This is a genomic window from Streptomyces sp. NPDC002309, assembly GCF_053593375.1.
On the sequence record NZ_JBSFCI010000012.1, the window covers coordinates 1 to 115,343 of the forward strand.

Consider the following 115,343-nt stretch of genomic DNA (forward strand, 5'->3'; position numbering starts at 1 on the left):
GGACCAGAACGCCCAACACCGTTCGGGGCGTTCGGCTGAGCATGGGTTCTGGCAACAGAACTCACTCCCGCTCAGTCTTTAGGAACGGTTGTGCAACCCCGGTCTGAGACGCAAGAGGTCATCCTTCGGAGCGGGCGAGCGAGCGAAGGCAGGCGGAGGTGACCGCAGGAGGAGGTGGTGGGAAACGCCTTTCCAGCAGACGTCCGCCGACAGGCCGGTGTCGCGGCAGCGGCATGGCGAACCTTCCCCCGTGACGGCACTGTTCCCCCGGCCGCCGCATGACGTGCGCGATGACGGAACTGGTCATGATCCGGTCATGCGCGGCGTAACCATAGCCATAGGGCGACAGGCCGTAGCAAGGGGTGATTTCGGTTGCCGAGGAGGACTGGCGCGAACATGGCTACTGCCCGGTAACCCGGCCGCGGTCTTCACTCCTTGTCCACATGTGGGGCTAGCTGTGTGTTTCCTGTGGGAGGGCGCCGGTGGCGTCGCCCGCGGAGGCTTGCCGAGAATGGCTGGATATCGGCGGTTGGATCGGGGCGTCCGACCGCGTTCGTACTCTCGTGGGAATTTCCGATTTCGGGCACGCGGGAGCACTTTTGAGCGTCCGTCGGATCGTAGGCTGCCCGTCATGTGCGGAATCGTGGGATACGTGGGGTCGCAGTCGGCGATCGAGGTCGTGACCGCCGGGTTGAAGCGGCTGGAGTACCGGGGTTACGACTCGGCCGGTGTCGCCGTGCTCGCGGAGGGCGGGCTGGAGTCGGCGAAGAGGGCCGGGAAGCTGCTCAACCTCGAGAAGGAGCTGGTGGAGCGGCCGTTGCCGATCGGCTCCACGGGGATCGGGCACACGCGGTGGGCCACGCACGGCGGCCCCACGGATGCCAACGCGCATCCACATCTGGACAACGCGGGGCGGGTCGCCGTCGTCCACAACGGGATCATCGAGAACTTCGCCTCGCTGCGGGCCGAGTTGGCGGAGCGTGGCCACGACCTGGCCTCCGAGACCGACACCGAGGTCGTCGCGCACCTGCTCGCCGAGGAGTTCGCGGCGGGCGCGGACCTCGCGGAGGCGATGCGGCGGGTGTGCCGCCGGCTGGAGGGGGCGTTCACGCTGGTCGCGGTGCACGCGGACGCGCCGGACGTGGTGGTGGGGGCGCGGCGGAACTCACCGCTGGTGGTGGGCGTGGGGGACGGCGAGGCGTTTCTCGCCTCGGACGTCGCCGCGTTCATCGCCCACACACGGTCGGCGATCGAGCTGGGGCAGGACCAGGTGGTGGAGCTGCGCCGCGGCGGTGTCACGGTGACGGGCTTCGACGGCCGGCCGGCGGACGTGCGGTCGTACCACATCGACTGGGACGCGTCGGCCGCGGAGAAGGGCGGTCACGACTACTTCATGCTCAAGGAGATCTCCGAGCAGCCCAAGGCGGTCGCCGACACCTTGCTCGGGCGCATCGACGCGTCCGGCTCGCTGACGCTGGACGAGGTCCGGATCTCCCCCGAGGCGCTGCGGGAGGTCGACAAGGTCGTCGTCGTCGCGTGCGGTACGGCCTTCCACGCGGGGCTGATCGCGAAGTACGCCGTCGAGCACTGGACGCGCGTCCCGTGCGAGGTGGAGCTGGCCAGCGAGTTCCGCTACCGGGATCCGATCCTCGACCCTCAGACGCTCGTCATCGCCATCTCCCAGTCCGGCGAGACCATGGACACCCTGATGGCGCTGCGGCACGCCCGCGAACAGGGCTCCAGGGTGCTGGCGATCTGCAACACCAACGGCTCGACGATCCCTCGGGAGTCGGACGCGGTGCTGTACACGCACGCCGGGCCGGAGGTCGCGGTGGCCTCCACCAAGGCGTTCCTCACACAGTTGGTGGCCTGTTATCTCGTCGCGCTGTACCTCGGCCAGGTGCGGGGCACCAAGTGGGGTGACGAGGTCCAGGACGTGATCCGGGACCTGTCGAACATCGCGGGTGCGGTGGAGCGGGTCCTGGAGACCATGGAGCCGGTGCGGGAGCTGGCGCGCTCGCTCGCCGCGAAGGACACGGTGCTGTTCCTGGGACGGCACGTGCTGTACCCGGTCGCCCTCGAAGGCGCCCTGAAGCTCAAGGAACTGGCGTACATGCACGCCGAGGGCTTCGCGGCGGGCGAGCTCAAGCACGGGCCGATCGCGCTGATCGAGGAGGACCTGCCCGTGGTGGTCGTCGTCCCCTCGCCCCGGGGGCGGTCCCTGATCCACGACAAGATCGTGTCCAACATCCAGGAGATCCGGGCCCGGGGCGCGCGCACCATCGTGATCGCGGAGGAGGGCGACGAGGCGGTGGTGCCGTACGCCGACCATCTGGTGTGGATCCCGGTGACGCCGACGCTGCTTCAGCCGCTGGTGGCGACGGTGCCGTTGCAGGTGTTCGCGTGCGAGCTGGCCACCGCGCGCGGCAATGACGTCGACCAGCCCCGGAACCTGGCGAAGTCGGTGACGGTGGAGTGAGGCGGGGAGGGGCAGGGACCCCAGCGCTCCATCATGGCCCTGCCGTCGATGGTGAGGTCGGCACGCGGTGGAGGGACAGGCACACCGTCACATTCACTTGTGGTGTGAGGTGTTCGCGCATGTCCGCGGGGTCGGGAGGGGAATCGGGGGAATGCGGATCGGCGTGAGGGAGTACAGCGTGAAAGGGGGCGGGAATGGGTGCGGGCCCCCGATGAAAAGGAGGTCCGCACCCATTCCCGCCCCTGTCCCGGCGTCCCTTCCGGGGTCAGTGGCGGAAAGCGTTTTTCGCCTTCTCCCAGGCCAGGCGTGCGTCGCCGTGGGCGCGTTTCGAGCGGTCCGCCCCGTGCGTGCGGCGGTTGCCGAACATGCCGCCCCTGGCCTGCCTGGCCATGCCCGTCAGCTGCTCCGCCTTGGCCTTCGCCTTCTGGCTGTCAGTCAGGAGGTCTTACATCCCGACGTCGTCACGGCGTTCGGTGATGTTCGGGTTGCCACTACGGCGAGGGTCAAACAATCGATATTGCGGTGCTTGTTCGGTCGGGAGCGGGGAACTCGTCGTTCTGGAGGTTGATAGACATGGTTCCCCTTCTTCTTGTTCTTCTTCTGGCCCTGATCCTCTTCGGTGCGGGCTTCGCGCTGAAGGCGCTGTGGTGGATCGCGATCATCGTGATCGTGCTGTGGTTGCTGGGCTTCCTGGTCCGGCCCGCGGGTGCGGGTGGGCGGAAGGGCCGCTGGTACCGCTGGTAGCGCGCTCCGGCGCGCGAACGCCGACACGAAGGGCCCGGTCCTCGACCGGGCCCTTCGTGCGTCCGGTCCGGTGATGTGACCTACGGGGGCGCGGAGTGCGTGGAATGTGTGAAATCGGGCATCGCTTCCGGCCGGGAGGGCAGCCGCGTCGCACCGGGCGCCGGTGCGCAAGGGAACCAGCGCCTCCAGGCCGGCGCCCGGCCTCACGCTTAGGGTGCTCGGCATGAGCATCATCGGGGTCGGGATCGACGTGGCCGAGATCGATCGTTTCCGGGCGTCGCTGGAGCGTACGCCCGCGCTGGCCGAGCGGCTGTTCCTGCGGAGCGAGTTGCTGCTGCCGAGCGGGGAACGCCGGGGCATCGCCTCGCTGGCGGCGCGGTTCGCGGCGAAGGAGGCGGTCGCCAAGGCGCTCGGCGCGCCGGCGGGGCTGCACTGGACCGACGCCGAGGTGTACGTCGAGGAGAGCGGGCAGCCACGCCTTCGGGTGGTGGGGACGGTGGCGGCCCGGGCGGCGGAGCTCGGCGTGCGGGCCTGGCATGTGTCGCTCAGTCATGACGCCGGTGTGGCTTCCGCCGTGGTCATCGCGGAGGGGTGAGCTCTCGGGTGAGGGCGGAGGGCGCGGGAGGGTGGGACTCTCGGGTCGGGTTGAGGGTGGGTTGGGGATTCGGCCGGACCATGGCGGGGTGAGGCTCCCGGAGCGGAGCGGAGCGGGGCGGAGCGCGGGGGTGTCGGGTGTCTGGCCGGGGCCGTCCTTGGGTGCGCCGGTGGCGGTGGTGTGCGGGAGACTCGGGCGTATGCGTACTGCGTACAGCGTGGAGACGGTTCGGGCGGCCGAGCGGGAGCTGATGGCGCGGCTCCCCGAAGGGACGTTGATGCAGCGGGCGGCGGCCGGGCTCGCCGTCGCCTGCGCGGATCTGCTGGGGCGGGTGTACGGGAGCCGCGTGGTGCTGCTGGTCGGCAGCGGGGACAACGGGGGCGACGCGCTCCACGCCGGGGCGCGGTTGGCCCGGCGGGGCGCGGGAGTGACGGCCGTGTTGCTGTCGCCGGAACGGGCGCACCCGGGCGGGCTCGCGGCGCTGCGGAGGGCCGGTGGCGTCGTCGCCGGGGTCGACGGGGCCGGAGAGCTGATCGAGCGGGCCGATCTCGTGGTCGACGGGATCGTGGGCATCGGGGGCAAGGGCGGACTGCGGGCCGAGGCGGTGCCGCTCGCGGAGGCCGCCGCCCGGGCGCGGGCGGCCGTGGTGGCCGTCGACCTGCCGAGCGGGGTCGACGCCGACACCGGGGAGGTGCGGGGTGCGGCCGTCCGGGCTGATCTGACGGTGACGTTCGGTACGCACAAGCCCGGGTTGCTGGTGGATCCCGCGCGGGAGTACGCCGGGTCGGTGCGGCTCGTCGACATCGGGCTGGAGCCCCCTGCCGGGAGCGCCGGGTTGGAGGCCCTGCAGCACGCGGAGGTGGCCGCGCTGCTGCCGGTGCCGGCCCCTGAGAGCGACAAGTACCGGCGGGGGGTCGTCGGGATCGCCGCGGGCTCGGCCCGGTATCCGGGCGCCGCCGTGCTGGCCGTCGCCGGGGCGTTGCGGGGAGGCGCGGGAGCAGTGCGGTACGTGGGGCCCGCCGCGGACGCGGTGATCGCCCGCTTCCCCGAGACGCTGGTGTCGGACGAGGGGCCGCGGCGGGCGGGGCGCGTGCAGGCCTGGGTCGTGGGGCCGGGAGCCGGGGACGACGCGGGCGCGGTCGCCGAGGTGTTGGGCACCGACGTGCCGGTGCTGGTGGACGCCGACGGGCTGCGGTTGGCGGAGGCCGGTGCGGTGCGGGGGCGGAGCGCGCCGACGTTGATGACCCCGCACGCGGGCGAGGCGGCGGCGTTGCTGGGAGTGAGCCGGGAGGAGGTCGAGGGCGCCCGGCTCGGCGCGGTACGGGAGTTGGCGGGGCGGTACGGGGCGACGGTGCTGCTGAAGGGCTCGACGACGCTGGTGGCCGACGCCGGCGGCGGAGTCCCCGTTCGGGTGAACGCGACCGGGACGGGCTGGCTGGCCACCGCCGGGAGCGGCGACGTGCTCTCGGGCCTGACGGGCTCGTTGCTCGCGGCCGGGCTCACGGCGCGGGACGCGGGGAGCGTCGGGGCGTACCTGCACGGGCTGGCCGGGAGGCTCGCGGCCGACGGCGCGCCGGTGGGTGCGCTCGATGTTGCGGAGGCGATCCCGGGGGCCTGGCGGGATGTGCGTCGCGATTGAGCGGCGGCCCCTCCCTTGAGCCGGAGTGCCGGCAGCCCGGGAGAAGCGGGGCCGGAGCCCGTGAGCCGGGGTGCCGGCGGGTCGGGAGGAGCGGGGGCGGAGCGCCGCCCTCGACCCCGTCGGGCGGGGTGATGGCGCGCCCCGGCCGCCGGGGTCGGGGTCGAAGGGATGTCCGATCGCTCTGAGAGACTGGGCGCGATGAGTACCACTCCACAGTTGCCGAGCACCGCCCCGTTGCGCGGTCGGGCCGAGATCGATCTTGGCGCGCTGCGCGCCAACGTGCGGACGCTGCGCGCCCATGCGCCCGGCGCCGCCCTGATGGCCGTGGTGAAGTCAGAGGCGTACGGGCACGGCGCGCTGCCGTGCGCGCGGGCCGCGGTGGCGGCCGGGGCGGGCTGGCTGGGTACCGCCACGCCCGAGGAGGCCCTGGCGCTGCGCGCGGCCGAGGGCATCCCGGCGGACGTCCGGATCATGTGCTGGCTGTGGACGCCCGGCGGGCCCTGGCGCGCTGCCGTCGAGGCCGACATCGACGTCTCGCTGAGCGGTATGTGGGCCCTGCGCGAGGTCATCGACGCCGCCCGGCAGGCGGGGCGCCCCGCGCGTGTGCAGCTCAAGGCCGACACCGGACTGGGGCGCAACGGGTGCCAGCCCGGCGACGACTGGGCCGAACTCGTCGCGGCGGCGGTGCGGGCGGAGGCCGAGGGGCTCGTCCGGATCACGGGACTGTGGTCGCACTTCGCGTGCGCCGACGAACCGGGGCACCCCTCCATCGCCGTCCAGCTCGGCTGCTTCCGGGAGATGGTGTCGTACGCCGAGGGGGAGGGCGTCCGCCCCGAGGTGCGGCACATCGCCAACTCGCCCGCCACGCTCACGCTTCCCGAGTCCCACTTCGACCTCGTGCGCACGGGGATCGCGCTCTACGGCATCTCGCCCAGCCCCGAGATCGGCACGCCGGCCGACTTCGGGCTGCGGCCGGTGATGACGCTGTCGGCGTCGCTGGCGCTGGTCAAGCAGGTGCCCGGAGGGCACGGGGTCAGTTACGGCCATGGGTACACCACACCCGGCGACACCACCCTCGGCCTCGTCCCGCTCGGTTACGCCGACGGCATCCCGCGGCACGCCTCGGGGACCGGTCCGGTACTGATCGGCGGGAAGTGGCGGACCGTCGCGGGACGGATCGCGATGGACCAGTTCGTCGTCGACCTCGGCGGGGACGAGCCGCCGGTGGGCGCGGAGGCGGTGCTGTTCGGCCCCGGCGACCGGGGCGAGCCCACCGCCGAGGACTGGGCGCAGGCGGCGGGAACCATCGCGTACGAGATCGTGACCCGCATCGGAACACGCGTTCCGCGCGTCTACGTCGACGAGGAGACGTCGGCGGACCGGCCGGAAAGTGCTCGGCCGGAAACCGCTCGTCCGGGAGCAGCCCCTCAGGGGTAGGTGAACGGGGAACAAGGCGGGGCCCGCAAGCAGCAGGACCAGGACCGGCGTGACAGAACAGATCCGGTGAAGAGGAGCGGTACGTGAGCGAGAGCAGGGCGGAGGGCGTCGCCGACGCCGCCGCGGCCGTCGCTTCCGCCACGGGGGTGGCCGGAAACTGGCGCAAGGTGACCGGTGTGGCCGGCGCCGCCATAGGTGTGATCGCCGCGGGCGCGGCCGCCGGCGTCGCGATAGAGCGGATGACCGTCGGCCGCGGCATGCGGAAGAAGGCCCGGCTCGCCCTCGACTCGACGGGGCCGTACGGCGCGCTGCGCGGCACCCCCGGCCGCGCCGAGGGGGACGACGGCACCGAGCTGTACTACGAGGTGGACGAGGTGGCGTCCGAGGCGGCCGTCACACCACGGCGCCGCCGGCTCTTCGGACGCAAGGCGCCCGCGCCCGTCACCGTCGTCTTCAGCCACGGCTACTGCCTCAACCAGGACTCCTGGCACTTCCAGCGAGCGGCGCTGCGCGGAGTCGTACGGACCGTGCACTGGGACCAGCGCAGCCACGGCCGGTCCGGGCGCGGGGCGGCGCAGGCCGAGGACGGCGCGCCGGTCACCATCGACCAGCTCGGCCGCGATCTGAGGGCCGTGATCGACGCGGCCGTGCCCGAGGGCCCGATCGTGCTGGTCGGTCACTCCATGGGCGGTATGACGATGATGGCCCTGGCCGCGCAGTACCCCGAGCTGATCCGGGACCGGGTCGTCGCGGTCGCGCTCGTCGGCACGTCGTCGGGAAAGCTCGGCGAGGTGAACTTCGGGCTGCCCGTGGCCGGGGTCAACGCGGTGCGGCGGGTGCTGCCCGGCGTGCTGCGGGCGCTGGGGCAGCAGGCGGAGCTGGTGGAGAGGGGGCGGCGGGCGGTCGCCGACCTGTTCGCCGGGATCATCAAGCGGTACTCGTTCGCCGGCCGGGACATCGACCCGGCCGTGGCCCGGTTCGCCGAGCGGATGATCGAGGGCACGCCCATCGACGTCGTCGCCGAGTTCTATCCGGCGTTCACCGACCACGACAAGACCGAGGCGCTCGCCCACTTCGCGGATCTGCCGGTGCTGGTGCTGGCCGGGCTCAAGGACCTCGTCACGCCGAGCGAGCACAGTGAGGCCATCGCCGGTCTGCTGCCCGACGCGGAACTGGTCCTCGTGCCCGACGCCGGGCACCTGGTGATGCTGGAGCATCCGGAGGTGGTCACGGACCGGCTCGCCGACCTGCTCACGCGCGTGGGTGCCGTGCCCGCAGGGGCTACCGTGGGTGGCTATGGAAGCACCAGCGGCACCGCACAACCCGGCTGAGACCGAGCTGATCGTCCACTCGCCCGAGCAGATGCTCGACCTCGGCCGCCGGCTCGCCAAGCTGTTGCGCGCCGGGGACCTGGTCATGCTCAGCGGCGAACTCGGCGCGGGCAAGACCATGCTGACCCGGGGGCTCGGTGAGGGGCTCGGCGTGCGCGGGGCGGTGACCTCGCCGACGTTCGTCATCGCCCGCGTGCATCCGTCCCTCGGGGACGGGCCGCCGCTCGTCCACGTCGACGCGTACCGCCTGGGCGGCGGGCTGGACGAGATGGAGGACCTCGACCTCGACGTCTCGCTGCCCGCGTCCGTGGTCGTGGTGGAGTGGGGCGAGGGCAAGGTCGAGGAGCTGACCGAGGACCGGCTGCAGGTCACCCTGCACCGGGCCGTGGGCGACACGACGGACGAGGTGCGGCACGTGACGCTGACGGGCCTGGGCGAGCGCTGGGCGCCGGTGGACCTGGAGTCGCTGTCCGCGTGACCCCGCGCACAAGCCCGGCCCGCGCGACGGCGTGATCTGTCCGAGCCTGCGAGTGCGGGACCGTTTCCGATTCTGCGCGAGTGCGGGACCGTTCCCGAGCCCGCGCGAGTGCGGACCGTTTCCGATCCCGGCCGAGTGTGTGACCGTTTCCGATCCCATGTGACTGAATGCGGCCGCATTCAGTGGCGTTCAGTCGCATGAACATTCCGACAAGACGTCGGCAAGATATTGCGTCCGATGTCCCGTACGTGGTCACATGGTACCCAGTCGCTGGTTAGGTGTACCTAAGTTGCACCGGCCGGCTCCGCCCCCGCCCTCAGGAGGCGTCCATGTCGACCACGGACCGCACGCCGCAGCCGCGCCCCCTCGTGCCCGCAGGCGTCCCCATGCGGGATCTGCTGGCCTCCTGTGCCGCCGCGAAGGCGATCTCCACTCCGCCGCGCACGCCGGAGCCGCAGGCCCCCCGGCGGGGTGCGGACCACCGCGAGGCCGCGTAGCGCACGACGGCGCCGTCACACGCCTGACGGAGTCTGCTAGCGGATGACGACGACCTTCTGGCCGATCGTCGCGAACATCCACATCGCGTCGCCGTCCTCCTGCGTCTCCCTGATGCCCCCGGTCCGCGCCGCCGGGTCGGGAGGCGCGGTCGAACCGTCGACCGCCGCGCTGAAGCCGATGACCACATCGTCCACGCTGGCGAAGCGGACCACGTGTTCGACCTCGGTGCCGTCGGAGCCGGTGGTCTCGCCCGAGCGGGAGGTCACCGCGTAGACGCCCGGCGCCGGGTCGACCGGGCTGGGCACGACCCTGAACGTGCGCTGGACGCGGTCGCGGGGCCCGACCAGCCAGACCCTGTCGTCGTCGAGTGAGTACACGACCCGTTCACCGGCGCCGGAGCCGCCGGGCAGGGCGGTGGGGTGCCGTTTGTCGCGAGGGGCCTTGGACGCCGCGGCCGCGGGCGTCCCGCCGAGGCCGTCCGGCGACGCGCTCAGCTCCGCGGGAACGGTCGCCGCCGCCTGGTAGGCGAGGAATCCGACCGCCGTGAGGGCGGCCGCCGTCAGCCCGGTCACGATTCCGGCGCTGGTGCTGGCCACGGCGCCCACCTTCCGCGTCCCTGTTCCTGGCTTGTGATTACCGTTGGTGACGGTAGCAGTACGGAGTGGATCGAACCGGGCGGCCGAGCCCGCGACCGGACACCGTGTCGGAGCCCGTGAGCACGACCGGCGCCATCGCGTCCGCCCCCGGCCACAAGGAGCCGTACGCTGAATGCGTGCTCTTGCTCGCTCTGGATACCGCCACCCCCGCCGTGACCGTCGCCCTGCACGACGGCACGGACGTCATCGCCTCGTCGAGCCAGGTGGACGCCCGCCGGCACGGTGAGCTGCTCCTGCCGGCCGTCGACCGCGTCCTGGCCGACACCGGGCTGAAACTCGACGCCGTCACCGGGATCGTCGTAGGCATCGGTCCCGGGCCCTACACCGGGCTGCGCGTCGGGCTGATGACGGCCGACACCTTCGGGCTCGCGCTCGGGGTCCCCGTCCACGGCGTGTGCACGCTGGACGGGCTCGCCTTCGCGGCCGACATGGAGGGCCCCTTCGTCGTGGCGACCGACGCCCGGCGCAAGGAGGTCTACTGGGCGCGCTACGACGACTCCCGTACCCGCGTCACCGACCCGGCCGTCGACCGGCCCGCCGACATCGCCGCCGAGGTCGCGGGCCTGCCCGCGGTCGGCGCGGGCGCGCTGCTGTACCCGGACGCCTTCCCGGTCGCGCACGAGCCCGAGCACGTCTCGGCCGCCGCGCTCGCCCGGCTGGCCGTCGAGCGGCTGGACAGGGGCGAGGAACTGCCGCCGGCCCGGCCGCTGTACCTGCGCCGGCCGGACGCGCAGGTGCCCAAGAACTACAAGGTGGTCACCCCCAAGTGACCGAGGTGACCGAGCCCGTGACGCCCGTGCTGCGGGAGATGCGCTGGTGGGACCTCGATCCCATGCTGGAGCTGGAGCGGGACCTGTTCCCCGACGACGCCTGGTCGCGGGGCATGTTCTGGTCCGAGCTCGCCCACGCCCGGGGTCCCGGGGCGACCCGGCGGTACTTCGTCGCCCAGGACGGCGAGCGGATCGCCGGATACGCCGGGCTCGCCGCCGCCGGCGACATCGCCGACGTCCAGACGATCGCGGTCGCCCGCGCGTACTGGGGTACCGGCCTCGGCGGGCGGTTGCTGACCGAACTGCTGCGGGCGGCGACCGCGTTCGAGTGCACCGAGGTGATGCTCGAATGCCGGGTCGACAACATCCGTGCCCGCAAGCTCTACGAGCGCTTCGGCTTCGAGGCGATCGGTTTCCGGCGCGGCTACTACCAGCCCGGCAACGTCGACGCCCTGGTGATGCGCCTGACCGACCCTGCAACCTCCGTACAAGGAACCGAGATCCGACATGGCTGACGAACCCCTGGTCCTGGGGATCGAGACCTCCTGCGACGAGACCGGCGTCGGCGTCGTCCGCGGCACCACCCTGCTGGCGGACGCCGTCGCCTCCAGCGTCGACGAGCACGCCCGCTTCGGCGGCGTGGTGCCCGAGGTCGCCTCCCGCGCGCACCTGGAGGCGATGATCCCGACCGTCGAGCGGGCGCTGAAGGAGGCGGGGGTCAGCGCGAAGGACCTGGACGGCATCGCGGTGACGGCCGGTCCGGGACTGGCGGGAGCCCTGCTGGTCGGCGTCTCGGCGGCGAAGGCCTACGCGTACGCGCTCGGCAAGCCGCTCTACGGCGTCAACCACCTGGCCTCGCACATCTGCGTCGACCAGTTGGAGCACGGGGCGCTGCCCGAGCCGACGATGGCGCTGCTGGTGTCCGGCGGCCACTCCTCGCTGCTGCTGTCCAGCGACATCACCTCCGACGTACGGCCGCTGGGCGCCACCATCGACGACGCGGCCGGCGAGGCGTTCGACAAGATCGCCCGGGTGCTGAACCTGGGCTTCCCCGGCGGTCCGGTCATCGACCGCTACGCGCGCGAGGGCGACCCGGACGCGATCAGCTTCCCGCGCGGTCTGACCGGCCCGCGCGACGCGGCGTACGACTTCTCCTTCTCCGGTCTGAAGACGGCCGTGGCCCGCTGGATCGAGGCCAGGCGGGCGGCCGGGGAGGAGGTGCCGGTGCGTGACGTGGCGGCGTCCTTCCAGGAGGCGGTCGTCGACGTGCTGACCCGCAAGGCCGTGCGGGCCTGCCGTGACGAGGGCGTCGACCATCTGATGATCGGCGGCGGCGTCGCCGCCAACTCCCGGCTGCGGGCGCTGGCGGCTCAGCGGTGCGAGGCGGCCGGCATCCGGCTGCGGGTGCCCCGGCCCAAGCTGTGCACCGACAACGGTGCGATGGTCGCGGCGCTCGGCGCGGAGATGGTCGCGCGCAACCGGCCCGCGTCGAGCTGGGACCTGTCGGCGGACTCGTCGCTGCCGGTGACGGACCCGCACGTGCCCGGGCACGACCATGTGCACGAGGTCAGCAAGGAGAACCTCTACTCGTGAAGGGGGACCTCCACTCGTGACGGTGGCGTTGATGTGGGAGGCGCGGGCGGTGCCCGGTAAGGGCGAGGAACTGCTGGCGTGGGCACGCGCACAGGTCCTCGCCCCCGGTCCGCTCCGCCGGGAGACCTTCCGCGCACCCCAGGACCGGGTCCTCGTCATCACGTGGTGGGACGCGGCCCATGACGCCGCCCTCCCGGAACTGCCGGAGCCGGACGCCGAGTTGGTCATGCGGGCGGTGCACCGGTGGCGGTTCGAGTCGGTGGACGAGGAGTGAGGGCGGGGCACGGCGGCCGTCCCGGCACGTGGCGGGGCCCTGCGCGGCGGTACGGACGGCGCCGGGACCTCCGGGTCGCCGAGCGCTAGAGAAGTCTTAGATTTTCCGAAGAAAAGAGGGTTCGCGCACCCGCTCGTCATAATTCGGACGTACGTTCCTGTCCGTGACGGGACACTTGACGGAGCATGGCGGGGGCGGGCACGAGGGCCCGAGGGGCGGACGGCGCGGGGCGCTGAAGGCCGCGGGCCTCGTGCTCGCCGGCGTGGTGGTGCTCGGGGGCGCCGGGGCGGGCTGGGTCTACCGGCACCTGAACGACAACATCACGAGTGTCGACATCAACAGCGCCCTCGGCGACGACCGCCCGGCGAAGCCGGCGCCCTCCTCGTCCCCGTCCGCCGCGGCGCCGCCCCAGGAGGCGCTGAACGTCCTGGTGCTGGGCTCGGACTCGCGCGACGGCGCCGAGAACAAGGCCCTCGGGGGCGGTGACAGCGCGGGTGCCCGGTCCGACACGGCGATGGTCGTGCACCTCGGTGCCGGGCGCACGGAGGCCACCGTGGTCAGTATTCCGCGCGACACCCTGGTCACCCGCCCGTCCTGCCCGCTGGAGTCCGGCGGCGAGTCGGGCGAGGCTCAGGGCGTCATGTTCAACAGCGCGTACGAACTGGGTGGTCCGGTGTGCGCGGTGAAGACCGTGGAGTCGATGACCGGCGTCCGGATGGACCACTACGTCGAGATCGACTTCGCCGGTTTCGCCAGGCTGGTGGACGCGCTCGGCGGCGTCACGGTCACCACAGACGAGGACATCGACGACGAGGACAGTCGTCTGAACCTGACGGCCGGCACCCATCACCTCGACGGTGAGCAGGCCCTGGCCCTGGCCCGGACCCGGCACGGCATCGGCGACGGCAGCGATCTGGGCCGCATAGGGCTTCAGCAGGATCTGGTGAAGGCGCTGCTGGAGCAGATCGCGTCGACCAGCCTGCTCTCCGACCCGACCCGGCTGTACGAGGTCGCGGACGCGGTGACCGGGGGCCTGACCACCGACACCGGTCTCGACTCGCTGTCCGAGCTCGTGGGGTTCGGGGAGAGCCTGCGGGACCTCTCGGCGCACGCCATGGAGACGGTGATGATGCCGGTCCTCCCGGCGGCCTCGGACCCGAACCGGGTGGTGGCCGACGAGCCGGAGGCGGAGGAGCTGTGGGAGTCGCTGCGGTAGTGCGGACCCCGCCCGCCGGACCCGGGCGTGAACACCCGTTCGATTGACCGGGTCCCATCGCGTTCTGAGGGCGGTCGCGTCCTGAGGGCGCCGGTCAGTTCACCGGGTGGCCGATGAGCATCGTCGGAGCTCCCGCGACGCGGGTCAGGAACACCGTCGCGGAGTGCGGGCCCTGTGGCTTCACCTTCTTGCGGAGTTCCTCCGGCTCGACCGCCGAGCCCCGCTTCTTCACGGTCAGGATGCCGACCTCCCGCTCCCGCAGAAGGGCCTTCAACCTCTTGACGTTGAAGGGCAGTCGGTCCGTGATCTCGTAGGCGGAGGCGTACGGCGTCCGATGCGCCTCGTCGGAGGTGACGTACGCGATGGTCTCGTCGATCAGCCCGCCTGCGACCTCGGCGGCCACCTCGGCGACCAGGTGGGCGCGGACGACGGCGCCGTCGGGCTCGTACAGATAGCGCCCGACGGGGCGGACCGCCGGATTCGGCAGGCCGCGGGAGCGGAGGGCGCGCGGGCCGGGGAGCAGCGTGGCGCGCACCAGGCCGGGCTCGGTGCCGAACCACAGCACCGCCTCCTTCACGTCCCCGCCGTCCGAGATCCACTCCGCCTCGGCGGCGCCCGGTACCGCCTCGTGCGGGATGCCGGGCGCGACCTTGAGGGCGGCGTGCGGCGCGGTCCCGGCCGCCCGGACCGCCCAGGACAGGGGCGGCGAGTAGGACTCCGGGTCGAAGATCCGCCCCCGCCCGCCGCGGCGCGCCGGGTCCACGAAGACCGCGTCGTACGCGCAGACGTCCACCTCCGTGACGTCCGCCTCACGCACCTCGATCAGCCCGTCCAGGCCCAGCACCTCGGCGTTCGCCCGCGCGACGGCGGCGGTCAGCGGGTCGCGGTCCACGGCGAGGACGCGGATCCCGGCGCGGGCGAGGGCGATCGCGTCCCCGCCGATCCCGCAGCACAGGTCGGCCACGGAGGTCACTCCCAGCTCGCCGAACCGCTGTGCCCGGTACGCCGCCACGCTCGCCCGTGTCGACTGCTCGACCCCGTTCGGCGTGAAGTACATCCGTTCCGCGTCCGCCGCCCCGAACTTGGCCACGGCCCGCTGCCGCAGCCGCGCCTGGCCGAGCGCCGCCGACACCAGGTCGGCAGGGTGGTCGCGGCGCAGCCGGGTGGCGACGGCGAGTTCCTGGGCGGGGTCGGTGCCGCGCACCTCGTCGAGGAGGGCACGGCCTTCGGGGGTGAGGAGAGGGGCGAGGTCGTTCACCGGGACATTGTCGGCCAGTCGGTGGATGGTCCGCCTCCGGCGGCGGTGTCAGCGGGGGTTCGGGACCGGGGCCTGGGAGGATCCGGCTCCATGGAACTAGTAGTACAAAATGACAAAAAAGGGCCGAATGGCCGTCGCCGGAGGGCCACGACGACCATGGCGGGGGTCGCCGTACTCACCGCCGCTGCCCTCGCCTCGGGCTGCACCCGGAGCGCCGAGGCGCCGCCGCCCCTGAAGGCGCCCCCGGCCCGCGCCCTGGACGGCTATGCCGCCAAGCTCCGCGCCGAGCAGGCCGCCCGCGTCGCCGCCGCGCAGCGCTGGGGCCTGAAGGAGACCCCGCTGAGGGCACCGGAACCGCCCGCGCGAAAGCCGGCGATCGCCACCCGCGAAGGCTTCGAGGTGGACGGGCACGAGGAGCAGGGACTTCCGCCCGTCTTCACCACCGTCCCCACCAAGGAGAAGGTCGTCTTCCTCACCATCGACGACGGCGCCGAGAAGGACCCCGGGTTCCTGCGGATGATGAGCGACCTGAAGATCCCCTACACCGCCTTCCTCAGCGACTACCTGGTGAGCGAGGACTACGGCTACTTCCGGCAGATGCAGGCCAAGGGCGTCACCCTGAACAACCACACCCTCAACCACCCCTACCTGCCCGGTCTCTCCTACGACGAGCAGAAGCGCGAGATCTGCGGGATGCAGGACGTCATCGAGGAGCGCTACGGCAAGCGCCCGCTCCTGTTCCGCCCGCCCTACGGCAACTACAACTCCGACACCCTGCACGCCGCCAAGGAGTGCGGTGTCACGCATGTCCCGCTGTGGAACGAGGAGGTCTTCGTCGACCGCTGGGACTACCGCGAGTGGGACCGGGACATCCACCCCGGCGACATCGTCCTCAGCCACTTCCGGGGCGCCGACGACTGGGCGGGCGAGATGCCCGACATGATCCGGGTCTTCCTCGACAAGGTCACGGCGAAGGGCTACGCGGTGGGCCGCCTGGAGGACTACCTGTGATTCGGCGCGGGTGGACGGCCGGGGCCGCGGTGCTGCTGGCCCTGCTCGCCGGCTGCGCCCTGCCCGACGGTTCGCACGGGCGGTCCGCGGAGGTGGGGGCGGCACCCGGCTCGGCCGCCTCGGAGCCCGCGCCCCACCGCCGCTGGGGGCTGTCCGCGCCGCTCTCCCCGCCGCCCCCGCCCGAACGTCACCCCGCCCGGCCGGTGGACGGGCTCGCCCCGGTCCTCGACCGCATCCCGACCGCCCGCAAGGTCGTCTTCCTCACCTTCGACGACGGCGCCGAGAAGGATCCGCGCTTCGTCGACATGGTCCGCGAACTGCGCCTGCCGGTCAGCATGTTCCTCACCGACAGCGTCGTCGGCCCCGGGTACGGCCACTTCGCGCGGCTCCGCTCGGTCGGCGCGAGCGTCCAGAACCACACCCTCGACCACGCCGCCCTGCGCGGACTGCCGTACGCCGGGCAGCGCGCCGAGATCTGCGGCCAGCAGCAGAAGCTCCGCGCCCGCTTCGGCGTCCGCCCGCACCTGTTCCGCCCGCCGTACGGCACGTACGACACGACGACCCGGAAGGCCGCCGCGGACTGCGGCATCAAGGCGATCGTCCTGTGGCGCGCCACGATGGGCGCGGCCGACCTCACCTTCACGAAGGGCGCCGCCCGGCTGCGTCCCGGCGACATCGTCTCGCTCCCCTCGACCGAGACCCCCGAGCCCATGCTCCGCGACCGCACGACCCGCCTGCTCCGCCGCATCCAGGAGGCGGGGCTGACGGTGGGACGGCTGGAGGACTACCTCTGAGGGGGCGGCACCGGGCGACGCGCCGCGGCCGATTGGCACTCCGCTTGACCGAGTGCTAATCGCAGTCATAGTCTCGGCTCTGGCACTCCCCACTGGAGAGTGCCAACACAGCGACGGGCAGGTCCGGCACCCGCGACGACGGATCCACCTGGTCGCCACCTCAGACAGTTAACCCCGTGAGATCTCCGAAGGGGGAGGTCGGATCGTGACGACCACCAGCTCCAAGGTTGCCATCAAGCCGCTCGAGGACCGCATCGTGGTCCAGCCGCTCGACGCCGAGCAGACCACCGCCTCTGGCCTGGTCATTCCGGACACCGCCAAGGAGAAGCCCCAGGAGGGCGTCGTCCTGGCCGTGGGCCCGGGCCGCTTCGAGGAGGGCAACCGCCTTCCGCTCGACGTCTCCGTCGGCGACGTCGTCCTGTACAGCAAGTACGGCGGCACCGAGGTGAAGTACAACGGCGAGGAGTACCTCGTCCTCTCGGCTCGCGACGTGCTCGCGATCATCGAGAAGTAGTTCACCCACAGCACACCGTTGTGAGCTGCGCCCCTGGCCCCCGCGACCGTTAACGAAGCCGGGCGCCCGGGGCGCAGTTCGTTTACCGCAGACTTTCCGAGAGGGCTCCCGCTGCCATGGCGAAGATCCTGAAGTTCGACGAGGACGCCCGTCGCGCCCTCGAGCGCGGCGTCAACAAGCTCGCCGACACGGTGAAGGTGACGATCGGCCCCCGTGGCCGCAACGTCGTCATCGACAAGAAGTTCGGCGCCCCCACCATCACCAACGACGGCGTCACCATCGCCCGCGAGGTCGAGGTCGAGGACCCGTTCGAGAACCTCGGCGCCCAGCTGGTGAAGGAGGTGGCGACCAAGACCAACGACATCGCGGGTGACGGTACGACCACCGCGACCGTCCTGGCCCAGGCGCTGGTCCGCGAGGGCCTGCGGAACGTCGCCGCCGGCGCCTCCCCGGCCGCCCTGAAGAAGGGCATCGACGCCGCGGTCAAGGCCGTCTCCGACGAGCTGCTGGCCTCCGCCCGCCCGATCGACGAGAAGTCCGACATCGCCGCCGTCGCCGCACTGTCCGCCCAGGACCAGCAGGTCGGCGAGCTGATCGCCGAGGCGATGGACAAGGTCGGCAAGGACGGTGTCATCACCGTCGAGGAGTCCAACACCTTCGGCCTGGAGCTGGACTTCACCGAGGGCATGGCCTTCGACAAGGGCTACCTGTCGCCGTACTTCGTGACGGACCAGGAGCGTATGGAGGCCGTCCTCGACGACCCGTACATCCTCATCCACCAGGGCAAGATCTCCGCGATCGCGGACCTGCTGCCGCTGCTGGAGAAGATCATCCAGAGCAACGCCTCGAAGCCGCTGCTGATCATCGCCGAGGACGTCGAGGGCGAGGCCCTCTCCACGCTCGTCGTGAACAAGATCCGCGGCACCTTCAACGCCACCGCCGTCAAGGCACCCGGCTTCGGCGACCGCCGTAAGGCGATGCTCCAGGACATGGCCGTCCTCACCGGCGCCACGGTCATCTCCGAGGAGGTCGGCCTCAAGCTCGACCAGGTCGGTCTGGACATCCTCGGCAGCGCCCGCCGCGTCACCGTCGCCAAGGACGACACCACGATCGTCGACGGTGCCGGCAGCAAGGCGGACGTCGAGGGCCGGATCGGGCAGATCAAGGCCGAGATCGAGGCCACGGACTCCGACTGGGACCGCGAGAAGCTCCAGGAGCGCCTCGCGAAGCTGGCCGGCGGCGTGTGCGTCATCAAGGTCGGCGCCGCCACCGAGGTGGAGCTGAAGGAGAAGAAGCACCGTCTGGAGGACGCCATCTCCGCGACCCGCGCCGCGGTCGAGGAGGGCATCGTCTCCGGTGGTGGCTCCGCGCTCGTCCACGCCGTGAAGGTGCTGGACGACAACCTCGGCAAGGAGGGTGACGAGGCCACCGGTGTCGCCGTCGTCCGCCGCGCCGCCGTCGAGCCGCTGCGCTGGATCGCCGAGAACGCCGGCCTGGAGGGCTACGTCATCGTCTCCAAGGTCGCCGAGCTGGAGAAGGGCAGCGGTTACAACGCCGCCACCGGTGAGTACGGCGACCTGGTCAAGTCCGGCGTCATCGACCCGGTCAAGGTCACCCGCTCCGCCCTGGAGAACGCCGCCTCCATCGCCTCCCTGCTGCTCACGACCGAGACCCTGGTCGTCGAGAAGAAGGAAGAGGAGCCGGAGGCCGCGGGCCACGGCCACGGTCACTCGCACTGACCTCAGCCGCACCAGGTGAGGCCCGGCACCCGATGGGTGCCGGGCCTCCCTGTTTCCCCTCGCGGGTCTCGCTGCCGCTCTGCGGCCGGCCTGCCCTAGCGCTCCATCTCCTCGAAGACGCCCAGCTGTTCCATCAGTCCCAGCCGGTCGTACTCCCACCACCCCTCGGCGAGCCTGCCGTCCGCGCCGCACCGGAAGACCGGGGTCCCCGTCATGGTGACGTCCTTCCCGGTGGCCGCGATCCCCAGGAACTCGCCCGTGTGCGTGCCCCTCCAGAACCAGCGGGCGCACACCCGGTCGCCCTCGGCGATCAGATCCTCGACGCTGAACGCGAAGTCGAAACCGTCCCGCCAGACCCGCATCTCGCGCCGGACGTGGTCCATCCCGATGGTGTCCCGCTCGTTCGCGGGGTCATGGCCGCGATAGTGCTCCGTCATCACCTCGTCGAGCGGCGGCAGCTCCCCGGACGTCCCCGCCAGGTCGAAGAAGCGCCGGACGGTGGCGCTGGACAACTGCTCGTCGCGGACCACGTCCAGATCGGTGAAGGTCGGCGTCCCGTCGCACAGGGCGGCCATCTCCCGGAAGATCCGGTCGGTCTCCGGGAGGGTCGAATTGCGCATCGCCTCCTCGTACGACGGGAACTCCACGATCTCGATGAAGTGCGACGCGTCGCCCCGGTCCTTCCCGATCAGACTGTGCGTCGCGGTCCGTTTGCCCTTGGTCTGCTCGACCCAGGCGTCCATCAACCGGTCCAGCTCCTGGAACCGGGTGGTCTTGCAGTCGATGACCTGCACGAATGTCATGGCCCCGCCTCCCGTCCCCCCTGGGTCCGGGTGCACGGCTCCATTGTCCCACCGGGCTCGCGCGGCGCCCTGGGCACCGGCGGGCGACCGGCCGCCACCGAGCGGCGACGGCCCCGTGACCGCGCCGGAGCGCGGGTGACGCCCGTTTACTGAGGCCCGTACTTGCGTCCCGCCCGCGAGCTGACGCCGCCGAGCAGTCCGCGCGGCGCCATCTTCACCACGCCCATCAGGGCCTTGTAGCGGGGGTCCGGGACCGAGACGGTCCTGCCGCGGGCCAGGTCCGCGAGGGCGGCGGCCACCAGCTTGTCCGCGTCGAGCCACATCCAGCCCGGAATGTTGTCCGTGCCCATGCCGGCCCGCTGGTGGAACTCGGTGCGGACGAAGCCGGGGCACAGCGCCATCAGCCGTACACCCGTGCCCGCCAGGTCGCGGGCCACGCCCTGGGTGAACTGGACGACCCACGCCTTGGACGCGCCGTAGGTGCCGCGCGGCAGGAAGGCCGCGACCGAGGCGACGTTCACGACGCCGCCGCGTCCCCGCTCCCGCATCGCCTCGGTCGCCGCCGCCGTCAGCCGGAGGACGGCCTCGCAGTGCACCTTGAGCATCTTCAGCTCGTCCGCCATGGAGACGTCGAGAAAACGGCCCTTGTTGCCGAAACCGGCGTTGTTGATCAGGAGATCGACGGGGTTCCTGCGGTCGGCGAGACGCGCGGCGACCGCCTCGATGCCGGCGTCGGTCGCCAGGTCGGCGGTGAGGACCTCGGCCTCGATGCCGTGCCCGTCGTGCAGTTCGGTCGCCTGCTCGCGGAGGCGTTCGGTGTCGCGGGCCACCAGGACGAGGTTGTGCCCGTCCGCCGCCAGCCGCCGCGCGAACGCGGCGCCGATTCCCGCGGTCGATCCAGTGATCAGAGCCGTTGTCATGGCCCAAGGGTAGTGACCCGGCGTGCGCCAACACGGCGGCGGATCGTGAAGCTTTCGCCAGTTATGCCCTCGTGACCTGCGGTCAGGAGTCCTGGAGCGCCGCGTACCCGCTCGCCTTGGCCAGCAACTCCGGGTGCAGGGCCGCGCCCGCCTCCAGCAGCCGCGGCAGCAGCGTCCGCTCCGTCGTCGCCGCGCGGAACGTCAGCGCGACGGTCACCTCGTGGGCCGGCCGGTGCACGATCTCGACCGGGTCGCCGGCACGGATCTCACCGGGCTCCAGCACCCGCAGATAGGCCCCCGGAGCCGCCCGCCGGGTGAACCGCTTCATCCATCCCCGTTCGTCGAGATGGCCCTGGAAGGTCCGGCAGGGGATCCGCGGCGAGGTGATCTCCAGCAGCACCTCGCGCCCGATCCGCCAGCGCTCGCCGATCAGCGCCCCCGAGACATCGAGGCCCGATGTCGTGAGGTTCTCGCCGAAGCAGCCGTTGGTCAGCGGGCGCCCCAGTTCGCGCTCCCACTCGTCGAGGTCCTCGCGGGCCATCGCGTACACGGCCTGGTCGTCCCCGCCGTGGTGGCGGGTGTGGCACACCGCGTCCCCGGCCAGTCCGCCCGCCCCCACGCCCTTGGGGCCGGGGGCCGCCACGCGCACGGGCTTGTCGACCGGGCGTTTGTCGATGCCGGTCAGTCCCTGGGGGTGGTCCGTGTAGGTGACGGTCTTCGCGCGGCCCAGGTTCACAGACAGAAGCCTCATGGCGGAACGGTAGGCGACAAAAGCCAAAGTGTCGACGCACTATTCGGCGTGGTACCCAAGGCTCGCTTATGCTCGAAGGGTGATCGAGGCCCGTCATCTGCGCGTCCTGCGCGCCGTCGCCGCCACCGGCTCCTTCTCCGCCGCGGGGCGCGAGCTCGGCTGCACGCAACCCGCCGTCAGTCAGCAGATGAAGGCGCTGGAGACCTCCGTCGGTACGCCCCTGCTGGTGCGCACCGGGCGGGAGATGCGGCTGACCGAGGCCGGCGAGGCGCTCGTACGCCATGCCTCGGGCATCCTCGCCGGGCTCACCGCGGCCGAGGAGGAGGTCGCCGCGATCGCCGGGCTGCGTGCCGGGCGGGTTCGGCTGGTCTCCTTCCCCAGCGGCAGCTCCACGCTCGTGCCGACCGCCCTCGCCGCCCTGCGCGCCGAGCACCCGGGCACCCGGGTCTCCCTGGAGGAGGCCGAGCCGCCGCAGTCCGTCGACAAGCTGCGGGCCGGCGACTGCGACGTCGCGCTCGCCTTCCGTTACGAGGGCGCGGCCGGTGCCGAGGAATGGGACGACCTGGTCGCGCGACCGCTGCTGAGCGACAGACTGGTGGCGCTGGTGCCCGAACGGCACCCGCTCGCGCGCTCACGTTCCGTCGCCATCGGTGAACTCGTCGACGAGCCGTGGATCGCCGGCTGTCCACGCTGCCGCGGTCAGTTGATCGAGGTGTGCGCGGAGGCCGGCTTCACGCCGCGCATCGACTTCGCGACCGACGACTATCCGGCGGTCGTGGGCCTCGTCGGCGCCGGGCTCGGAGTGGCGGTGCTGCCACAACTGGCGATCGAGTCCGTACGGCCCCGGGGGGCGCGGGCGGTGACGCTGGAACCGGCGGTGCGGCGGGAGATCGTCGCGCTGACGCTGCCCGATCTGGCGCAGGTGCCGGCCGTGCGGGCGACGCTGGATCAGCTGGCGCGGGCGGCCACCCGCTAGCCGCGCACGCCGGAGGTCGGGGACACGCCCGGACGTGCTCCATCTGGAGAAACGTTCCTTCAGTTGTTCGAAGTCGCGCTGCCGCCCGTCGACGCCGGCACCAGCCGGTGGCGGGCCCTTCCCATGAGCTCCTCGCGTTCGTCCTCGGTCAGGCCGCCCCACACGCCGTACGGCTCGCGCACCGCGAGGGCGTGAGCCGCGCACTGGGCGCGGACGGGGCACCTCATACAGACCTCTTTGGCCGAGTTCTCGCGAGCGCTCCGCGCCGCCCCGCGCTCACCCTCCGGGTGGAAGAAGAGCGAACTGTCGACCCCGCGACAGGCGGCGAGGAGCTGCCAGTCCCACAGGTCCGCGTTCGGTCCGGGAAGGCGGGAGAAATCTGCCATTGTGTGACCCCTTGTAGCCGTTCTGAGCGGATACGGTGCCCACGACCGTACATCTACGATCTAAGGAGATGAAAATATGACTCATTGCGAATCTAGCCTCAGACACCAGCAGATGGGAAGAAATGGGTCTAAATGGGGCACGGGTTGTGATGAAAGGTTGCAGGTCCCCTGTGCGTGTCTGCAGCGTGTCCGCACCCTCACGTAGAGTGCCGAAGACGGCACACAGCCCCGTAACTCTTTCGAGTGACCGTCGTTGAGAGTGCGGAGGCGGTTGAAAACACAAGCGCTCGGGCAGGCGTCCGAGACGGTCGACCGCACAGGTGACGATTTCGTACCAGCCTGGAGGCTCAAGGTGACGCGCATCAGCTGCGGAGGGCGGCCATGACTTCCGTCCTCGTCTGCGACGACTCCCCGCTTGCCCGAGAGGCGCTCCGCCGCGCGGTCGCGACCGTGCCCGGTGTCGAGCGCGTGACGACGGCGGCCAACGGCGAGGAAGTCCTCCGCCGCTGGGGTGCCGACCGCTCGGACCTGATTCTGATGGACGTACGCATGCCCGGACTGGGCGGCGTCGAGACGGTGCGGCGGCTGCTGTCCGCCGACCCCGGTGCGCGCATCATCATGCTCACCGTCGCCGAGGACCTCGACGGCGTGGCCCTCGCGGTCGCCGCCGGCGCCCGGGGTTACCTGCACAAGGACGCCTCGCGGGCGGAGTTGCGCGCCACGGTGACGCAGGCGCTCGCCGACCCGACCTGGCGGCTCGCCCCGCGGCGGCTGCGGTCCGCCGAGATGGGTGCCGCCCCGACGCTCACTGCGCGGGAGATCCAGGTGCTGGAGGGCATGAGTCACGGCCGCTCCAACGCGGAGATCGGCCGTGAGCTGTTCCTCTCCGAGGACACGGTCAAGACCCACGCACGCCGTCTGTTCAAGAAGCTCGGCGCCTCGGACCGCGCACACGCGGTGGCGCTCGGCTTCCGCTGGGGCCTGGTGCGCTGACGGCTGTCCCGGTGAGCGGGGGCGGTCGGACGAGCCCCCGCTCCGGTGGGGGAGGAGGCGACACGATGGGGGTACCTCCCTGCCGGTCCGTCGACGACGGCCGGCCGCACGACGCCACCCGCACCGGGCGCGTCCGGGGACCGACGGCTTCGGGCCCGCGCGCAGGGCGCGTGGAGGTCCCGGTGTGCGACGGCCTGCGGGCCGGACGCTCGGATTCCTCGGCGGCCTGTGGTGCGGGCGCGGGGTGCTCTGGTTCTTCGGCGGCCTGTGGTGCGGGCGCCGGGTGCCCTGGTACTTCGGCGGCCGATGGGCCGTTCTCCGGCTGCTGTCGCTGCTCCGGTCGCTCGGGCTGCTGTCGCTGCTCGCGTCGTTCGGGCGCGGCTGCCGCCAGGTTGCCCGACCGGCAGGTCGGCGCGACGGCGGCCTCTGGTCCGTGCGCGGGGCGCGTGAGCGCGTGGATCGCGCGCCGGGTCCGCGCCCGGCGCGCTTCCGGAGCGACGGCGCGCCGGACGCGCATCGTGTGCTCGGGGCGGGCATGTGCCTGCGCGCACGCCCGGCGGGCGACGGATTTCGTCGTGCGGTCGGCGGGTCTCCGGCGTCCGGTCGAACGCGTCGCCCGGAGTGCTGTCGTACGTGGTCACAGGGGTCGTGCCGGGGTACCGGGCGGGGGCGGACCCCGCGCGTACGACGGTCGCGGAGGGCCGGTCCGCAGGACGGGCGCTGCTCGTTTCGGCGCGGATGCCGCATCCTTGAAGGTGTGGAGTTCCTCGGGGACGAGTCGGTCGAGCGGAAGGGGAGGGCGCAGGGGATGACTTCCGGCGCACCTACTCATAACGCTTCGGTGCACAACAACGGAGGCAGTGCCGCAGGCCGTCCGGCCGCAGGGCACCATGGACCGATGCGTGACGACGAGGCGGCCACAGCCCCAGGGGCGATCGGTGCGCTCGTCCACCTCGCGGTCGACGGGGACGAGCAGGCCACGCATGATCTGCTCGCCCATGTGCACCCCCTGGCGCTGCGCTACTGCCGCACCCGGCTCTCCCGCCTGCCGGGGGACGCGCGCCACTTCGTGGAGGACCTGGCCCAGGAGGTCTGCGTCGCCGTCCTGCTCGCGCTGCCGCGCTACCGGGACACCGGACGCCCCTTCGAGGCATTCGTCTTCGCCATCGCCGCGCACAAGGTCGCCGATCTGCAGCGGGCGGCCATGCGCCACCCCGGCTCGACCGCGGTCCCCTCCGACGAGATGCCCGAGCGGCCGGACGACTCACTCGGTCCCGAGGAGCGGGCGCTGCTCAGCAGTGATGCCGAGTGGGCCAAGAAACTGCTGGCCAACCTGCCGGAGAACCAGCGCGAGCTGCTGGTGCTGCGTATCGCCGTGGGCCTCACGGCGGAGGAGACGGGTCAGATGTTGGGAATGTCACCAGGCGCGGTCCGGGTGGCCCAGCACCGCGCGCTCAGCAGACTGCGGGCGCTCGCCGAACAGTAGACGGGCCGGGCGGATGAACACGCGCGAGCGGACTTCCGTACGAACATACGAAGCCCTGGGGTGTCCGCAACCGTGGAATGTGACGGCTCCGCTTCCCGTTAGCATGGACATCCGCACCGAGCAAGGCCATTTGGGGAAGGTGTCATGACTGCCAACGTCGACGGAGTGCCCGGAAAATTCGCGACCCTCGGGCTGACCTACGACGACGTGCTGCTGCTGCCGGGCGCGTCCGACGTGCTGCCGGGCGCGGTCGACACCTCGTCCCGCATCTCCCGCAACGTCCGGGTCAACATCCCGCTCCTGTCCGCCGCCATGGACAAGGTCACCGAGTCGCGCATGGCGATCGCGATGGCCCGTCTGGGCGGCGTCGGTGTACTGCACCGCAACCTGTCCGTCGAGGACCAGGTCAGCCAGGTCGACCTGGTGAAGCGCTCCGAGTCGGGAATGGTCACCGACCCGATCACCGTGCACCCGGAGGCCACGCTCGGGGAGGCGGACGCGCTGTGCGCCAAGTTCCGCATCAGCGGTGTCCCCGTCACCGACCCGGCCGGCCGGCTGCTGGGCATCGTCACCAACCGCGACATGGCCTTCGAGAGCGACCGTGACCGCCAGGTGCGCGAGGTCATGACGCCGATGCCGCTGGTGACCGGCAAGGTGGGCATCTCGGGCCAGGAGGCCATGGAGCTGCTGCGCCGCCACAAGATCGAGAAGCTGCCGCTGGTCGACGACGCGGGCGTGCTCAAGGGCCTGATCACGGTCAAGGACTTCGTCAAGGCGGAGAAGTACCCGAACGCCGCCAAGGACGCCGAGGGCCGGCTGCTCGTCGGTGCCGCCGTGGGTGCCAGCCCCGAGGCGCTGGAGCGCGCCCAGGCGCTGGCCGCCGCCGGAGTCGACTTCCTGGTCGTCGACACCTCGCACGGCCACAACAGCAACGCCCTGAGCTGGATGGCGAAGATCAAGTCGAGTGTGGACGTCGATGTGATCGGCGGCAACGTCGCCACCCGCGACGGCGCGCAGGCCCTGATCGACGCCGGGGTCGACGGCATCAAGGTGGGTGTGGGCCCGGGCTCGATCTGCACCACGCGCGTGGTGGCGGGCATCGGCGTCCCGCAGGTCACCGCCATCTACGAGGCGTCGCTCGCGGCCCGTGCGGCGGGCATCCCGCTGATCGGCGACGGCGGCCTGCAGTACTCCGGCGACATCGGCAAGGCGCTGGCCGCCGGCGCCGACACCGTGATGCTCGGCAGCCTCCTCGCGGGCTGTGAGGAGTCGCCCGGCGAGCTGCTGTTCATCAACGGCAAGCAGTTCAAGTCGTACCGCGGCATGGGCTCGCTCGGCGCCATGCAGTCCCGCGGCCAGGGCAGGTCGTACTCGAAGGACCGCTACTTCCAGGCGGAGGTCGCCTCCGACGACAAGCTCGTCCCCGAGGGCGTCGAGGGCCAGGTGCCCTACCGCGGCCCGCTGGCGAACGTCCTGCACCAGCTCGTGGGCGGCCTGCGCCAGACCATGGGCTACGTGGGTGCCGCCACCATCGCCGAGATGGAGTCCAAGGGCCGCTTCGTCCGGATCACCTCGGCGGGCCTCAAGGAGAGCCACCCGCACGACATCCAGATGACGGTCGAGGCGCCGAACTACAGCAGCAAGTGACACGCACACGCGCGTGAGGCCTTTCCAGGGCGGCCCCGGGGCATCCGGGGCCGCCCTCGGCGTGCCCGTCGGGGATACTGGAAGGCGCTGCAACGCATCAGGGAAAGGCCACAGACGTGACTGAGATCGAGATCGGGCGCGGCAAGCGCGGCCGCCGGGCGTACGCCTTCGACGACATCGCCGTCGTCCCCAGCCGCCGTACGCGGGACCCGAAGGAGGTCTCGATCGCCTGGCAGATCGACGCCTACCGCTTCGAGCTGCCCTTCCTGGCCGCCCCCATGGACTCGGTCGTCTCCCCGGCCACGGCCATCCGCATCGGCGAGCTCGGCGGCCTCGGCGTGCTGAACCTCGAAGGGCTGTGGACGCGGTACGAGGACCCGCAGCCGCTGCTCGACGAGATCACCGAGCTCGACGCCGACAGCGCGACCCGCCGCCTCCAGGAGATCTACGCCGCGCCGATCAAGGAGGAGCTGATCGGGCAGCGCATCAAGGAGGTGCGCGACTCGGGCGTGGTCACCGCGGCGGCGCTGTCCCCGCAGCGCACGGCGCAGTTCTCCAAGGCCGTCGTGGACGCGGGAGTGGACCTCTTCGTCATCCGCGGGACGACGGTCTCGGCGGAGCACGTCTCCGGCTCGCACGAGCCGCTGAACCTGAAGCAGTTCATCTACGAACTGGACGTCCCGGTGATCGTCGGCGGCTGCGCCACGTACACCGCGGCCCTGCACCTGATGCGCAGCGGCGCGGCCGGTGTGCTGGTCGGCTTCGGCGGCGGCGCCGCGCACACCACGCGCAACGTCCTGGGCATCCGGGTCCCCATGGCCACGGCGGTCGCCGATGTCGCCGCGGCCCGGCGCGACTACATGGACGAGTCCGGCGGCCGGTATGCGCACGTGATCGCGGACGGCGGTGTCGGCTGGTCCGGCGACCTGCCCAAGGCCATCGCCTGCGGCGCCGACTCGGTGATGATGGGCTCGCCGCTCGCCCGCGCGACCGACGCTCCGGGCAGGGGCCACCACTGGGGCATGGAGGCCGTCAACGAGGAACTGCCGCGTGGCAAGAAGGTCGACCTCGGCACGGTCGGCACCCTGGAGGAGATCCTGACCGGCCCGTCGCACACCCCGGACGGCTCGATGAACCTCTTCGGCGCCCTGCGCCGCGCCATGGCCACCACCGGTTACAGCGAGCTCAAGGAGTTCCAGCGCGTCGAGGTGACGGTGGCGGACTCGCAGCACCGCCAGTAGATCCGCGACGCCTGCCGCCCGCGGGCCCGCCACGCGAAGGGCCCGTCCACCGCGGTGGACGGGCCCTTCGGCCTGACCGCACCACCAGCGGTCTCCCCGCCCGCGGCTCGGTCGCCCACCGGTCCGTCAGAGACGGTGTGCCGCGCCGGTGGGGGTCGTGCCCCGGGTGTCCAGCAGCAGCTGTGCCTTCACCGACAGGCCCTGCAGGTCGTAGGTGCGGTGGTTCTGGAGCAGGATCGTGAGGTCGGCCTCGGCGGCGGCCTCGTAGAGGGAGTCGGCGCGGGGGACCGGGCGCTCCAGGATGCTCCAGGACGGGATGTGCGGGTCGTGGTAGCTGACGGAGGCGCCGAGCTCCATCAGGCGGATCGCGACCTCCTGGGCGGGGGTGGACTGCTGGTCGGCGAGGTCGGGCTTGTAGGTGACGCCGAGCAGGAGCACGCGCGCGCCGCGGGCCGACTTGCCGTGCTCGTTGAGGAGGGTGGCGGCGCGCTGGACGACGTAGCGGGGCATCCGGGTGTTGACCTGCTGGGCCAGTTCGACCATGCGCAGGCCGCGGCCCGCGCGGCCGGTCAGGTCCTGCGGGACGGTGTGGCCGCCGACGCCGGGGCCGGGGCGGAACGCCTGGAAGCCGAACGGCTTGGTCTCCGCGCAGCGGATGACGTCCCACAGGTCGACGCCCAAGTCGTGGCAGAGGACGGCCATTTCGTTGACCAGGGCGATGTTGACATGCCGGTAGTTGGTCTCCAGGAGCTGCACGGTCTCGGCCTCGCGCGGACCCCGGGCGCGGACGACCTTGTCGGTGAGGCGGCCGTAGAAGGTGGCGGCCGACTCGGTGCAGGCGGGGGTGAGGCCGCCGATCACCTTCGGGGTGTTGGCCGGGGTGAAGTCGCGGTTGCCCGGGTCGACGCGGCTCGGGGAGTACGCGAGGTGGAAGTCGCGGCCGGCGCGCAGCTGTGAGCCCTCCTCCAGCACGGGGCGGAGGAATTCCTCCGTCGTGCCGGGGTACACGGGCGATTCCAGGATGACCGTGGTGTGCGGGCGCAGTTGGGCGGCCAGGGTGCGGGCGGCGGCCTCCACCTGGCTCAGGTCCAGTCCGCCGTCCGCGCTCCTGGGGGTCGGGGCGCAGATGACCGCGGTGCGCACCCGGCCGAGCTCGCTCGGGCCCACGGCGTGCCGGAAGCCCCCCGAGAGCATCCGGCGCAGTTCGGCGGGGCTGAGCGAGCCGGGCTCGGGGCCGGTCTTGTAGCCGACGGTGGGGACGCCGGCGGCGACCGCGGCCTGGGCCAGCGGCAGGCCGAGCGGGCCGAGTCCGATGACGGCGAGATCTGCGGGCATGGCGTGGGCCGTCCTTCCCGATAACCGAAGTGGGACAGATGCGCAAGCCCTGTGGACAGGACGAGCGAGCGCACAGTCAGACTAGGAGTAAATATGACCGTTTTGCGGTATTGCGCTCCGCCGTGTCCGTGCTCGTTTCCGGGTTCTCGCGGCATCCGGTGGCCGATGTCCGGGCAGGTTGTCCACAGGCTGGAGACGTGTGGTGGCTGAAGTCGGACGACGCGGTCAGACTTTGAGCGTGGGGGATGTGGACCGGGTCTCGCCCGACGGGTGCGGCCGACGCGAGGCGATGAGCGGGAGGCAGCAGTGAGGACAGGGACACTGGGGCCGGCGCAGCGCGCCGAGTCGCTCGCGGCGATGGCCGATCGAGAGCTGGACCTGCTGGTCGTGGGCGGTGGCGTGGTGGGCGCGGGCACCGCGCTGGACGCCGTGACGCGCGGCCTGTCCACGGGCCTGGTCGAGGCACGGGACTGGGCGTCGGGCACGTCGAGCCGCTCCAGCAAGCTGATACACGGCGGACTGCGCTATCTGGAGATGCTCGACTTCTCCCTGGTCCGCGAGGCGCTCAAGGAGCGCGGCCTGCTGCTGGAGCGGCTGGCGCCCCACCTGGTGAAGCCGGTGGCCTTCCTCTACCCCTTGCAGCACAAGGGGTGGGAGCGGCTCTACGCGGGCTCGGGCGTCGCACTCTACGACGCCATGTCGATGGCCCGCGGACACGGCCGGGGCCTGCCGGTGCACCGGCACCTGAGCCGTGGTCAGGCCTTGCGTGTGGCTCCCGCGCTGAAGAAGGACGCGCTGGTCGGCGCGTTGCAGTACTACGACGCCCAGATGGACGACGCCCGGTTCGTCGCCACGCTGGTGCGCACCGCCGTGTCGTACGGCGCGAAGGCGGCGAACCGCGCCCGGGTGACCGGCTTCCTGCGCGAGGGGGAGCGCGTGGTCGGCGCCCGCGTGCAGGACGTCGAGGGCGGCGGGGAGTACGAGATCCACGCCAGGCAGATCGTCAACGCGACCGGTGTGTGGACCGACGACACCCAGGCCATGGTGGGGGAGCGCGGACAGTTCCACGTCCGGGCGTCCAAGGGGATCCACCTGGTCGTCCCCAAGGACCGCATCCACTCCACCACCGGGCTGATCCTGCGCACCGAGAAGTCGGTGCTCTTCGTCATCCCCTGGGGCCGGCACTGGATCGTCGGCACCACCGACACCGACTGGGACCTCGACAAGGCCCACCCGGCCGCCTCCAGCGCCGACATCGACTACCTGCTGGAGCATGTGAACTCGGTCCTCGCGGTGCCGCTCACCCGCGACGACGTCGAAGGGGTGTACGCCGGTCTGCGGCCGCTGCTCGCCGGGGAGTCCGACGCCACCAGCAAGCTCTCCCGCGAGCACACCGTCGCCCATCCGGTGCCGGGGCTGGTCGTGGTGGCCGGCGGCAAGTACACGACGTACCGGGTGATGGCCAAGGACGCGGTGGACGAGGCGGTGCACGGCCTGGATCTGCGGGTCGCCGAGTGCGTCACCGAGGACGTGCCGCTGATCGGCGCGGAGGGCTACCGCGCGCTGTGGAACGCACGGGCGCGGATCGCCGCCCGCACCGGTCTCCATGTGGTCCGCGTGGAGCACCTGTTGAACCGCTTCGGGTCGATGGCGGAGGAGCTGTTCGACCTCATCGGTCAGAACCCCTCGCTGGGCGAGCCGCTCACGGGCGCCGACGACTATCTGCGCGCCGAGGTCGTCTACGCCGCCTCGCACGAGGGCGCGCGCCATCTGGACGACGTGCTGACGCGGCGCACCCGCATCTCCATAGAGACCTTCGACCGGGGTACCCGTTGCGCACGTGAGGCCGCCGAACTGATGGCGCCGGTGCTCGGCTGGGACAAGGACCAGAGAGAACGCGAGGTCCAGCACTACGAGAAGAGGGTGGAGGCCGAGCGTGAGTCGCAGCGCCAGCCGGACGACCTGACGGCCGACGCCGCGAGGCTGGGGGCGCCCGACATCGTGCCCTTGTAGGACCACATCGCGCCCTCGCGGGAACGGGGGGCACCCGGGGAGAGAGCCGCTTGTCGGGTGAGGGACAATGGAGGCTCTGTCAGGGCGGGTTGCATGAGGGGACGCATGTCGGAGGCGGAGCGGGCGGGGACATCCCGTCAGGACACTCGTCAGGACAAGAGCGAGCGTCTTCTCGCGGGGCGGTACCGGCTGGGGGACGTGCTCGGCCGGGGCGGCATGGGCACGGTCTGGCGCGCCGAGGACGAGACCCTCGGCCGGACGGTCGCCGTGAAGGAACTGCGGTTCCCGACCAACATCGACGACGACGAGAAACGCCGGCTCATCACGCGCACGCTGCGCGAGGCCAAGGCCATCGCGCGGATCCGCAACAACAGCGCGGTGACGGTCTTCGACGTGGTCGACGAGGACGACCGGCCCTGGATCGTGATGGAACTGGTCGAGGGCAAGTCCCTCGCCGAGGCCATCCGCGAGGACGGCCTGCTGGAGCCCCGGCGCGCCGCCGAGGTCGGCCTCGCCGTCCTCGACGTGCTGCGCTCGGCGCACCGCGAGGGCATCCTGCACCGCGACGTGAAGCCGTCCAACGTGCTGATCGCCGACGACGGCCGGGTCGTGCTCACCGACTTCGGCATCGCCCAGGTCGAGGGCGACCCCTCCATCACCTCCACCGGCATGCTCGTCGGCGCACCCTCCTACATCTCCCCGGAGCGCGCCCGCGGCCACAAGCCCGGTCCCGCGGCCGACCTGTGGTCGCTCGGCGGTCTGCTGTACGCGGCGGTCGAGGGTGTCCCGCCGTACGACAAGGGTTCCGCGATCGCCACGCTCACCGCGGTGATGACCGAGCCGCTGGAGGAGCCCCAGCACGCCGGTCCGCTCAGGGACGTGATCTACGGCCTGCTCACCAAGGACCCCGAGAAGCGCATCGACGACGCCGGCGCCCGGGCCATGCTCAGGTCGGTCATCGACGCGCCCGAACCCAGGACGGCCGAACCGGCCGACGCCACCAAGGTCGTGCCGCTGCCCCCGCAGCCGGACGCACCCGGCAGGAGCGGGGGTCCGGCGCGCGCGCAGGGCAGGGACAGTGCCGACCGGCTGCGCGGAGCGCTGCGCTCGGCCCGCAAGGCCGCGGCGGGCACGGCCGCCGGGAAGAGCACAGGGAGCGCGGGCGGAGCGGACGCGGCCACGGCGCGTACGGGCGCCGGATCGGCGTCTGAGGCGGGCACGCAGGGCGGCAACGGCACCTCGGGCGGCCGGAGTTCCGGCTGGCCCGTGATGACGCCGCCGGACCTGCCGCCGCGGCCGGCGCCGAGGGCGCCGCTCACGGACGTGGTGCCGCGGCGCACCATGGTGGTCATCGCCGCGGCAGTGGTCCTCGCCGTGCTCGGTGTCGTGCTCGCCGTCGTGCTCAACTCCGGCGGTGACGCGTCCGACCGGTCCGGTGGCAAGGGCGACAGGACGACCACCGAGGCGGACGGAGGCGCCGACACCAAGTCGGACGACGGCGGCACCCGCCCGGACGGCAAGGCCACCGCATCGGAGCCGGCCGGGGAAGCGACGGGCGACGCGAGCGGTGGGGCGGCCGGCGACGAGCAGACGGACGGCTCCTCGGACGGCAAGGGCTCCTCGGAGGGCAAGGGCTCCTCGGACGGCACCGCCGTCGACTCGACGTACGAGGGCGGGCAGGGCTACTCCATAGGTTTGCCCAAGGGCTGGAAGTACGGGTCGTCGGACGCGGCGGGCGACCGGTTCACCGGCCCCGACGGGCAGAAGCTACTGGTCGCCTGGACCTCCACGCCCAAGGACGACCCCGTCCGGGACTGGGAGAACCAGGAGCGCTACATGACGCGCTCGCAGTACGACCGGATCCGCATAGCGGAGGTGGACTACCGCGGCTGGAACACGGCCGACTGGGAGTTCACCTACGTCGACGGTGGCACGAAGTACCGCACGATCGACCGCGGATTCGTCGTCGACGAGCAGCAGGGCTACGCCCTGATGTACACGGCCAAGGCCTCGGCGTGGGACGGCGCGCTGCGTCGGTCCACGTGGCGGACGCTGACCGACTCCTTCCAGCCGAAGGCGTGATCAAGCCCGGACGCGGGCCGGTCCGATGAGATCTCGTGAGATCTCGCATCCCCTCCGTGCGGGTTGCCTCCGGCACGTATCGTGAGTGGTTGCGAACCGTACGCATCGGGAACGCATCGGGAACGAGACGCCACACGAACGGAATTGACCACCGGGCGGCCGGGGGAGGCAACGTGGACGACTATGCGGGGCGCGTGCTCGCCGACCGCTACCGCCTGCCGCTGCCCCCCTCCGACGAGTACGAACTCACCGAGACGCGGGCCTTCGACACCTACAGCGGCCAGGAAGTCCTGGTACGGCAGGTGCCGTTGCCGGAGGTTGTCGAGGCCGAGGTGCTCGACGCGGAGGGCCTGCCCGAGGGGTTCACGGCGCGTGACCGCGCGACCCGGCGGCCCGCCCCTCAGGGGGGAGCCGTCCGGCGGCCCACGGACCCCGTCGTCCGGCGCGCGGTGGAGGCCGCCCAGGCGGCCGCCGCCATCCCCGATCACCCCCGGCTCGACCAGGTCTTCGACGTGTTCGCCGAGGGCGGGTCGCTGTGGGTGGTGAGCGAGCTGGTGCCCGCGCGATCGCTGGCCGCGCTGCTCGCCGAGCAGCCGCTGACGCCCTATCGGGCGGCCGAGGTCGCCTCCGACGTGCTGACGGCGCTGCGGGTGCTGCACGCGCACGGCTGGGTGCACCGGAACATCAGCGCGCGGACGGTGCTCGTCTGCGACGACGGGCGGGTCATGCTGACCGGTCTGGCGGTGGGCGCGGCGGAGGAAGCGCTGTGCGGCTACGACCCGGTGCCGCCGCCGCTGTACGACGACACCGGCGGCGGTGCGGACGGCGGCGGGGCCGCCGGAGCGCGGGGAGCGGCCCGGGGGACCTTCGGGGCCGCCGGTGCCGCTGAGCTGAACGGGGCCGGCGGACCCGGCGCGGGTGCTCTCGGCGGCGCCGACCCCGAGGCCGACCGGCGGGCCGCCATCGAGGCGAGGGCTGCCGGAGGGCTGCCGGTCCCGGGCGTGGACGCGGCCCGGAGCGTGGGCGGTTCGGCCGCCCTGGCCCGCAGGGCGCAGGAGTCCGGCGGGGACATCCGTGCGGCGCGGGCCGGGGCGATCGCCGCGTACCGGGCGGGAGCACGGGCCGCGGCGCGGGTCCAGGAGGCCGAGCAGAGCGGCCGCGCGGCGCTGCCCGGCGCCCGCCCCGCCCCCGAGGGCGGCACGGAGCAGCAGCCGTACACCCGCGATGCCGAGGGGAACCCGCCGGGGCGGATAGCGGACCCCTACGGCGTGCGCGCCGCGCCCTGGCACGGGGCGACGCCGCGCGACACCGGGACCGGGCAGCACGGCCGGTCCCAGGCCGACGGACTCGCCCAGCCGGTGGTGCCGCCGCACGGCAACGGTCCGGCCCAGCAGAGTGTGCCGCCGTACGGCGGCGGCCTGGCCCGGCCGGAAGTGCCGCCGTACCGGAACGGTCCCGCTCGGCCCGGCGTGCCGTCCCAGGGCGACGGTCCGGCGGGGCCGGGCGGAGCGCCGTACGGCGACGGCGTGGCCCGGCCCGGCGCGGCGCCGTACCATCACGGACCGGCCCAGCCCGGCGTGCCGCCCCACGGCGATCGCCCCGCCCGGCCGGGCGTGCAGCCCCGGGGCGACGGTCCGGCGGGGCCGGGTGTGCGGGCGTCCGTTCGCCCCGTCGTGCCCGCGCCCGCCCACGAGGTGGTACCCCCGGCGGGCCAGACCCGCGCCGGCGCCCGCTGGGACGATCTCGTCGCCGCACCGTCCGCGCCACGCCGTGGCCCCGCCACCGCGCTCGCCGCCGAGCGGGCACGGCAGGCGCGGATGGCCGTGGTGGGGCCCGTCACCGAGCGGTGGGCGCCGGAGCAGGCCGGGCCGGTGCACGAGAACTGGCAGCTCACGCCGCCCATCGGCCCCGCGACCGACCTGTGGGCGCTCGGGGCGCTGCTCTTCAGGGCCGTACAGGGGCACGCGCCCTACCCGGAGGAGTCGACGGCCGAGCTGGTGCAGCTGGTGTGTGCCGAGCCGCCCGCCTTCGCCGAGGAGTGCGGGCCGCTGCGCCCGGTCGTGGAGTCGCTGCTGCGTCAGGACCCCACCGAGCGGCTGGACTTCGAGGAGCTGCGCGGCTGGCTGCGCTCCCTGGTGCGGTCCGCTCCCGAGCCGGAGGCCGGCCTGCATGTGGTCGCCGCGCCGCCGCCCGACGCCAGCCGGCTGCCGATAGTGCGCCGCAAGGGCGAGCTGGTGCGCAGACGGCGCGCCGGGCTGCCCGCGCGGCACGGGCGGCACAAGCGGGACCGGGAGAGGACGCGTTCGCCGCGCAGCCTGGGACGCACCCTGCTCGTGCTGATACTGCTCGCGCTGGCCGGGGCGATCGCGTACGCCGTGCTGTTCATGCCGAAGGCCGGCGAGGGCGCGGGCGGCGCGAGCCCCGACCGGACCGGGGCCGCCGGACAGGCCGGTGAGGCGCCCGGGCCGACGCCGAGGGCGAGCAGCGAGCCGCGCCCCGACCAGAACTCTCCGGACGACGGGCCGAGCTCGTCGGACGACCGGCCGAGCGGCACCCAGTCGGACGTCGCCGAGGGGTTCACCCTGCGCAGCGACCCGGAGGGCTTCCTTGTGGCCGTCGCCGAGGGCTGGCAGCGCGCGCCGAAGAACGGCAGCGGCCAGGTCGTCTACTCCCGGGCCGACTTCGAGCTGATCGTCGTGCCGGGCAGGGACGGCTCGGACGAGTACGGCGGCGATCCGATGACGTACCAGCGGGAGCGCGAGCCCGAGCTGCGGCCCTACCGGGAGTCGAGCTGGGCCACCTCCACCGGTCTGAAGACCATCGAGGTGGGCGGTCGGACCATGGCCGAGGGCCAGTTCACCTGGAGTGACGACACGGGCCGCGACCTGTTCGTGCGCAACCTCGCGATGCTCCTGGACGGGCGCTACCACGTGGTCCAGGTGCGCGGCCCGGAGGCCGAGCGCGACGAGGTCACCCGGCTCTACGAGCAGGCGGCGACGACGTATCAGGCCACCCGTTGAGAGGCCCGGGGCAGTTGGCCCGCCGGAGCGGCCGGCACGGTGGTCGCCGGCCGGCCCGGTGGTTGCCCGTCGTCACCGAAAGCGACAACCGTCACAGTGCGGTTTCCTGAGGGGCCCCGCGGTTCCCCGTTCGCGGGCAGGTCCCTACGCTGATCCGGTCAAGAACATTGCGGGGAAACGTGAATCAGATGCAGGGCCTGCTCGTCGGAGGTCGCTACCGGCTCTCCGACGCCATCGGCAGCGGTGGCATGGGACGGGTGTGGCGCGCCCATGACGAGGTGCTGCACCGGGTCGTCGCCATCAAGGAGTTGACCGCCGCCCTCTACGTCTCCGAGAGCGACCGGGCCGTTCTGCTCGCACGCACCCGGGCGGAGGCGCGCGCGGCCGCGCGGATCAACCACTCGGCCGTCGTCACCGTCCACGACGTGCTCGAACACGACGGCCGGCCATGGATCGTGATGGAGCTGGTCGAGGGCCGCTCGCTCGCCGACGCGGTCAAGGCGCAGGGCCGGCTCGAGCCGGCCGAGGCCGCCCGGATCGGCCTGTGGGTGCTGCGCGCCCTGCGCGCCGCGCACACCGCCAAGGTCCTGCACCGGGACGTCAAGCCCGGCAACGTCCTGCTCGCCGACGACGGGCGCGTCCTGCTCACCGACTTCGGCATCGCGCAGATCGACGGCGACACGACGATCACGCGCACCGGCGAGGTCGTCGGCTCGGTCGACTACCTCGCCCCCGAGCGGGTCCGGGGACACGACCCGGGACCGGCCTCCGATCTGTGGGCGCTCGGTGCGACGCTGTACACGGCGGTGGAGGGAACCTCGCCGTTCCGCCGTACCTCGCCGTTGTCCACCATGCAGGCCGTCGTCGAGGAGCACCCCTCCGAGCCCCGGCACGCCGGTGCGCTCGGGCCCGTGATCACCGCGCTGCTGCGCAAGGAACCGGCAAGGCGGCCCTCGTCCGAAGAGGCGGAGCGACTCCTCGCCGAGGTGGCCGACGGCGGCCGTCCGCAGGTGACCGAGGTGCTCGTGCCCCCTGCCCGGCAGCCGGAGACCGGTCCGGTGCGCCAGGAGACACGCGAGCACTCCCGGCCGCACCCGCTCGACACCCCGACCGCGGCCGTGCCGAGCAGGCGGCGGCGCCGGCTGCGCACGCTGGCCCTCGTCGTGGCCATGGCGGCCGTCGCCGGCGGGGCGGGCGCGGTCCTGGTGAAGCAGCGGGACGAGGGCGGCTCCCCGGCCGGTGCCGCCCCGTCGGTCAGCTCGCCCGCCACCCCGTCGGGCACCCAGGAGCCCCAGGAGTCCCCGGCCCCCCAGGAGTCCGTCCCGGCCGGCTGGGTGCGCAAGGACGACCCGGCGGGTTTCAGCCTCTCGCTGCCCGACGACAGCTGGCAGCGGACGGTGTACGGCGTCGACGGCGACCTCACGCAGATCGACTACACGCCCGACGGCGGTACGCGCCTCATCCGCATTGCCATCGACAAGTCACCGGACTTCGACGACTCCTACGAGCACCAGCGGGACCTGGAGGAACAGGTTCAGCGGCTGGCCCAGTACGAGCGCGTGACCATGGAGAGGAAAACCTACCGGGACCGCGAGGGCGCCCTGTGGGAGTACACGTGGACCGCGCTGGAGAGTGACCCGGGCGAGTACGCGGGGCCGCGCCGGGCCATCGACCAGATGTACATGACCCGGGACGGCGTCGAGTACGCGATCTACATGTCCGCGCCCGCGGCGGACTGGGAGACGACGCGCGAACAGTTCGACAAGCTGCTGCAGGGGTGGCGGCCCGGCGACACCTCCTGAGCGGCGGTCACCCAGGTCGTACAGGTCACTCAGGTCACTCAGGTCCCCCCAGGTCGTACGAGGCGCAACGTACCCGTGCGGCACGGGCGTTTGTCGGCCATGCCACCCGTTCGGCCCGGAGCGGCACGCCCGGGCTGGGGCATGATGTGCTCATGGGGAGCCAGGGGTCCGACGGGCGCGTCATCGCGGGCCGCTACCGGCTGCGGGCCACGCTCGGGCGGGGTGGCATGGGCGTGGTCTGGCGCGCCACCGACGAGTTGCTCGGCCGGGAGGTGGCCGTCAAGGAACTCGTCACGGACGACTCGCCGTCGGCCGCGCGGGCCCGTGCCTCGCGCGAGCGCACGCTGCGCGAGGCACGGGCGCTGGCCCAGCTGCGTCACCCGCACATCAGCGTCGTCCATGACGTGGTCGAGGACGACGAACGTCTCTACATCGTCATGGAGTTGATCGACGGCGGTTCTCTCGCCGACCGGATCGCCGCGCACGGCCCGGTGGACGCCCGCGAGGCCGCCCGCATCGGCATCGCCCTGCTCGGCGCGCTGCGCGCCGCGCACCAGGCCGGTGTCCTGCACCGCGACCTCAAGCCGGCGAACGTCCTCATCGAGTCGGGCACCGGACGTGTCGTCCTCACCGACTTCGGCGTGGCCCAGGTCGAGGGCGCCACCACCCTCACCGAGGCGGGGACTTTCGTGGGCTCGCCCGAATACACCGCGCCCGAGCGGATGTCGGGCTCGGGGACCGGACCGGCATCCGACCTGTGGTCGCTCGGCGTGCTGCTGTGCACGTCGGTCAGCGGCGAGTCGCCCTTCCACCGCGACTCGCTGGGTGGCCTGCTGCACGCCGTGGTCGCCGCGCCGATCCGCCCGCCGGCACAGGCCGGACCGATGCTGCCCGTCGTACGCGGACTGCTGGAGCGCGATCCGGAGCGGCGGCTGGACGCGGCGCAGGCCGAGCGGCTGCTGCGGGAGCTCCTGGAGACGGGCAGTGCGCCGGAGCCGTCCCGCCGGCAACGCGCCCCGCGGGACCGGCTGGTGATCGCGCTGCTGGTCGCCGCGATGGTGGCGGCGGGGGTGTCGGCGGCGGCGCTGCTGATGAACGGAGGCGCCGGGGACGGCGACGGTCCACCGGCGAGCCCCGCACCGAGCATGTCCTCGAGCACGTCCGCGTCGCCGTCCGCCGCCGGCGCCGACAGCTCGCCCAAATAGGAGATTTGGCGGCGACCGGGGTCACGGGTCTGTGACCGGTGCCCCCTCGCGGTGGCTGCGGAACCGTCCGCCGCGATATGCATGGACGCATGAGCAACAACGGGGGAGCCCGCCACGGGGCCGACGAGCCGACGAGTTTTGGTCTTCAACCACCGGTCCGGCCCGCCGCCGTACCGCACCCGGACAACCCGTACGCGTCGCCCGCGCCGACCGTGCCGCCACAGCAGCAACCCGCCCCGCAGGCACCGCAGCAGTCCGCGCACCAGGCGCCCGGACACCCCGCGCAGCCCGCGCCCCACCAGCCCGCGCTCCGGCCGGCGCAGGACGACCCCGGCACGGGGCGGCTGATCGCCGGGCGCTACCGGCTGCTCGCGAAGCTCGGGCACGGCGGCATGGGCACGGTGTGGCGCGCCAAGGACGAGACGGTGGACCGGGAGGTCGCCGTCAAGGAACCCCGCGTTCCGGACCATCTTCCCGAGCGTGAACGGGACAACGCCTTCGAGCGGATGCGCCGCGAGGCCCGCGCCGCGGCCCGGCTCGACCACCCGGCGGTCGTCAACGTGCACGACGTCGCCGTGGTGGACGGCCGCCCGTGGATCGTGATGGAGCTGGTGCGAGGGCGTTCCCTCGGTGACGCGCTCCAGGAGGGCACCCTCTCCGCCCGCGAGGCGTCCAGGATCGGCCTGGAGGTGCTCGGCGCCTTGGAGGCCGCGCACGCCGCCGGCATCCTGCACCGCGATGTCAAGCCGGACAATGTCCTGCTCGGCCGGCACGACCGCGTCGTCCTCACCGACTTCGGCATCGCGCAGATCGAGGGCGAGACGAACCTGACCGACACCGGCGGCTTCGTCGGCTCGCCCGAGTACATCGCGCCGGAACGGGTGCTGGGTCAGCGACCCGGCCCCGCGTCGGACCTCTGGTCCCTCGGCGTCGTGCTCTACGCGGCGACGGAGGGCGTGTCGCCGTTCCGCCGCAGCAACACGCCGGCCACGCTCCAGTCCGTCCTCAACGCCACGCCCGCGCCGCCCGCGTCGGCCTTGGGACCGCTCGCCGAGGTCATCAACGGCCTGCTCCAGAAGGACCCGGCCCGGCGCCCGAACGCCGCCCAGGTCCGCTCGTTGCTGGAGGCGGCCGTCAACCCGCCCGAGCCGGTGGCCACCCAGGTCGTGACGGTCGGCGGCGACGCCGTGCGCGGGGGCGGGATCCGGATCGGCCGAAGGGCGCTGTTCGGGTTGGGCGCGGCGGTCGTCGCGGCGGCGGTGGCGGCGTACCTCGTGCTCGCCGACCCGTTCGCGGGCCCGCTGCCCGACGGCTGGAAGACCCGGGCGGAGAGGGAGGTCGCGGCGACCCTCGCGTTCCCCTCCGGCTATGAGCGGGAGGTGCCCGAGGGCACCGACGAAGAACACTGGGTGACCTACACCGACGCGAGTGACGCCATCTGGATCGGGCTGACCCTCGACAAGAAGTCCGAGGACACGGGCAACTCCATCCAGGGTTCCGCCGGCGCCGAGATGTACGAGGACAACCGCGTCTTCGAGCAGAGCGGCAGCTACGAGTTCGGGATGCCGGAGAAGCCGCCGACCAGGCCGGACGACGCGATCACGTACCAGGGCAAGGACGCCGCCCAGAACACCGTCACCTACACGACGACCGACAGCCAGAACCCGCGTCCCCGCGAAGTGCAGATCTTCTACTACCAGAACGCCGACGACGACATGTACAAGCTCACGATCAGCTACCCGAGCAAGGGCGACCTCGCCGAACGAGGCCGCGAGGTGGCCCGGGTGGCCATCGCGAACCTCGACGTCGACAAGCTCTGAACGCACGTCGACAAACAAGTGTCCCGCGCGGTAGGCATGGGACATGAGTGACGGCGAACACCAGAGCGACGGACGTCTGGTCGGCGGACGCTACCGGTTGGCCGAACGCATCGGCTCCGGCGGCATGGGAACCGTCTGGCGTGCGCGCGACGAACTGGTGGGGCGTGAAGTCGCCGTCAAGCAGCCACGGTTGCCGGGCGATCCGCAGGACGAGGCCCGTCGCCGCGCCGCCCATCGCCTGTACCGGGAGGCCCGGGCCGCCGCCCGTGTCGACCACCGGTCCGCCGTCACCATCCACGACGTGGTGGAGGAGGACGGAGTCCCCTGGATCGTCATGGAGTTGATCCAGGGCGAGTCCCTCCACGAGATGCTCCGGCGCGGACCGGTACCGCCCGCCGAGGCCGCCCGCATCGCTCTCGCCGTCCTGGGCGCCCTGCGCGCCGCCCACGCCGTCGGCATCGTGCACCGCGACGTCAAACCCGCGAACGTCCTGCTCGGCAGGCAGGGCCGCGTCGTCCTCACCGACTTCGGCATCGCCCATGTCCAGGGCGAGGAGTCCCTCACCGTCAGCGGCGAGTTCGTGGGATCGCTGGAGTTCGTCGCCCCGGAGCGCATGTCCGGCCGTGGGGCCGGCCCCGCCTCCGACCTGTGGTCACTGGGGGTTCTGCTGTACGCCGCCGTGGAGGGCTCGTCCCCCTTCCGCCGGGGGACACCGGAGTCGACGCTCGCCGCGGTCCTCGCCTCGGATCCGCCCGAGCCCCGGCGGGCCGGCGTCCTGGGCCCGCTCCTCGCACGGCTCCTGGCGAAGGATCCCGAGCGGCGACCGGGGTCTGAGGAGGTCGCCGTGGAGCTGGAGGCGGTGACGGTGCCTCAAGAGGGCTCGGAGCGGTTCGGGTTCGGGGACGACATCGGGACGGCACGGCTGCGGGGGATGCCCGAGTCCGCGCCGGGGCCGCAGGACGACGTGGCGGAGGGCGACGACGCGGCGCGACTGCCGAAGAGCGGTCTTACGCCCGCCTCGGGGACCACGCCCGCCTCGGGGTCGACGCGTGACTTGGGCTCGGCGCCCGTCTCGGGTTCGACGCGTGACTTGGGCTCGGCGCCCGTCTCGGGGTCGACGCGTGACCTGGGCTCGGCGCCCGTCTCGGGTTCGACGCGTGACTTGGGCTCCGCGCCCGTCTCGGGGGCTGCACCCGTCTCCAGTCCCGCGCCCGTCTCGGGGGTTGTGCCCGCCTCCGGTCCCGCGCCCGTCTCGGGGGCTGCACCTGCCTCCAGCCCCCCGCCCGCCTCGAACCCCGGCCCGGCCCCGGGGTCGGTACTCGTTGCCGAGACCGCCGAGCTGCCCCTCGTACCACCCCGGCACCCCCTGCACCCCCTGCACCCCCTGCGCCGCCCCGCCCCCGCCCTTCTGCTCGGCGTCCTGGTCATCGGCGGTGCCCTGCTCGCCACGTCGTCCTTCCGCGCCGACCCCGACGACACGCGGGCCGCGAGGCGGACCACCCCCGACAGCCCGGCCCGGAGCGCCGAGCCCCGCGGCACCGCCTGGACCGCGCACCGTGAGAAGGACCTGGCCGCCGTCCTCTCCCTGCCCGGCGACTACGAGGTGACCGCCCGCGAGGACGGAGGCGCCGACGATCGGTCGCACGCCGTCGTCTACGACCTCGACGACACCGTCCAGGTCCGCCTCACCCGCTGGGAGAAGGCGCCCGGCCCCCCGATGAGCCGGGCGCGCGAGGCGCACACCGGCTGGGACCGCTACGACGGCGACGCCCGCACGCAGTACACCCGTACGACCTTCGACGGCCGGGAGGCCGTTCTCGCCGACACCACCTACAACATGGCGAAGGACCCGTCCCGCGTCATGCAGCTGGTGATCCTCGCCGACCACGGCGGCATGTACGAGCTCCGCGTCGACATGCCCAAGGGCACGCCCGACGAGAAGAAGGGCACGTCGGTGTTCCGGGGAGCCCGCGACCGACTGGTGATCGAGGCCGGTCAGGGCGCGTCAACGCCCTGATCAGGGTGTTTGCTGCCAGTGATCACTGGCGGTATGTGTGTACTCGGTGAATCCCCATTACCGACGGGTACACAAAGGCTTCGCCGCGGCATACCCTGCGGCTCATGACGGACTCGCAGGCCCTGGAGCAGGCCACGCACACCACCGGCACCAACCCTCTCGCCCCGGCACCCGAGGGCGCCCGCACCGCCGAGGACGTGGTCACCCCCGAGCTGGTCGCCCAGCTCACCCGGGGCGTGGCGGGTTCCGGCCGGACCGCCAACCACTCGCCCTTCACCGGCGAGAAGCTGGCCGACCTGCCCGAGTCCACGCCGGAGGACGTACGGGACGCGTTCGCCGCGGCCCGTGCGGCACAGGCCGTGTGGGCGCAGACACCGGTACGGCGGCGCGCTGCCGTCCTGCTCCGCTTCCACGACCTGGTGCTGGAGCGCCAGGCCGAGGTCCTGGACCTGATCCAGCTGGAGACCGGCAAGGCCCGGCTGCACGCCCACGAGGAGGTGCAGGCCGTGGCCGTCGCGGCCCGGCACTACGGCCGGAAGGCCCCCGCCTATCTGCGGCCCAAGCGGCACACCGGTGCCATCCCGACCCTCACCAAGGTCACCGAACTGCGCCACCCGCGGGGTGTGGTCGGCCAGATCGCGCCCTGGAACTACCCGCTGGAGCTGTCCGTCGGCGACGCCCTGCCCGCCTTCGTCGCGGGCAACGCCGTCGTGATGAAGCCGGACACCGAGACCTGCCTCACCGCGCTCTGGGCCCGTGACCTGCTCATCGAGGCCGGGCTGCCGGCAGAGGTCTTCCAGGTGGTCCTCGGCGAGGGCCCGGTCGTCGGCCCCGAGGTCGTCAAGCACGCCGACTACGTCTCCTTCACCGGCTCCACCCGCACCGGACGCGAGGTCGCGCAGGGCGCCGCCGCCCGCCTGGTCGGCGTCTCCCTCGAACTGGGCGGCAAGAACGCCATGGTGGTGCTGGAGGACGCGGACGTGGAGAAGGCCGCCGCCGGCGCCGTCCGCGCGTGCTTCTCCTCCGCCGGGCAACTGTGCATCTCCATCGAGCGGCTGTACGTCCACGAGTCGGTCGCCGACGCCTTCGTGGAGCGCTTCGCCGCCCGCACGAAGGCCATGCGGCTCGGCAGGTCCCTCGCGTACGGCGCCGACATGGGCTCGCTGGTGGGCGAACGCCAACTGGAGACCGTCAAGCGGCATGTGGAGGAGGCGGTGGCCAAGGGCGCGAAGCTGGTCGCCGGCGGAACCGCCCGCCCGGACATCGGCCCGTACTTCTACGAGCCGACCATCCTCGACGGCGTCGAGCCGCCGATGGCCGTCTGCACCGAGGAGACCTTCGGCCCGGTCGTCTCCCTCTACCGCTTCAGGTCCGACGACGAGGCGATCGAGCACGCCAACTCCACTCCGTACGGACTGAACTCCTCGGTCTGGACGAAGGACGCCCGCCGCGGCCGCGCCGTCGCCGCCCGGCTGAGCACCGGCACGGTCAACATCAACGAGGGCTACGCGCCGGCGTACGGGAGCGTCCAGTCGCCCATGGGCGGCATGAAGGACTCCGGTCTGGGCCGGCGCCACGGCTCCGAGGGCATCCTCAAGTACACCGAGGCCCAGACGATCGCCCACCAGCGCCTGCTGCCGATGGCCCCGTCGATGGGCATGGACGACGAGAAGTACGCGGCGTTCATGAGCCGCAGCCTGCGGGTGATGAAGTCGCTCAGGTTCCGCTGACGCCCCGCGCACGCCAGGCCCCGCACGCACACTCGACGAGGAGAACACGTGCCACAGGACGCCTATGACTACGACGTGATCGTCGTGGGCTCCGGTTTCGGCGGCTCCGTCACCGCCCTGCGCCTGACGGAGAAGGGCTACCGGGTCGCCGTCCTGGAAGCCGGCCGCCGCTTCACCCGAGCCACCCTCCCCAAGAACTCCTGGGACCTGAAGAACTACCTCTGGGCGCCCAGGCTCGGCATGTACGGCCTGCAGCGCATCCATCTGCTCGGCAACGTCATGGTGCTGGCCGGCGCGGGCGTGGGCGGCGGCTCGCTCAACTACGCCAACACCCTCTACGTCCCCCCGAAGCCCTTCTTCGAGGACCCCCAGTGGGGCCACATCACCGACTGGCACGAGGAACTGGCGCCCTACTACGACCAGGCCCAGCGCATGCTCGGCGTCCGGCTGAACCCGACGACGACCCCCTCCGACGTCCATCTGAAGGCCGCCGCGCAGCGGATGGGCGTCGGCGACACCTTCCACATGGCGCCGGTCGGCGTCTTCTTCGGCGACGGCGAGGACGCCGACGGCAAGGCCACGGCGCGCCCCGGCGAGGAGGCTGCCGACCCCTACTTCGGTGGCGCGGGACCGGTCCGCCGGGCCTGCTCCGAGTGCGGTGAGTGCATGACCGGCTGCCGCCACGGCGCGAAGAACACCCTCAACGAGAACTACCTCTACCTCGCCGAGAAGGCCGGCGCCGTCGTCCACCCCATGACCACGGTCGTCTCCGTCACCGACGACTCACAGGGCGGGTACGCCGTCACCACCCTGCCCACCGGCAGCCGTAGGAAGGACGGCGGCCGCGTCCTCCGCGCCGAGCGCGTGGTCCTGGCCGCCGGCACCTACGGCACCCAGACCCTGCTGCACCGTATGAAGGCCGACGGCCGGCTGCCGCGTCTGTCCGACCGGCTCGGCGAACTGACCCGTACCAACTCCGAGGCGCTGGTGGGCGCCCAGACCACCAACCGCCGCTACCGCAAGGCCACGGGCGAGAAGAAGGTCGACTTCACCCGCGGCGTCGCCATCACGTCCTCGATCCATCCGGACGCCGACACCCACATCGAGCCGGTGCGTTACGGCAGGGGTTCCAACGCGATGGGCGGCATGGCGATCCTCCAGATCCCGTACGCCGAGGGCTCCTCCCGTGTCCTGGCGTTCCTGCGCAACGCCGGCCGCCACCCCCTCCAGATGCTCCGCTCCCTGAACAACCACCGCTGGTCGGAGCGGACCATCATCGGCCTGGTGATGCAGTCGCTGGACAACTCGCTGACGACGTACCTGAAACCGGCCGGCGTCGGCAAGGGCCTGCTGACCGCCAAGCAGGGGCACGGCGCGCCCAACCCCAAGCAGATCAAGGCCGCTTCGCAGGGCGCGTCGGCGATCGCCGCCGAGATCAACGGGTTCGCCGGCAGCAATGTCGGCGAGCTGATGGGCACCCCGCTCACCGCGCACTTCCTCGGCGGCTGCCCGATCGGCGACTCCCGCGAGACGGGCGTGATCGACCCCTACCACCGGCTGTACGGCCACCCGGGCATCTCCGTCGTCGACGGCGCGGCCGTCACGGCCAACCTGGGCGTCAACCCGTCCCTCACCATCACGGCGCAGGCCGAGCGCGCGATGTCGTACTGGCCCAACAAGGGCGAGTCCGACCCGCGTCCACGGCAGGGAGTGGCGTACGAGCGTCTGAAGCCGGTCGAGCCCGCCTCCCCGGCGGTCCCCGCGGAGGCGTTCGGCGCGCTGCGGCTGCCGTTCCTCGGCATGCCGACGGTCCCGCCCAAGAAGTAGTCGCAGGAAGACGCCAGAAGAAGAGGCAGAAGAAGAGGCAGAAGAAGAGACAAAAGAAGAGAGAGGGACCTGCGCCCCCCTCCGAGCGCAGCTCCCTCTCCCTTTGTCTGGTTCAGGCGTGGTTACGCCTGCGCACCGGCCTTCTTGCGCCGGACGACGAACAGCGCGCCCGCACCGGCGACGACGGCGACCCCGCCGACCAGGCCGATCATGGGCAGCGCGGAGCTGGAACCGGTCTCGGCGAGGCTGCCCGTGGCGTCCACGTCGTTGACCTCGTCCAGCTCGGCCATCCCGCCCTGCGGCTTGGCGTCCTCCGGGTCACCGGCGTCCGTGCCCGCGGCGAGGATGTCGAAGAAGTAGATCCAGCCGTTCGGGTCGTCGGACATCCAGCAGCCGTCGGCGTCCGAGTACTGCGCGAAGCCGCCGGTCAGACCGATGGCGTCGGGCACCTCGCCGTTGATGCTCAGGCGCAGCTGGTAGGAGGTGGACTGGCCCGCGCCGAGGTCGAACGCCGGGAAGGTCCCGCCCTCGCCGGCCGTGTCCGCCAGCGTGTTCCAGTTGCCCTTGGCCTTGTCGAAGACCTGGACGACGATCTCGCCGGAGTAGTCCTCCATGTCCCAGCCGATCGCCGCGACACCGATCAGCGGCTTGATCTTCTTGATCTGCTCGTCGCCCTTGTTGGAGACGTCGAACGAGAACTCGGTCCAGCCGCTGCCGGCCACGATGAACTCGGGCAGACCGGTCAGACCGCTGGTCAGATCGTCGCTGAGACCGACGGACTCGTCGTCCGCGTTCTCGCAGAGGTCCTCCTCCGGAGCGGAGCTGCTCGGGGACGGGCTCACGGAGGTGGTGGCCGAGGGCGAGGTGGAGCCCGTCGGCTCGGTGGTCGCGGTCGCCGAGGGGCTGTCCGACGCGGTCGGGTCCGTGGTGGCCGACTCGCTGGTGCTCTCCGACGGTGTGCCCGGGTCGCTCGCGGTGGGCGAGACGGAGTCGGTCGGGGACGGGGAGACGGTCGCCGTCTCGGTGGTGGACTCCGAGACGCTGGGGCTCGGGGAATCCGTCGCGTACGCGCCCGGCGCCGCGAGCAGAGCCATCGGGGCTATCGCGGCCGTCGCGGCGGCGACTGCCAGGGCACGGCGAAGCTTCATGCGAGACCTACCTGCTGAGTCGGAAGGGCTTCCGCGTATGGGGGTACGGGTGGGGCCCGGGTTCTTGCAGGTTTGATCACTGGAGCCGGTGAATGGTTGTCCGCACTTGACGCGGATTTTATGTGACCTGGATCACTTGGTTTGGGTGGCGGGACCCGGGGCAACCGGTGGGACGGGTGAGTGGGCATGAGAAGGGCCCCGCAGGGCGGAGCCGCGGGGCCCTTCCTTCGTCAGCACCGGCGTCAGGGCAGCGCCGGTGCTCGGAAAGCGGCGCCGGGGGGTTGCGCCGCCTGCCTCCGGATGGTCTCGACCTCAGGTACGTCTCACTTGGGCAGTTCCGCCGGCCGGCCCCGGGCGTCCCCGGAGCCGACCGTTCTCTTGGGTGACCGGCCTGCTGTCCCCTGCCGTCCGGTCACTTTCTGGAGCGAGGTCCCACGACGCACGGCACGATCCGTACGTCTCATCGCCCCAGCGAGCCACGCGTGGTTCTTTCGGGCCCGCCCCTGGCTGGCACGGACACCGGGACCAACGAAGCCCGTCGGGCGGCGGTCACGCGCCGTACGGGTGAGAGGAATGCGTACGTGCGTACACGGAACGCCGATTCAGATCCGGCCGCGACACAGTTCGAGCAGTGTCATGGCGAGCGAGGTGCCCGGCCTGCCGAGCTCCTCCCGGTAGTGGCCGAGGATCTCCATCTCCCGGGAGAGGTTCACGCGGCGGCCGCCGGAGGTGATCCGGGCCTCCTGGATGACGGCCGAGACGGCCATCCGTTCCTGGATCAGGCCGATGATCCGGTCGTCGAGTGCGTCGATGCGCTCCCGCGCGCCGGTGATCACGTCGGCGGCCTCGGGCGTGCGCGCGCCGGTCTTCTCCGCTGAGGTGGTGGTCATGTCAGGGGCTCCTCGCCGGTCGGTGGGGTGAGTGCCCCGGAGCGACAGGATCCGGAGGAAACGCCAGGCGCCCCGGACCTTGTCGGCCCGGGGCGCCTGGGAAGTCGCTTGTCAGTTGCTCAAGCAGCACGACCATGGCAGCCGGCGGGCCGGGTGCCATAGGTAAAGAGGAAGGTCGGGTGCGAGCGCATGCCGCCAGTATGCCGTGGCCCACACCGGCGGCCAATTCGGTTCGGATCCTGAGACGGCGGGCACGTCCGGCAGCCCCGTTAGAATCGGTGGTACAGCCCCTTTCAAGCCGCCGGAAGGCAACCCGTGTCATCAGCGACCCCCGCCGCCCCCGACACCGTCCTGGTCGTCGACTTCGGTGCGCAGTACGCCCAGCTCATCGCCCGACGCGTCCGCGAGGCCCGGGTCTACAGCGAGATCGTGCCGAGCACCATGCCGGTCGAGGACATGCTCGCCAAGAACCCGGCGGCGATCATCCTGTCCGGTGGCCCCTCGTCGGTCTACGAGGAGGGCGCCCCGAGTCTGGACCGGGCGATCTTCGAGGCCGGCGTGCCGGTCTTCGGCATGTGCTACGGCTTCCAGTTGATGGCGCGGAGCCTCGGCGGCACCGTCGACAACACGGGCGCCCGCGAGTACGGCCGTACCGGACTGCACGTCTCCCGGTCCGCCTCCACCCTCTTCGAGGGCACCCCTGACGAGCAGGCCGTGTGGATGTCGCACGGCGATGCCTGCTCCGCCGCCCCCGAGGGCTTCTCCGTCACCGCCTCCACGGACGTCGTCCCGGTCGCCGCCTTCGAGAACGACGAGAAGAAGCTCTACGGCGTCCAGTACCACCCCGAGGTCATGCACTCCACGCACGGCCAGCAGGTCCTGGAGCACTTCCTCTACCGCGGCGCCGGCCTCACCCCGTCCTGGACCACCGGCAATGTGATCGAGGAGCAGATCGAGGCCATTCGCGCGCAGGTGGGCGACAGGCGCGCCATCTGCGGGCTGTCCGGCGGTGTGGACTCAGCGGTCGCCGCCGCCCTCGTCCAGAAGGCCATCGGCTCCCAGCTGACCTGCGTGTACGTCGACCACGGCCTGATGCGCAAGGGCGAGACCGAGCAGGTCGAGAAGGACTTCGTCGCGGCCACCGGCGTCCAGCTGAAGGTCGTCGACGCCGAGGAGCGCTTCCTGAACGCCCTCAAGGGTGTCTCCGACCCGGAGGAGAAGCGGAAGATCATCGGCCGCGAGTTCATCCGCGTCTTCGAGCAGGCGCAGGCCGAGATCGTCGCGGACGAGGGTCCCGCGGTGGAGTTCCTGGTCCAGGGCACGCTCTACCCCGACGTGGTCGAGTCCGGCGGCGGCACGGGCACCGCCAACATCAAGTCCCACCACAACGTCGGCGGGCTCCCCGAGGACCTCGAGTTCCAGCTGATCGAGCCGCTGCGCAAGCTGTTCAAGGACGAGGTCCGGATGGTCGGCCAGGAACTGGGCCTGCCGGAGGAGATCGTCCAGCGCCAGCCCTTCCCGGGACCGGGTCTGGGCATCCGCATCGTCGGCGAGGTGACGAAGGAGCGGCTCGACCTGCTCCGCGAGGCCGACGCCATCGCCCGCGAGGAGCTGACGGCGGCCGGCCTCGACCGCGACATCTGGCAGTGCCCCGTGGTGCTGCTCGCCGACGTCCGCTCGGTCGGCGTCCAGGGTGACGGCCGGACCTACGGCCACCCGATCGTGCTGCGCCCGGTCTCCTCCGAGGACGCCATGACGGCCGACTGGTCGCGTCTGCCCTACGACGTCCTCGCCCGGATCTCCACCCGGATCACCAACGAGGTGCGGGACGTCAACCGGGTCGTCCTCGACGTGACGTCGAAGCCGCCGGGCACGATCGAGTGGGAGTAGCCGGCCCTACGCGCGCTTGATCGTGCGCAGGGGAGCGCCGGGCTTCCAGACCTGGACGACCAGATACCGGTCGTCCTCGACACAGGTCCTCACGACCTCCGTCAGCTCGGTGCGGAAGAGGTGGAACGGCTCCGGCGGTTCCACCTCTTCGCGGTACCGGGCCTTCGTCGCGTCGTCCTCGACCTCGACGGCCCGCCCGGCGACCCGGACGTCGCCGCCGCCCATCGAGGTGCCCTCCCCGGGGTTCGCCTGGAGCGCGAAGCGCGCGTCGCGGCGCAGGTCGAGCGCCTTGAGCGAGTCGGGCATCATGCCGAGCCACAACTCGCCGCCGACGAACCGCACCTCGATCCCCGTGGTGCGCGGCGAGCCGTCCTTGCGCAGGGTCGCGAGGACGTGGTGGGTGTGGGCGCCGAAGCGTTCCTCGACGGTCTTCGCGAGATCGGGTTCGGCGGTGGTGAAGGACGACCAGTTCGTTGCCATACGACGAGTCTCGCGCCGAAACCCGACACCCCCTGTCAGGTATGTGCGGCGCCACAGTGTCGTTTCCACCCACCGAAGCCCTGTTCTCCCGCGCTGACCGACGGTAACTTCCGCTCCGTACCGGAACCCAGCGCCGGAGGACCCATGCCCGCGCCCACCCCGCCCCAGCCCCTGCCCACCGACCGGCTGCAGTTCGCGATGCCGCCGATGTACGAATCGGTCGACGACGAGCGCCGGCACCGCAAGGAACGGCTCGCCGGGGCACTGCGCGTCTTCGGGCGGTACGGCCTGGAGGACGGCGTCTCCGGACACATCACCGCACGCGACCCCGAGTACTCGAACTGCTTCTGGGTCAACCCGTTCGGCATGCCCTTCCGCCACGTCACCGTCGGCGACCTCGTGCTGGCCAACCAGGACGGACAGGTGGTCGAAGGCCGCTACCACGTGAACCAGGCCGCCTTCACCGTCCACGCCCAGGTGCACCACGCCCGCCCCGACGTCGTCGCCGTCGCCCACTGCCACTCCGTGCACGGCCGCGCCCTGTCCGCGCTCGGCGACCTGCTCGACCCGATCACCCAGGAGAGCTGCGCCTTCTACGAGGACCACGCGCTGTACGACGCCTACAGCGGCGTCTCCGTCGACGCCGAGGAGGGACGCCGGATCGCCGCCGCGCTCGGCTCCCGCAAGGCCCTCGTGCTGCGCAACCACGGCCTGCTGACCGTCGGCGACTCCGTGGACGCGGCGGCCTGGTGGTTCCTGTCCATGGAGCGCTCCTGCCAGGTGCAGCTGATCGCGAAGGCCGCGGGCCGCCCGGTCCTGATCGACCACAAACAGGCGGCCGCGACCCGCGAGCAGCTCGGCGGCGACCTGGTCGCGTGGATCAACTACCAGCCGCTCTGGCAGGACATCACGCGCCGTGAGCCGGACCTTCTGTCGTAGCGGGCGTTCAGAGAGCCCGACGAGGGCTTCCGGCCCCACGACGACCCTCGCCGTACGTCGGCCGGGACCGCGGCACGGAGCGGCACAGCCCCGGCGCGGGGCGGACCGCGCCGCCGTCGAAGGCCCGGGTCCCGTCACCCCGGCCGGACGGCGATTCCCGCAGCCGGGTCAACACGGCGACCGCCCGTTCACCCCGGCCGACGTCGCTGACCCGACCTGCCGGACGCGCACGGGGTGTCGTAGGGCACAATTCGCTGACATCGCGGGGGAGTTGCACGGGCCGCCGGGAGGGTCCCGACTCATCGACGAGCGGGGCGGACGAGTGGGTGCGCGGATGCGCGGAAGGCGGGCGTCGGGCGTGGCGGTGCAGGAGGCGAGGCAGGGCGCTCAGGCGCACACGGGCGCGTTCGGGGGCGCCCACGACGGCGGCTGCACCTGCGGGGGCTGTCCGCACGGCGCGCGTGCGGGACATCGGCGGGCGGTGGCCGCGTTCCTGGTGCAGCGCGACGAGTTCGCGGCCGGCCACAACCTGCCCGCGGCCGTCGCCCACTCGGTGTCCGCCTCCCGCCAGTGGGTCTCCGACGAACTGACCCAGTCCGCGACCGCGGTCGCGGAACGTGCCCGAGCCGAGGGCGACGCCTGGCTGTCCCGCCTGTGGCGCCGCACGGCGGGCGCGGTCTGGGCGCTGGTCCTGCTCGTGCTGCTCGCGCAGTCGCTGACGGCGATCGGCGCGGGCTGGACGCACGCACGCACGGCCGGACTGCTCGCGACGGTACTGGTCGCCGCGGCGCTGACAGCGGCCTCCTACTTCCACCGGGCCCGGGGCGGCGCCCTCGCACCCGTCGTCGGCGAGGACAACCGCCTGTCGACCTCCCGTGCCGTCGCCGCGCTGTGGGTGCTGTTCGTGGCCTACGCCGTGCTGGTGCTCGCGGGGCAACTCGCCGCCGCCTCCTCGCCCGGCGCGCGCGACGAGCTGATCGCCGGCCTCGAACTCGCCCGGGGCGCCGGGGTGGTCACCGTCCTCGCCGTCACCTGCGGCATCGCCGTGCTGGTCCGGCGGATCGTCGGGCTGCGCGTCCTCGGGCAGCGGCTCCAGAAGGTCCACGCGGACCGACCCAGGGCGGCCGATCTGCTGACGGACGACTCGGGCCGGGGCACCTTCGCCGACATCCAGTACGTCGTCATCAGCGCCGTCGCCCTGGTGTTCGCGGCGGTACGGCTGGCCCGCCGGCCCGACCAACTGCCCGACCTGCCCTGGGGACTGGCGGTGCTGGTCCTGGTGTCGGCGGCCACCTACCTGGCCGGCAAGTACGCCGAGGGCGGGCGCCCCGTCGTCCTCTCCGTCGTCCGCGCCCGCGAGGCCGGCGACCTGGACGCGCCCATCCGCACCGGTGAGGACATCGAGATCCGCGGCGCGGGATTCGTCCCTCCGGGCGCCGGCAGCGCGGACCGCCTCTCCCGCATGGTCGTCCGCATCGGTCCCGTCCACGTCCACGTCCCGCTCGTCCCGGTCACCGGCGGCTTCAGCAACCCGACCGACGCGCTCCTGACCGTGCCGGTACCGGCCGAGGTGGAGCCGGGCCGGGTGGAGGTGCGGGTGGTCACGGCGGCCGGGGTGGAGACGAACGCCTACGTCATCGACGTGACGGAGTAGCGCGTACGCCCCTGTGCCGGGCAGGACTCGAACGAAGCGCCGAGCGTGATGAAATAGGGCCCGTCCGCATGTGAGCGGGTTCTTCCTTTCATACGTATGGTCTTCTGAGGGCTACGGCACTGCGTGCGAGAGGCGGCTGCGCATCGATGACTCACAGTATTCGTACCGACACCCGAAGTGCCCCCGACGGCGACGGCGGTCGCGGCGACTGGCGCGACACCGCCACCCGCTACGCGCTCCTCCCGCTCCGTGTCTTCCTCGGCATCACCTTCGTCTACGCGGGCCTCGACAAGCTCACCGACAGCGCGTTCCTCCAGGAAGCCGGCTCGGGCTCCATCGGCGACCTGATGCGCACCGTCCGGGACTCCTCGGCCGTGCCGGCCCTGGTCGACCTCGCCCTGGAGAACCCCGTCGCCTTCGGCTACGCCATCGCGGCCGGCGAACTCGCCGTCGGCATCGGCACCCTTCTCGGCCTGCTGTCCCGCCTCGCCGCCCTCGGCGGCGCGCTGATCTCCCTCAGCCTCTGGCTCACCGTGAGCTGGGCATCGGACCCGTACTACTACGGAAACGATCTCGTCTACCTGATGGCCTGGATCCCCCTCGTCCTCGCCGGCGCGTCGGTCCTCTCCGTCGACGCGGCGTTGCGGTCCCGCCGACCGGAGCGGTCGGGCGGGTACCGCTAGCGCGCGCAGGTCACCGTCCGTCCGGGCGGTGACCTGGCCCATCGTCAGTCGTCCTCGCCCGCCCGCGGTAGCGGGCGTCGGGTGCGGCGGGGGCCGGCAGGAGCGGGCCCCCGCGCACGACGTCGGTGGTGCGGCGACAGCGGGGAGGCGACGGCAGGGCGGAGGGCTGCCGCCCGTGCCGTCAGGAACGCTGTCGGCCCGCGCGGCGACGACGTACACCACGGCCCACCATCGCCGCCACGGCGGCCAGGCACAGGCCGCCCGTCATCAGGGGGAGCACCGCGAACCACGGTGTCTCCCAGGCGCCGCCCGCGTCCCCGGCGTACAGGACGCCCACCGCGGTGACGACCGTTCCCGCCACCAGCCTTCCCGGCTGGAAGTCATGACGCGGCACGACTCACCTCCACCTGACCCAAGCCCACCTTGAGGTCGAGATCGATCGTTCCGGCGTTCTTGCCGCCCGGCGCCGCGGGGAGCGTCACCTTCCGGTACTTGCCGGGCTCCACGTCCACGTCCTTCCCCTGCTCACCCGGCAGTTGGATGTCACCTATGCCGACGTCGATGTTCGCCTTCACGGTCACGTCCGGCGGCACGACCACCCGCAGCCGGCCCACTCCCACCTCGGCGTCCAGGGAGACCGTCCGGCCCTCGGCGGGTTTCAGGCGGGTCAGATCCAGGGTGCCGACGCCGGTGCCCAGGTCGTACTTCGGCGCCACGTCCGTCACCGCCGCGGGCCGCCACGTCGTACGCATCCACTCCGTGCCGATGTCCTTGGGCAGCGCCGCCGCCCCGGCGAGCAGTCCCGCCGTGAGGACGGCCAGGAATATCGATCCCGCTCCCGTGCGGCCCAGGAGCGAACTGACGGCGATACCCAGCCCGATGACCGCGAGGGCGCAGGCCAGGCCCGTCTGCAGGCTCGTGCCCAGCGGCTGCTCGTCCCACGTCTCGCGCGTGCCGACGGCTGCCGCCAGCAGGGCGAACAGGAAGACCCAGCCACCTATCCAGCGAGGGCCGCGCTGCCTGGGCGGCGTGGTGCGGGGGGCGAGAGGGGCACGGGAGCCGGTCTCCGTGTCGAAGCTGATGTTGACCGCTGCCGCGATGTCGCGGTCGGCGGAGCCGCTGGGGCCCCACAGGTAGCCGGTGCCGCCGACGTGGGTGCCGTCCTTGACGATCGGGTCACGCCACCAGGAGGGGTAGGCGGCGGCTGCCGGGGGTGCCATCGCCTCCGGCGGGGCGTCCGCGACGGCCTGGGCCGCCAGCGGATCGGGATCGGGGGCGCCCCGGCGCTGCGACCAGTAGCCGGCGCCGGCGAGGAGGAGGGAGAGGATGACGGCGAAGGTCAGCACGCCGCCGTTCTCGAGCATCGCGAGGAAGACCCCGCAGCCGACCAGCGCGAACAGCACGGCGGCGAGAGCCTGCCCGTCGACCCGGCCGGTCAGCAGCTTGCGGACCTCGTTCTCGTCCTTGTCGTCGTACGGGACGAAGAGCCAGGCGAAGGCGTAGAAGAGGAGACCGATGCCGCCGGTCGCGGAGAGCACGGCGAGGGTGATGCGGAAGATCACCGGGTCCATGTCGCACTGCCGCCCCAGCCCGGCGCACACCCCGGCGATCATCTTGTGCCGCCCGTCCCGCCGGAACTTGTGCGGGGGCTCCAGGGGCTCGTGACCGCCGGACGCGCCTGATTCCCCGGGGGTTCCGGGACTCCCGGAGTCGCCGGGACTCCCGGAGTCGCCGGGACTCCCGGGCAGGCCGGGGCCTCCGGGGTCGCCGGGCGCGCGCCGTTCCTCACCCGCGGTCGTCGCGGCCGCGGTGTCGGACGCGGGGCCCGCGTCGGGCACGGCGTCCGCGGCGTGCTGGTGATCGGTCATGGGTCCATGGTGACGGGCGGGCCGCCGCAGCGGGAGTCGGTACGACCCTGGCCGGACCCTGAAATCACCCCTGAGTCGAGGCGGGGGAGGTGTTCGACCGGCGCGCCGGTCGAAGATCAGGGGAGTCTCGGGGGTCGACCCTGATGCTCCGGCCCGCCCGGCGTGTGACCATCGGTGGCATGCCGGACGCCGCAACCGCAGCAGCGCCACTCGACGAGCCGCGGCCGCCGCGCAAGCTCTACCGCAGCAGTGACGGACGCTGGCTCGGTGGTGTGGCGCGGGGGCTCGCCGGGCACCTCGGCCTGCCCGTCATCTGGGTGCGCCTGGTGTTCGTCGGCCTCTTCACGGCCGACGGCCTGGGCGCGCTGCTGTACGCCGCCTTCTGGTTCTTCGTGCCGCTCGGCGTCGGCGGTGTGGAGGCGCAGAAGCCTCCGTCCCTGGTGGCCACCGAGACCTCTCCCGACGGCCGCAGGAAACTCGTGGCGCGCAGACCCGACAAGGGCCAGATCGTCGCCCTGCTGCTGATGGTCGTCGTTGCCACGGTCTTCGTGGGCAATGTGAACCTGGGCGGGGGCGCCCAGGCGTACCTGCTGCCGGCCGTGCTCGTCGGCGCCGGTGTCGCCCTGGTCTGGCGCCAGGCCGACAACGCCCGCCGGGCCCGCTGGGTCGAGGTCGGCCGTCGCAAGCGCACCCTCACGCTGCTGCGCGCGGTCGGCGGCGTCCTGCTCGTCACGGCCGGTGTGACGGGCGTCTTCGTGCTCCAGGGTTCCGCGGCCCACCTCGGCTCGGTCCTCCAGGCGGCGCTCGCGGTGCTCGTCGGGATCACGCTCCTCGCGGGTCCCTACCTCGTCCGCATGACCCAGGACCTTTCCGAGGAGCGCCTGATGCGCATCCGTGCCCAGGAGCGCGCCGAGGTCGCCGCCCACGTCCACGACTCGGTGCTGCACACCCTGACGCTGATACAGCGCAACGCGGACAACCCCGGCGAGGTGCGGCGCCTGGCCCGTGCCCAGGAGCGCGACCTGCGCACCTGGCTCTACAAACCGGAGGGCACCGGCAAGGACGAGGCCGACGAGCCGGCCACCCTCGCGGAGGCGGTGCGGCGCAACGCCGCGGAGATCGAGGACAAACACGGGGTCCCGATCGAGGTCGTCGTGGTCGGCGACTGCCCGCTCGACGAGAGGATCGGCGCACAGATGCAGGCCGCGCGCGAGGCGATGGTGAACGCCGCGAAGTACGGTGGCGACGGCGGCGCCGTACAGGTCTACGCCGAGGTCGAGGGGAAGACGGTCTTCGTGTCCGTCCGGGACCGCGGTCCCGGCTTCGACCTCGACTCGATACCCGCCGACCGCATGGGAGTCAGAGAATCGATCATCGGCCGCATGGAGCGCAACGGGGGCACGGCCCGGCTGCGGGCGGTGCCGGACGGCGGCACGGAGGTCGAGCTGGAGATGGAGAGGGCGGAGAAGACGTCATGAGCGACCCGACCGAGGCGAACGGAACGGCGGGAGCGGAGGAGTCGGCCGAGCCCGCGCACCAGCAGGGCGGCGGCGTCGCGGGGCGGCACGTGCGGGTGGTCCTCGTCGACGACCACCGGATGTTCCGCACGGGCGTCCAGGCCGAGATCGGCCGGACCGACGAGACCGGCGTCGAGGTCGTCGGCGAGGCCGCGGACGTCGACCAGGCGGTCACGGTCATCACCGCCGCCCGCCCCGAGGTCGTCCTCCTCGACGTGCACCTGCCGGGCGGCGGCGGTGTCGAAGTGCTGCGCCGCTGCGCCCCGTTGATGGGCGGCGCCGAGCAGCCGGTCCGTTTCCTCGCCCTGTCCGTCTCGGACGCGGCCGAGGACGTGATCGGCGTGATCCGGGGCGGCGCCCGGGGATACGTCACGAAGACGATCACCGGCACGGACCTCGTCGACTCGATTTTCCGGGTCCAGGAGGGCGACGCGGTCTTCTCGCCGCGTCTCGCCGGCTTCGTCCTCGACGCATTCGCCTCGACCGACGCCCCGCCGGTCGACGAGGACCTGGACCGCCTCACCCAGCGGGAGCGCGAGGTCCTGCGGCTCATCGCCCGCGGCTACGCCTACAAGGAGATCGCCAAGCAGCTGTACATCTCGGTCAAGACGGTCGAGTCCCACGTGTCGGCGGTGCTCCGCAAGCTCCAGCTCTCCAACCGGCACGAGCTGACCCGCTGGGCGACGGCGCGACGGCTGGTGTGACCGCCGGGCGGCCGTCACCCGGTGCTCACGGGTGGGCGGCGCCGGCGAGCGCGAACCACATCTCCTGGCCCACGCCGTCTTCCTCGCCCACGCCCGTACCCGCGCTGGAACCGGTGGGCGAGCCCCCTTCCGGAAAGGCACCGGCCGGCAGAAGGCCCTAGACCACCCGGGTCGCTCCCGCGAACGGCATCTGGTCGATCGGGGCCAGCCGGACCGGCGCCGAGGGGTTGGGTGCGTGGATCATCTGGCCGTTGCCGACGTAGAGGCCGACGTGGCTGATGCCGGAGTAGAAGAACACCAGGTCGCCGGGGGCCAGTTCGGAGCGTGGGATCCGGCGGCCGGCGTCGATCTGGGCGTAGGTGGTGCGGGGCAGGGCGACCCCCGCGGAGCGGTACGCGGCCTGAGTGAGGCCCGAGCAGTCGAAGGCGTTGGGACCCGTGGCGCCCCAGACGTACGGGCTGCCGAGCTTCTGGTAGGCGTACGAGACGGCCGCGGCGGCGCGGGAGCTGGGCGCGGCCGTCGTGGCGGAACCGGGAGCCTGGAGGGCGTCACGGTCGGCCGTCGAGGCCCGTGAGGCGCGGTCCGTGCCCTCGCCCTGCGCGAACCGCGCCCGTTCCTCGGCCGTCAGCCGGTCCAGTAACCTTCGCGCCTCGTCGAGTTTGCCGGTGACGGTCTTCTTGTGCCGGTTCAGCTCGGTCTGCCGGGAGCGGAGCGAGGCCAGTTCGAGGCGGGCGGCGCCGCGCAGCTGCTCGATCTCCCGCAGCTGTCTGCCGACGCGCGTGACGGCCGCCGCCCGCCGGTCCCCGGCGCGTTCGGCGAAGGCGGCGCCGTCGAGGTACCGGTCGGGGTCGTCGGAGAGGGCCAGTTGCAGCGCGGGGTCCAGACCGCCGTCGCGGTACTGGGCCGCCGCGTACGAACCGAGCGCTTCCCGGGCGGAGTTGAGCCGCTCCTCCTTGCGGGCCGCCTCGTCCTGGAGGCTGCCCAGCCGCGTTCGCGCCGCCCGGGCCTCCTCCTGCACGCCGTTGTACTTCTCGGTGGCGACCTCCGCCTCCTGGTACAGCTTGTCCACCTTGGCCTTGACCTGCTCCGGCGTCAGCTGAGGGTCGGCGTGGCCGATCCCGTCGAGGCCCGTCGCGGTCGCCGCGCCCGCGAGGGCGATCGTCGCCGCCGTGCGGGCCTTGGTGCCGTGGGCCGAGCGTGGTCGGGGCTTGCGGTGCGCTGCCACGTGGACTGCACGTCCTTTCGTACGACTCGGGCGACCGCCGGTCCGTACGGCCACCGGGTGGACGTACGACCGCGCCGGGGCGGCTGACGCGTCCGGCGGCGCCCCGCACAGGGGATGCGGGGCGCCGCCGGACCTTCTCGGCGGTGGTGCCCGGCTGCCGCCTCTGGCAAGGGCGGCGGTGGGGAGCCGGTCACCTGGTGGAGGACGCTAAACCCGGGCGTGTCGATACGGTGACACCTTGTGCGGAAGTGACGTCAGGGGAACAGCGGGTGACCGTATGTGATCGGGCGCGCCCTTCGGGGCCGTCGCCTTCACGCGGCGCGATGACCGATGCGGCGATTCCGGGTCGGGTGCCGGCGTGCGGGTGCTATGGGGCGCATATATGCAGTCACCGTGGGGGCTTTGCGCAGTCACCGTGGGAGCGTGGGCGGCCCGGTGTCGGGCGGCCCGGAACCTCCTGATTAGGCTCCGGCCCCATAGACGTACTCATCCACCTCTTCGTCGGGCTGCACATCATCGGCATCGCCTCCCTCCTCGGTGGTTTCCTCACCCAGATGAAGGCGATGGGCCAGGGCACCGCGCGATTCGTCCCGGCGATGCTGCACGGCGCGCTGACCATGCTGGTCACCGGCGTGATCCTGGTCGGCCTGAACCAGGCGGACGATCAGCCGGTGAACAACATCAAGATCGGCGTGAAACTGGCGCTGCTGATCGTGATCCTCGGCCTCGTCTATGTGAAGCGGGACGACGAGAAGGTGGACAAGGGCATGTTCGGGCTGGTGGCGCTGCTGACCACGGCGAACGTGTTCATCGCCGTGCTCTGGACCTGACGCGCCGCCCCACGCGCGCGTGCCACGGAAACCGCCGCACGCGCGCGTGCCCTTCGACCGCCTCGCCGATCACCTCTCCGGCCCCCCGCGGCGCCGGTGTCAGGCCGGGCGGACGACGCTGTGGACGGAGGACTCGCCGTCGTAGTAGACGGACTCCTCGCGGACGTACGCGCCGGGCTTCGGGGCGTGGATCATCATCCCGTTGCCGATGTACAGACCGACGTGAGTGACGTCGTCGTAGAAGAAGATCAGGTCGCCCGGACGCGCGGCGGCGAGGGACACCGTCGTGCCGGCGTCGACCTGGTCATAGGTGGTGCGCGGGAGGGTGACGCCGGCGGCCTTCCACGCGGCCTGGGTGAGGCCGGAGCAGTCGTAGGACTCGGGGCCCGTGGCGCCCCAGACGTACGGCTTGCCGATCTGCGCGCGGGCGAACGCGAGCGCCTTCTCCGCCTTGGTGGCGTACCCGGAGTCCGAGGCGGAACCGCCGGAGTCGGACGCCTCGCCCGTGCCGGCCGGCGAACCGCCGCCGGCGGACTCCTGCTCCCGCTCCTCCTGCGCCGCCTCCTGGCGGCGCTGGTCCTCCGCCTGCTGCCGGGCGAGCTCGGCGGCCTGGCGCTCGGCCTCCTCCTGCTTCTTCTTCTCGATCGCCGCGAGGCGGGCCTTCTCCTCCGCGGTCAGGTCCGACAGCAGCTGCCGCGCGTCGGCGAGCTTCTTCTGGACGGTGGCCTTGGCCGACCGCAGGTCGCCCTGCGACTCGCTGAGCGTCTCCAGGCTCTGCGCGGCCTCCTGGCGCTTCTTCATCGTCGCCGACTGATCGGTGAAGTACTCGTCGACCGCGTCCTTCTGGCGGCTGGTCAGACGGCCCATCAGCTGGCTCTGGTCGAAGTAGTCCTGCGGCGAGTCGGCGAGCAGGAAGGTGGCGGTGTCGGGGACGGAGGCCCCGGAACGGTACTGGGCGGCGGCGTACGTCCCCAGCTCCTCACGCGCCTCGTTCAGCTTCTGGGCGCGCTGGGCGACGTCGTCCAGGAGGGTGTCGACGCGCTTGCGCTGTTTCGCGGTCTTCTCCTTGGCCGCGTTGTACTTCTCGGTCGCCGACTCCGCCTGGCGGTAGAGATCGTCGACCTTCTTCTCGACCTCTTCGAGACTCGGCTTGTCGTCGGCCGAGGGCTCGGCGTTCGCGGTCTGTGAGAGCAGGGCCACGGAGGTCAGGGCAGCGGTGGCGAGGGCCGGTGTACGTATGCCTGCCACCCGCGCGCCGGTCGGGCGCGACTTGCGGTGCGACGCCAAAGGAGGCGACTCCTTCCATCTGCCGCCTACCGGGTTAGCTGTCGGGTTCGGGCGGGTGGTTCGGAAGGGTTGCCCTACGGCCCGCTCCCCGGAGGGCGCTGGGCCGATTCACCCCAAGTTCGGTGGGTCCCCGGCTCCGGCTGCCTTGGGCGCATCGGACTCGGCGGAGGCCGCGCGGCCCGGCGACGTTCGCCGGTCTGAGTCGTGCGGCCTGTCCGGCACGGTAGCCAACTCGTGTGGCCCGTGTGAAGGTTGGTGGGTGATATGCCCGATACATTTTCGTGACCTTCGGTCAGGGATCACGCCCCGCGTGAGAGCATGTTCGGACGGTGAGCGACGGCGCGGCGCGGGGGCCGGGCGCGAGTGCGCCGACCCGCTGGGTCACCGGCTGTGATGTCGAGCTCCCACCGCAAGATCGTCGGCCTTCCGGCCCGGGGATGTTCTCGGGGTGGCCGCGGGTTGTCAGTGGGGCGCCCTAGACTCGGAGAGCGATGAGCAGCCTCTTTGACGACAGCTTCCTGGCGGACCTCCAAGCCCCGCGGGGCCATGAGGAGCCCCCGCCGCCGCCCGAGGACGATCACTCTCCGGAGTCCCTTCCGGACGATCTGTTCGGCGGGAAGTTCGACGCGCCCCCGGACCGGGACGCCTACTACCGCGACGGCGCCCCCCGCCCCGCACTGGACGCCGCCGCGCTTCTGGAAGGACTGAACGACAACCAGCGCGCGGCCGTCGTCCACTCCGGCTCCCCGCTGCTCATCGTCGCCGGAGCCGGCTCGGGCAAGACGCGCGTCCTCACCCACCGCATCGCCCACCTCCTCGCCGAGCGCGGAGTGCATCCGGGCCAGATCCTCGCGATCACCTTCACGAACAAGGCCGCGGGCGAGATGAAGGAGCGCGTCGAGACGCTGGTCGGTCCCCGGGCGGGCGCGATGTGGGTGATGACCTTCCACAGCGCCTGCGTGCGCATCCTGCGCCGCGAGTCCAAGAAGCTCGGCTTCACCTCGTCCTTCTCGATCTACGATGCCGCCGACAGCAAGCGCCTGATGTCCCTGGTCTGCCGCGACCTGGACCTCGACCCCAAGCGCTACCCGCCCAAGTCCTTCAGCGCCAAGATCAGCAACCTCAAGAACGAGTTGATCGACGAGGAGGACTTCGCCGCCCAGGCCACCGACGGTTTCGAGAAGACCCTCGCCCAGGCCTACGCGCTGTACCAGTCACGCCTGCGTGAGGCGAACGCCCTCGACTTCGACGACCTGATCATGACGACGGTCAACCTGCTGCGCGCCTTCCCGGACGTCGCCGAGCACTACCGGCGCCGCTTCCGGCATGTCATGGTCGACGAGTACCAGGACACCAACCACGCCCAGTACGCCCTCGTGCGCGAACTCGTCGGAACCGGCGAGCGTGCCCCCGAGGACCTCGACGTACCGCCCGGCCCGGACGACCTGCCGCCCGCCGAGCTGTGCGTGGTGGGCGACGCCGACCAGTCGATCTACGCCTTCCGCGGCGCGACCATCCGCAACATCCTCCAGTTCGAGGAGGACTACCCGGACGCGACGACGATCCTGCTGGAGCAGAACTACCGCTCCACCCAGACGATCCTCACCGCCGCCAACGCCGTCATCGAGCGCAACGAGTCCCGCCGCCCCAAGAACCTGTGGACCAACGCGGGCACGGGCGCGCGCATCACCGGCTACGTCGCCGACACCGAGCACGACGAGGCGCAGTTCGTCGCCGACGAGATAGACCGTCTCACGGACGCCGGCGACGCGAAGGCGGGCGATGTCGCGGTCTTCTACCGGACGAACGCCCAGTCCCGTGTGTTCGAGGAGATCTTCATCCGCGTCGGCCTGCCCTACAAGGTCGTCGGCGGCGTCCGCTTCTACGAGCGCAAGGAGGTCAGGGATGTCCTGGCCTACCTGCGGGTGCTGTCCAACCCGGAGGACTCGGTCCCGCTGCGCCGCATCCTCAACGTCCCCAAGCGCGGCATCGGCGACCGTGCGGAGGCCATGATCGACGCGCTCTCCCAGCGCGAGAAGATCAGCTTCCCGCAGGCGCTCAAGCGCGTCGACGAGGCGTACGGCATGGCAGCCCGCTCCACGAACGCCGTCAAGCGGTTCAACACGCTGATGGAGGACCTCCGCACGATCGTCGACTCCGGCGCCGGCCCGGCCACGATCCTGGAAGCCGTGTTCGAACGCACGGGCTACCTCGCCGAGTTGCAGGCATCCACCGACCCGCAGGACGAGACCCGCATCGAGAACCTCCAGGAACTCGCCGCCGTCGCCCTGGAGTTCGAGCAGGAGCGCGCGGAGGGCGAGGCGGGGACGCTGTCCGACTTCCTGGAGCAGGTCGCGCTGGTCGCCGACTCCGACCAGATCCCCGACGAGGAGGACGGCGACGGTGTCATCACGCTGATGACTCTGCACACCGCCAAGGGCCTGGAGTTCCCGGTGGTCTTCCTCACCGGCATGGAGGACGGCGTCTTCCCGCACATGCGCGCCCTCGGCCAGACCAAGGAACTGGAGGAGGAGCGGCGGCTCGCGTACGTCGGCATCACCCGCGCGCGGGAGCGGCTGTACCTCACGCGGTCGGTGATGCGCAGCGCCTGGGGCCAGCCGCAGTACAACCCGCCGTCCCGCTTCCTGGAGGAGATCCCCGGGGCACACCTGGACTGGAAGCGCACCGGTGCCAAGGCGGCCCCCGCGGGTCCGGTCTCGGGCGTGGCGGCCTCCCTGTCCTCGTCCCGCTCACGCTCCTCGGCGTCGGGCGCATCGGGATTCGCCACCCGGCGGACGGCCGAACAGCCCGTGGTCGCGTTGGCTGTGGGTGACCGGGTCACGCACGACCAGTTCGGGCTCGGCACCGTCGTCGCGGTGAAGGGAACGGGCGCGAACGCCGAGGCGACGATCGACTTCGGTGACACCAAGCCGAAGCGGCTGCTGCTGCGGTACGCGCCGGTGGAGAAGCTGTAGCCGTACGCGCAGGGCCGGGCCCGGGGGTTCCGTCATGGAGCCCTCGCCCGTCCGTGCGGGTGCGTTGAGGGGTGGGTCCGTCCGGGAGGGTTCCGTCATGGAACATGGCCCGTCTGTGCAGGGCACGTCACGAGGGTCGGTTCTTCCGTGCGGGCGCGTCACGAGGAGCGGGACCGGTCCGGGAGGGGCGCTCTACGAGGCGTGAGTCCGCCGGAGAGAGGGCGCTTTACAGGCGTGGGTCCGTCGGAGAGAGGGCGCTTTACAGGCGTGGGTCCGTCGGGGAGAGGGCGCTTTACGAGGGGTCGATCCCGTGGCTGCGCAGCCAGGACAGCGGGTCGATCGACGCGCCGCCCCCGGGTCGTACCTCGAAGTGCAGGTGCGGACCGGTCGAGTTGCCGGAGTTGCCGGAGTAGGCGATCGCGTCGCCTGCCTTGACGGTCGTACCGGAGGCGACCTGGTAGCTGGAGAGGTGGCAGTACCACGTCTCCGTGCCGTCCATCGCCGTCACGATCATCATGTTGCCGTACGCGCTGTTGTACTCCGTGCGGACCGTGCCGTCCGTCGCGGCCATCACCGTCGTGCCGTACGCGACGGGGAAGTCGATACCGGTGTGCACGGACATCCAGTTGATGCCGGACTGGCCGTAGTAGGCGCTGAGTCCGTGCTGCGCGACCGGCAGTGCGAACTTCGGGCGCAGCCGCTCCTTGCGGGCCGCCTCCTCCGCGGCGCGCTTCTTCTCGGCGGCCTGCTCCGCCTTGAGGTCGATGCGCTCCTGGGTGCGGCTGACGCGGTCGCCGAAGTCGTCCGCCTCCGCGGTGAGGCTGGTGAGCTGGGTGTCCAGCTGGTTGTTGGCGGCGGATGGTTTCACCGCCTTCGCGTCCGCGGCCGTCGTCGTGGTGGCGTCCTGCTCGTCCCCGGTGAAGGTGCCGACCGAGGCGGCGGCGATACCCGCCACGCCCATCACGCACGCCGACGGGACGGCCACGGTCAGAAGCGCGGACCGCTTGGCCGGTGAACGCCGACGGGAGCGGCTCCCACCGCGGCCGGCCGCACGGCCGACCGTGACGGGGGTGACCTCCTCCTGGTCGTCGAGGAGAGGGGTCGCGGACGTCCCGCCGGTGCCGTCCGGGTTGCCGTTTCCGGCGTCACCGAGGTCGACCTGATCGAACGTCGCGGTCGCCAGCTGGTCGAAGGGCACGTCCTGCTGGTCGAAGTCGTTGCTCTGCTGCGTGAACTCGCCGGTGTGCGGGTCGAATTCGCCGACGTGCTGGTCGAGCGGCACGGCCTGGTGGTCGAACGAGTCGACCTGGTGGTCGAGCGGGGCGGCCTGCTGGGGGAACGACTCGGCCTGGTGGTGGAGGGCCTCGCTGTGCTGCTCGTAGCCCTCGGTGGTCTGGCCGGTGCCGGCGATGCAGCTGTCGGAGTTCCACTGCGTGGCGTCGTAGGCACCCGTGTCGAAGGCCTGCGTGCCCCATTCCCATTGCTGGGTCGGGTCGGGGAGGCCGCCCTGCTCGGGCTGGAGCCACGCGCTCGCGCCCCACTGCCCGCCCGTCTCGACCGAACCGGCCTGCGGCGGAATGAGGGGGAGTTGCTGGTGGTCGCCGCCGGTCCAGGCGGTCGCGTCGTAGGCGCCGGTGTCGTAGGCGGCCTGGTGCTGAGCCGCGTACGGGTCGTAGGCGCCTGCGTGAGTGCCGCCGGTGGCCCACTGGGTGGCGTCGTACGCGCCGGTGCCGTGACCGTTGCCCGCGAGGTCGCCGAAGAGAGGGTCGACCTCGAAGGTCGTGGTGGCGGTCGGAGCGTTCGGAGTGGGGACGCAGCCGATGTCCAACCCGTCGGAGGGATAAGCGGCATATGTGGTGAAGTCGCCGTACTGGGCCTCCGGGGTGCCGTACGACGCGTAGTGCGCCGCGGTGGCCTCGGAAGCCGGGGCCGGGGTGGTCATGGACCCCGACGGGTGACGGTCGTTCACCAACTTCTCTTTCGCCTCGACGACAGGGGCTGGCAGAGCAGTGCGGTGACTGTACCCGGCAGTACGCGGGCGCGACAATCTTCGGCAGGTTTCGCGTACGCAGGAAACGGGCATTCGGCCGTGTTTCGGGGGACTGCGGGCGCGACCTTGGGGCTGTGTTCGAAGGTTGTTCGATCCCGACGGCGGTGTTGAGGCGCTGAGTTGGCCGTGTTTCCGCGTGACGGACAGGTGTCCCGGAGGTGTCCGGACGGGTCCGGACGGGGCCGTCAGGTGGCGTGCCGGGTAATTGGAGGAACCGGCGAGGGGCCTGAGGGGCCTGAGGGGTGTGAAGGGTGACGGTGGGGGACGGCGGCCGGGGCTGACCGCGGGGCTGGCGGCTGGGATGGCGGCCGGGGGGAACTGCAGGGGGCGGCAGATGAGGGCAGATGGGGGCGGCAGACGGGGGGCGACAACTGGAGGGCTGCGGGGGGGGGGGGCGACGGCCGGGATGAGTCAGGCCACCGTGAGCCCGTCGTCGTGGGAGTCGGGCCGGACGTCCTCCGTGGTGCCGTGGTATATGCCGTCGAGGGCCTGGCGTATCCCGGACGCGACGGCGGGGTGCACGGGGAGTGCGAGATGGCCGATGCCGGTGACCCGGACGTTCTGCGCGAGCAGGTCGGGGTGGTCCAGGCAGGCCGCCTCCAGCGGGTCCATCAGGTGGTCGAGATCGCTCCAGAAGCTCACGAACCGGGTGCGGCAGCCGGGCGTGGGCAGCGCCAGCTCGTCGAGGACGGCGGAGCCGGGGCGCATCTGGCGCACTATGGGGTGCGCGTTCGCCAGCGGCGCGACCCGCGTGCCGGAGTGCGGAGTACCCAGCGTGACGAGGGTGCGGACGCGGGCGTCACCGGCCAGTCGCTGCACGTAGTAGCGCGCGATCAGTCCGCCGAGGCTGTGGCCCACGATGTCCACCTGGCCACTGTCCGTGCGTTCGCAGATCTCCTCAATGTGCCGGCCGAGCAGCTTGGCGGCCGTGCGGATGTCGCAGGTCAGCGGGGAGTAGTTCAGGGAGACGACCTGCTCCCTGCCGTGCTGGGCCAGAGAGCGGCGCAGGAGCAGGAAGACCGACCGGTTGTCGATGAAGCCGTGCAGCAGCACGACCGGGGGCTTGCTCCCGGTGGGGAGCTGGGCGGCGCCCTCGTGGAGGGGGAGCCGGTTGGCCGGCGCGCGGCGCTCCTGGATGATGCCGGAGGGATAGAGGATCAGGTGCCCGGCCAGGATCGCGATCTCCAGGGCGGTGGCTTTCAGCAGGGCCATGGACAGTCCCGCGAGGCTGCCCGGGATCGGGAGCAACTGGCGGTAGAGCGGTTCAAAGGGCTGCAGAGCCCTGGTGACCTGCGTGACCTTCATGGCCGACCTCCCGTCGGCACGCGGTGGACGTCTCTGTCCCTCGTGTGCGTCCGTGGGAGTCGCGGTGGAGGATCGACGGGGCGCGAAGGGTGGCGCGCGGCGCTTGCTGGTTCACGATGAACACTGGGTACGGGGTGGTGCGGGGGTGGTACGGGGTGTGCAGGTTCTCTTGTCCCGATGCTCCGGCCGCGGGTCGCACGCGGTGCGATGTCCGCCGCCTGACTGCTGTTGTGCGGGGCTGTTCCCTTGCGTGAGGCCTCATGTGCTGGATGAGGCTGGTGGGGTTTCGGTGATCGGTTGTGTGGCCTGCGCTATGTGCCGTTGATGCCCTTCGTACCTGCGTCGATGTGCCTCACCGTCCGCGGCGCGCGGCTCGCGACGCGGGGTGGGGCGCCTCGTTGCGGCTCCCGTTGCGCGGGGTCCCTGGAACTCCGCGCGTGCGAATGTGTCCCACTATGTGATTTCCCCCTCGGTCCACATCGTAAAACTGCCGGTGATGGGCTGCTAGCGATAACGTTCGTTCACTTCCTCGGTGGAGGTGCGGATCGGCAAGCGCGCCGGGGCCGTGGGCGCGGGTGGCGCGCCACCCGTACGGGCATCAGGGATCTGTGCGGTACTTGTCGGTACGGATGGATGTATTCGCTTCATGGAGGCAGTGATGGGTGTGGCAGCCGGTCCGATCCGCGTGGTGGTGGCCAAGCCGGGGCTCGACGGCCACGATCGCGGTGCGAAGGTGATCGCACGGGCACTGCGGGACGCCGGTATGGAGGTCATCTACACCGGTCTCCATCAGACGCCCGAGCAGATCGTGGACACCGCGATCCAGGAGGACGCCGACGCCGTCGGGCTGTCGATCCTGTCGGGGGCGCACAACACGCTCTTCGCCGCGGTGATCGACCTGCTCAAGGAGCGTGAGGCGGAGGACATCCTGGTCTTCGGGGGCGGCATCATTCCCGAAGGGGACATCGCTCCGCTGAAGGAGAAGGGTGTCGCCGAGATCTTCACGCCCGGGGCCACGACCACGTCCATCGTGGAGTGGGTCCGGGCGAACGTGCGCCAGCCCGCGGATGCCTGAGGTTCGCGCAGGTGAGCGGGGGTGGCGCGCCGAAATGGCTGTGACGCCGCCGGCCCGCCGAAGCGGGTGAGTCCAGGGGCGACGCGCTGAGCTTCCGGCCTGTTGCTCTGTTCGCGTGACGGGGCGGGTCAGAGCTCCGCGTGTGGTCCATTTGAGGGCGGAGGGCGGAGGGCGGAGGGCGGAGGGCCGGGGGCCGGGGACGCGGGAACACTGGGGACGCGGAGACCGGGGTGTGGCGGGCGAGGCCTGGTGCGTGGTCCGTTCGGGTGGTCAGGTGGGCGGGCGGGCTGGCCGGGGGGCGGTTCCGGAGTCTGGATGTCGGACAGGCGGGTCGGTGCTTCGATGCCAGGTCTGCGGGGTCGGCGCTCTGATCTGCCTCGTGCCGGGTTCCGTCGTGCAGCGCCTGTCGGCTCCGGCTACCGTTCCGGCTGCCCCTTCGCCTGCCGTTTCGCATGCCCCCTTCGCCCGCCGTTCGGATCTCCCTCCGGCTGCCCTCTTTGCCTGCCGCTCCGGCTGACTCGTTCGTCTGGGTCTGCTCTCTTCCTCTTCCTCTTCCTCTGCCCCTGCTTCTTCGTGCGCTCCTCGTGTCAGGCGACTCCCCCTCGGCTGCTCTCTTGATCCGCGTCCGTCAGGGCTTCAGCTCCTCGGCCAGTGCCGCGCGGAGGCGCAGCGTCGTGACCAGACGCTGGAATGCCTCGGCCCAGTACCCGCCCGCTCCGGGTGACGCGTTCTCCGCTTCCTCGGGTATCGCCACGAGGCCGTCGAGGCGGTTCGCCTCCGACGGATCGAGGCAGCGTTCCGCCAGACCCATCACCCCACTGAAGCTCCATGGGTAACTTCCCGCGTCCCGCGCGATGTTGAGGGAGTCGACGACCGCATGACCCAGAGGCGCGGACCACGGCACCGCACAGGCGCCCAGCAGTTGGAACGCCTCGGACAGGCCGTGTGCGGCGATGAATCCCGCGACCCAGTCGGCCCGCTCTTCGTCGCCCAAGGTGTCCAGCAACTTGGCCCGCTCCGCCAGCGACACCGCGCCGGGGCCGCCGGCCTCCGGGGCCGAGGGCGTCCCGAGCAGGGCGCGTGACCAGTCGGTGTCGCGTTGCCTGACCGCTGCCCGGCACCACGCGGCGTGCAGTTCGGCCTGCCAGTCGTCGGCCACCGGGAGCCCGACGATCTCCTCGGCGGTACGACCGCCCAGTCGGTCACGCCAGGTCGCGAGCGGCGCCGCCTCCACCAACTGACCGAACCACCAAGAGCGTTCACCGCGGCCCGCCGGCGTCTTGGCGATCACACCGTCCCGCTCCATGCTCGCGTCGCATTCGTGCGGAGCCTCGACGGTCAGCGTCGGCCCGTCCCCTGTCCGGTCTGTGGCTGTATGGTCCACGGCCACACACGCACCGGCACGGACCGCCATGCGCGCGGCGAGCGCCGAGCCGGGCAGTGCCGAGAGCAGCTCTGCCGCCGTGGCCCGTACGTTGCGGCTGCGGTCGGCCAGGGTCTGCTCCAGGAACGGCTCGTCCTCGGCCGTGAGGTTCTTCCGGAGGGAGTCGAGGAACATCAGGCGGTCCTCGGCCCTTTCCGTCGGCCAGCTCGACGCGAGCAGTTCGCGGGCGGTCGCGGGCGCCTGGGCGCGCAGTGCCGCGAGGAGCGAGACCCGTTCCGCGAACAGTCCCTCCTGCCAGAGCCGGCGCACCTGCCCCGTGTCCTCGAGGTGCGGCAGGGCCGTGCCTCCGCCGGGCGTCGCGCGCAGGGCGAAGCGCCATTCATGGTGAAGACGGGCCAGCCACAGGGCGCGCGGGCCCGCGAACGTCAGGGCGGCCGGGCGGAGGTCCGTACGACCGCGTGCCGCGTCCAGGAGGGCGGGCAGCGCTTCCGGGGGAGGCGCGTAGCCGTGGGCGTTGGCCAGGGCGAGCCACTGGGGGAGCAGCTCCATGAGATCCGGAGCCGTGCCTCTGCGGCCTCCGCCGGACACACCAGGGCGGTCGGCCAGCAGCAGGGCGAGTCTGCGGGCCGCAGCCGCGGGGAGTGGCCGGCGCGGATCCTCCGGTGCGGGTTCCGGACGGGCCGCCGGACGTGCGGGGCGCAGGCCGGCCCGGCGCCGTACGGTCTCGGCGGCGGCGGCGTCCAGAAGCGCCCCTGGTGCATCGCGCCCCGGCGCGGAGGCCCAGGGCGGTGGCGTGCGGCGGTCCGTGCCGAGCAGGGCGGTGGTGACCAGGACCTCCCAGGAGGCGGCCCCCTCGTGATCGTGGGCGCCATTGACGTCCGAGGCGAGCGGGTCCACGGGAGGCGCGGTGCTGTGCATCGGATTCCTTTCGCTTGCGGTTCCGTCGGTGTCACGCGGTTCCATGGGGTTTTCTGCGATTCCGTGGGTGTTGTGCGGATCCGTTGGCGTCGCGTGGTTCCCTTGGCGTTGTGCGGTTCCGTGGGGGGTGCGCCGTCTGATTGGTGTTGCTCTGCCTCATCGATGCCGCGCGGTCTCACAAGCACCGCGCAGCCTCATGGGTGATGTCGCGCGAGTCCTGTCGGAGGGTGCCGGCCTCTTCGGCTTCTCTCGATTCCCTTCGGCGTGCGGGCCCGCGCTCCCGCGGCGGAGACAGGAGAGGTCAGCACAGCGGCACCGCCGTTCCCGCGCCCTGCGGCCAGGCCGCCAGCGGGTTGAAGCCCTGATGCCCGCACTCTCCGAAGACCTTGACGGGTGTGCCGCCGGAGAGGGACACCAGGCGCCAGAGGCCGGAGCGGGCCCGGGCCGCCGGGGTGAGAGGCAGCGCCGCGTCCTCGTCGGCGTCGGCAAGCTGCCAGGAACCGCCGTCCGGAGTCGGTACGACTCGCTCCAGGGTCACCGGGACCGAGTCGAGCCAGGGGTCGGAGCGGAGCGCCTCACCGTAACGGGCGACGGCTTGCGTGGTCGTCAAGCCCGGAGGCCGTATCGTGGCCGGAGCCGGTGGCGCGAACTGTTCGCCGAGGACTGCCCGCACCTGGCCCGCGCCGGCGTAGGCGGACACCTCCGCCTCCAGCGCCAGACCGACCGGCAGGGCGAGTTCGGGAGCCCGGCCGGCCGCGCCATAAGAGAGGAGAAGGGCGGTGCGGTCGCAGTCCGCGCCGTACAGCCAGATCCGGCGCGTTGTCAGCCGGGAGTCCGCCGTGTCGTACTGGGCCAGGACCAGCCAGCGATCACGCACCGGCGGGCCGTCCGCCGAGGCGGGCAGGCCGATCCGGGAGCGCACCGTCGTCGCCAGGGTCTCCGGCAGCAGGTCGCGACGCAGCCAGCCCTGGTCGAGGAGGTGCAGGAGCGCGCACTCCTCCAGCAGCCGAACCGGCCAGCCCGGTCCCGACGCCGGGATCGCCCCCAACTCCCGGACACGAGCTGCCAGTCCGGGAGCCTGGGCGTCGACCATGCGGGCCGTCGTCTCCTCCCACAACCCGTACCCCGCCTGCTCCGCGGCGGCCAGGCCGCCGCGCAGCAGGTCCGTCAGGCGCTGCTCCAGCTCCGTCGCGCCGGCCGTGACCCGCTCGGCGCGGCGCTCGGCCCGGCGCCGTGCGGCCTCAGGATCAGCGGCGGCGGCCGGCGAACCCGCAGCGCCCGACGCCCGCTTCTCGGCGGCGCGCTGCCGCCTGCCCGAGATCCACTGCTCCGCCCAGTCCGGCGCCTGGCCGGACGGCGCCGCACCGTCGTCGCCCGACCAGAGCAGCAGCAGCCCGAGCGCGTGCTTGCACGGGAATTTGCGGCTAGGGCAACTGCACTTGTACGCGGGGCCGGACGCGTCCGCGATGTCGATGATCGTCTGGTACGGCTTGCTGCCACTGCCCTTGCACAGTCCCCATACCGTCCCCTCGTCGGAACTCCCCGTCTCGGACCACGGCCCGGCCGCTCCGAGTTTGCTTCCCGCCTTGCGTGACGAGGCGTCAGGCGCCAGTGCCAGCACCTGATCCGCAGTCCAGCGCACCCCCTGCTGAGTCATGACATCGAAGGTAGATCCCACCACTGACAATCGCCCCGGCGAGCGCGTTTCCGCAGGTCAGAACGGATTGTCAGTGGTGTGGTGCAACGTGGATGCCAGATCCGAACCGGCCGAGCTGGAGGGGGACTCAGCCATGCCTGTGTCCGTGGAATCGACATCCGTCGAGCTGACCGAGACCAATCCCGAGCAACAGGCGGAAGCGCTGCGGCCGCATGCCGAGGACGCGTTCGCGGGGGAGCTCGCGGCGCTGGCCGCGCAGGACGACAGGCCGCGCCCGGCCCGCTGGAAGCTGTCGCCCTGGGCCGTCGCCACGTACCTGCTCGGCGGCACCCTGCCCGACGGCACGGTGATCACACCGAAGTATGTGGGACCACGCCGTATCGTCGAGGTGGCCGTCACGACGCTCGCCACCGACCGTGCGCTTCTTCTGCTCGGTGTGCCCGGTACCGCGAAGACCTGGGTGTCCGAGCACCTGGCGGCGGCGGTCAGCGGCGACTCGACCCTGCTGGTGCAGGGCACCGCCGGCACACCGGAGGAGGCGATCCGCTACGGCTGGAACTACGCGCAGCTGCTCGCCCACGGCCCGAGCAGGGACGCGCTGGTGCCCAGCCCGGTCATGCGGGCCATGGCGGAGGGCATGACCGCGCGGGTCGAGGAGCTGACCCGGATACCGGCCGATGTGCAGGACACGCTCATCACGATCCTGTCGGAGAAGACGCTGCCGATACCCGAGCTGGGGCAGGAGGTCCAGGCCGTCGGCGGCTTCAACCTGATCGCCACCGCGAACGACCGGGACCGCGGGGTGAACGAGCTGTCCAGCGCTCTGCGCCGTCGCTTCAACACGGTGGTGCTGCCGTTGCCGGACAGCGTCGAGACCGAGGTCGACATCGTCTCGCGCAGGGTCGATCAGCTCGGCCGGTCCCTCGACCTGCCTGCCGTCCCGGACGGCGTCGACGAGATCCGGCGTGTCGTCACGGTCTTCCGCGAGCTGCGGGACGGGATCACGGCCGACGGCCGTACGAAGGTGAAGTCACCCAGCGGCACCTTGTCCACAGCGGAGGCGATCTCCGTCGTCACCAACGGCCTGGCGCTCGCCGCGCACTTCGGGGACGGCGTGCTGCGGCCGAGCGATGTTGCCGCGGGCATCCTCGGCGCGGTCGTCCGGGACCCGGCGGCGGACCGAGTCGTCTGGCGGGAGTACCTGGAGGCGGTCGTGCGCGAGCGGGACGGCTGGACGGACTTCTACCGGGCCTGCCGGGAGGTGAGCGTATGAGCGTCGACGGATGGAACGCGGAGGTCGTGAAGGGGGTCGGCGCTGTGGACGAGGGCGACTTGGGGTGGCCTCGGAGGCGAGGGGGACGGCGTGACGGGCGTTGAGGACGCCGCGAACGGCGGATGGACCGGCGTCGAGCCGCTGCTCCTCGGCGTACGGCATCACGGGCCGGGGTCGGCCCGGGCCGTGCGGGCGGCGCTGGACGCGGCCCGGCCGCGGGTGGTGCTGATCGAGGGTCCCCCCGAGGCCGACGCGCTGATCGGGCTCGCCGACGAGCCGGACATGCGGCCGCCGGTCGCTCTGCTGGCCCATGCCGTCGACGAGCCGGGGCGTTCGGCGTTCTGGCCGCTGGCCGAGTTCTCCCCGGAGTGGGTCGCGATCCGGTGGGCTCTGGAACACGACGTTCCGGCCCGTTTCATCGATCTGCCGGCCACGCACACGCTGGTGTGGGGGAGCGGGCCGGAGGGGGAGCCGGCGACTGAGGAGGGCGGTCGGGGTGACGCCGGGGCCGCCGCTGACCCCGATGCCCAGGGCGATACCCATACCCATGGCGATGCCGCCGGTGCAGGCGTGGACGCCGCGGAAGCATCCGAAGCGTCGGATGCCGAGGGTGACCCCCTCGGCGCCGGCGCCGATGCCGAGACATGCGGTGACGATGACGACGGCGACCCTCAGGCGGATATGCGGATCGACCCGCTCGGTGTGCTCGCCGAAGCCGCCGGTTACGACGACGCCGAGCGTTGGTGGGAGGACGTCGTCGAGCATTGTGGGCCCGGTGCGGCAGACGTGTTCGCCCCGTTCGCCGTGGTCGAGGAGGCGATGGGAGCGCTGCGCGAGGTCTACGGGAGCGGGGGACATGAGCGGGACCTCGTGCGGGAGGCGTACATGCGGCTCCAGATGCGCGCGGCACAGCGGGAGTTCGAGGGCGGTGTCGCCGTGGTCTGCGGGGCGTGGCACGTCCCCGCGCTGCGGCAGAAGGTCACGGTCGCGTCCGACCGTGCGTCGGTGAAGGGGCTGCCCAAGGTCAAGGTCGAGATGACGTGGGTGCCGTGGACGAATCGACGGCTCGCGCGGGTGAGCGGGTACGGCGCGGGGATCGATTCGCCAGGGTGGTACGGGCACCTGTTCTCGGCGCCGGACCGGCCCGTCGAGCGGTGGATGACGAAGGTCGCGGGGCTGCTGCGGGCCGAGGACCGCGGCGTCTCCCCGGCACACGTCATCGAGGCCGTGCGGCTGGCCGAGACGCTCGCCGCGATGCGCGGGCGCCCGCTGGCAGGGCTCGGTGAGACCACGGATGCCGTCCGCGCGGTGATGTGCGAAGGGTCGGACGTGCCGTTGGCGCTGGTGCACGACCGGCTGGTGGTGGGAGACGTCCTGGGGGAGGTGCCGGAGGCGGCGCCGGCGGTGCCGTTGCAGCGGGATCTCACCCGGCAGCAACGGCGGTTGAGGCTGAAACCGGAGGCGCTGGAGCGGGAGCTGGAGCTCGATCTGCGCAAGGAGACCGACGCCGGACGCAGCAGACTGATGCATCGGCTGCGGCTGCTGGGCGTGGCGTGGGGTGAGCCGGCCGTGTCGCGGGGCAGCACGGGAACGTTCCGGGAGACCTGGCGGCTGCGCTGGGAGCCGGAGCTGTCGGTGCGGGTGGCGGAGGCGGGGGTGTGGGGGACGACCGTGCTCGCCGCAGCGACCGCCAAGGCGGAGACCGACGCCATGACGGCACGGGGACTCCCCGAGGTCACCCAGCTCGCCGAGCACTGTCTGCTGGCCGAACTGCCGCAGGCCCTCCCCGTGGTGATGCGGATCCTCGCGGACCGGGCGGCACTCGACACCGACGTCGGCCGGCTCGCGCAGGCGCTGCCGGCGCTGGTTCGCTCGTTGCGCTACGGCGATGTGCGGGGGACGGACACCGGCGCTCTCGCCGAGGTCGCCGTCGGCCTGGCCGACCGTGTCTTCGTCGGGCTGCCTCCGGCGTGTGCCGCGCTCGACACGGACGCGGCCGAGGAGATGCGGCGTCATATGGACGCGGTGCACACGGCGGTGGGGTTGCTCGTCGAGGCCCCCGCAGCCGGACACGGTGACCTGCGGGGTCGGTGGCACGCGGTGCTGCGGGTGCTCTGCGCGCGCGACACCGTGCCCGGCGTGATCCGGGGGCGCGCGGTACGACTGCTCCTCGACGACGGGGAGTTGGCGCAGGACGAGGCGGCGCGCCTGATGGGCCTGGCGCTCTCGCCGGGGACGCCGCCGGGGGACGCGGCCGCATGGATCGAGGGGTTCGTCGGCGGGGGCGGCGGCGGGATGCTGCTGGTGCACGACGAGCGGCTGCTGGGGCTGGTCGACGGCTGGCTGACCGGGGTGTCGGCGGAGGCGTTCACGGACGTGCTGCCACTGCTGCGGCGCACCTTCTCGGCGTACGAGCCGGGGGTCCGCAGAACGCTGGGCGAGTCGGTGCGGCGGGGACCGGGCCGGCGACGGACCGCGGAGACGGCGGGGCCGGGGATGCCGGGCTTCGGCGCGGGCCTCGACGCCGAGCGGGCCGACGCGGTGCTGCCCGTGGTGCGGTTGCTGCTGGGGCTGGACGAACCGACAGGGCAAGGCGACGGCGTGGCGCTGGTGGGGGTGGCGTGATGAGCGGAATACGTGGGGTGCTTGGGGAGGAGGCGAGATGACTGCGCAGGCCCTGATGGGGGCGGAGGCGAACGACGCCGGGCGGGAGCGGTTGCGGCGGTGGCGGCTTGTGCTCGGGGGTGACGCGGCGGACGGTACGGGGTGTGCGCTCGGTGGGCGGGACGCCGCCATGGACGGGGCGCTGAGCTCGCTCTACGGAAAAGGGGACAAGTCGCAGACAGGTAAGGAGCGTTCAGCGGGACTGGGCGCGTCCGCGCCGTCCGTCGCGCGCTGGCTCGGAGACATCCGGAAGTACTTCCCGTCGTCCGTCGTCCAGGTCATGCAGCGCGACGCCATCGACCGGCTCGGGCTGTCCGCGCTGTTGCTGGAGCCGGAGATGCTGGAAGCCGTGGAGGCCGACGTGCATCTTGTCGGCACGCTGCTGTCGCTGAACAAGGCGATGCCGGAGACGACGAAGGAGACGGCACGGGCCGTCGTGCGCAAGGTCGTCGAGGACCTGGAGAAGCGGCTGGCCACGCGTACGCGGGCCACCCTCAGCGGGGCGCTCGACCGCAGCGCGCGCATCAGCCGGCCGCGCCACCACGACATCGACTGGAACCGCACGATCGCGGCCAACCTCAAGCATTACCTGCCCGAGTACGGAACGGTCGTCCCGGAGCGGCTGATCGGTTACGGGCGGGCGTCCCAGTCAGTCAAGAAGGAGGTCATCCTCTGTATCGATCAGTCGGGATCCATGGCGGCTTCGGTGGTGTACGCGTCGGTGTTCGGGGCGGTGCTCGCCTCCATGCGGACGATCAACACGCGACTCGTGGTGTTCGACACCGCGGTCGTCGACCTGACCGACCAGCTTGACGATCCGGTGGACGTGCTCTTCGGCACGCAACTCGGAGGCGGTACGGACATCAACCGGGCGCTGGCGTACTGCCAGTCGCAGATCACGCGGCCCGCGGAGACGGTGGTCGTGCTGATCAGCGATCTTTACGAAGGAGGGATCCGGAACGAGATGCTGAAGCGGGTGGCGGCGATGAAGGGGGCGGGGGTGCAGTTCGTGACGCTGCTCGCGCTCTCCGACGAGGGGGCGCCCGCCTACGACCGGGAACACGCGTCGGCGCTGGCGGCGCTCGGGGCGCCGGCCTTCGCCTGTACGCCGGATCTCTTTCCGGACGTGATGGCGGCGGCGATCGAGAAGCGTCCGTTGCCGATACCGGAAACGGTCTGACGGGTACCGGACACCTGTGACGACCGCAGGTGGAACCGGTGCGGAACGGGTGAGGCGGTTCCGAAAAGGGATATGACTACCCATCGGTAACGCGGGGCTTGCGCAACCTCGGGAGTCACATGCAAGGATCGACGCCTCATCAGCGGTGCGGTGCCTCCGCTTGCCCTTGCCGCGAAGTCGTCGACGCGTAGCCGTCGACGGGTGATTCGTTCCGTCGCACGGGAGGACCCTCCCCCTCTTGATCTGGTCAGCCGCGCTGTCCGGCGCCGTCCCGCGCGTGGTGCGCGGGGCGGCGCGGCGGCGTACGCCGCGTCTGATCCTGCTGACGGGTGGGCTGTTCGTGCTGGGGATGCTGTACGGGGGGCGGGCGGACGCGGTTGAACGAGCGCCGGGCGCGGGGGTTTCGGCGCGGGTGGTCGCGCCGGTGGCTGCGGCGCCCGGAGGGCGGGCCGGTGCCGAGGAACGGTCGGACGGTTCGCGGGACGGGTTGGTCGGCTCGGTCGGCCGGGACTCTGTCCGGCCTGTGGTCGAGGGTGTGGCGTTCCCTCGGCTGGAGAGCTACGGGTACTCCGTGGGCGAGCGGGTGGTGCGGCCGTTCGGGGGTGCCGTGCAGACGGTGACTGGCCGGATGGCTGGTGCTGGTGAGGCTGGAGCTGTGGGTGGTACTCGGGCTGGGGCCTCCGGGTTGGCCGGGGCTGGGGTGCCGGTGGCGTCCGGGGTGCCTTTGCGGCTGGGGGCGGCGTCACGATCCGGGGCAGATCATCCGCCTGCGCGCCCGCAGGGGGCTCACCTTCCGGACGTGCTTGAGCTTCCTGGTGTCCCCAACCTCTCCGGCGTGGTGGCGGATGTGCCTGAGGTGGCGGATGTGTCTGGGGCATCGGGAGCATGGGGTGTTCCTGGCGTGGTTCCTGGGTCAGGCGTGGCTGATGGGTCAGGCGCGGTTGGCGTGTCCGGCGCGGATGGTGTGGCTGACCTGTCTCGTCTGTCGGGGCCGGGGCCGGGGCCGGGGCTTCGTGGAGTTTCCGTTCTTCCGGGCCTTTTTTCGCCCCCTGGCCTCCTGGACTCGCAGAGTGTCCCCGACGCGGCGGCTTGGCCCCCCGGTGGAGGCGAGGGCTCGACTGCCGATGGCGTGGGTTCGAAGGAGCGGCGGGCTCCCGGGGGCGGGGCGCGGCACACGCCCGTGCGTGCGGGGTCGGCCGGTGGTGGTCCCGGGGTGCTGGACGGTCGGACCTCGGCGGACAGCGGTGCGCCAAGGCATGGTGACGCGCACGCGACGGCCTTGAGCCGACGGACGGCGTTGTGGCCCGTGCCGGGCGTGGTGGCGCGTCTCGAGGCGGGCGGGACGCGGGATCGGCAGCGGGACATCCTCGTTCTCCCCGGTTAGCCGCCGGGCATGGGCCTCTCAGGGGGGCGTGGCGGAACGCTCCTCGCGTGGGACTGCCGCCGGGCCGCTCAGGCGGGACACGTCGGAGTGGCGGACGGTGGCATGTCCCCGTTCCTTCAGGGCATCCGAGGGCCCGTCGGGACTGCGCCCGCCGTGCTCGCCCCGCAAGGCGCCAGGAGCGCATCCAGAACACGCACGCCCCCGGCGTGCGACATGACCCCGCGGGCACCTGGCGCGGGCGGCCGAAACCGTCGGCTCGCCCGAACGGAAGGTCTGCGGACGGGGTCCGGCGGTCCCCATTGGGGTGGGGATCGCCGGGCCGAAGTCCCCGAGAAGGACCGTCGGGTCCACCATCGGGGCAGCTCAAGGGGCCTCACCGGGTCAACCCCAGCCCGGTGAGGCCCTGGGCCGGCTCCAGGTTCCGTCAGCCACCAGCCGACCCCAGGCAGCCGGCAGCCGTCACCGGCAGCCGTCACCGTCAGCCGTCAGTCGCCAGCCGACCGCAGGCAGCCCGCCCGCAGTCCCCGCGGCCGAGCCCACCCGCACCGGCACCCCCCAACGGCCCGCACCCCCAAACAGCCCGCACCCCGCCCATCGGCCGGCAGCTCCCCCACACCCCAGCTCCCGCACCCGGCTCCCCGCCCCAGCACCCAGCTCCCCGCCCCGCACCCCCGCGGCACCCCGTGCCGGCGAATCCGACATCGTGTGACAGGTATCACCGCTCACATGTGACCCGCGATTTAGAGGCCCCACGCAAGCAGAGATAACCTGCGAGACGGACATGCCGCGCGCTCGGACACCGTGTGCGCATCCCCTGTGACAGAGCGGTCGTCACGTTGCCCTTCGCGGCACGCCCACGCATCCAACGAACCGCGAGATCACTGATAGGGACGGAAGCGCGTGGACCTGTTCGAGTACCAGGCGAGGGACCTCTTCGCCAAGCACGATGTACCGGTGCTGGCCGGTGAAGTCATCGACACGCCTGAGGCGGCGCGCGAGATCACCGAGCGGCTCGGCGGCAAGTCCGTCGTCAAGGCGCAGGTGAAGGTCGGTGGCCGTGGCAAGGCGGGTGGCGTGAAGCTGGCCGCGACCCCGGACGAGGCCGTCGCTCGCGCGACGGACATTCTCGGCATGGACATCAAGGGCCACACGGTCCACAAGGTGATGATCGCCGAGACCGCTCCGGAGATCCTCGAGGAGTACTACGTCTCCTTCCTCCTCGACCGTGCCAACCGCACCTTCCTCTCCATCGCGTCCGTCGAGGGCGGCATGGAGATCGAGGAGGTGGCGGCCACCCGTCCGGAGGCCGTCGCCAAGATCGCGATCGACGCCATCGACGGTGTGGACGAGGCCAAGGCCCGCGAGATCGTCGCGGCCGCCAAGTTCCCGGCCGAGGTCGCCGACAAGGTCGTGAACGTCCTCGTCACGCTGTGGGACACCTTCATCAAGTCGGACGCCCTCCTCGTCGAGGTGAACCCGCTGGCCAAGGTCGCCTCCGGTGACGTCATCGCCCTCGACGGCAAGGTGTCGCTGGACGACAACGCCGAGTTCCGCCACGACTGGGACGAGCTCCACGACAAGGCCGCGGCCAACCCCCTCGAGGCCGCCGCCAAGGAGAAGAACCTCAACTACGTCAAGCTCGACGGTGAGGTCGGCATCATCGGCAACGGCGCGGGTCTCGTGATGAGCACCCTGGACGTCGTCGCGTACGCCGGTGAGAAGCACGGCAACGTCAAGCCGGCCAACTTCCTGGACATCGGCGGTGGCGCCTCCGCCCAGGTCATGGCCAACGGTCTGGAGATCATCCTCGGCGACCCGGACGTCAAGTCCGTCTTCGTCAACGTCTTCGGTGGCATCACCGCCTGTGACGAGGTCGCCAACGGCATCGTCCAGGCCCTGCAGCTTCTCGAGGACCGTGGCGAGCAGGTCACCAAGCCGCTCGTCGTCCGCCTCGACGGCAACAACGCCGAGCTGGGCCGGAAGATCCTCACCGACGCCAACCACCCGCTGGTCCAGCGCGTCGACACCATGGACGGGGCGGCCGACAAGGCCGCCGAACTGGCTCACGCCGCCAAGTAAGCACTCAGGACGAGGACAGAACACACCATGGCTATCTGGCTCAACAAGGACAGCAAGGTCATCGTCCAGGGCATGACCGGCGCCACCGGCATGAAGCACACCAAGCTCATGCTCGGCGACGGCACCCACGTCGTGGGCGGCGTGAACCCGCGCAAGGCGGGGCAGTCCGTGGACTTCGACGGCACCGAGGTACCCGTTTTCGGGACCGTCGAGGAGGCCATCGAGAAGACCGGCGCGAACGTCTCGGTCATCTTCGTGCCGGAGAAGTTCACCAAGGACGCGGTCGTCGAGGCGATCGACGCCGAGATCCCGCTGGCCGTCGTGATCACCGAGGGCATCGCCGTGCACGACTCGGCCGCCTTCTGGGCGTACGCGGGCAAGAAGGGCAACAAGACCCGCATCATCGGCCCGAACTGCCCCGGCATCATCACCCCGGGCCAGTCCAACGTCGGCATCATCCCGGGCGACATCACCAAGCCGGGCCGTATCGGCCTGGTCTCGAAGTCCGGCACGCTGACGTACCAGATGATGTACGAGCTCCGTGACATCGGCTTCTCCACCGCCGTCGGCATCGGTGGCGACCCGATCATCGGCACCACGCACATCGACGCGCTGGCCGCCTTCCAGGACGACCCGGACACCGACCTGATCGTCATGATCGGTGAGATCGGTGGCGACGCCGAGGAGCGGGCCGCGGCCTTCATCAAGGAGAACGTGACCAAGCCGGTCGTCGGCTACGTCGCGGGCTTCACCGCCCCCGAGGGCAAGACCATGGGCCACGCGGGTGCCATCGTCTCCGGTTCGTCGGGCACCGCCCAGGCGAAGAAGGAGGCCCTGGAGGCCGCGGGCGTCAAGGTCGGCAAGACCCCGACCGAGACCGCGAAGCTGGCCCGCGAGATCCTCGCCGGCTGACTCGCCGTCCAGCAGGAACACGGCGCGCGGAGCAGTGCACCGCGGCGCGCAGCAGTAGGGCCCGCACCCGGCCGTCCGGCCGTGGGAGCGGGCCCTTCCGCATGCGCTCACCTGTTCATCTCGCCTCCGGGATCAGCCGCTCCGGCCCGCTCGCCGACGCCTGCCGCAGCTTCTGACGAAGCTCCAGCTGCGCGTACGACAGCGGACCCGGCGCCGCCCGCGGGGGCACGCCCCGCACGGTCTCACCAGGGGCCACCGGTGGCTCGTACTGCGTCGGAGCCGTCCGCAGGGTCAGGGCCGTCGCGCCGATCAGGGTGACCGTGAAGGCGATGGCGGCCCGGGTCCAGAACTGCGCCCGGCGCTCCCCGCCGGTGCGGACCGCCAGGGGCCGGGCCGCGCGCAGCCGCTCCGTGGCGGCCAGTTCGCCGAGCCGCCGCTGCAGGTGGGCGGGGTCGGCGAGGTCGGGCAGCCGGGAGGCGACGGCCTGGCGCGCGTAGAGCAGACGGTTGGCCGTCGCCGGAGTGGTCGCCTCCGTCTCCGCCGCGGTCTCCGGCAGGTCGAGGCCGACACCGTCGTAGAGGAGAAGGGTGCGGCGGTAGGGCGGTGGGAGTTGCAGGATGACGTTCATGAGGGTGCGGTCGCGCACGTCGGCAGACGGTGGCTCCGGCCGGCGGTGGCGGCGGCGGTAGCGGTGCCACGGGGAGAGCGCGTACTCGTACGCCGCTGCCCGCACCCAGCCCGCCGGGTCCCGGTCGACGGCCACCTCGGGCCAGCGCTGCCAGGCGAGTTGGAAGGCCCGCTCGACCGACTCGCGCGCCAGTTCGCGCCGCCCGGTGAGCACGTACGCCTGCCGGACGAGGCCCGGCGCGCAGAACGCGTAGAGCGCGTCGAAAGCCTGAGCGGGTGTCAGGGGTTCAGCGGCCGGTTCGGGTCTGGGTGGGGGGTGGGGATCCGGGTCGGTGTCGGCGAGGGGCAGGCGCTCGGTGTCGGCCGTGGGTCCGGCGCTTCGTACGGCGGTGGCGGCGGCCGCGGTGGTGACGGCGGCGGTCGTGGCGGCCGGCCGGGCGTCCTGGCGTACCTGCTGTGCCGGCTCGTCCTCGAGGGAGGCGAGCAGGTGCGCGTACGCCTCCGCCTGCCTGCCGTCGGGCGTCGTGCGACCGGTCTCCCACGCACGCACCGTCGACTTGGAGACGCCCGCCCGGGCCGCCAGCTGAGCCTGCGTCAGGGAGGCGGCCTCCCTGAGGCGTCGGCGCTCCTCGGGCGGGGGAAGCGGAGTTGCAGGGCTTTGTGTCACAGTTCGCCCTTTCGTACGAAAAAACACATAAGCACATATTGAGCGACACATCGGAGGTTCGCCTGTTACGCCGGGAAAGCGCGTGTCGTTGGGAGCATGGCCGACGTGACCCTGATGACCGACCGCCGAACTCCGCCGACTCCCCGGCTCTCCCGGATGCGCCGCCGGTCGCCCGGCCTCGCCGCCTGTCTCTTCAGCGGTGTGGTGGCGGCCGGGCTGGGACTGGGCTCGTTCGCCGTGCTGGTGATGGCGCTGTGGATCAGCTCGCCCTATCCCGACAGCGGGCCGGGCGGCGCGCTGCACGTGGCGGCGGCGCTCTGGCTGCTGGCGCACGGCGCGGAACTCGTCCGCACCGACACCCTGAGCGGTGTCCCCGCCCCCATGGGGCTCACCCCCATGCTGCTGCTCGCCCTGCCGGTGTGGCTGGTGCACCGGGCGGCCCGCGACGCGGTGGACGGGGCCTTCGCGGGGGACGGGCCGGCCCCTTTGGTCGCCGGGCGCACGGCATGGGCCGGAGTGGTGCTGGGCTATCTCGCCGTCGGTGCCGCCGCGTCGGCGTACGCGGCGGGGGGAGTGCTGCGCCCGGACTGGGAAGGGACCGCGGTGTGCGTGCCGCTCGTGACCATGGGCGCGGCGGGGGCGGGGGTGTGGACGGCGTACGGGCAGCCGCGTCGGCCGGTGGCCCGCCTGCTGCGACTGCTGGGGCCGCTGCGCCGGCCCCTGCTCGGTGCGCGGAACCGGGAGCGGCTCGCCGCGGCGGCGCGGGCGGCGACGGCCGGGGCCGCGGTGCTGGTCGGGGGCGGCGCCCTGCTGGTCGCGGTGTCACTGGTGTGGCACGGCCCGGCCGCCCGGGTGGCCTTCGCGCAGCTGACGGAGGGGTGGTCCGGGCGGTTCGCGGTACTGCTGCTGTGCCTCGCGCTGGTGCCGAACGCGGCGGTGTGGGGCGCGTCCTACGCCCTCGGGCCCGGGTTCGCGCTGGGCGCCGGGCACATGGCGGGGCCGCTCGCCTCCGGTCCGGTGCCTCTGCTGCCGCAGTTCCCGCTGCTCGCGGCGGTACCGGGTGCGGGCGCCATGACGCCGCTGCACTGGGCGGCGGCCGCGGTGCCGGTGGCGGCCGGGGTGACGGTCGGATGGTTCACGGGACGGGCGGCCGTGTGGGCCGGGACCGTGGGAGAGACCGGCGCCGGGCCATGGTCGCCTGGGCGGACGGTGGGGTGTGCCGGCATGGCGGCGGTGCTGTGCGGGGCCTGGTCGGCGTTGCTGGCGGGGCTGGCCGGCGGGCCGCTGGGGGTGGAGGCGCTCACCCGTTTCGGGCCGGTGTGGTGGCAGGTGGGCCTCGCGGCCCTGGCGTGGGTGGCCATCGTCGCCGCGCCGGTCGCGCTGGTGGTGCGGTGGTGGTGGTACCGGAGCAGGTCGGGCACGGAACCGGTGGCGACGTCGGCCACGAGGGGCGGGAAGCCGCTCATGGCGGGCGGGCCGCCGGCGGCGAAAGGGAAAAAGGACCCGGTCGCGCGGGCGGCACAGGACGCGAGGACGACGGCCGGCAGGGAACCGGGCGACACCGAGCCCGAACTGCTCCAGTTCCCCGCGTCGCGCGCGCCGTCCCCCGACCTTGGAGTCCCGGCCCCGGAATCCGCCGCCTCGGAAGCCCGGGCCCCGGAGACCTCCGCCGTCACGGAAGACCCGCACGACACCGGCACGACGGACGATGCGGAGGGAGACGGGGCGGAGAACCAGCACGACCAGGACGACCAGGACGACGACCAGGACGACACGGTCCTGGACGACGCGCCCGGCGCCTACGACACATACGACCCGGACGACACCTACGAGGCGTACGAACCCTTCCCCTTCAGTCCCCCGTCCCCCTGGCCCCATGACGACGCCGCCCGCGAGGCCCGCTGGGCGGCGTTGCGTGAGGTCTCCGCGAAGACGGAGGCACGGGAGCCGGCCGCTGCGCCTGAAGCCCTCGTCCCGACGGAAGCCCTCGTCCCGACCGAAGCCCGCCTTCCCGCCGGAACCCCCCACCTTCGGAAGGCCCCTGAGACCGAGGCACCCGTCGACCTCGCGAAGCCGCACTCCAAGAGGCGCTCCAAGAGTCCCGACGACCCGTCCGACCCGGGAACCGCCTAGGCGTTGGCCCCCAGCACATTGCGCAACTGCTCCGGCAGCAGCGTGCTGCACGCCTGCCGTGCCTCGTTCGTGAGGGCGTCGCTGGTGCATGTGTAGTAGTCGCGGTACACGAGCTGGGCCGTGAAGGCCGCGCCGACGAGCGCGATCGCCAGCGACGCCGTGACCAGACCGCTCACCGCCGCCGCGGTCTGCGGGCGGGCCGGCGGCGTGGTGGTGGCCGGGGCGTCCGGCGACGGCGTGCGCGGCTTGGTGCGCAGGGCGCTGATGCCCCAGTACAGCGCCAGCGCACCCAGCAGCAGCGCCACGTACGTCCAGCTGAACAGTGCGAAGAAGAAGGCCCACATGCCTCCGAGCAGCGCGTAGCGCGCCCGGCGCTGTGCGGGGTCCGTGGGGTCCCAGCGCATGCCCGGGGTCGGGCCGCCGGACCCCTCGGGGTTGCCGCCGGGCCGGTCGCCGAAGCCTCCGCCGGAGGAGCGGCCGGGCTGCCGGTCGCTCCACTGGCTGCCCCAGGCCGGACGCCTGCCGTTCCCTCGCGCGCCGTCCGGGCCCGAGGAGTCGCCGTTGTCGCCCGACGGCCGCCGAGGCTGCCAGGGCTGGTCGGGGGCGCCCTCCGGCGGCGGCGCGAACGGGTTGTCGTCCTGACCCGTACCGCCCTGCCGACCGCCGCCGGCGTCACCCGACGTCGCGTCGGGCGACGAGTTGGAGCGCTCCCGCAGCAGCACGCCGGCGCGCTCCCCTCGCTGCGCCGACTGCTGGGGGAGCGTGAGGAGTCGCGGGCTGCGGTCCGACATCAAGTGAGCGTCTTCCCTTTGTGAAAGCAACTGGAGTCAACTGGAAACAACTGGAAACAACAACTGGAAAACTCGGTACGGCTGGGTACAGCTGAGAACAACGGGCAACGAGTGGATCCGCTGGAACCGGACTCGACTGGATCCGGCTGTGGATCTGACCGGATCGTGACGGGAACCGCCCTCCCATGAACGCGTCGCACACCTCCCGCGTTCCCGAGACCGCCCTCCCAGACGCTACCTCCCGGCCACGCCCCCGTCCCGTGGGGGCCGTCCGGTGTGCCGGTATCGTTGCTGACGGTCGACCGCTTCGTAGGCTTCCCCGTATCCGGGGGGCCGAAGCATTCGTACGACCATACAAACGCTCCCCCCGAGAAAGGGCTCCACCGTGGCCGCCAAGCCCGTGGCCAGCAGCGCCAGGCGCATCGTCGTCCTGGTCTCCGGATCCGGCACCAATCTGCAGGCGCTGCTGGATGCGATCGCGACGGAGGGCGCCGAGGTGTACGGGGCCGAGATCGTGGCCGTCGGGGCCGACCGCGACGGCATCGAGGGCCTGGCGCGCGCCGAGCGGGCCGGGCTGCCCACGTTCGTGTGCCGGGTCAAGGACTTCGCCACCCGTGAGGCATGGGACGCCGCCCTCACCGACGCCGTCGCCGCGTACGAGCCCGATCTCGTCGTCTCCGCCGGGTTCATGAAGATCGTGGGCAAGGCGTTCCTGGCCCGGTACGGCGGGCGCTTCGTCAACACCCATCCCGCCCTGCTCCCCAGTTTTCCCGGCGCCCACGGCGTCCGTGACGCACTCGCGTACGGGGCCAAGGTCACCGGCTGCACCGTCCACTTCGTCGACGACGGCGTCGACACCGGGCCGATCATCGCTCAGGGAGTGGTGGAGGTCCGGGACGAGGACGACGAGAGCGCGTTGCACGAGCGCATCAAGGAAGTCGAGCGAAGGCTGCTCGTCGAGGTCGTGGGGCGGCTCGCCCGCCACGGCCATCGCATTGAGGGACGAAAGGTAGTTATCCAGTGACCGCCGAGAGCAACAAGCGGCCCCTTCGCCGGGCGCTCGTCAGCGTCTACGACAAGACGGGCCTCGAAGACCTCGCGCGCGGCCTGCACGAGGCGGGTGTCGCCCTCGTCTCCACCGGGTCCACCGCCGCCCGCATCGCCGCCGCCGGCGTCCCCGTCACCAAGGTCGAGGAGCTCACCGGATTCCCCGAGTGCCTGGACGGCCGGGTCAAGACGCTGCACCCGAGGGTGCACGCGGGCATCCTGGCCGACCTGCGCCTGGAGGACCACCGGCGGCAGCTCGAGGAGCTCGGTGTCGAGCCGTTCGACCTGGTCGTGGTCAACCTCTACCCGTTCCGTGAGACCGTCGCCTCCGGCGCGAGCCCCGACGAGTGCGTCGAGCAGATCGACATCGGCGGCCCCTCCATGGTGCGCGCGGCCGCCAAGAACCACCCGTCCGTGGCCGTCGTCACCAGCCCCGCCCGCTACGGCGACGTCCTGGCCGCGGTGAAGGACGGCGGCTTCGACCTCGCCGCCCGCAAGCGGCTCGCCGCGGAGGCGTTCCAGCACACGGCGGCGTACGACGTGGCGGTGGCCTCCTGGTTCGCGAGCGAGTACGCGCCGGTCGACGAGTCGCGGTTCCCGGACTTCCTCGGGGCCACCTGGGAGCGCAAGAACACCCTGCGCTACGGCGAGAACCCCCACCAGCCCGCCGCGCTCTACGTGGACGGCACGGGCGGCGGCCTGGCCGAGGCGGAGCAGCTGCACGGCAAGGAGATGTCGTACAACAACTACACGGACACGGACGCCGCCCGCCGTGCCGCGTACGACCACGACGAGCCGTGCGTCGCGATCATCAAGCACGCCAACCCGTGCGGCATCGCGATCGGCGCCGACGTCGCCGAGGCGCACCGCAAGGCGCACGCCTGCGACCCGCTGTCGGCCTTCGGCGGCGTGATCGCCGTCAACCGGCCGGTCAGCAAGGAGATGGCGGAGCAGGTCGCCGAGATCTTCACCGAGGTCATCGTCGCGCCTGGCTACGAGGACGGCGCGCTCGAAGCCCTCGCCAAGAAGAAGAACATCCGCGTGCTGCGCAGCCCCGAGGGCCCCGGCAGCCCCGTCGAGATCAAGCCCGTCGACGGCGGCGCCCTCCTCCAGGTCACCGACCGGCTCCAGGCCGACGGCGACGACCCGGCCGGCTGGACCCTCGCGACCGGTGAGGCACTCACCGCCGGGGAACTCGCCGAGCTGGCCTTCGCCTGGCGTGCGTGCCGGGCGGTCAAGTCCAACGCGATCCTGCTGGCCAAGGACGGCGCCTCGGTCGGCGTCGGCATGGGGCAGGTCAACCGGGTCGACTCCGCGAAGCTGGCGGTCGAGCGGGCCGGTGTCGAGCGGGCGCGGGGTTCCTACGCGGCCTCCGACGCCTTCTTCCCGTTCCCCGACGGGCTGGAGATCCTCACGGAGGCGGGCGTCAAGGCCGTGGTGCAGCCGGGCGGTTCGGTCCGCGACGAGCAGGTCGTCGAGGCCGCGCGGAAGGCGGGCGTGACGATGTACTTCACGGGAACGCGCCACTTCTTCCACTGAGCGGCACTGGTCGGGGTTCCCGTGCCGAGGCACGGGTGACGCACCGGGCCGTGTCTCCCTGCACATGGGGTGAGACACGGCCCCTCGGGTTCTGCCGGGCATCGTGCGGTCGCGAAGGGATCAGTAACGCGGACGGGCGAACCAGGCCGTGCCGCTGGGGACGACCGGCGCGGCAGTGATGACAGCGCCGAACGCGACCCACAGCAGCGGGAAGATCGTGGCCGAGGCCATTCCGGAGTCCAGACCGACGAAGAGGCCGATCAGGCCGAGGATGGTGCCCAGCGCGCCGTAGACCACCGTGGTGATGCGGATACCCTGACCGCCCTTGCCGAACTTGACGCCCAGCGTGATCGACAGCGCGGCCAGGGACAGTGCGACCAGGGCCACGAACACCAGCAGGCCCGCCGCCATGTCGCCGCCCTCGCCGAACGTGAACGGGCTGTCGGAGGTCGTGGACAGTTCGTCCGCGGTGTCGGTGATGTCGTTGACGAAGGCAGCGACATACAGCCAGATGATGCCCCCCAGGATCTGTACCGCCGAGATGATGAAAAGGAACACCCGGGCAGTGACCAGCAGGCCCGGCATGGACTGCGGCGCCATCATGTTGGACCCGGGGTAGCCGGGGTAGCCGGCGGGTGGGGCCTGCGGGTAGCCGTGACCGGGGGCGGGCTGCTGGGGGTAGCCGTAGCCCGGCTGCTGACCCTGCGGCGCGCCGTAGGGGTTGTTCGGGTCGCCGAAACTCATGGCGGTCTTTCCTCCGTTGCCTGGTGTGCGGGGACGACGCGCGGCGGATACGGAGGAAGGTTGCTACAGATGCGGTGCGTCCCCCCGGTACTGCCCGCGACACTGTGCTCACAATCGTTCTTCAGCCGTGGGCCGGTTGTCCAGCCGCATTCCCTATGTGTTGTGCAAGTGCAACATCGTCGATCATGGGCGGATACGCCGGGACCGGGGCTCTCGCCGCCCCTCACGACCCGGATTGGAACAGGGGGGCGGTCATCCGGGAGGATGGGGCCATGACCGCCCAGATTCTCGATGGCAAGGCCACCGCAGCCGAGATCAAGTCCGATCTGACCGCCCGCGTGGCGGCGCTGAGGGAGAAGGGCGTCACGCCCGGCCTCGGCACGATCCTGGTCGGGGACGACCCCGGCAGCCAGAAGTACGTCGCGGGCAAGCACCGTGACTGCGCGCAGGTCGGTATCGCCTCCATCCAGCGTGAGCTGCCGGCCACGGCGACGCAGGAGGAGATCGAGGCGGTCGTACGGGAACTCAACGAGGACCCGGCGTGCACCGGTTACATCGTGCAGCTGCCGCTTCCCAAGGGCATCGACGAGAACCGCGTCCTCGAACTCATGGACCCGGACAAGGACGCGGACGGGCTGCACCCCATGAACCTGGGCCGGCTGGTCCTGAACGAGCCCGCGCCGCTGCCCTGCACCCCCAACGGCGTGCTGACCCTGCTGCGCCGCCACGGCGTGGAGATCAAGGGCGCGGAGGTCGTGGTCGTCGGCCGCGGTGTGACGATCGGCCGGCCGATGCCGCTGCTGCTCACCCGGCGCAGCGAGAACGCGACGGTGACGCAGTGCCACACCGGCACGCGTGACCTCTCCGCCCACCTGAGGCGCGCCGACATCATCGTCGCCGCCGCCGGGTCCGCCCACCTCGTCCGGCCCGAGGACGTCAAGCCGGGGGCGGCCGTCCTCGACGTCGGCGTCTCGCGCAGCGCCGAGGGCAAGATCGTCGGGGATGTCCACCCGGGCGTCGCGGAGGTCGCCGGCTGGATCTCCCCGAACCCCGGCGGTGTCGGTCCCATGACCCGGGCCCAGCTGCTCGTCAACGTGGTCGAGGCGGCGGAACGCAGTGTCGCCTGAGTCGCCCGAGGAAACCGGGACCACCGAGCGGCAGGGGACCGCGGCACCGGGCGGTGATGCCGCGGTGGACGACGCCAGGTCGGCCACCGGCGTGCCGCACAGCGGTGTGTCGCTCGACGACGGATCGCCGAACGGCGTGTCCCGCAACGGCTTCGCGCCGCTCGGTGACCGCTCGCCGAACGGCGTGTCCCGCAACGGTTCCGCGCCGGACGCGGGCGGCGCGGACGAGGCCGTCCAGGACGCCGAGCTCGCCGTGCGGGACGCGATCAGTGTCGTGGACGAGGAGGGGACGCCCCGACGGGCCACCCGCCGCTTCCCCCTGTTCACCAAGGACACCGCGCGGCCCGAGGGCGGCGGCCGGGCGGCGGGCGGTGACGCGCCCGCGCCGGCGCGGCAGTGGCCGATGCTCGCCGTGCTGGGCCTCGTCGGTCTCGGCCTGCTGCTGACGGCGTTCGACGCGTTCCGGATCGGCACCCTGCTGGTCGGCGTCGCGCTGGTCGGCGGTGCCGTGATGCGCTGGGTGCTGCCGGGCGTCGGCATGCTCGCGGTGCGTTCGCGCTTCACGGACATCGCCACCTACGGCGTCCTCGGCCTGACGATCGTCCTGCTGGCGCTGATGGCCCAGCCGAACCCCTTGCTGGAAGTCCCGTTCCTCAAGGACACCCTGCACTTCACCGTGCGCAGTTAGCCGCGCCGGACCACCCGTCAGGAACGGCGGCCCATCCCCTCCCCCGAGGCGGGACGGGCCGCCGCCGCAACCAAACTCCCGCACGACGAAGGGCCTGTTCAACGGCTGTCCGTGCGCTGTGGCACGGAAGTGACCGTTCCGCTACGGTTTCCGGGCTCCGCGACGGCCAAGGCCGGTGGTGTCTGGGTGCGTCGGCCACCCCTGAGGCGTCGGAGGTCTCCGGTGTGTGCCCGTTGTGTCGATGTATTGACAGGTTCGGGAAGCCGGTTCAAGGCGCCGCACATCGGGGCTAATCTGCCCGATCGGGGATGGTCCGGGACGTCCCGCGCGTGCCGCGGCACACTCGGGGGGAAGCAGGGGGAAGCGATGCCTCGTTGGAAAGCCCTGCCGGAGGAACTCGATCCGCAGATCAGGGAGTTCGCCGAACAGCTGAGGCGGCTCGTGGACCGCGGCGGCATGAGCGTGTCCGTACTGTCCGACCGCACCGGATACAGCAGGACGTCCTGGGAGCGCTATCTCAACGGCCGACTGCTCGCCCCCAAGGGCGCGGTGGTCGCGCTGGCCGAGGTCACCGGCACCGACCCGGTCCATCTGACCACGATGTGGGAGCTCGCCGAACGCGCCTGGAGCCGCTCGGAGATGCGTCACGACATGACCATGGAGGCGCTCCGGATCGCGCAGGCGCGCGCGGCGCTCGGCGAGTTCGGCGCGCCCCCGGGCGCCGCCGGGGGCAGGAGGTTCCGCGGGGGCGCCGGTGCGACGGCCGCTCCGGGCGTCGCGGGCCCGGGGGGCGTCCCACCGACGGTGCCGGCCCAGCCGACGGCGGCCGACGCGGACGCCCGTGACGCCGGTTCCCGGCCGGACGCCAACTCGTGGGGGGTCGTCGGACACAGGGGAACGGCCCGTGCGGGCGGCCGCGGAGGCGCCGGTACGGGGACTGCCCCGGCGTCGGCCGGACGGGCACTCGCCGCGGGCGCTCCGGCACCGGCCCCGCCGGGCGGCCCCGGCGGCGGTGCGGGCAGGCGGCGGCTCGCGATGTTCCTCGCGGGCGCCGCCGTCGTGGTCGTCGCCGCCGGTGCCGTCCACTACGTCGGCAAAGACGACGACGGCAGGAAGAAGACCACGGGCGCGTCCCCGGCCCTGTCCCCGTCCGCCAGCACCGATGCCGACCTACCGCCGGGAGTGAAGTGCGCCGGCGACAGTTGCACCGGCAAGGATGCCGAGGCCATGGGGTGCGGCGGCGACCTCGTCACCACCGTCCGGTCGGCGACCGTCGGCGCCACCGTCGTCGAGGTCCGCTACAGCGAGGTCTGCGGTGCGGTGTGGGGCCGTGTCACCCAGGCCGTGCGGGGCGACGAGGTCCAGGTGAGCGTGGGCGACAGGAGACTCAACGGCTCCATCACGGATCTCGGCGACACCCTCGCGTACACCCCGATGATCGCGGTGAGGGACGCCGACGAGGCCACCGCGTGCGCGAGACTCGCGTCGGGGGAGCGGGGCTGCACGCAGTAGGACGACCGGCGGGACGCCACGACGCTGGGGTGCCTCGAAGCTTGGGGCGCGACGAAGCGGGGGCGCCTCGCAGCTCGGGACGCGACGAAGCGTGGGCCCTCGCAGCCGGGAAGCATCGCAGCCGGGGAGCCTCGAAGCAGGAAAAGCCACGGAGCGGAGGCGCGACAGGGCAGGGAAGGGCCGCGAGGCGAGGAGGGGTCGCCTAGCGAGGGGGGCCGCGAGGCGGGGATGGGCCACGAGGTGAGGAAGTGCCACGAAGCGGGGCCTCGACGCAGGGCCTCGATGCGGGGGCTCCTCGAAAGGGCCCGCGGAAAAAGAACGCCGCCCTTACGCATGCGATCCCCGATCCCGGGCACGCGCACAGTACCCCCACGGGAGTCCGGCAACGGAACCCCCACCGGCGGCCGCCCCGTCTCTTCTCTCCCGGACGGGCGGCCGCCGTCTTTTCCGAGCGTCACCCGGGTCTTTCGGGGGCTCTGTGGGCCGGGCCACACCGACCCGGACGCCCGGGGTGCCGGAGGCGCGATAGCCTGACCGCTGGATCGATCTCTTGATGCCAAGAGATCGATCAAAAAGCCGGGGCAGGGACGCCCCACCGCCAGCTGTCATACGGAGAACGCCATGACCCGCACTCCCGTGAACGTCACCGTCACCGGCGCGGCCGGCCAGATCGGTTACGCCCTGCTCTTCCGCATCGCCTCCGGCCAGCTGCTCGGCGCGGACGTGCCGGTCAAGCTCCGCCTTCTCGAGATCACCCCGGCGCTCAAGGCCGCCGAGGGCACCGCGATGGAGCTGGACGACTGCGCGTTCCCGCTCCTCCAGGGCATCGAGATCAGCGACGACCCGAACGTGGCGTTCGACGGCGCCAACGTCGCCCTCCTCGTGGGCGCCCGCCCGCGCACCAAGGGCATGGAGCGCGGTGACCTCCTGGAGGCCAACGGCGGCATCTTCAAGCCGCAGGGCCAGGCCATCAACGCGCACGCCGCCGACGACATCAGGGTCCTGGTCGTGGGTAACCCGGCCAACACCAACGCCCTGATCGCGCAGGCCGCCGCCCCGGACGTACCGGCGGAGCGCTTCACCGCGATGACCCGCCTGGACCACAACCGCGCGCTGACCCAGCTGGCGAAGAAGACGGGCACGCCGGTCTCCGAGATCAAGAAGCTGACGATCTGGGGCAACCACTCCGCCACCCAGTACCCCGACATCTTCCACGCCACGGTCGCCGGCAAGAACGCCGCCGAGGTCGTGAACGACGAGAAGTGGCTGGCCGAGGACTTCATCCCGACCGTCGCCAAGCGCGGTGCCGCCATCATCGAGGCGCGCGGCGCCTCCTCGGCCGCGTCCGCCGCCAACGCCGCCATCGACCACGTCCACACCTGGGTCAACGGCACGCCCGAGGGCGACTGGGTCTCCATGGGCATCCCGTCGGACGGCTCCTACGGCGTCCCCGAGGGCCTGATCTCCTCGTTCCCGGTCACCGTCAAGGACGGCAAGTACGAGATCGTCCAGGGCCTGGACATCAACGAGTTCTCGCGCGCCCGCATCGACGCCTCCGTCAAGGAGCTGGCGGAGGAGCGCGAGGCGGTCCGCGGCCTCGGCCTCATCTGACCTGCGGCGACACAGCCGTACGACCCCCGGTCCGCCGCCACGGACCGGGGGTCGTCGTACTCGCGCTGCGCCCGGCGGCGTCGCCGACGAGGCTCAGAAGGTGCTCAACTCCCTGGCCCGGCAAGCGGATCAGCGGCGAGGATGGCCAGATGTTCGGACGGAGCAAGCACCCGGAAGCCGAGATCCTCTTCGTGCGCGACGCCGATGCCGCGGTGGCGGCACTGCGCCGCGCCCTGGCCGAGGCGGGGCCGGAGGAACGGCCGGGCCTGGAGCGGGCCGTCGCACTGGCGGAGCAGGTCGCCGCGGCCACCGACGACGAGGCAAGGGCCCGTTGGGTGCGCGAGCGGCTGGACGCCGTCGGGTACGAGGGGCCGACCGACTCGGTCGCGGCGATCAAGCACCTGCGCGAGGCGGCCCCCGGCCTCAGCCTCCTGAGCGCCGCGCAGCTGGCCAAGTCCGCTTCGGCGAAGGACGCGTAGGTGCTGTCGGCCGGGTCACGCGTGCTTCGGTGAGGGACGCGTAGGTGCCGTCGGCTGGGTCACGCCTGCTTCGGCGAAGGACGCGTAGGCGCCGTCGGCCGGGTCAGGCGGTCCGGCCGAGCCGCTTCTCGAACCAGTGGCCGGCGTAGACGTGCTCGGCGTACGCCGGGATCTCGGTGTAGCCGGCCGCCCGGTACATCGTCCGCGCCTCCGTGAGCACGGAGTGCGTGTCCAGCCGTACCGTGCCGAAGCCGCGCTCGGCCGCCTCGCGCTCCAGTTCCGCCAGGATGCGGCGGGCGAGCCCCAGGCGCCGCGCGTCCCGGTGCACCCACACGTGCTTGATCTCGCCCGCATCGGGCGTCAGCCGCCGCAGCCCGCCGCAGCCGACCGGGCGGCCGTCCTCGTACGCCACGAGGAAGGCCCCCGAGTCGCCGGACACCTCTTCCGGGCCCACGAGGTCGGTGGCGTCGAAGCCCTCGGGGAACCGTTCGTCCAGTTCCGCGGCATAGGCGGCGAGGGTGGCGCGGGCGTCCGGGGACGCGCCGTCGACGCGTTCGACGGTGATGGCGGCCAGCCGCAGCAGCCGTTCCGTGCTCGTCATCGCCTCCGCGAGCCGGGCGCGCTGGGCCGGGGTGAGGCCGTCGAGCATGCCGTGGACCAGGGAGTCGGCCCGGCGGTTCTGTTCCTCGACCTCGACGCGGCCGGCCGGGGTGAGCTCGATCATGCGCAGCCGGTTGTCGCCGGTGTGGACGCTCAGCCGGACCATGCCCTGCGCCTGGAGCGCCTTCGCCATCCGGCTCAGATAACCGGCGTCCAGGCCGAGCCGGGCGCGCAGTTCACGCAGCGGAACGCCGTCGCCGATCTCGAAGAGCAGACGGGCCTCGCCCAGGGGGCGGTTCTGGCCGAGGTAGTGGTCGTCGAGGGCGCCGATGCGGCGGGTGAAGTAGCGGTTGAAGCGGCGGAAAGCCGCGACCTGCTCCGAGACTGCCTCCATTTCTTTGACTTTAGTCAAAGGATTGCGGCAGGTCCATGGGATCGGTGTATTGATTTCTTGCTCTATGTCCGGATTGTCAGTGAGGCGGCACACTTTCGGCGATCGATTGCGCATGCCTGAAAGGGGTACGGGCAGGCGCTCACACACTCCTGAACAGGAACGGAAGGCAAGACCGAGCATGTCGGACAGAGCGGAGAGCCAGGTGCCCCAGGCGCGCGACACGATCCACGTGGCAGGACAGTGGCGACCCGCCACGTCCGGCGCCACGCGCGAGATCCTCGACCCCGTGGACGCCCTGCCGTTCGCCGTGGTCGCCGAAGGGGACGAGAAGGACGCGGACCTGGCCGTCGCGGCGGCCCGCGACGCCTTCGACGGTGGGCAGGGCGAGTGGCCCCGCACCCCCGTCGCCGAGCGCGCCGCCGTGCTGCGCCGCGTCGCGGACCTGCTGCTCCGCGACCGCGAGGAACTCGGCCTGCTGGAGAGCCGGGACGCCGGCAAGACCCTCGAGGAGGGCCGGGTCGACATCGACTGCGTGGCCGACGCCTTCCGCTACTTCGCCGACCTCGTGGCCGGTGAGGGTGCCGGCCGGGTCGTCGACGCGGGCTCGCCCGACATCCACAGCGTCGTCGTGCACGAACCGGTCGGCGTCTGCGCGCTGATCACGCCCTGGAACTACCCGCTGCTGCAGGCCAGTTGGAAGATCGCGCCCGCGCTCGCGGCCGGCGACACCTTCGTGGTCAAGCCGAGCGAGGTCACGCCGATGACGACCGTCGCCCTGATCGACCTGCTGACCGAGGCCGGGCTGCCCGCCGGGGTCGCGAACATCGTCACCGGCCCCGGTCACACCGTCGGCGCCCGCCTCGCCGAGCACCCCGACGTCGACCTGGTCTCCTTCACCGGCGGACTGGTCAGCGGCACGAAGGTCGCCGCGGCCGCCGCGCCCACCGTCAAGAAGGTCGCCCTCGAACTCGGCGGCAAGAACCCCAACGTCGTCTTCGCCGACGCCTGCGCCACCGACGAGGACTTCGACACCGCCGTCGATCAGGCCCTCAACGCCGCGTTCATCCACAGCGGCCAGGTCTGCTCCGCCGGCGCGCGCCTGATCATCGAGGAGTCGGTCAGGGAGCGCTTCGTCGCCGAACTCGCCCGGCGCGCCGCGAAGATCCGCCTCGGCCGCGGCACCGGCTCCGGCGTCGAGTGCGGCCCCCTCGTCTCCGAGCAGCAGCGCGCCAAGGTGGAGTCGTACGTCGCCTCCGCGCTGGCGGAGGGAGCGGTGCTGCGCAGCGGCGGCAAGCGTCCGGAGCCCGGCGAATCCCGGCCCGCGAACGGCTACTTCTACGAGCCGACGGTGCTCGACCAGTGCCACCGCGAGATGAAGGTCGTCCGCGAGGAGGTCTTCGGACCCGTCCTGACGGTGGAGACCTTCCGCACGGAGGAGGAGGCCGTCGCGCTCGCCAACGACACCGAGTACGGGCTCGCGGGCGCCGTCTGGACCGCCGACGCGGGGCGGGCCCGCCGGGTCGCGGGGCGGCTGCGGCACGGCACGGTCTGGATCAACGACTTCCACCCCTACCTCCCGCAGGCGGAGTGGGGAGGCTTCGGCAAGAGCGGCGTCGGCCGTGAACTCGGACCCGCCGGGCTCGCCGAGTACCGCGAGAGCAAGCACGTCTACCAGAACCTCGCGCCGAAGCCGGTGCGCTGGTTCGCGGGCTGAGCCCCGCACCCGTCACCACCGGTTCGCGGGCCCGGCCCGCTCCCGTCCCCACCCCCCACCGGAAAACCGGAGTCCGACCCCATGCCCGAGAACACCCATATCTACGACTACGTCGTCATAGGCGGCGGGACGGCCGGCTCCGTCATCGCCTCCCGCCTCACCGAGAACCCCGACGTCACCGTCGCCGTCATCGAGGGCGGCCCGAGCGACGTCGGCCGCGAGGACGTCCTCACCCTGCGCTGCTGGATGGGCCTGCTCGGCGGCGAACTCGACTACGACTACCCCACCACCGAGCAGCCACGCGGCAACTCCCACATCCGGCACAGCCGCGCCCGCGTGCTGGGCGGCTGCTCCTCCCACAACACCCTCATCGCCTTCAAACCGCTGCCCTCCGACTGGGACGAGTGGGAGGCGGCCGGCGCCGAGGGCTGGGGCGCCGTGCAGATGGAGGCGTACTACGCCCGGCTCAAGAACAACGTCGTCCCGGTCGACGAGAAGGACCGCAACGCCATCGCCCGCGACTTCGTCGACGCAGCCGAGGCCGCTCTGGGGGTGCCCCGTGTCGAGGGCTTCAACAGGAAGCCGTTCACCGAGGGCGCCGGCTTCTTCGACCTCGCCTACCACCCCGAGGACAACAAGCGCTCCTCCGCCTCCGTGGCGTACCTCCACCCGGTCATGGACGAGCGGCCCAACCTGACGATCCTGCTGGAGACCTGGGCGTACCGGCTGGAGCTGGACGGCACCCGCGCCGAGGGCGTCCACGTCCGCACCAAGGACGGCGAGGAGATCCTCGTACGCGCCCGCGACGAGGTCGTGCTGTGCGCGGGCGCCGTCGACTCGCCCCGGCTGCTGCTGCACTCCGGTATCGGCCCGAAGGCCGACCTGGAGGCGCTCGGCATACCCGTGGCGCTCGACCTGCCGGGCGTCGGCGAGAACCTCCTCGACCACCCCGAGTCGGTGATCGTCTGGGAGACCGACGGGCCGATCCCGGAGAACTCCGCGATGGACTCCGACGCGGGCCTGTTCGTGCGCCGCGACCCCGAACACGCGGGCCCCGACCTGATGTTCCACTTCTACCAGATCCCCTTCACGGACAACCCGGAGCGCCTGGGCTACGAACGCCCGCCGCACGGCGTCTCGATGACCCCGAACATCCCCAAGCCGAAGAGCCGGGGGCGGCTGTACCTGAAGAGCGCCGACCCCGCCGAGAAGCCCGCGCTCGACTTCCGCTACTTCACCGACGAGGACGACTACGACGGCCGCACCCTCGTCGACGGCATCCGTATCGCCCGCGAGATCGCGAGGACCGAGCCGCTGGCGGGCTGGCTGAAGCGCGAGGTGTGCCCCGGCCCGGACGTCACGAGCGACGAGGCGCTCGGCGAGTACGCCCGCAAGGTCGCGCACACCGTGTACCACCCGGCCGGCACCTGCCGGATGGGCGCCGCCACCGACGAACTGGCCGTGGTGGATCCGGAGTTGCGGGTCAGGGGGCTGGAGGGCATCCGGATCGCGGACGCGTCCGTGTTCCCGACGATGACCGCCGTGAACCCGATGATCGGAGTGCTGATGGTCGGCGAACGGGCCGTGGAACTGATCGGAGGGAGTGCGTGATGACCCACGCCACTGTGAACGAGGCCGCCGTCGGCACCACCGGGGCGGACGCCCCCGTGTTCTCGGTGGACGGGCTGTGGAAGGTCTTCGGCGCGAAGGCCGAACGAGTGCCCGCCGACCCCGAACTGACCGCCCTGCCCGCCGACGAGCTGCGGGCCCGCACCGGCTGCACGGCCGCCGTCCGCGACGTCTCCTTCGACGTGCGCAGGGGCGAGGTCTTCGTCGTCATGGGCCTGTCCGGCTCCGGCAAGTCCACCCTGGTGCGCTGTCTGACCCGGCTGATCGAGCCCACGGCCGGGACCATCGCCATCGACGGCGAGGACGTCCGCGCCATGGACAAGGCCCGGCTGCGCGCACTGCGCCGGCACCGCGCCGCGATGGTCTTCCAGCACTTCGGGCTGCTCCCGCACCGCACCGTCCTCGACAACGTCGCCTACGGCCTGGAGATCCAGGGCATGGGCAGGGCGGAGCGGTGCGAGAAGGCCGCGGAGGTCGTCGCCAAGGTGGGCCTCGCCGGAATGGAGCAGCGCAGACCCGCGCAGCTCTCGGGCGGCCAGCAGCAGCGGGTCGGCCTCGCGCGTGCGCTGGCCGTCGACCCGGAGGTGCTGCTCTTCGACGAGCCGTTCAGCGCTCTCGACCCGCTGATCCGGCGGGAGATGCAGGAGGAGGTCGTCCGGCTGCATCGCGAGGAGGGCCGCACCATGGTCTTCATCACCCATGACCTCAACGAGGCGCTCAAGCTCGGTGACCGGATCGCCCTGATGCGCGACGGCCGGATCGTCCAGCTCGGCACCCCCGAGGAGATCGTCGGCTCGCCCGCCGACGACTACGTCCGCGAGTTCGTCCGCGACGTGCCCCGCGAACAGGTCATGACCGTCCGCACCGCCATGCGGCCCGCGTCCGCGCAGGAGGCGGGGGCCGGACCGGCGGTGGCCCCGACGGCGACGGTGTCCGAGGCCATCGAGGCGGTCGCGCGCAGCGGCGGACCGGTCCGCGTGGTGGACCGGGGCCGCTGCCTCGGGGTCGTCGACCACGAGCGGCTGCTGGGCGTCGTGGCGGGCACGGAGCCCCGTACGGTTCCGGGACCCGGTGCGGAGCCCGAGGCGGTCTCGGGACCCGGTGCGGAGCCCCGTACGGCCTCGGGACCCGGCAAGGGGGTGGCTTGATGGCCACGGTCACCGCTTCGCCTCCCCGTGCCGTACCCGCCCTGCTGAAGAACCGCGTCGTCGTCAAACTCGCCCTGCTGGCACTGGCCGCCGCGATCCTCGTGCCGCCGGCGGCCGCCCGCTGGGCGAGCGGGAGCTGGCCCGACGCACTCACCGTCGATCTGACCGGGCCGCTGACCGGCGCCAGTGACTGGATCATCGACAACCGGGACAGCCACCCCCTGTTCCTCTACTTCTTCGGCCACGTCAGCAACGCGGTCGTCCTGTCCGTGCGCGCCGTCTACCTCGGCCTGCTCGCCATCGGCTGGGTGGGCGTCGGCGCGCTCGGCGCCTTCCTGGCCTGGCGCGTCGCCGGGGTGCGGCTCGCGCTCGGAACGGCCGCCGCGTTCCTGGCCTGCGGCCTGCTCGGCATGTGGGTGCCGACCATGCAGACGCTGGCCCTGATGGTCGTCGCGGTGCTGGCGTCGGTCGTCGTCGGCGCCCTGCTCGGCCTGGCCGCCGGACTGTCCGACCGCATGGACCGCGCCCTGCGCCCGCTGCTGGACACCATGCAGGTGCTCCCGGCGTTCGCCTATCTGCTCCCCGTCGTCCTGGTCTTCGGCATCGGCGTCCCCGCCGCCGTCCTGGCCACCGTCGTCTACGCCGCCCCGCCCATGGCCCGCCTCACCGCCCTCGGCCTGCGCGGCGCCGACAAGGGCGTGCTGGAGGCGGTCGAGTCGCTCGGCGCCACCGCGCGCCAGCGCCTGCTGACCGCCCGCATCCCACTGGCCCGCAAGGAACTCCTGCTCGGCCTCAACCAGACGATCATGATGGCCCTGTCCATGGCCGTCATCGCCTCCGTGATCGGCGCCGGCGGTCTCGGCGACCGCGTCTACCAGGCGCTGGCCTCGGTCGACGTCGGCGCGGCCCTCGCCGCGGGCATCCCGATCGTGCTCCTGGCCGTCGTGCTGGACCGCGTCACCGCGGCCGCGGGCAGCGGCACCGGCGAACGCCCACGCGGCGGATGGCCCTACGTCCTGGCCGCCGCCGTGGCCGCCGCGGTCGCCGCCCGCCTGCTGGGCCGTGCCGACTGGCCCGAGGCCTGGACCCTGGACATCGCCGAGCCGGTCAACCGCGCCGTCGACTGGATGACCGCCCATCTGTACTCGGGTGTCCCGGTCGTCGGCGGCACCGCCGACTGGGCCGGCCGCTTCACGACCTGGGTGCTGGACCCGCTGCGCGACGGCCTGCAATGGCTGCCGTGGTGGTCCGTGCTGCTCGTCGTGGCCGCCCTGGCCTGGCTGATCGGCACCTGGCGCACCGCGCTGACCGCCGTCCTCGCCATGGCGGCGATCGGCGTGCTCGGCGTCTGGGAGCCGTCGCTCGACACCCTCTCCCAGGTCCTCGCCGCCGTCGCCGTCACCCTCGTCCTGGGCTTCGCGACCGGTGTCGCGGCCGCCCGCAGCGCACGCTTCGAGCGTGCCCTGCGCCCGGTCCTCGACGTCTGCCAGACGATGCCGCAGTTCGTGTACCTGATCCCCGTCGTCGCGCTGTTCGGTGTCGGCCGCGCCCCGGCGGTGGCCGCGGCCGTCGTCTACGCGCTGCCCGCCGTCGTGCGCATCACCGCCCAGGGCCTGCGGCAGGTCGACCCCGCCGCGCTGGAGTCGGCCCGCTCGCTCGGCGCGACCGGCGGACAGCAGCTCCGCCAGGTCCAGCTCCCGCTCGCCCGCCCGGCCCTGCTGCTCGCGGTCAACCAGGGTGTCGTGCTCGTCCTCGCCGTCGTCATCATCGGCGGCCTGGTCGGCGGCGGAGCACTCGGCTACGACGTCGTCCTCGGCCTCGCGCAGGGCGACCTCGCGACCGGTCTGGTGGCCGGCGGCGCGATCGTCTGCCTCGGACTGATGCTCGACCGGGTGACACAGCCGACGGAACGCCGTGCGAGGAAGGGAGCCTGACATGCGCACACGTACGAACGTCGTCGCGGCGGCGGGGCTGCTCGCCCTGACCACCGGCTGCGGCGCCGCCGACATGACCGAGCAGGCCTCGCCCTTCGCGAACGCGCGGGGCACCAAGAGCCTCACCCTGTCCGTGCAGTCCTGGGTGGGCGCGCAGGCGAACGTCGCCGTCGCCCGGTATCTGCTCGAACGCGAACTCGGCTACCGCGTCGACACCGTCCAGATCGACGAGGTCCCCGCCTGGGACGCTCTCAGCCAGGGCCGCGTCGACGCGCTTCTGGAGGACTGGGGACACCCTGAGGAGGAGCAGCGGTACGTCAAGGACAAGAAGACGATCGTGGGCGCCGGCGACCTCGGGGTGACCGGGCACATCGGCTGGTACGTCCCGACCTACTTCGCCGAGCGGCACCCCGACGTCACCGACTGGAAGAACCTGAACAAGTACGCCGACCGGTTCCGCACCCCGGAGAGCGGCGGCAAGGGTCAGCTGATGGACGGCTCGCCCTCCTACATCACCAACGACAAGGCGCTGGTGCAGAACCTGGACCTGGACTACCAGGTGGTGTTCGCCGGTTCCGAGGCCGCGCAGATCACGCAGATCAAGCAGTTCGCCAAGGAGAAGAAGCCCTTCCTGACGTACTGGTACTCACCGCAGTGGCTCTTCCAGAAGGTCCCGATGACCGAGGTGAAACTGCCCGCCTACAAGGAGGGCTGCGACGCGGACCCGGCGAAGGTGGCCTGCGCCTATCCGCACACACCGCTGCAGAAGTATCTGAACGCCGACTTCGCGAAGGACGGCGGGGCGGCGGCCCGGTTCCTGAAGAAGTTCCAGTGGACCACCGAGGACCAGAACGAGGTCTCCCTGATGATCGCCGAGCAGAAGCTCAGCCCCGAGGAGGCGGCCGAGAAGTGGGTGGACAGCCACGAGTCCACGTGGAAGCGGTGGCTGTCCTGACGGTCATGGCTGTCCTGACGGTCATGGCCGTTCGGTCGGCTCGGCCGGGCCTCCTGGCCGTGTGAGCCCGGCCGGGTGACTTGATTTCATGACCTCTGCCGCGATCCGGCGCAACGCCTCGGCGGCCCGGCGCTGAAGTCCCGGCCCGAAGGTGATCCGCGTCGCCCCTCGCTCGCCCAGCTCGGCGAGCGAGGGGCCCGCCGAGTCGTCCAGACGGGCGAACACGTTGATCGGTCCCTCGATCCCGGCCCGCAGCAGCGGCAGCACCTCGGGGGGCGCGCAGATCGGATACACGCAGTCGGCGCCCGCCGCCACGTACAACGCGGCCCGCTCGATGGTTCGTTCGGGATCGCCGACCCCTTGCAGGTATGTGTCGATCCGCGCGTTGACGAACAGCCGGTCGCCCGCCGCCGCGCGTACCTCGGCCAGCAACTCGGCCTGCTCGCGCGGGTCCTTGAGGACGCCCTCGCCGGAGTCCTCGAGATTGCACCCGACGGCCCCGGCCTCCAACAGCCGCTCTACCAGTTCCTTGGGCGCGATCCCGTACCCGCCCTCGACGTCCGCCGACACGGGCACGTCCACGGCCCGCGTGATCCGGGCGACCGCGGCGAACATCTCGTCCGCCGGCGTCCGCCCGTCCTCGTACCCGAGCGAGGCGGCGACCCCCGCGCTGGGCGTCGCGAGCGCGGGGAAACCCGCGTCCACGAAGGCCCGGGCACTGGCCGCGTCCCACGGGCCAGGGAGGATCAGGGGTTCGGCCGGGTCGGGCCGACGGTGCAGCGCGCGAAACGTCTCTGTCTTCGTCACCTCTCCACACTGCCCTCCGGGCGGCCCCCACTCACCACCAGCCGAGTCACCACCAGCCGAGTCACCACCAGTCGCGCGCAGCAGCGGCCGGGCGTACGCCACCTCCCTGCGGCGAACCGGTCATGGTGGAAGGCGCGGGTCGTCAGCGTCACCCGCTCCAGCTGCGCCTTGGCCGCGTCGATCAACCTCCGATTGCCGTGCCCGAAGTGGAGCGCCGAACAACCGGCCGGCGGATCCAGTTGGCGTCGACCCTCCGCCTCCGCCTCCGTCATCCAGGCACCGTCGGCCGTGGCGACGACCACCGGCAGCGGGCCGCAGGTGTGCGCGCTGTGCGCCTCGGATCCGGCGACATGGCTTTTCCGTGGGCTCCACGGTGGCTCCCGAACATGAGGCTGAACCCTCTTCCCGTCGTCGCTCGCATGGTGGACCGGGAACGTGGATCTTCCGGCGCTCCCGGTAGGCTGGCCACGGGCCGTGACTGGCGCGCTGGGATGGGATCGACCATCGGGGAGCGGCCTTCGAGCAGTGATCGAGTGCCGTGCGCCTGGGCCGAACCGTGAACCGTGACCGCTGTACGCCACGCCGCCCGGAGGCCGAGATGTCAGAGCAGCACCTCTCCACCGAGTCCACCGCCTTCCGTTCCGCTCTCGATGCGATCCGTGCCGTCGAACCCCGCGTCGCCGACGCGATCGGCCAGGAGTTGGCCGATCAGCGCGAGATGCTCAAGCTGATCGCCTCCGAGAACTACGCGTCGCCCGCCACCCTCCTCACGATGGGCAACTGGTTCAGCGACAAGTACGCCGAGGGCACCGTCGGCCGACGCTTCTACGCCGGCTGCCGCAACGTCGACACCGTCGAGGCACTGGCGGCGGAGCACGCGCGCGAGCTCTTCGGCGCCCGCCACGCCTACGTCCAGCCGCACTCGGGCATCGACGCCAACCTCGTCGCCTTCTGGGCCGTCCTCGCCGACCGCGTCGAGGCCCCCTTCCTGGAGAAGACCGGCGTCCGCCAGGTCAACGACCTCTCGGAGGCCGACTGGGCAGAGCTCCGCCGCGCCTTCGGCAACCAGCGCATGCTCGGCATGTCCCTGGACGCCGGAGGCCACCTCACCCACGGCTTCCGCCCGAACATCTCCGGAAAGATGTTCGACCAGCGTTCCTATGGCACGGACCCGACCACGGGCCTGATCGACTACGACGCCCTGCGCGCCCAGGCCCGTGAGTTCAAGCCGCTGATCATCGTCGCCGGTTACTCCGCCTACCCCCGTCTCGTGAACTTCCGGATCATGCGAGAGATCGCCGACGAGGTCGGCGCCACGCTCATGGTCGACATGGCCCACTTCGCCGGCCTCGTCGCCGGCAAGGTCCTCACCGGCGACTTCGACCCGGTACCGCACGCCCAGATCGTCACCACCACCACCCACAAGTCGCTGCGCGGCCCGCGAGGCGGCATGGTCCTGTGCGACGACTCCCTCAAGGACCAGGTCGACCGCGGCTGCCCGATGGTCCTCGGCGGCCCGCTCCCGCATGTGATGGCTGCCAAGGCGGTCGCCCTCGCCGAGGCTCGTCAGCCCTCCTTCCGTGACTACGCCCAGCGCATCGTCGACAACTCCCGCGCCCTTGCCGAGGGCCTGACGCGACGAGGCGCCACCCTGGTCACCGGCGGCACCGACAACCACCTCAACCTGATCGACGTCGCCTCCTCCTACGGCCTCACCGGCCGCCAGGCCGAGGCCGCCCTCCTCGCATCGGGCATCGTCACCAACCGGAACGCCATCCCGGCCGACCCCAACGGCGCCTGGTACACCTCGGGCATCCGCATCGGCACCCCGGCCCTGACCACCCGAGGTCTGGGCACCACGGAGATGGACGAGGTCGCCGGCCTCATCGACCGCGTGCTGACCAGCACCGAGCCCGGTACCACCAGCAAGGGCGCGCCCTCCAAGGCCCAGCACATCCTGGACCCGAAGGTCGCCGACGAGATCTCCCAGCGGGCCACCGACCTCGTGGCCGGCTTCCCGCTGTACCCCGAGATCGACCTCGGCTGAGGCCTCCGGCGGTTCGGGGAGGCGGCGGTCAGACACCGTGGCCCGGGTGCCGGACCGAGCCCGTTGGCACGCTCCCGTGATTCGGCCCCGTGTCGATAACCCCGCACCCCGCTCTGCCCGGTGTCTCAGAGATGGCCTTTTCACGGGTCGTCCGTTCATAGGTCACGCAGCTCCTGGCGTGGACCGGGCTCGCGGTGCAGCCGGGCCGTGGAGATACGGGCGGTGAGCGGGCGCAGGAACAGTGTCAGTGCTGCTCCGGCTGCCGCGCCCGGTATCGCCCACCACCAGCCTGTGGCTCGGTTCGTCTCCAGCACCGCGGTGGTGGTGCGGGACTCCGCGGTCACCTCGTCCGCGGAGCCCGCAGCCGCGTCGCCCGCCGCGGGTCCCTGCGCCAGCTCATCCTCCGGGGCGGGCCCGGGGTAGCCGTGATGGTCCGACACGGGTCCCATGACGCCCAGCTCCTTCAGCAAGGTGAGCAGCTGGGTGGGGTGCTTGGCGCGGTGCCAGTGGCCCTTCATGGACTCGGGCACGTTGGTCGCGGTGTGTATCCAGACGTCCTGCACGGTTGAGGAGGCGTAGAGCTGGTCGTGTCGCCAGGGCGTCACGTCGTGCAGCAGCCAGGTGACGTTGATCAGCCTCCCGCTTGCCAGGTCGGCTTCCGGCGGCTTGATCGCTGAGCTGGTGCGGGGCTCGTCCAGCAGTCGCTGGAGCTCTCCGTACTGCTCCTCCGAGTAGTACAGCCCCTCCACCTGCGCACTCTGCGGGGAGGCGATGAGCACGCTCGTGGGCCCACCCGCCGACGCCGGTGGAGCGACCCCTGTGAGCAGGGCCAGCGCCGCCGTCAAAGTCCCTGCCACTACCGCCAGTTCACGATACCTGGTCGTCCACCACATCACGTGCCTGCGCATCCCAACCCCCTACCGGGCGATCCCTTTGCGGCCCGCCCGCGAGCCGCGTGTCACTTCTGGTACACCGCCCGACCCCGACCGGTTCCCACCTCCCGCACTCGATTCGCAAGATTCTCGGGGGTGGGAGGCAGGAGACGGGAAGCGGGCGAGGAGCGACCGAAAGGACCGTGGTCGGCGACCGGGAGAACCGTGGTCGGCGACCGGGAGAACCGTGGTCGGCGACCGGAAGAAGCGTGGTTGGCGACCGGAAGAACCGTGATCGGTGATCGGTGATCGGTGATCGGTGGTCAGTGGCGGAAGGTCGTGATGGGTGATCGGCAGGACGGCCGCCGCTTCCTCACAGGGCGATACAGATGCTAGCCCTCCTGCCCGCCCTCCCCGAGCGACCGAGCCACCTCCAGGGCGCGCTGTCTCGCCGCCACCCCCTCCAGTCGGAGGGTCACATCGCCGTTCCGGGTCTGTTCGGCCCACAGCAGGGTCGGGCCCGCCGTGCGTTCCGCGCGGGTGTGGCGGACGCCGTCGGCGTCCACCAGCCAGAAGCTCAGCAGGTGCGGGCGGGGAAACCACAGGGCCGTATCGAATGTGTCCCCGGCAGGGGTGCCCGTGCCCAGAGACAGCCACTGCGGCTGCTCGCGCACGGTCTTCGCGAAGGTCATGTCGAGGCTCGCGGCGTACTGGTCCAGCCGTATCGTCCGCCCCTGCTCCGTCCAGCACAGGCTCACCAGGAGACGCCCTCGTGGCAGGCCGGACACCGACACCGCGTCGGGAGTACCCAGCGCGTCCGGGACCAGCGGCTCGAAGCCCGCCCGCCGCGCGGCCTGCGTGAGGGACAGGGGCCGGTCGCAGCCGGGCACCGCGGCCCACGGGGAGGGCTCCGCCGATGGGTCGTGGCGCACCTCGACCCCGCCGAAGCCGAACCAGTCGACGACCGCGGCCCGCACCGGAGGTGTGAGCACGAGCACGGTGAGCAGCCCGCACAGCGCGGCCGTCAGTGCGCGCCTGCGTGCCCGCAGCCGGCGTCCCACCTCCCGCAGCCGCCCGGCGACGCCCAGGGGCTCGGGAACCGGGACCGGCACCCGCTCGGCCAGTATCTGTCCCAGCACCCGCTCCACCATCGTCTCCGAGCCCGCACCGGACGGGTCCAGGGACCGCCCGAGCGCGCGCAGCTCCTCCGGCAACCGGTCGGGGTCGTCGTCGTACGACCTGTCACCCACGCTCGTCACCCCCCTCCCGGGGCTGGAGGTCCGGCAGCAGCCGGCCCATCTTCCGCAGTGCTCGATTCAGCCGGGACTTCACCGTCCCCCGGGGCCAGCCCAGGGCCTGGGCGGTCTCGGACTCGTCCATCTCCAGGAGATAGCGGTATGTGACGACCAGGCGGTGTTCCTCGCTCAGCTTGTCCAGGGCCGCGACCAGGGCCGTGCGGCGCTCGGTCTCCAGCGTCGCGACCGCCGGGTCGGCCGCATCCGGTATCAGCGGCTCGGGCCCGGCGAACGCCGCCTCGCGGCCGGCGAGCGTGCGCTGGCGCGCCGCCGTCCGGACTGTGTTCCTCGTCTCATTGGCGACGATCGACAGCAGCCACGGCCGAAACGCCGAGCCGTTCTTGAAGCGGCCCAGCGCGCAGTACGCCTTCACGAAGGCCTGCTGCACCACGTCCTCCGCGTCCGCACCGGCTCCGAGCGCCGCAGCAGCCCGCAGCGCGATGCCCGTATGGGCACGCACCAGCTCCGCGTACGCCTCCGGGTCTCCGGCGCGTACGCGTGCGATCACCGCGGCCTCATCGACGATGCGGCCCCCCTCCCGCGTCCTCACACTCTTGTTACACCGCACAGGTCGATCCGGTTCCCACCCGCGCAGGACTGGTTTCCAGGTCAGGTCCGGACTGGTTCCCAGCTCAGGTCCGGGACTGGTTCCCAGCTCAGGTCCGGGACTGGTTTCCAGGTCAGGTCCGGGACTGGTTTCCAGGCCCGATCCGGACCGGTCTCCGGTCCGGGTCCGGTCCAGGTCCGGACCCGGCTCGAACCAGATGCGGACCAGATGCGGACCGGATGCGGACCGGATGCGGACCGGATGCGGACCGGATGCGGACCGGATGCGGATCAGGCACGGAGTGGTCCGCGAGCGGTCCCCCCGCTCTGAGAGAATGGGGGCATGGCCTCTGATCGACCCCGTGTGCTCTCCGGAATCCAGCCCACCGCAGGCTCGTTCCACCTCGGCAACTACCTGGGCGCCGTCCGCCAGTGGGTGGCTCTGCAGGAGACCCACGACGCGTTCTACATGGTCGTCGACCTGCACGCGATCACGATCCCGCAGGACCCCGCGGACCTGCGCGCCAACACCAGGCTCGCCGCCGCCCAGCTGCTGGCGGCCGGACTGGACCCCGAGCGCTGCACGCTGTTCGTCCAGAGCCATGTCCCCGAGCACGCCCAGCTCGCCTGGGTGATGAACTGCCTCACCGGCTTCGGCGAGGCCTCCCGTATGACCCAGTTCAAGGACAAGTCCGCCAAGCAGGGCGCGGACCGCGCCTCCGTCGGCCTGTTCACGTACCCGATCCTGCAGGTCGCGGACATCCTCCTCTACCAGGCCAACGAGGTCCCGGTCGGTGAGGACCAGCGCCAGCACATCGAGCTCACCCGCGACCTCGCCGAGCGGTTCAACGGCCGCTTCGGCCAGACGTTCACGGTCCCGAAGCCGTACATCCTCAAGGAGACGGCCAAGATCTACGACCTCCAGGACCCGTCGATCAAGATGAGCAAGTCGGCGTCCACGCCGAAGGGCCTGATCAACCTGCTCGACGAGCCCAAGGCGACGGCGAAGAAGGTCAAGAGCGCGGTCACCGACACGGACACCGTGATCCGCTTCGACCCCGAGGCCAAGCCGGGCGTCAGCAACCTCCTCTCGGTCTACTCGACCCTCACCGGGGCGGGAATCGCTGAACTGGAGGAGAAGTACGCGGGCAAGGGCTACGGTGCGCTCAAGACGGACCTCGCCGAGGTGATGGTCGAGTTCGTGACGCCCTTCCGGGAGCGGACCAACCAGTACCTCGACGACCCGGAGACGCTGGACTCGATCCTGGCCAAGGGCGCGGAGAAGGCGCGCGCCGTCGCGGCCGAGACCCTGGCACAGGCCTACGGCAGGGTGGGTTTCCTGCCCGCCAAGCACTGAGCCGGCCGTACGCCCGCACCCGAGGTCGTACACCCGCGCCCCCGGGACGTACCCCCGTACCCCCGCACAGCGCTGCACATCACTTCGGCTGCGCCTGCCCACGGCAGCGCCGGAGCCGTACAGTCGATAGCCGGACGGCCGTGAACACGGCCACCCCTGCCCGCCAGAGACCCGTATCCGACGCGACGACAGGAGACGACGTGGGGACCGTAACGATCGGTGTGTCGATCGCGGTCCCGGAGCCGCACGGCAGCCTGCTCCAGCAGCGGCGCGTGGGCTTCGGCGACGCCGCGGCTCACGGTATCCCCACGCATGTCACCCTGCTGCCGCCGACGGAGCTCGACGACGCGCAACTGCCCGCCGTCGAGGGGCACCTCTCCGAGGTCGCCACCGCCGGGCGCCCCTTCGTGATGCGGCTGTCCGGCACCGGGACCTTCCGGCCCGTTTCGCCGGTCGTCTACGTCCGGGTCGTCGAGGGTGCCGAGGCGTGTACCTGGCTGCAGCGGCAGGTCCGGGACGCCTCCGGCCCGGTGGCACGCGAACTGCAGTTCCCCTACCACCCGCATGTCACCGTCGCCCACGGCATCGACGAGGCCGCCATGGACCGAGCCTTCGAGGAACTCGCCGAGTACCGGGCCGAATGGGCCTGCACCGGCTTCGGCCTCTACGAGCAGGGTGCGGACGCCGTGTGGCGCAAGCTGCGGGACTTCACGTTCGGCGGAACGATGGTGCCTCCGCAGGCGGGGAGCGTCGAGCGAGGCACCATCCCCAGTCGCCAGGGCCGTTAGGGCGCCCCTTCGGCCGCTACATCGGCAGACGCCGGAACACCGCGCGTGGGACGTGCCGCGACGCCGCCGACACCAGACGGAGCGCTCCCGGTACCCACACCGTCTCCGACCGTCGGCGCAGCCCCAGTTCGACGGCCGTCGCGACCGCTTCCGGGCTGGTGGCGAGCGGCGTCTCCGTCAGTCCCGCGGTCATCTTCGAGCGGACGGGGCCGGGGCGTACGACCATGACGTGCACCCCGGTCCCGTGCAGCGCGTCGTCCAGGCCCTGGGTGAACGCGTCGAGGCCGGCTTTGCTGGAGCCGTAGATGAAGTTCTCCCGACGGGGGCGTTCGGCGGCGATCGACGACAGCACGACCAGTGAGCCGTTGCCCTGGGCCTGCAACGCCCGGGCGCTCACCAGGCCCGCCGAGACCGCGCCCGTGTAGTTGGTCTGCGCGACGCGCACCGCGCCCGCCGGCTCGCGCTCGTCCCGCGCCTGGTCGCCGTGGATCCCGAACGCGAGCAGCACCATGTCGACCTCGCCCTCGGCGAAGACCTTGCCGAGCACCGTCTCGTGGGACCCGGGGTCGAGCGCGTCGAAGGCGACGGTGCGCACCTCCACGCTGCGGGCGCGCAGGCGTTCGGCGGACTCCTCAAGGGCGGGCGAGGGGCGTCCGGCCAGCCACACCGTGCGGGTCCGGCGCATGATCAGACGCCGCGTGACGGCCGTCGCGATCTCGGACGTGCCGCCGAGGACGAGGAGGGACCGGGGGAGACCGAAGGCGTCCTTCATGGCAGCTCCTGGGGAGGGCGGGCCGAGGGCCCGGGAGATGGGGCTGAGGGCTGGGTGGCCGAACGGGGCGCCACCGGGTGGCGAAGCGAGACCCGCCACGGCTGAGCGGGGCACACCATGAGGGGACGGAGCACGCCATGGGTGCACGGGGCCACGTCACGGGTGAGCGGGGCACGCCACGGGTGGCGGGTGTGGATGGGCGGCAGCGAGACCCGCTGACGGGTCAGGCGGGTGAGGCGGGTGAGGCGGGTCGGGTCGGCAGGGTGGGCCGGGGGCCGAGTGCCCGGCGGGCGGGCTACAGATCGAGTCGGCGCGAGAGGTCCGAGGTGAAGGCGCCGCGTGGATCCAGTTCCGCGCGGAGGGCGCGGAAATCGGCGAGCTTCGGGTACATCGTCGCGAGCAGGTCGGGCCGGAGCCGGGAACTCCTGGCGAGGCAGACCCGGCCGCCCGCTGCCGCCACCTCCTCGTCCAGCCCGTCGAGGAAGGCGTCGCGGCCCGGCAGGGCGGCCGGGACGTCCAGGGTCAGCGTCCAGCCGGGTACGGGGAACGACAGCCATCCCGGGGCGGCGTCCCCGAGGCGTTCGAGGACGGCCACGAAGGACGGGCACCGGAGTGCGGCGATGCGCCGCACGATCCGGCCCAGCGCCTCCTCCTGCCCGTGTCCGACGACGAACCGGTACCGCACGACGCGTCCGAGGCCGTGGAGCCGGTTCCCCTGGGGAACGCCGTCCAAGGGGTGGAAGAAGGCGGGGATCCGCCGGAGTTGGCCGGTACGCGCGCGTGGTGCCCTGCGGAACCGGAGTTCATTGATCAATCCGACCGTACGACCACTCAGAAACCCTTCTTGAACGAGATCGCGGACGACGAGATCCCGGACGCGGGGGTCGGGTCCCACGAGAGCGGAGAGGTCGGGCAGATGGGCGGGACGGACGGCCAGCGGGTCCCTACGCGCGCGCGTGCCCCTGCGCAGGGCCTCCAACGGCGCGTGGGCACCGCGGGTCAGCACCGCGCGTCCCGTCGCCGCGCCGCGGGCCGACAGGTCGATCCAGGCGGACGCGCAGGGGTGGCGGTGGTCCGTGGCCGTCATACGGGCCAGCAGGTCGTCGAGGTCGCCGGCGCGCTCGGTGTCGACCGTCATCCAAGCCGTCTCGACGGGCTGGAGCCGAAGGGTCGCCGTGAGGATGACACCGGTGAGGCCCATACCGCCGGCCGTCGCGTCGAACAGGGGGGTCCCCTGGCCGACGGTGCTGATCTCGCCGTCGGCGGTGAGGAGTTCGAGGGACGGCACGTGGCGGGTGAAGGAGCCCGCGGTGTGGTGGTTCCTGCCGTGGACGTCCGCAGCGATCGCCCCGCCGATCGTGACGCGGCCCGTCGGGGGCGTCACCGGGACGAACCAGCCGAGGGGCAGCAGCACTTGCGTCAGACGGCGCAGGGAGACACCCGCGTCGCACAGAACGGTCCCGCCGGCCACGTCGATGGCGTGGATACGGTCCAGGCCCCTCATGTCGAGGACCGCCCCGTCGACGTTCCGCGCCGCGTCCCCGCAGGCCCGCCCGAAGCCCCTCGGGATGCCCCCGGGAGCACCGCAGTGCTGGACGGCGGCCACGGCGTCCTGATAGGTCCGGGGACGGATCAGACGGGGTGTGGTGGTGGTGTCGGCAGGCATGGTGGTGACCGTAACGCCCTATGTGTCGTATTGATTCTGAAACATCCTTGAGCTACCCGGAATGGGTGATTAATGGGATGTCACCCCGTATTCGGGTATCCCGGTGGACGCTGACGTGAGCAATGGGTCGGTGCCGGTCACGATCCCGCGGTTGCGGGGCACCAGGACAGTGGTGTCCGGCATCAACGGTGGGTCCGGCGGCCGCGTCGGCCGTGTCGGCGCTGAAGCGGAAGGCAGGCTCGGATCATGGACTGGCTGAAAAGGCTCCCTGTCATCGGCCCGCCGGCCACCCGGCTGATGGTCACGCACGCCTGGCGGTCGTACGAGCGGCTCGACCGTGTGAAGTGGACACGGCTCGCCGCCGCGACCACGTTCACGAGCTTCGTCGCGCTGTTCCCGCTGCTCACCGTGGGCGCCGCGATCGCCGCCGCCACGCTCAGCACGGAGCAGCAGAAGGAGATCCAGGACAAGATCGCCGAGCAGATCCCCGGCATCTCCGACCAGCTGAACATCGGGGCCCTGGTCGACAACGCCGGCACCGTCGGGATCATCGCCGGCGCGCTGCTGCTGTTGACCGGCATCGGCTGGGTCGGCTCGATGCGCGACTGTCTGCGCGCGGTGTGGGAGCTGCCGGACGAGGAGGAGAACCCCCTCCTGCGCAAGGCGAAGGACACGGGTGTCCTGCTGGGACTCGGCGGCGCGCTGCTGGTCACGCTCGCCGCGTCCACCGTCGCGTCCACCGCGGTCGGCTGGAGCGCCCGCCGGCTGGGCCTCGAGGAGCACAGCTGGGGAAGCCTGCTGCT

Annotated in this window: 90 protein-coding genes, 1 pseudogene and 2 riboswitches (1 of these 93 running past the window's edge); of the genes and pseudogenes, 62 read left to right on the plus strand and 29 right to left on the minus strand. The window is 72.0% G+C overall.

The window, feature by feature from the left end; genetic code table 11:
• Positions 1 to 631 precede the first annotated feature (631 nt).
• The 8 genes from glmS to ACWCPM_RS12625 all read left to right on the plus strand — a co-directional run bounded on the left by glmS (position 632) and on the right by ACWCPM_RS12625 (position 9,200).
• Positions 632 to 2,479 (plus strand): glutamine--fructose-6-phosphate transaminase (isomerizing), encoded by a 1,848-nt coding sequence (gene glmS / locus ACWCPM_RS12590; protein WP_450976121.1) that lies wholly within the window; start codon positions 632 to 634, stop codon positions 2,477 to 2,479.
• Between the two features lie 573 nt (positions 2,480 to 3,052).
• Complete coding sequence (locus ACWCPM_RS12595) at positions 3,053 to 3,223, plus strand: hydrophobic protein (protein ID WP_450976122.1); 171 nt, start codon at positions 3,053 to 3,055, stop codon at positions 3,221 to 3,223.
• A 223-nt stretch (positions 3,224 to 3,446) separates the two neighbouring features.
• Complete coding sequence (locus ACWCPM_RS12600; RefSeq protein ID WP_450976123.1) at positions 3,447 to 3,818, plus strand: holo-ACP synthase; 372 nt, start codon at positions 3,447 to 3,449, stop codon at positions 3,816 to 3,818.
• Positions 3,819 to 4,017: 199 nt separating this feature from the next.
• A complete protein-coding gene (locus ACWCPM_RS12605; protein ID WP_450976124.1) occupies positions 4,018 to 5,457 on the plus strand; it encodes an NAD(P)H-hydrate dehydratase in 1,440 nt (479 codons plus the stop codon).
• A gap of 198 nt (positions 5,458 to 5,655) precedes the next feature.
• Positions 5,656 to 6,894 (plus strand): alanine racemase, encoded by a 1,239-nt coding sequence (gene alr, locus ACWCPM_RS12610; protein ID WP_450976125.1) that lies wholly within the window; start codon positions 5,656 to 5,658, stop codon positions 6,892 to 6,894.
• 83 nt (positions 6,895 to 6,977) lie between these two features.
• Positions 6,978 to 8,225 (plus strand): alpha/beta fold hydrolase, encoded by a 1,248-nt coding sequence (locus tag ACWCPM_RS12615; RefSeq protein WP_450976126.1) that lies wholly within the window; start codon positions 6,978 to 6,980, stop codon positions 8,223 to 8,225.
• Positions 8,191 to 8,703, plus strand: a complete 513-nt coding sequence (tsaE, locus tag ACWCPM_RS12620; protein WP_450976127.1) for a tRNA (adenosine(37)-N6)-threonylcarbamoyltransferase complex ATPase subunit type 1 TsaE — start codon at positions 8,191 to 8,193, stop codon at positions 8,701 to 8,703. The genes ACWCPM_RS12615 and tsaE overlap by 35 nt, the downstream gene beginning before the upstream one ends.
• 329 nt (positions 8,704 to 9,032) lie before the next feature.
• A complete protein-coding gene (locus ACWCPM_RS12625) occupies positions 9,033 to 9,200 on the plus strand; it encodes a hypothetical protein (RefSeq protein ID WP_450976128.1) in 168 nt (55 codons plus the stop codon).
• A 36-nt stretch (positions 9,201 to 9,236) separates the two neighbouring features.
• Here ACWCPM_RS12625 and ACWCPM_RS12630 read toward each other — a convergent pair whose 3' ends face one another.
• Positions 9,237 to 9,797, minus strand: a complete 561-nt coding sequence (locus tag ACWCPM_RS12630; protein ID WP_450976129.1) for a hypothetical protein — start codon at positions 9,795 to 9,797, stop codon at positions 9,237 to 9,239.
• 176 nt (positions 9,798 to 9,973) lie between these two features.
• Between ACWCPM_RS12630 and tsaB the strand changes: the two genes are divergently transcribed.
• The 5 genes from tsaB to ACWCPM_RS12655 all read left to right on the plus strand — a co-directional run bounded on the left by tsaB (position 9,974) and on the right by ACWCPM_RS12655 (position 13,710).
• Positions 9,974 to 10,627 carry a tRNA (adenosine(37)-N6)-threonylcarbamoyltransferase complex dimerization subunit type 1 TsaB gene (tsaB, locus tag ACWCPM_RS12635; protein WP_450976130.1) on the plus strand — a complete coding sequence of 218 codons (654 nt, stop codon included), beginning with the start codon at positions 9,974 to 9,976 and terminating at the stop codon, positions 10,625 to 10,627.
• A 5-nt stretch (positions 10,628 to 10,632) separates the two neighbouring features.
• Positions 10,633 to 11,142 carry a ribosomal protein S18-alanine N-acetyltransferase gene (gene rimI / locus ACWCPM_RS12640; RefSeq protein WP_450976246.1) on the plus strand — a complete coding sequence of 170 codons (510 nt, stop codon included), beginning with the start codon at positions 10,633 to 10,635 and terminating at the stop codon, positions 11,140 to 11,142.
• Complete coding sequence (gene tsaD / locus ACWCPM_RS12645; protein ID WP_450976131.1) at positions 11,135 to 12,220, plus strand: tRNA (adenosine(37)-N6)-threonylcarbamoyltransferase complex transferase subunit TsaD; 1,086 nt, start codon at positions 11,135 to 11,137, stop codon at positions 12,218 to 12,220. The genes rimI and tsaD overlap by 8 nt, the downstream gene beginning before the upstream one ends.
• Positions 12,221 to 12,236: 16 nt before the next feature.
• Positions 12,237 to 12,494: a hypothetical protein gene (locus ACWCPM_RS12650; protein WP_450976132.1), complete on the plus strand. Its 258-nt coding sequence runs from the start codon at positions 12,237 to 12,239 to the stop codon at positions 12,492 to 12,494.
• Positions 12,495 to 12,651: 157 nt separating this feature from the next.
• A complete protein-coding gene (locus ACWCPM_RS12655; protein ID WP_450976247.1) occupies positions 12,652 to 13,710 on the plus strand; it encodes an LCP family protein in 1,059 nt (352 codons plus the stop codon).
• 94 nt (positions 13,711 to 13,804) lie between these two features.
• Here the strand turns inward: ACWCPM_RS12655 and ACWCPM_RS12660 are convergent, their stop codons facing one another.
• Positions 13,805 to 14,968, minus strand: a complete 1,164-nt coding sequence (locus tag ACWCPM_RS12660; protein WP_450976133.1) for a THUMP-like domain-containing protein — start codon at positions 14,966 to 14,968, stop codon at positions 13,805 to 13,807.
• Between the two features lie 156 nt (positions 14,969 to 15,124).
• Between ACWCPM_RS12660 and ACWCPM_RS12665 the strand changes: the two genes are divergently transcribed.
• The 4 genes from ACWCPM_RS12665 (at position 15,125) to groL (ending at position 19,026) form a co-directional block, all read left to right on the plus strand.
• Complete coding sequence (locus tag ACWCPM_RS12665) at positions 15,125 to 15,979, plus strand: polysaccharide deacetylase family protein (protein WP_450976134.1); 855 nt, start codon at positions 15,125 to 15,127, stop codon at positions 15,977 to 15,979.
• On the plus strand, positions 15,979 to 16,773 hold the full coding sequence (locus tag ACWCPM_RS12670) for a polysaccharide deacetylase family protein (protein WP_450976248.1): 795 nt from the start codon (positions 15,979 to 15,981) through the stop codon (positions 16,771 to 16,773). The genes ACWCPM_RS12665 and ACWCPM_RS12670 overlap by 1 nt, the downstream gene beginning before the upstream one ends.
• A 205-nt stretch (positions 16,774 to 16,978) precedes the next feature.
• Complete coding sequence (gene groES, locus ACWCPM_RS12675) at positions 16,979 to 17,287, plus strand: co-chaperone GroES (RefSeq protein WP_087927613.1); 309 nt, start codon at positions 16,979 to 16,981, stop codon at positions 17,285 to 17,287.
• A 116-nt stretch (positions 17,288 to 17,403) separates the two neighbouring features.
• Positions 17,404 to 19,026, plus strand: coding sequence for a chaperonin GroEL (gene groL / locus ACWCPM_RS12680; RefSeq protein WP_450976135.1), 1,623 nt, complete (start codon positions 17,404 to 17,406; stop codon positions 19,024 to 19,026).
• Positions 19,027 to 19,121: 95 nt separating this feature from the next.
• On the opposite strand, the gene ACWCPM_RS12685 is transcribed toward groL, so the two are convergent.
• The 3 genes from ACWCPM_RS12685 to ACWCPM_RS12695 all read right to left on the minus strand — a co-directional run bounded on the left by ACWCPM_RS12685 (position 19,122) and on the right by ACWCPM_RS12695 (position 21,500).
• Positions 19,122 to 19,829 carry an ester cyclase gene (locus ACWCPM_RS12685; RefSeq protein ID WP_450976136.1) on the minus strand — a complete coding sequence of 236 codons (708 nt, stop codon included), beginning with the start codon at positions 19,827 to 19,829 and terminating at the stop codon, positions 19,122 to 19,124.
• Positions 19,830 to 19,975: 146 nt separating this feature from the next.
• Complete coding sequence (locus ACWCPM_RS12690; RefSeq protein ID WP_450976137.1) at positions 19,976 to 20,749, minus strand: SDR family NAD(P)-dependent oxidoreductase; 774 nt, start codon at positions 20,747 to 20,749, stop codon at positions 19,976 to 19,978.
• Between the two features lie 82 nt (positions 20,750 to 20,831).
• Complete coding sequence (locus ACWCPM_RS12695) at positions 20,832 to 21,500, minus strand: MOSC domain-containing protein (RefSeq protein ID WP_450976138.1); 669 nt, start codon at positions 21,498 to 21,500, stop codon at positions 20,832 to 20,834.
• A gap of 79 nt (positions 21,501 to 21,579) precedes the next feature.
• Between ACWCPM_RS12695 and ACWCPM_RS12700 the strand changes: the two genes are divergently transcribed.
• A complete protein-coding gene (locus ACWCPM_RS12700; RefSeq protein WP_450976139.1) occupies positions 21,580 to 22,476 on the plus strand; it encodes a LysR family transcriptional regulator in 897 nt (298 codons plus the stop codon).
• A 59-nt stretch (positions 22,477 to 22,535) separates the two neighbouring features.
• Here the strand turns inward: ACWCPM_RS12700 and ACWCPM_RS12705 are convergent, their stop codons facing one another.
• Positions 22,536 to 22,862, minus strand: a complete 327-nt coding sequence (locus ACWCPM_RS12705) for a WhiB family transcriptional regulator (protein WP_450976140.1) — start codon at positions 22,860 to 22,862, stop codon at positions 22,536 to 22,538.
• A 381-nt stretch (positions 22,863 to 23,243) separates the two neighbouring features.
• Here ACWCPM_RS12705 and ACWCPM_RS12710 point away from each other — a divergent pair, with 381 nt between their 5' ends.
• The 4 genes from ACWCPM_RS12710 to ACWCPM_RS12725 all read left to right on the plus strand — a co-directional run bounded on the left by ACWCPM_RS12710 (position 23,244) and on the right by ACWCPM_RS12725 (position 28,229).
• Positions 23,244 to 23,855: a response regulator transcription factor gene (locus tag ACWCPM_RS12710; protein ID WP_003948568.1), complete on the plus strand. Its 612-nt coding sequence runs from the start codon at positions 23,244 to 23,246 to the stop codon at positions 23,853 to 23,855.
• Positions 23,856 to 24,753: 898 nt separating this feature from the next.
• The gene (locus ACWCPM_RS12715) at positions 24,754 to 25,341 is read left to right on the plus strand and encodes a sigma-70 family RNA polymerase sigma factor (protein ID WP_450976141.1); all 588 of its coding nucleotides are present in this window, start codon (positions 24,754 to 24,756) and stop codon (positions 25,339 to 25,341) included.
• Positions 25,342 to 25,485: 144 nt separating this feature from the next.
• Positions 25,486 to 26,988 (plus strand): IMP dehydrogenase, encoded by a 1,503-nt coding sequence (guaB, locus tag ACWCPM_RS12720; RefSeq protein WP_450976142.1) that lies wholly within the window; start codon positions 25,486 to 25,488, stop codon positions 26,986 to 26,988.
• A gap of 116 nt (positions 26,989 to 27,104) precedes the next feature.
• Positions 27,105 to 28,229 (plus strand): GuaB3 family IMP dehydrogenase-related protein, encoded by a 1,125-nt coding sequence (locus tag ACWCPM_RS12725; RefSeq protein ID WP_450976143.1) that lies wholly within the window; start codon positions 27,105 to 27,107, stop codon positions 28,227 to 28,229.
• A 126-nt stretch (positions 28,230 to 28,355) separates the two neighbouring features.
• On the opposite strand, the gene ACWCPM_RS12730 is transcribed toward ACWCPM_RS12725, so the two are convergent.
• Positions 28,356 to 29,564, minus strand: a complete 1,209-nt coding sequence (locus ACWCPM_RS12730) for a nucleotide sugar dehydrogenase (protein ID WP_450976144.1) — start codon at positions 29,562 to 29,564, stop codon at positions 28,356 to 28,358.
• A 306-nt stretch (positions 29,565 to 29,870) separates the two neighbouring features.
• Between ACWCPM_RS12730 and ACWCPM_RS12735 the strand changes: the two genes are divergently transcribed.
• The 9 genes from ACWCPM_RS12735 (at position 29,871) to ACWCPM_RS12775 (ending at position 47,080) form a co-directional block, all read left to right on the plus strand.
• Positions 29,871 to 31,577 carry a glycerol-3-phosphate dehydrogenase/oxidase gene (locus ACWCPM_RS12735; protein WP_450976145.1) on the plus strand — a complete coding sequence of 569 codons (1,707 nt, stop codon included), beginning with the start codon at positions 29,871 to 29,873 and terminating at the stop codon, positions 31,575 to 31,577.
• 105 nt (positions 31,578 to 31,682) lie between these two features.
• Positions 31,683 to 33,659, plus strand: a complete 1,977-nt coding sequence (locus tag ACWCPM_RS12740; protein WP_450976249.1) for a serine/threonine-protein kinase — start codon at positions 31,683 to 31,685, stop codon at positions 33,657 to 33,659.
• Positions 33,660 to 33,832: 173 nt separating this feature from the next.
• Positions 33,833 to 36,679, plus strand: a complete 2,847-nt coding sequence (locus tag ACWCPM_RS12745) for a protein kinase (RefSeq protein WP_450976146.1) — start codon at positions 33,833 to 33,835, stop codon at positions 36,677 to 36,679.
• A gap of 188 nt (positions 36,680 to 36,867) precedes the next feature.
• The gene (locus ACWCPM_RS12750) at positions 36,868 to 38,481 is read left to right on the plus strand and encodes a serine/threonine-protein kinase (RefSeq protein ID WP_450976250.1); all 1,614 of its coding nucleotides are present in this window, start codon (positions 36,868 to 36,870) and stop codon (positions 38,479 to 38,481) included.
• 152 nt (positions 38,482 to 38,633) lie between these two features.
• Positions 38,634 to 39,686, plus strand: a complete 1,053-nt coding sequence (locus ACWCPM_RS12755; protein ID WP_450976147.1) for a serine/threonine-protein kinase — start codon at positions 38,634 to 38,636, stop codon at positions 39,684 to 39,686.
• An 89-nt stretch (positions 39,687 to 39,775) separates the two neighbouring features.
• The gene (locus tag ACWCPM_RS12760; protein ID WP_450976148.1) at positions 39,776 to 41,506 is read left to right on the plus strand and encodes a serine/threonine-protein kinase; all 1,731 of its coding nucleotides are present in this window, start codon (positions 39,776 to 39,778) and stop codon (positions 41,504 to 41,506) included.
• A gap of 43 nt (positions 41,507 to 41,549) precedes the next feature.
• On the plus strand, positions 41,550 to 43,523 hold the full coding sequence (locus ACWCPM_RS12765; RefSeq protein WP_450976149.1) for a protein kinase domain-containing protein: 1,974 nt from the start codon (positions 41,550 to 41,552) through the stop codon (positions 43,521 to 43,523).
• Between the two features lie 104 nt (positions 43,524 to 43,627).
• Positions 43,628 to 45,253, plus strand: a complete 1,626-nt coding sequence (locus ACWCPM_RS12770; protein ID WP_450976150.1) for a succinic semialdehyde dehydrogenase — start codon at positions 43,628 to 43,630, stop codon at positions 45,251 to 45,253.
• A gap of 48 nt (positions 45,254 to 45,301) precedes the next feature.
• A complete protein-coding gene (locus ACWCPM_RS12775; protein ID WP_450976151.1) occupies positions 45,302 to 47,080 on the plus strand; it encodes a GMC oxidoreductase in 1,779 nt (592 codons plus the stop codon).
• Positions 47,081 to 47,202: 122 nt separating this feature from the next.
• On the opposite strand, the gene ACWCPM_RS12780 is transcribed toward ACWCPM_RS12775, so the two are convergent.
• Positions 47,203 to 48,228, minus strand: coding sequence for an LAETG motif-containing sortase-dependent surface protein (locus tag ACWCPM_RS12780; protein WP_450976152.1), 1,026 nt, complete (start codon positions 48,226 to 48,228; stop codon positions 47,203 to 47,205).
• A gap of 602 nt (positions 48,229 to 48,830) precedes the next feature.
• Positions 48,831 to 49,118, minus strand: coding sequence for a chorismate mutase (locus tag ACWCPM_RS12785; RefSeq protein ID WP_450976153.1), 288 nt, complete (start codon positions 49,116 to 49,118; stop codon positions 48,831 to 48,833).
• Positions 49,119 to 49,433: 315 nt separating this feature from the next.
• Between ACWCPM_RS12785 and guaA the strand changes: the two genes are divergently transcribed.
• Positions 49,434 to 51,008, plus strand: coding sequence for a glutamine-hydrolyzing GMP synthase (gene guaA / locus ACWCPM_RS12790; protein WP_450976154.1), 1,575 nt, complete (start codon positions 49,434 to 49,436; stop codon positions 51,006 to 51,008).
• 6 nt (positions 51,009 to 51,014) lie between these two features.
• Here the strand turns inward: guaA and ACWCPM_RS12795 are convergent, their stop codons facing one another.
• A complete protein-coding gene (locus tag ACWCPM_RS12795) occupies positions 51,015 to 51,488 on the minus strand; it encodes a pyridoxamine 5'-phosphate oxidase family protein (RefSeq protein ID WP_450976155.1) in 474 nt (157 codons plus the stop codon).
• 144 nt (positions 51,489 to 51,632) lie between these two features.
• Here ACWCPM_RS12795 and ACWCPM_RS12800 point away from each other — a divergent pair, with 144 nt between their 5' ends.
• The 3 genes from ACWCPM_RS12800 to ACWCPM_RS12810 all read left to right on the plus strand — a co-directional run bounded on the left by ACWCPM_RS12800 (position 51,633) and on the right by ACWCPM_RS12810 (position 54,764).
• Complete coding sequence (locus ACWCPM_RS12800) at positions 51,633 to 52,427, plus strand: class II aldolase/adducin family protein (protein ID WP_450976156.1); 795 nt, start codon at positions 51,633 to 51,635, stop codon at positions 52,425 to 52,427.
• Positions 52,428 to 52,785: 358 nt separating this feature from the next.
• The gene (locus tag ACWCPM_RS12805) at positions 52,786 to 54,081 is read left to right on the plus strand and encodes a hypothetical protein (RefSeq protein ID WP_450976157.1); all 1,296 of its coding nucleotides are present in this window, start codon (positions 52,786 to 52,788) and stop codon (positions 54,079 to 54,081) included.
• Between the two features lie 146 nt (positions 54,082 to 54,227).
• Complete coding sequence (locus ACWCPM_RS12810; RefSeq protein ID WP_450976158.1) at positions 54,228 to 54,764, plus strand: DoxX family protein; 537 nt, start codon at positions 54,228 to 54,230, stop codon at positions 54,762 to 54,764.
• A 181-nt stretch (positions 54,765 to 54,945) separates the two neighbouring features.
• On the opposite strand, the gene ACWCPM_RS12815 is transcribed toward ACWCPM_RS12810, so the two are convergent.
• Positions 54,946 to 55,158 carry a hypothetical protein gene (locus ACWCPM_RS12815; RefSeq protein ID WP_450976159.1) on the minus strand — a complete coding sequence of 71 codons (213 nt, stop codon included), beginning with the start codon at positions 55,156 to 55,158 and terminating at the stop codon, positions 54,946 to 54,948.
• Positions 55,145 to 56,632 (minus strand): PspC domain-containing protein, encoded by a 1,488-nt coding sequence (locus ACWCPM_RS12820; protein ID WP_450976160.1) that lies wholly within the window; start codon positions 56,630 to 56,632, stop codon positions 55,145 to 55,147. The genes ACWCPM_RS12815 and ACWCPM_RS12820 overlap by 14 nt, the downstream gene beginning before the upstream one ends.
• A 143-nt stretch (positions 56,633 to 56,775) precedes the next feature.
• Here ACWCPM_RS12820 and ACWCPM_RS12825 point away from each other — a divergent pair, with 143 nt between their 5' ends.
• Positions 56,776 to 58,110, plus strand: a complete 1,335-nt coding sequence (locus tag ACWCPM_RS12825; protein ID WP_450976161.1) for a PspC domain-containing protein — start codon at positions 56,776 to 56,778, stop codon at positions 58,108 to 58,110.
• Entirely contained in the window at positions 58,107 to 58,853 is a 747-nt protein-coding gene (locus tag ACWCPM_RS12830) for a LuxR C-terminal-related transcriptional regulator (protein WP_450976162.1), read from the plus strand. The genes ACWCPM_RS12825 and ACWCPM_RS12830 overlap by 4 nt, the downstream gene beginning before the upstream one ends.
• Before the next feature lie 157 nt (positions 58,854 to 59,010).
• On the opposite strand, the gene ACWCPM_RS12835 is transcribed toward ACWCPM_RS12830, so the two are convergent.
• Positions 59,011 to 60,078: an NlpC/P60 family protein gene (locus ACWCPM_RS12835; protein ID WP_450976163.1), complete on the minus strand. Its 1,068-nt coding sequence runs from the start codon at positions 60,076 to 60,078 to the stop codon at positions 59,011 to 59,013.
• Between the two features lie 476 nt (positions 60,079 to 60,554).
• On the opposite strand from ACWCPM_RS12835, the gene ACWCPM_RS12840 reads away from it, so the two are divergent.
• The gene (locus tag ACWCPM_RS12840) at positions 60,555 to 60,908 is read left to right on the plus strand and encodes a hypothetical protein (protein WP_450976251.1); all 354 of its coding nucleotides are present in this window, start codon (positions 60,555 to 60,557) and stop codon (positions 60,906 to 60,908) included.
• 99 nt (positions 60,909 to 61,007) lie between these two features.
• Here ACWCPM_RS12840 and ACWCPM_RS12845 read toward each other — a convergent pair whose 3' ends face one another.
• Positions 61,008 to 62,195 carry an NlpC/P60 family protein gene (locus ACWCPM_RS12845; protein WP_450976164.1) on the minus strand — a complete coding sequence of 396 codons (1,188 nt, stop codon included), beginning with the start codon at positions 62,193 to 62,195 and terminating at the stop codon, positions 61,008 to 61,010.
• Positions 62,196 to 62,203: 8 nt separating this feature from the next.
• A riboswitch (cyclic di-AMP (ydaO/yuaA leader) is annotated at positions 62,204 to 62,357 on the minus strand.
• Positions 62,358 to 62,686: 329 nt separating this feature from the next.
• On the opposite strand from ACWCPM_RS12845, the gene pcrA reads away from it, so the two are divergent.
• Positions 62,687 to 65,170 carry a DNA helicase PcrA gene (pcrA, locus tag ACWCPM_RS12850; protein WP_450976165.1) on the plus strand — a complete coding sequence of 828 codons (2,484 nt, stop codon included), beginning with the start codon at positions 62,687 to 62,689 and terminating at the stop codon, positions 65,168 to 65,170.
• A 292-nt stretch (positions 65,171 to 65,462) separates the two neighbouring features.
• On the opposite strand, the gene ACWCPM_RS12855 is transcribed toward pcrA, so the two are convergent.
• Together ACWCPM_RS12855 and ACWCPM_RS12860 are read right to left on the minus strand one after the other, a co-directional pair.
• Entirely contained in the window at positions 65,463 to 67,139 is a 1,677-nt protein-coding gene (locus ACWCPM_RS12855) for a M23 family metallopeptidase (protein WP_450976166.1), read from the minus strand.
• 492 nt (positions 67,140 to 67,631) lie between these two features.
• Complete coding sequence (locus tag ACWCPM_RS12860) at positions 67,632 to 68,525, minus strand: esterase/lipase family protein (protein WP_450976167.1); 894 nt, start codon at positions 68,523 to 68,525, stop codon at positions 67,632 to 67,634.
• A gap of 658 nt (positions 68,526 to 69,183) precedes the next feature.
• Here ACWCPM_RS12860 and ACWCPM_RS12865 point away from each other — a divergent pair.
• Complete coding sequence (locus tag ACWCPM_RS12865; RefSeq protein ID WP_450976168.1) at positions 69,184 to 69,600, plus strand: cobalamin B12-binding domain-containing protein; 417 nt, start codon at positions 69,184 to 69,186, stop codon at positions 69,598 to 69,600.
• A 628-nt stretch (positions 69,601 to 70,228) separates the two neighbouring features.
• Here the strand turns inward: ACWCPM_RS12865 and ACWCPM_RS12870 are convergent.
• A complete protein-coding gene (locus ACWCPM_RS12870) occupies positions 70,229 to 71,902 on the minus strand; it encodes a DUF5691 domain-containing protein (protein WP_450976169.1) in 1,674 nt (557 codons plus the stop codon).
• Between the two features lie 301 nt (positions 71,903 to 72,203).
• Positions 72,204 to 73,559, minus strand: coding sequence for an SWIM zinc finger family protein (locus tag ACWCPM_RS12875; protein WP_450976170.1), 1,356 nt, complete (start codon positions 73,557 to 73,559; stop codon positions 72,204 to 72,206).
• Positions 73,560 to 73,692: 133 nt separating this feature from the next.
• On the opposite strand from ACWCPM_RS12875, the gene ACWCPM_RS12880 reads away from it, so the two are divergent.
• The 5 genes from ACWCPM_RS12880 (at position 73,693) to sucD (ending at position 83,051) form a co-directional block, all read left to right on the plus strand.
• Positions 73,693 to 74,832, plus strand: coding sequence for an ATP-binding protein (locus ACWCPM_RS12880; RefSeq protein WP_450976171.1), 1,140 nt, complete (start codon positions 73,693 to 73,695; stop codon positions 74,830 to 74,832).
• A gap of 90 nt (positions 74,833 to 74,922) precedes the next feature.
• The gene (locus ACWCPM_RS12885; RefSeq protein WP_450976172.1) at positions 74,923 to 77,457 is read left to right on the plus strand and encodes a DUF5682 family protein; all 2,535 of its coding nucleotides are present in this window, start codon (positions 74,923 to 74,925) and stop codon (positions 77,455 to 77,457) included.
• 37 nt (positions 77,458 to 77,494) lie between these two features.
• Complete coding sequence (locus tag ACWCPM_RS12890) at positions 77,495 to 78,676, plus strand: vWA domain-containing protein (RefSeq protein ID WP_450976173.1); 1,182 nt, start codon at positions 77,495 to 77,497, stop codon at positions 78,674 to 78,676.
• Positions 78,677 to 80,960: 2,284 nt separating this feature from the next.
• Positions 80,961 to 82,139, plus strand: a complete 1,179-nt coding sequence (gene sucC / locus ACWCPM_RS12895; protein ID WP_450976174.1) for an ADP-forming succinate--CoA ligase subunit beta — start codon at positions 80,961 to 80,963, stop codon at positions 82,137 to 82,139.
• A gap of 27 nt (positions 82,140 to 82,166) precedes the next feature.
• Positions 82,167 to 83,051: a succinate--CoA ligase subunit alpha gene (gene sucD, locus ACWCPM_RS12900; protein ID WP_450976175.1), complete on the plus strand. Its 885-nt coding sequence runs from the start codon at positions 82,167 to 82,169 to the stop codon at positions 83,049 to 83,051.
• 115 nt (positions 83,052 to 83,166) lie between these two features.
• Here the strand turns inward: sucD and ACWCPM_RS12905 are convergent, their stop codons facing one another.
• Positions 83,167 to 84,345 (minus strand): helix-turn-helix domain-containing protein, encoded by a 1,179-nt coding sequence (locus tag ACWCPM_RS12905; RefSeq protein WP_450976176.1) that lies wholly within the window; start codon positions 84,343 to 84,345, stop codon positions 83,167 to 83,169.
• 96 nt (positions 84,346 to 84,441) lie between these two features.
• Here ACWCPM_RS12905 and ACWCPM_RS12910 point away from each other — a divergent pair, with 96 nt between their 5' ends.
• The gene (locus ACWCPM_RS12910; RefSeq protein WP_450976177.1) at positions 84,442 to 86,478 is read left to right on the plus strand and encodes a cell division protein PerM; all 2,037 of its coding nucleotides are present in this window, start codon (positions 84,442 to 84,444) and stop codon (positions 86,476 to 86,478) included.
• Here ACWCPM_RS12910 and ACWCPM_RS12915 read toward each other — a convergent pair.
• Complete coding sequence (locus ACWCPM_RS12915) at positions 86,475 to 87,269, minus strand: hypothetical protein (protein WP_450976178.1); 795 nt, start codon at positions 87,267 to 87,269, stop codon at positions 86,475 to 86,477. The genes ACWCPM_RS12910 and ACWCPM_RS12915 overlap by 4 nt on opposite strands.
• A gap of 385 nt (positions 87,270 to 87,654) precedes the next feature.
• Between ACWCPM_RS12915 and purN the strand changes: the two genes are divergently transcribed.
• Positions 87,655 to 88,293, plus strand: a complete 639-nt coding sequence (gene purN / locus ACWCPM_RS12920; protein ID WP_450976179.1) for a phosphoribosylglycinamide formyltransferase — start codon at positions 87,655 to 87,657, stop codon at positions 88,291 to 88,293.
• Complete coding sequence (gene purH, locus ACWCPM_RS12925) at positions 88,290 to 89,855, plus strand: bifunctional phosphoribosylaminoimidazolecarboxamide formyltransferase/IMP cyclohydrolase (protein WP_450976180.1); 1,566 nt, start codon at positions 88,290 to 88,292, stop codon at positions 89,853 to 89,855. Before purN ends, purH begins: the two co-directional genes overlap by 4 nt.
• 120 nt (positions 89,856 to 89,975) lie before the next feature.
• Here purH and ACWCPM_RS12930 read toward each other — a convergent pair whose 3' ends face one another.
• Positions 89,976 to 90,599, minus strand: coding sequence for a hypothetical protein (locus tag ACWCPM_RS12930; protein WP_450976181.1), 624 nt, complete (start codon positions 90,597 to 90,599; stop codon positions 89,976 to 89,978).
• Between the two features lie 272 nt (positions 90,600 to 90,871).
• Here ACWCPM_RS12930 and ACWCPM_RS12935 point away from each other — a divergent pair, with 272 nt between their 5' ends.
• The 5 genes from ACWCPM_RS12935 (at position 90,872) to ACWCPM_RS12955 (ending at position 96,016) form a co-directional block, all read left to right on the plus strand.
• Positions 90,872 to 91,726 (plus strand): bifunctional methylenetetrahydrofolate dehydrogenase/methenyltetrahydrofolate cyclohydrolase, encoded by an 855-nt coding sequence (locus tag ACWCPM_RS12935; RefSeq protein WP_450976182.1) that lies wholly within the window; start codon positions 90,872 to 90,874, stop codon positions 91,724 to 91,726.
• Positions 91,727 to 91,910: 184 nt separating this feature from the next.
• The gene (locus tag ACWCPM_RS12940) at positions 91,911 to 92,414 is read left to right on the plus strand and encodes a DUF3017 domain-containing protein (RefSeq protein WP_450976252.1); all 504 of its coding nucleotides are present in this window, start codon (positions 91,911 to 91,913) and stop codon (positions 92,412 to 92,414) included.
• A gap of 366 nt (positions 92,415 to 92,780) precedes the next feature.
• Positions 92,781 to 93,926 carry a DUF2690 domain-containing protein gene (locus ACWCPM_RS12945; RefSeq protein ID WP_450976183.1) on the plus strand — a complete coding sequence of 382 codons (1,146 nt, stop codon included), beginning with the start codon at positions 92,781 to 92,783 and terminating at the stop codon, positions 93,924 to 93,926.
• A gap of 621 nt (positions 93,927 to 94,547) precedes the next feature.
• Entirely contained in the window at positions 94,548 to 95,537 is a 990-nt protein-coding gene (locus ACWCPM_RS12950) for a malate dehydrogenase (protein ID WP_450976184.1), read from the plus strand.
• Positions 95,538 to 95,686: 149 nt separating this feature from the next.
• Complete coding sequence (locus tag ACWCPM_RS12955; protein ID WP_450976185.1) at positions 95,687 to 96,016, plus strand: hypothetical protein; 330 nt, start codon at positions 95,687 to 95,689, stop codon at positions 96,014 to 96,016.
• 103 nt (positions 96,017 to 96,119) lie between these two features.
• Here ACWCPM_RS12955 and ACWCPM_RS12960 read toward each other — a convergent pair whose 3' ends face one another.
• Positions 96,120 to 97,010, minus strand: coding sequence for a GNAT family N-acetyltransferase (locus tag ACWCPM_RS12960; protein WP_450976186.1), 891 nt, complete (start codon positions 97,008 to 97,010; stop codon positions 96,120 to 96,122).
• Positions 97,011 to 97,188: 178 nt separating this feature from the next.
• On the opposite strand from ACWCPM_RS12960, the gene ACWCPM_RS12965 reads away from it, so the two are divergent.
• From ACWCPM_RS12965 to ACWCPM_RS12985, 5 genes are all read left to right on the plus strand, one after another.
• Positions 97,189 to 98,724: an aldehyde dehydrogenase family protein gene (locus tag ACWCPM_RS12965; RefSeq protein WP_450976187.1), complete on the plus strand. Its 1,536-nt coding sequence runs from the start codon at positions 97,189 to 97,191 to the stop codon at positions 98,722 to 98,724.
• A gap of 81 nt (positions 98,725 to 98,805) precedes the next feature.
• Positions 98,806 to 100,335 carry a GMC family oxidoreductase gene (locus ACWCPM_RS12970; RefSeq protein WP_450976188.1) on the plus strand — a complete coding sequence of 510 codons (1,530 nt, stop codon included), beginning with the start codon at positions 98,806 to 98,808 and terminating at the stop codon, positions 100,333 to 100,335.
• Positions 100,335 to 101,501 carry a quaternary amine ABC transporter ATP-binding protein gene (locus ACWCPM_RS12975; RefSeq protein ID WP_450976189.1) on the plus strand — a complete coding sequence of 389 codons (1,167 nt, stop codon included), beginning with the start codon at positions 100,335 to 100,337 and terminating at the stop codon, positions 101,499 to 101,501. The genes ACWCPM_RS12970 and ACWCPM_RS12975 overlap by 1 nt, the downstream gene beginning before the upstream one ends.
• On the plus strand, positions 101,501 to 103,435 hold the full coding sequence (locus ACWCPM_RS12980) for an ABC transporter permease (RefSeq protein WP_450976190.1): 1,935 nt from the start codon (positions 101,501 to 101,503) through the stop codon (positions 103,433 to 103,435). Before ACWCPM_RS12975 ends, ACWCPM_RS12980 begins: the two co-directional genes overlap by 1 nt.
• A gap of 1 nt (position 103,436) precedes the next feature.
• Positions 103,437 to 104,390, plus strand: coding sequence for an ABC transporter substrate-binding protein (locus tag ACWCPM_RS12985; RefSeq protein WP_450976191.1), 954 nt, complete (start codon positions 103,437 to 103,439; stop codon positions 104,388 to 104,390).
• A 21-nt stretch (positions 104,391 to 104,411) separates the two neighbouring features.
• Here ACWCPM_RS12985 and ACWCPM_RS12990 read toward each other — a convergent pair whose 3' ends face one another.
• Both ACWCPM_RS12990 and ACWCPM_RS12995 read right to left on the minus strand, forming a co-directional pair.
• A complete protein-coding gene (locus tag ACWCPM_RS12990) occupies positions 104,412 to 105,197 on the minus strand; it encodes an isocitrate lyase/PEP mutase family protein (RefSeq protein WP_450976192.1) in 786 nt (261 codons plus the stop codon).
• Positions 105,198 to 105,307: 110 nt separating this feature from the next.
• Positions 105,308 to 105,547, minus strand: a pseudogene (locus ACWCPM_RS12995) (aminotransferase class III-fold pyridoxal phosphate-dependent enzyme); the annotation flags it as partial.
• Positions 105,548 to 105,661: 114 nt separating this feature from the next.
• Positions 105,662 to 105,754: riboswitch (ZMP/ZTP riboswitch) on the plus strand.
• Positions 105,755 to 105,795: 41 nt separating this feature from the next.
• Here ACWCPM_RS12995 and ACWCPM_RS13000 point away from each other — a divergent pair.
• Positions 105,796 to 107,244 carry a glycine hydroxymethyltransferase gene (locus ACWCPM_RS13000; protein ID WP_450976193.1) on the plus strand — a complete coding sequence of 483 codons (1,449 nt, stop codon included), beginning with the start codon at positions 105,796 to 105,798 and terminating at the stop codon, positions 107,242 to 107,244.
• A gap of 155 nt (positions 107,245 to 107,399) precedes the next feature.
• On the opposite strand, the gene ACWCPM_RS13005 is transcribed toward ACWCPM_RS13000, so the two are convergent.
• The 3 genes from ACWCPM_RS13005 to ACWCPM_RS13015 form a co-directional block, all read right to left on the minus strand.
• The gene (locus ACWCPM_RS13005) at positions 107,400 to 108,101 is read right to left on the minus strand and encodes a hypothetical protein (RefSeq protein ID WP_450976194.1); all 702 of its coding nucleotides are present in this window, start codon (positions 108,099 to 108,101) and stop codon (positions 107,400 to 107,402) included.
• 407 nt (positions 108,102 to 108,508) lie between these two features.
• On the minus strand, positions 108,509 to 109,366 hold the full coding sequence (locus tag ACWCPM_RS13010) for a hypothetical protein (protein ID WP_450976195.1): 858 nt from the start codon (positions 109,364 to 109,366) through the stop codon (positions 108,509 to 108,511).
• Complete coding sequence (locus ACWCPM_RS13015) at positions 109,359 to 109,919, minus strand: RNA polymerase sigma factor (RefSeq protein WP_450976196.1); 561 nt, start codon at positions 109,917 to 109,919, stop codon at positions 109,359 to 109,361. The genes ACWCPM_RS13010 and ACWCPM_RS13015 overlap by 8 nt, the downstream gene beginning before the upstream one ends.
• Positions 109,920 to 110,300: 381 nt before the next feature.
• Here ACWCPM_RS13015 and trpS point away from each other — a divergent pair, with 381 nt between their 5' ends.
• On the plus strand, positions 110,301 to 111,314 hold the full coding sequence (gene trpS, locus ACWCPM_RS13020) for a tryptophan--tRNA ligase (protein WP_450976197.1): 1,014 nt from the start codon (positions 110,301 to 110,303) through the stop codon (positions 111,312 to 111,314).
• Between the two features lie 200 nt (positions 111,315 to 111,514).
• Positions 111,515 to 112,102, plus strand: a complete 588-nt coding sequence (locus tag ACWCPM_RS13025; protein WP_450976198.1) for a 2'-5' RNA ligase family protein — start codon at positions 111,515 to 111,517, stop codon at positions 112,100 to 112,102.
• A 16-nt stretch (positions 112,103 to 112,118) separates the two neighbouring features.
• Here the strand turns inward: ACWCPM_RS13025 and ACWCPM_RS13030 are convergent, their stop codons facing one another.
• Together ACWCPM_RS13030 and ACWCPM_RS13035 are read right to left on the minus strand one after the other, a co-directional pair.
• Entirely contained in the window at positions 112,119 to 112,874 is a 756-nt protein-coding gene (locus ACWCPM_RS13030) for a decaprenylphospho-beta-D-erythro-pentofuranosid-2-ulose 2-reductase (RefSeq protein WP_450976199.1), read from the minus strand.
• A 295-nt stretch (positions 112,875 to 113,169) separates the two neighbouring features.
• A complete protein-coding gene (locus ACWCPM_RS13035) occupies positions 113,170 to 114,540 on the minus strand; it encodes an FAD-binding protein (protein ID WP_450976200.1) in 1,371 nt (456 codons plus the stop codon).
• Between the two features lie 246 nt (positions 114,541 to 114,786).
• Between ACWCPM_RS13035 and ACWCPM_RS13040 the strand changes: the two genes are divergently transcribed.
• On the plus strand, positions 114,787 to 115,343 hold the 5' portion of the coding sequence (locus ACWCPM_RS13040; RefSeq protein WP_450976201.1) for a YihY/virulence factor BrkB family protein. 373 nt of this gene lie beyond the right edge of the window; only the first 557 of its 930 coding nucleotides appear in the window; the start codon lies at positions 114,787 to 114,789; its stop codon lies beyond the right edge, outside the window.

What these genes read in the sequence shown, in the direction of transcription:
- glmS (WP_450976121.1), top strand. Translation starts at nt 632, where the DNA reads ATGTGCGGAATCGTGGGATACGTGGGGTCGCAGTCGGCGATCGAGGTC.
- ACWCPM_RS12595 (WP_450976122.1), top strand. Translation starts at nt 3,053, where the DNA reads ATGGTTCCCCTTCTTCTTGTTCTTCTTCTGGCCCTGATCCTCTTCGGT.
- ACWCPM_RS12600 (WP_450976123.1), top strand. Translation starts at nt 3,447, where the DNA reads ATGAGCATCATCGGGGTCGGGATCGACGTGGCCGAGATCGATCGTTTC.
- ACWCPM_RS12605 (WP_450976124.1), top strand. Translation starts at nt 4,018, where the DNA reads ATGCGTACTGCGTACAGCGTGGAGACGGTTCGGGCGGCCGAGCGGGAG.
- alr (WP_450976125.1), top strand. Translation starts at nt 5,656, where the DNA reads ATGAGTACCACTCCACAGTTGCCGAGCACCGCCCCGTTGCGCGGTCGG.
- tsaE (WP_450976127.1), top strand. Translation starts at nt 8,191, where the DNA reads ATGGAAGCACCAGCGGCACCGCACAACCCGGCTGAGACCGAGCTGATC.
- ACWCPM_RS12625 (WP_450976128.1), top strand. Translation starts at nt 9,033, where the DNA reads ATGTCGACCACGGACCGCACGCCGCAGCCGCGCCCCCTCGTGCCCGCA.
- tsaD (WP_450976131.1), top strand. Translation starts at nt 11,135, where the DNA reads ATGGCTGACGAACCCCTGGTCCTGGGGATCGAGACCTCCTGCGACGAG.
- ACWCPM_RS12665 (WP_450976134.1), top strand. Translation starts at nt 15,125, where the DNA reads ATGGCGGGGGTCGCCGTACTCACCGCCGCTGCCCTCGCCTCGGGCTGC.
- groL (WP_450976135.1), top strand. Translation starts at nt 17,404, where the DNA reads ATGGCGAAGATCCTGAAGTTCGACGAGGACGCCCGTCGCGCCCTCGAG.
- ACWCPM_RS12685 (WP_450976136.1), bottom strand. Translation starts at nt 19,829, where the DNA reads ATGACATTCGTGCAGGTCATCGACTGCAAGACCACCCGGTTCCAGGAG.
- ACWCPM_RS12690 (WP_450976137.1), bottom strand. Translation starts at nt 20,749, where the DNA reads ATGACAACGGCTCTGATCACTGGATCGACCGCGGGAATCGGCGCCGCG.
- ACWCPM_RS12695 (WP_450976138.1), bottom strand. Translation starts at nt 21,500, where the DNA reads ATGAGGCTTCTGTCTGTGAACCTGGGCCGCGCGAAGACCGTCACCTAC.
- ACWCPM_RS12705 (WP_450976140.1), bottom strand. Translation starts at nt 22,862, where the DNA reads ATGGCAGATTTCTCCCGCCTTCCCGGACCGAACGCGGACCTGTGGGAC.
- ACWCPM_RS12710 (WP_003948568.1), top strand. Translation starts at nt 23,244, where the DNA reads ATGACTTCCGTCCTCGTCTGCGACGACTCCCCGCTTGCCCGAGAGGCG.
- ACWCPM_RS12715 (WP_450976141.1), top strand. Translation starts at nt 24,754, where the DNA reads ATGCGTGACGACGAGGCGGCCACAGCCCCAGGGGCGATCGGTGCGCTC.
- guaB (WP_450976142.1), top strand. Translation starts at nt 25,486, where the DNA reads ATGACTGCCAACGTCGACGGAGTGCCCGGAAAATTCGCGACCCTCGGG.
- ACWCPM_RS12730 (WP_450976144.1), bottom strand. Translation starts at nt 29,564, where the DNA reads ATGCCCGCAGATCTCGCCGTCATCGGACTCGGCCCGCTCGGCCTGCCG.
- ACWCPM_RS12740 (WP_450976249.1), top strand. Translation starts at nt 31,683, where the DNA reads ATGTCGGAGGCGGAGCGGGCGGGGACATCCCGTCAGGACACTCGTCAG.
- ACWCPM_RS12750 (WP_450976250.1), top strand. Translation starts at nt 36,868, where the DNA reads ATGCAGGGCCTGCTCGTCGGAGGTCGCTACCGGCTCTCCGACGCCATC.
- ACWCPM_RS12755 (WP_450976147.1), top strand. Translation starts at nt 38,634, where the DNA reads ATGGGGAGCCAGGGGTCCGACGGGCGCGTCATCGCGGGCCGCTACCGG.
- ACWCPM_RS12760 (WP_450976148.1), top strand. Translation starts at nt 39,776, where the DNA reads ATGAGCAACAACGGGGGAGCCCGCCACGGGGCCGACGAGCCGACGAGT.
- ACWCPM_RS12765 (WP_450976149.1), top strand. Translation starts at nt 41,550, where the DNA reads ATGAGTGACGGCGAACACCAGAGCGACGGACGTCTGGTCGGCGGACGC.
- ACWCPM_RS12770 (WP_450976150.1), top strand. Translation starts at nt 43,628, where the DNA reads ATGACGGACTCGCAGGCCCTGGAGCAGGCCACGCACACCACCGGCACC.
- ACWCPM_RS12780 (WP_450976152.1), bottom strand. Translation starts at nt 48,228, where the DNA reads ATGAAGCTTCGCCGTGCCCTGGCAGTCGCCGCCGCGACGGCCGCGATA.
- ACWCPM_RS12785 (WP_450976153.1), bottom strand. Translation starts at nt 49,118, where the DNA reads ATGACCACCACCTCAGCGGAGAAGACCGGCGCGCGCACGCCCGAGGCC.
- ACWCPM_RS12795 (WP_450976155.1), bottom strand. Translation starts at nt 51,488, where the DNA reads ATGGCAACGAACTGGTCGTCCTTCACCACCGCCGAACCCGATCTCGCG.
- ACWCPM_RS12800 (WP_450976156.1), top strand. Translation starts at nt 51,633, where the DNA reads ATGCCCGCGCCCACCCCGCCCCAGCCCCTGCCCACCGACCGGCTGCAG.
- ACWCPM_RS12810 (WP_450976158.1), top strand. Translation starts at nt 54,228, where the DNA reads ATGACTCACAGTATTCGTACCGACACCCGAAGTGCCCCCGACGGCGAC.
- ACWCPM_RS12820 (WP_450976160.1), bottom strand. Translation starts at nt 56,632, where the DNA reads ATGACCGATCACCAGCACGCCGCGGACGCCGTGCCCGACGCGGGCCCC.
- ACWCPM_RS12825 (WP_450976161.1), top strand. Translation starts at nt 56,776, where the DNA reads ATGCTCCGGCCCGCCCGGCGTGTGACCATCGGTGGCATGCCGGACGCC.
- ACWCPM_RS12830 (WP_450976162.1), top strand. Translation starts at nt 58,107, where the DNA reads ATGAGCGACCCGACCGAGGCGAACGGAACGGCGGGAGCGGAGGAGTCG.
- pcrA (WP_450976165.1), top strand. Translation starts at nt 62,687, where the DNA reads ATGAGCAGCCTCTTTGACGACAGCTTCCTGGCGGACCTCCAAGCCCCG.
- ACWCPM_RS12860 (WP_450976167.1), bottom strand. Translation starts at nt 68,525, where the DNA reads ATGAAGGTCACGCAGGTCACCAGGGCTCTGCAGCCCTTTGAACCGCTC.
- ACWCPM_RS12865 (WP_450976168.1), top strand. Translation starts at nt 69,184, where the DNA reads ATGGGTGTGGCAGCCGGTCCGATCCGCGTGGTGGTGGCCAAGCCGGGG.
- ACWCPM_RS12870 (WP_450976169.1), bottom strand. Translation starts at nt 71,902, where the DNA reads ATGCACAGCACCGCGCCTCCCGTGGACCCGCTCGCCTCGGACGTCAAT.
- ACWCPM_RS12875 (WP_450976170.1), bottom strand. Translation starts at nt 73,559, where the DNA reads ATGACTCAGCAGGGGGTGCGCTGGACTGCGGATCAGGTGCTGGCACTG.
- ACWCPM_RS12880 (WP_450976171.1), top strand. Translation starts at nt 73,693, where the DNA reads ATGCCTGTGTCCGTGGAATCGACATCCGTCGAGCTGACCGAGACCAAT.
- ACWCPM_RS12890 (WP_450976173.1), top strand. Translation starts at nt 77,495, where the DNA reads ATGACTGCGCAGGCCCTGATGGGGGCGGAGGCGAACGACGCCGGGCGG.
- sucD (WP_450976175.1), top strand. Translation starts at nt 82,167, where the DNA reads ATGGCTATCTGGCTCAACAAGGACAGCAAGGTCATCGTCCAGGGCATG.
- ACWCPM_RS12910 (WP_450976177.1), top strand. Translation starts at nt 84,442, where the DNA reads ATGGCCGACGTGACCCTGATGACCGACCGCCGAACTCCGCCGACTCCC.
- ACWCPM_RS12915 (WP_450976178.1), bottom strand. Translation starts at nt 87,269, where the DNA reads ATGTCGGACCGCAGCCCGCGACTCCTCACGCTCCCCCAGCAGTCGGCG.
- ACWCPM_RS12930 (WP_450976181.1), bottom strand. Translation starts at nt 90,599, where the DNA reads ATGAGTTTCGGCGACCCGAACAACCCCTACGGCGCGCCGCAGGGTCAG.
- ACWCPM_RS12935 (WP_450976182.1), top strand. Translation starts at nt 90,872, where the DNA reads ATGACCGCCCAGATTCTCGATGGCAAGGCCACCGCAGCCGAGATCAAG.
- ACWCPM_RS12945 (WP_450976183.1), top strand. Translation starts at nt 92,781, where the DNA reads ATGCCTCGTTGGAAAGCCCTGCCGGAGGAACTCGATCCGCAGATCAGG.
- ACWCPM_RS12950 (WP_450976184.1), top strand. Translation starts at nt 94,548, where the DNA reads ATGACCCGCACTCCCGTGAACGTCACCGTCACCGGCGCGGCCGGCCAG.
- ACWCPM_RS12955 (WP_450976185.1), top strand. Translation starts at nt 95,687, where the DNA reads ATGTTCGGACGGAGCAAGCACCCGGAAGCCGAGATCCTCTTCGTGCGC.
- ACWCPM_RS12960 (WP_450976186.1), bottom strand. Translation starts at nt 97,010, where the DNA reads ATGGAGGCAGTCTCGGAGCAGGTCGCGGCTTTCCGCCGCTTCAACCGC.
- ACWCPM_RS12965 (WP_450976187.1), top strand. Translation starts at nt 97,189, where the DNA reads ATGTCGGACAGAGCGGAGAGCCAGGTGCCCCAGGCGCGCGACACGATC.
- ACWCPM_RS12970 (WP_450976188.1), top strand. Translation starts at nt 98,806, where the DNA reads ATGCCCGAGAACACCCATATCTACGACTACGTCGTCATAGGCGGCGGG.
- ACWCPM_RS12975 (WP_450976189.1), top strand. Translation starts at nt 100,335, where the DNA reads ATGACCCACGCCACTGTGAACGAGGCCGCCGTCGGCACCACCGGGGCG.
- ACWCPM_RS12980 (WP_450976190.1), top strand. Translation starts at nt 101,501, where the DNA reads ATGGCCACGGTCACCGCTTCGCCTCCCCGTGCCGTACCCGCCCTGCTG.
- ACWCPM_RS12985 (WP_450976191.1), top strand. Translation starts at nt 103,437, where the DNA reads ATGCGCACACGTACGAACGTCGTCGCGGCGGCGGGGCTGCTCGCCCTG.
- ACWCPM_RS13000 (WP_450976193.1), top strand. Translation starts at nt 105,796, where the DNA reads ATGTCAGAGCAGCACCTCTCCACCGAGTCCACCGCCTTCCGTTCCGCT.
- trpS (WP_450976197.1), top strand. Translation starts at nt 110,301, where the DNA reads ATGGCCTCTGATCGACCCCGTGTGCTCTCCGGAATCCAGCCCACCGCA.
- ACWCPM_RS13030 (WP_450976199.1), bottom strand. Translation starts at nt 112,874, where the DNA reads ATGAAGGACGCCTTCGGTCTCCCCCGGTCCCTCCTCGTCCTCGGCGGC.
- ACWCPM_RS13035 (WP_450976200.1), bottom strand. Translation starts at nt 114,540, where the DNA reads ATGCCTGCCGACACCACCACCACACCCCGTCTGATCCGTCCCCGGACC.